Annotated in this window: 94 protein-coding genes (2 of these 94 cut by a window edge); 31 read left to right on the forward strand and 63 right to left on the reverse strand. The window is 40.7% G+C overall.

The features are described 5' to 3' along the window. From ACK8HY_RS09390 to ACK8HY_RS09415, 6 genes are all read left to right on the forward strand, one after another. Positions 1–557: the 3' portion of a SusC/RagA family TonB-linked outer membrane protein gene (locus ACK8HY_RS09390; RefSeq protein ID WP_416133449.1), read on the forward strand. The gene continues 2,974 nt to the left of window position 1, outside the view; the window shows 557 of its 3,531 coding nt (coding positions 2,975–3,531); its start codon lies off the left edge, out of view; its stop codon occupies positions 555–557. A 10-nt stretch (positions 558–567) separates the two neighbouring features. After that, entirely contained in the window at positions 568–2,523 is a 1,956-nt protein-coding gene (locus ACK8HY_RS09395; protein WP_416133450.1) for a RagB/SusD family nutrient uptake outer membrane protein, read from the forward strand. Positions 2,524–2,546: 23 nt separating this feature from the next. After that, on the forward strand, positions 2,547–2,900 hold the full coding sequence (locus tag ACK8HY_RS09400; protein WP_416133451.1) for a hypothetical protein: 354 nt from the start codon (positions 2,547–2,549) through the stop codon (positions 2,898–2,900). 228 nt (positions 2,901–3,128) lie between these two features. Further along, positions 3,129–4,160, forward strand: a complete 1,032-nt coding sequence (locus ACK8HY_RS09405; RefSeq protein WP_416133452.1) for a LacI family DNA-binding transcriptional regulator — start codon at positions 3,129–3,131, stop codon at positions 4,158–4,160. 159 nt (positions 4,161–4,319) lie between these two features. Continuing rightward, entirely contained in the window at positions 4,320–5,777 is a 1,458-nt protein-coding gene (locus tag ACK8HY_RS09410) for a hypothetical protein (protein WP_416133453.1), read from the forward strand. 18 nt (positions 5,778–5,795) lie between these two features. Continuing rightward, complete coding sequence (locus ACK8HY_RS09415) at positions 5,796–7,193, forward strand: alpha-L-fucosidase (RefSeq protein WP_416133454.1); 1,398 nt, start codon at positions 5,796–5,798, stop codon at positions 7,191–7,193. 302 nt (positions 7,194–7,495) lie between these two features. Here ACK8HY_RS09415 and ACK8HY_RS09420 read toward each other — a convergent pair whose 3' ends face one another. From ACK8HY_RS09420 to ACK8HY_RS09480, 13 genes are all read right to left on the reverse strand, one after another. Then, complete coding sequence (locus ACK8HY_RS09420) at positions 7,496–8,773, reverse strand: HlyD family efflux transporter periplasmic adaptor subunit (protein ID WP_416133455.1); 1,278 nt, start codon at positions 8,771–8,773, stop codon at positions 7,496–7,498. Positions 8,774–8,775: 2 nt separating this feature from the next. Continuing rightward, positions 8,776–10,962, reverse strand: a complete 2,187-nt coding sequence (locus ACK8HY_RS09425; protein WP_416133456.1) for a peptidase domain-containing ABC transporter — start codon at positions 10,960–10,962, stop codon at positions 8,776–8,778. A 106-nt stretch (positions 10,963–11,068) separates the two neighbouring features. Beyond that, entirely contained in the window at positions 11,069–11,956 is an 888-nt protein-coding gene (locus ACK8HY_RS09430; RefSeq protein ID WP_416133457.1) for a glycosyltransferase family 10 domain-containing protein, read from the reverse strand. 86 nt (positions 11,957–12,042) lie between these two features. Continuing rightward, positions 12,043–12,960, reverse strand: a complete 918-nt coding sequence (locus ACK8HY_RS09435) for a glycosyltransferase family 2 protein (protein ID WP_416133458.1) — start codon at positions 12,958–12,960, stop codon at positions 12,043–12,045. Positions 12,961–13,047: 87 nt separating this feature from the next. After that, positions 13,048–13,248, reverse strand: a complete 201-nt coding sequence (locus tag ACK8HY_RS09440) for a hypothetical protein (protein ID WP_416133459.1) — start codon at positions 13,246–13,248, stop codon at positions 13,048–13,050. A gap of 89 nt (positions 13,249–13,337) precedes the next feature. Further along, entirely contained in the window at positions 13,338–14,846 is a 1,509-nt protein-coding gene (locus ACK8HY_RS09445; RefSeq protein ID WP_416133460.1) for an alpha-L-fucosidase, read from the reverse strand. 45 nt (positions 14,847–14,891) lie between these two features. After that, positions 14,892–15,572: a DUF1796 family putative cysteine peptidase gene (locus tag ACK8HY_RS09450; protein ID WP_416133461.1), complete on the reverse strand. Its 681-nt coding sequence runs from the start codon at positions 15,570–15,572 to the stop codon at positions 14,892–14,894. Positions 15,573–15,593: 21 nt separating this feature from the next. After that, entirely contained in the window at positions 15,594–16,316 is a 723-nt protein-coding gene (locus ACK8HY_RS09455) for a class I SAM-dependent methyltransferase (protein ID WP_416133462.1), read from the reverse strand. Between the two features lie 10 nt (positions 16,317–16,326). After that, positions 16,327–17,226 carry a glycosyltransferase family 2 protein gene (locus tag ACK8HY_RS09460; protein ID WP_416133463.1) on the reverse strand — a complete coding sequence of 300 codons (900 nt, stop codon included), beginning with the start codon at positions 17,224–17,226 and terminating at the stop codon, positions 16,327–16,329. A 35-nt stretch (positions 17,227–17,261) separates the two neighbouring features. Next, complete coding sequence (locus tag ACK8HY_RS09465; protein ID WP_416133464.1) at positions 17,262–18,290, reverse strand: hypothetical protein; 1,029 nt, start codon at positions 18,288–18,290, stop codon at positions 17,262–17,264. A 10-nt stretch (positions 18,291–18,300) separates the two neighbouring features. Continuing rightward, positions 18,301–19,917: a hypothetical protein gene (locus ACK8HY_RS09470; protein WP_416133465.1), complete on the reverse strand. Its 1,617-nt coding sequence runs from the start codon at positions 19,915–19,917 to the stop codon at positions 18,301–18,303. A 694-nt stretch (positions 19,918–20,611) separates the two neighbouring features. Further along, on the reverse strand, positions 20,612–20,920 hold the full coding sequence (locus ACK8HY_RS09475; protein WP_416133466.1) for a hypothetical protein: 309 nt from the start codon (positions 20,918–20,920) through the stop codon (positions 20,612–20,614). 24 nt (positions 20,921–20,944) lie between these two features. Continuing rightward, positions 20,945–21,985 (reverse strand): hypothetical protein, encoded by a 1,041-nt coding sequence (locus ACK8HY_RS09480; protein ID WP_416133467.1) that lies wholly within the window; start codon positions 21,983–21,985, stop codon positions 20,945–20,947. Between the two features lie 366 nt (positions 21,986–22,351). Between ACK8HY_RS09480 and ACK8HY_RS09485 the strand changes: the two genes are divergently transcribed. From ACK8HY_RS09485 to ACK8HY_RS09500, 4 genes are all read left to right on the forward strand, one after another. After that, positions 22,352–23,047, forward strand: a complete 696-nt coding sequence (locus ACK8HY_RS09485; RefSeq protein ID WP_416133468.1) for a hypothetical protein — start codon at positions 22,352–22,354, stop codon at positions 23,045–23,047. Beyond that, positions 23,044–24,132, forward strand: a complete 1,089-nt coding sequence (locus tag ACK8HY_RS09490) for a hypothetical protein (RefSeq protein ID WP_416133469.1) — start codon at positions 23,044–23,046, stop codon at positions 24,130–24,132. Before ACK8HY_RS09485 ends, ACK8HY_RS09490 begins: the two co-directional genes overlap by 4 nt. A gap of 400 nt (positions 24,133–24,532) precedes the next feature. Continuing rightward, positions 24,533–25,276 (forward strand): MauE/DoxX family redox-associated membrane protein, encoded by a 744-nt coding sequence (locus tag ACK8HY_RS09495; protein WP_416133470.1) that lies wholly within the window; start codon positions 24,533–24,535, stop codon positions 25,274–25,276. After that, positions 25,270–25,653 carry a hypothetical protein gene (locus ACK8HY_RS09500; protein ID WP_416133471.1) on the forward strand — a complete coding sequence of 128 codons (384 nt, stop codon included), beginning with the start codon at positions 25,270–25,272 and terminating at the stop codon, positions 25,651–25,653. The genes ACK8HY_RS09495 and ACK8HY_RS09500 overlap by 7 nt, the downstream gene beginning before the upstream one ends. A gap of 34 nt (positions 25,654–25,687) precedes the next feature. Here ACK8HY_RS09500 and ACK8HY_RS09505 read toward each other — a convergent pair whose 3' ends face one another. The 3 genes from ACK8HY_RS09505 to ACK8HY_RS09515 are packed head-to-tail and all read right to left on the reverse strand — an operon-like array spanning position 25,688 to position 32,481. Beyond that, positions 25,688–27,043 carry a RagB/SusD family nutrient uptake outer membrane protein gene (locus ACK8HY_RS09505; RefSeq protein ID WP_416133472.1) on the reverse strand — a complete coding sequence of 452 codons (1,356 nt, stop codon included), beginning with the start codon at positions 27,041–27,043 and terminating at the stop codon, positions 25,688–25,690. Positions 27,044–27,058: 15 nt separating this feature from the next. Beyond that, positions 27,059–30,271 (reverse strand): SusC/RagA family TonB-linked outer membrane protein, encoded by a 3,213-nt coding sequence (locus tag ACK8HY_RS09510; protein WP_416133473.1) that lies wholly within the window; start codon positions 30,269–30,271, stop codon positions 27,059–27,061. Then, positions 30,271–32,481 carry a TlpA family protein disulfide reductase gene (locus tag ACK8HY_RS09515; RefSeq protein WP_416133474.1) on the reverse strand — a complete coding sequence of 737 codons (2,211 nt, stop codon included), beginning with the start codon at positions 32,479–32,481 and terminating at the stop codon, positions 30,271–30,273. The genes ACK8HY_RS09510 and ACK8HY_RS09515 overlap by 1 nt, the downstream gene beginning before the upstream one ends. Positions 32,482–33,175: 694 nt before the next feature. Between ACK8HY_RS09515 and ACK8HY_RS09520 the strand changes: the two genes are divergently transcribed. The 5 genes from ACK8HY_RS09520 (at position 33,176) to ACK8HY_RS09540 (ending at position 38,058) form a co-directional block, all read left to right on the forward strand. Continuing rightward, positions 33,176–33,523: a hypothetical protein gene (locus ACK8HY_RS09520; protein WP_416133475.1), complete on the forward strand. Its 348-nt coding sequence runs from the start codon at positions 33,176–33,178 to the stop codon at positions 33,521–33,523. A gap of 297 nt (positions 33,524–33,820) precedes the next feature. Then, the gene (locus ACK8HY_RS09525; RefSeq protein WP_416133476.1) at positions 33,821–35,026 is read left to right on the forward strand and encodes an AbiH family protein; all 1,206 of its coding nucleotides are present in this window, start codon (positions 33,821–33,823) and stop codon (positions 35,024–35,026) included. 12 nt (positions 35,027–35,038) lie between these two features. Then, on the forward strand, positions 35,039–35,257 hold the full coding sequence (locus ACK8HY_RS09530; protein WP_416133477.1) for a hypothetical protein: 219 nt from the start codon (positions 35,039–35,041) through the stop codon (positions 35,255–35,257). A gap of 379 nt (positions 35,258–35,636) precedes the next feature. Beyond that, on the forward strand, positions 35,637–37,148 hold the full coding sequence (locus ACK8HY_RS09535; RefSeq protein ID WP_416133478.1) for a hypothetical protein: 1,512 nt from the start codon (positions 35,637–35,639) through the stop codon (positions 37,146–37,148). Position 37,149: 1 nt separating this feature from the next. Next, positions 37,150–38,058: a DNA adenine methylase gene (locus ACK8HY_RS09540; protein WP_416133479.1), complete on the forward strand. Its 909-nt coding sequence runs from the start codon at positions 37,150–37,152 to the stop codon at positions 38,056–38,058. A gap of 109 nt (positions 38,059–38,167) precedes the next feature. Here ACK8HY_RS09540 and ACK8HY_RS09545 read toward each other — a convergent pair whose 3' ends face one another. The 4 genes from ACK8HY_RS09545 to ACK8HY_RS09560 all read right to left on the reverse strand — a co-directional run bounded on the left by ACK8HY_RS09545 (position 38,168) and on the right by ACK8HY_RS09560 (position 42,348). Then, positions 38,168–39,115, reverse strand: coding sequence for a hypothetical protein (locus ACK8HY_RS09545; protein ID WP_416133480.1), 948 nt, complete (start codon positions 39,113–39,115; stop codon positions 38,168–38,170). Positions 39,116–39,570: 455 nt separating this feature from the next. Continuing rightward, positions 39,571–41,292, reverse strand: coding sequence for a DNA/RNA helicase domain-containing protein (locus tag ACK8HY_RS09550; protein ID WP_416133481.1), 1,722 nt, complete (start codon positions 41,290–41,292; stop codon positions 39,571–39,573). 16 nt (positions 41,293–41,308) lie between these two features. Then, entirely contained in the window at positions 41,309–41,638 is a 330-nt protein-coding gene (locus ACK8HY_RS09555) for a nucleotide pyrophosphohydrolase (protein WP_416133482.1), read from the reverse strand. A gap of 71 nt (positions 41,639–41,709) precedes the next feature. Then, positions 41,710–42,348 (reverse strand): hypothetical protein, encoded by a 639-nt coding sequence (locus ACK8HY_RS09560; RefSeq protein WP_416133483.1) that lies wholly within the window; start codon positions 42,346–42,348, stop codon positions 41,710–41,712. 138 nt (positions 42,349–42,486) lie between these two features. On the opposite strand from ACK8HY_RS09560, the gene ACK8HY_RS09565 reads away from it, so the two are divergent. After that, entirely contained in the window at positions 42,487–43,500 is a 1,014-nt protein-coding gene (locus ACK8HY_RS09565) for a nucleotidyl transferase AbiEii/AbiGii toxin family protein (protein WP_416133484.1), read from the forward strand. A gap of 625 nt (positions 43,501–44,125) precedes the next feature. Here ACK8HY_RS09565 and ACK8HY_RS09570 read toward each other — a convergent pair. Further along, positions 44,126–44,572: a nuclear transport factor 2 family protein gene (locus ACK8HY_RS09570; RefSeq protein ID WP_416133485.1), complete on the reverse strand. Its 447-nt coding sequence runs from the start codon at positions 44,570–44,572 to the stop codon at positions 44,126–44,128. A 504-nt stretch (positions 44,573–45,076) separates the two neighbouring features. Between ACK8HY_RS09570 and ACK8HY_RS09575 the strand changes: the two genes are divergently transcribed. Further along, the gene (locus tag ACK8HY_RS09575) at positions 45,077–45,559 is read left to right on the forward strand and encodes a hypothetical protein (protein ID WP_416133486.1); all 483 of its coding nucleotides are present in this window, start codon (positions 45,077–45,079) and stop codon (positions 45,557–45,559) included. A 502-nt stretch (positions 45,560–46,061) separates the two neighbouring features. Then, positions 46,062–46,424, forward strand: a complete 363-nt coding sequence (locus ACK8HY_RS09580) for a hypothetical protein (RefSeq protein WP_139351244.1) — start codon at positions 46,062–46,064, stop codon at positions 46,422–46,424. A 194-nt stretch (positions 46,425–46,618) separates the two neighbouring features. Here the strand turns inward: ACK8HY_RS09580 and ACK8HY_RS09585 are convergent, their stop codons facing one another. The 8 genes from ACK8HY_RS09585 to ACK8HY_RS09620 form a co-directional block, all read right to left on the reverse strand. After that, the gene (locus ACK8HY_RS09585; protein WP_416133487.1) at positions 46,619–47,734 is read right to left on the reverse strand and encodes a hypothetical protein; all 1,116 of its coding nucleotides are present in this window, start codon (positions 47,732–47,734) and stop codon (positions 46,619–46,621) included. A 191-nt stretch (positions 47,735–47,925) separates the two neighbouring features. Beyond that, positions 47,926–48,273 carry an immunity 22 family protein gene (locus ACK8HY_RS09590; RefSeq protein WP_077438514.1) on the reverse strand — a complete coding sequence of 116 codons (348 nt, stop codon included), beginning with the start codon at positions 48,271–48,273 and terminating at the stop codon, positions 47,926–47,928. Positions 48,274–48,313: 40 nt separating this feature from the next. Next, complete coding sequence (locus tag ACK8HY_RS09595) at positions 48,314–48,607, reverse strand: hypothetical protein (protein WP_139351243.1); 294 nt, start codon at positions 48,605–48,607, stop codon at positions 48,314–48,316. A 255-nt stretch (positions 48,608–48,862) separates the two neighbouring features. Continuing rightward, a complete protein-coding gene (locus tag ACK8HY_RS09600; RefSeq protein WP_077438512.1) occupies positions 48,863–49,309 on the reverse strand; it encodes a nuclear transport factor 2 family protein in 447 nt (148 codons plus the stop codon). Between the two features lie 213 nt (positions 49,310–49,522). Continuing rightward, positions 49,523–51,367 (reverse strand): hypothetical protein, encoded by a 1,845-nt coding sequence (locus ACK8HY_RS09605; RefSeq protein WP_077438511.1) that lies wholly within the window; start codon positions 51,365–51,367, stop codon positions 49,523–49,525. Positions 51,368–52,298: 931 nt separating this feature from the next. After that, positions 52,299–52,745 carry a hypothetical protein gene (locus tag ACK8HY_RS09610; protein WP_139351242.1) on the reverse strand — a complete coding sequence of 149 codons (447 nt, stop codon included), beginning with the start codon at positions 52,743–52,745 and terminating at the stop codon, positions 52,299–52,301. A 184-nt stretch (positions 52,746–52,929) separates the two neighbouring features. After that, complete coding sequence (locus tag ACK8HY_RS09615; protein WP_416133488.1) at positions 52,930–55,119, reverse strand: right-handed parallel beta-helix repeat-containing protein; 2,190 nt, start codon at positions 55,117–55,119, stop codon at positions 52,930–52,932. A gap of 215 nt (positions 55,120–55,334) precedes the next feature. Continuing rightward, entirely contained in the window at positions 55,335–55,781 is a 447-nt protein-coding gene (locus ACK8HY_RS09620; protein ID WP_077438507.1) for a nuclear transport factor 2 family protein, read from the reverse strand. 234 nt (positions 55,782–56,015) lie between these two features. Here ACK8HY_RS09620 and ACK8HY_RS09625 point away from each other — a divergent pair, with 234 nt between their 5' ends. Next, positions 56,016–58,076 carry a M48 family metallopeptidase gene (locus tag ACK8HY_RS09625; protein ID WP_077438506.1) on the forward strand — a complete coding sequence of 687 codons (2,061 nt, stop codon included), beginning with the start codon at positions 56,016–56,018 and terminating at the stop codon, positions 58,074–58,076. A 60-nt stretch (positions 58,077–58,136) separates the two neighbouring features. On the opposite strand, the gene ACK8HY_RS09630 is transcribed toward ACK8HY_RS09625, so the two are convergent. The 12 genes from ACK8HY_RS09630 to ACK8HY_RS09685 form a co-directional block, all read right to left on the reverse strand. Continuing rightward, positions 58,137–58,583, reverse strand: a complete 447-nt coding sequence (locus tag ACK8HY_RS09630) for a nuclear transport factor 2 family protein (RefSeq protein WP_077438505.1) — start codon at positions 58,581–58,583, stop codon at positions 58,137–58,139. Positions 58,584–59,044: 461 nt separating this feature from the next. Then, positions 59,045–59,650: a DUF3267 domain-containing protein gene (locus ACK8HY_RS09635; RefSeq protein ID WP_416133489.1), complete on the reverse strand. Its 606-nt coding sequence runs from the start codon at positions 59,648–59,650 to the stop codon at positions 59,045–59,047. 162 nt (positions 59,651–59,812) lie between these two features. Then, positions 59,813–59,986, reverse strand: a complete 174-nt coding sequence (locus ACK8HY_RS09640) for a class IIb bacteriocin, lactobin A/cerein 7B family (protein WP_416133490.1) — start codon at positions 59,984–59,986, stop codon at positions 59,813–59,815. Positions 59,987–60,001: 15 nt separating this feature from the next. Beyond that, positions 60,002–60,172: a class IIb bacteriocin, lactobin A/cerein 7B family gene (locus tag ACK8HY_RS09645; protein ID WP_416133491.1), complete on the reverse strand. Its 171-nt coding sequence runs from the start codon at positions 60,170–60,172 to the stop codon at positions 60,002–60,004. Positions 60,173–60,491: 319 nt separating this feature from the next. Beyond that, positions 60,492–60,974, reverse strand: a complete 483-nt coding sequence (locus tag ACK8HY_RS09650; protein WP_416133492.1) for a type II CAAX prenyl endopeptidase Rce1 family protein — start codon at positions 60,972–60,974, stop codon at positions 60,492–60,494. Between the two features lie 52 nt (positions 60,975–61,026). Further along, a complete protein-coding gene (locus ACK8HY_RS09655; protein WP_416133493.1) occupies positions 61,027–61,233 on the reverse strand; it encodes a hypothetical protein in 207 nt (68 codons plus the stop codon). Positions 61,234–61,322: 89 nt separating this feature from the next. Beyond that, positions 61,323–61,655 (reverse strand): hypothetical protein, encoded by a 333-nt coding sequence (locus tag ACK8HY_RS09660; RefSeq protein ID WP_416133494.1) that lies wholly within the window; start codon positions 61,653–61,655, stop codon positions 61,323–61,325. Between the two features lie 6 nt (positions 61,656–61,661). Further along, the gene (locus ACK8HY_RS09665) at positions 61,662–63,014 is read right to left on the reverse strand and encodes a TolC family protein (RefSeq protein ID WP_416133495.1); all 1,353 of its coding nucleotides are present in this window, start codon (positions 63,012–63,014) and stop codon (positions 61,662–61,664) included. Positions 63,015–63,059: 45 nt separating this feature from the next. Continuing rightward, complete coding sequence (locus ACK8HY_RS09670; protein ID WP_416133496.1) at positions 63,060–65,222, reverse strand: peptidase domain-containing ABC transporter; 2,163 nt, start codon at positions 65,220–65,222, stop codon at positions 63,060–63,062. A 33-nt stretch (positions 65,223–65,255) separates the two neighbouring features. After that, the gene (locus tag ACK8HY_RS09675; RefSeq protein ID WP_416133497.1) at positions 65,256–66,236 is read right to left on the reverse strand and encodes an HlyD family secretion protein; all 981 of its coding nucleotides are present in this window, start codon (positions 66,234–66,236) and stop codon (positions 65,256–65,258) included. Positions 66,237–66,873: 637 nt separating this feature from the next. After that, a complete protein-coding gene (locus tag ACK8HY_RS09680; protein ID WP_416133498.1) occupies positions 66,874–67,320 on the reverse strand; it encodes a nuclear transport factor 2 family protein in 447 nt (148 codons plus the stop codon). 879 nt (positions 67,321–68,199) lie between these two features. Further along, positions 68,200–68,697: a nuclear transport factor 2 family protein gene (locus ACK8HY_RS09685; protein ID WP_416133499.1), complete on the reverse strand. Its 498-nt coding sequence runs from the start codon at positions 68,695–68,697 to the stop codon at positions 68,200–68,202. 128 nt (positions 68,698–68,825) lie between these two features. Between ACK8HY_RS09685 and ACK8HY_RS09690 the strand changes: the two genes are divergently transcribed. Further along, entirely contained in the window at positions 68,826–69,818 is a 993-nt protein-coding gene (locus ACK8HY_RS09690) for an ADP-ribosylglycohydrolase family protein (RefSeq protein ID WP_416133500.1), read from the forward strand. Positions 69,819–70,562: 744 nt separating this feature from the next. After that, a complete protein-coding gene (locus tag ACK8HY_RS09695; protein ID WP_416133501.1) occupies positions 70,563–71,579 on the forward strand; it encodes an energy transducer TonB in 1,017 nt (338 codons plus the stop codon). Here the strand turns inward: ACK8HY_RS09695 and ACK8HY_RS09700 are convergent. From ACK8HY_RS09700 to ACK8HY_RS09755, 12 genes are all read right to left on the reverse strand, one after another. Beyond that, entirely contained in the window at positions 71,571–72,938 is a 1,368-nt protein-coding gene (locus ACK8HY_RS09700) for a hypothetical protein (RefSeq protein ID WP_416133502.1), read from the reverse strand. The two genes, ACK8HY_RS09695 and ACK8HY_RS09700, sit on opposite strands and share 9 nt — an antisense overlap. A gap of 167 nt (positions 72,939–73,105) precedes the next feature. Next, positions 73,106–73,696 (reverse strand): DUF3267 domain-containing protein, encoded by a 591-nt coding sequence (locus ACK8HY_RS09705; RefSeq protein WP_416133503.1) that lies wholly within the window; start codon positions 73,694–73,696, stop codon positions 73,106–73,108. A gap of 171 nt (positions 73,697–73,867) precedes the next feature. After that, complete coding sequence (locus tag ACK8HY_RS09710) at positions 73,868–74,716, reverse strand: TraB/GumN family protein (protein WP_416133504.1); 849 nt, start codon at positions 74,714–74,716, stop codon at positions 73,868–73,870. 842 nt (positions 74,717–75,558) lie between these two features. Then, positions 75,559–76,632: an SGNH/GDSL hydrolase family protein gene (locus ACK8HY_RS09715; protein ID WP_416133505.1), complete on the reverse strand. Its 1,074-nt coding sequence runs from the start codon at positions 76,630–76,632 to the stop codon at positions 75,559–75,561. Positions 76,633–76,730: 98 nt separating this feature from the next. Further along, positions 76,731–77,603 (reverse strand): phosphodiester glycosidase family protein, encoded by an 873-nt coding sequence (locus ACK8HY_RS09720; protein ID WP_416133506.1) that lies wholly within the window; start codon positions 77,601–77,603, stop codon positions 76,731–76,733. 6 nt (positions 77,604–77,609) lie between these two features. Continuing rightward, positions 77,610–78,758 (reverse strand): YdcF family protein, encoded by a 1,149-nt coding sequence (locus tag ACK8HY_RS09725; protein ID WP_416133507.1) that lies wholly within the window; start codon positions 78,756–78,758, stop codon positions 77,610–77,612. Position 78,759: 1 nt separating this feature from the next. Beyond that, positions 78,760–80,457 (reverse strand): right-handed parallel beta-helix repeat-containing protein, encoded by a 1,698-nt coding sequence (locus ACK8HY_RS09730; RefSeq protein ID WP_416133508.1) that lies wholly within the window; start codon positions 80,455–80,457, stop codon positions 78,760–78,762. A 24-nt stretch (positions 80,458–80,481) separates the two neighbouring features. After that, positions 80,482–81,408, reverse strand: coding sequence for a sugar phosphate isomerase/epimerase family protein (locus ACK8HY_RS09735; RefSeq protein WP_416133509.1), 927 nt, complete (start codon positions 81,406–81,408; stop codon positions 80,482–80,484). Between the two features lies 1 nt (position 81,409). Continuing rightward, a complete protein-coding gene (locus ACK8HY_RS09740) occupies positions 81,410–83,191 on the reverse strand; it encodes a RagB/SusD family nutrient uptake outer membrane protein (RefSeq protein WP_416133510.1) in 1,782 nt (593 codons plus the stop codon). Positions 83,192–83,211: 20 nt separating this feature from the next. After that, a complete protein-coding gene (locus tag ACK8HY_RS09745; protein ID WP_416133511.1) occupies positions 83,212–86,754 on the reverse strand; it encodes a TonB-dependent receptor in 3,543 nt (1,180 codons plus the stop codon). A gap of 189 nt (positions 86,755–86,943) precedes the next feature. After that, positions 86,944–88,155, reverse strand: coding sequence for a FecR family protein (locus tag ACK8HY_RS09750; RefSeq protein WP_416133512.1), 1,212 nt, complete (start codon positions 88,153–88,155; stop codon positions 86,944–86,946). Between the two features lie 156 nt (positions 88,156–88,311). Then, on the reverse strand, positions 88,312–88,854 hold the full coding sequence (locus ACK8HY_RS09755) for an RNA polymerase sigma factor (protein WP_416133513.1): 543 nt from the start codon (positions 88,852–88,854) through the stop codon (positions 88,312–88,314). Between the two features lie 479 nt (positions 88,855–89,333). Here ACK8HY_RS09755 and ACK8HY_RS09760 point away from each other — a divergent pair, with 479 nt between their 5' ends. After that, positions 89,334–90,035, forward strand: coding sequence for a Crp/Fnr family transcriptional regulator (locus ACK8HY_RS09760; RefSeq protein WP_416133514.1), 702 nt, complete (start codon positions 89,334–89,336; stop codon positions 90,033–90,035). Positions 90,036–90,096: 61 nt separating this feature from the next. On the opposite strand, the gene ACK8HY_RS09765 is transcribed toward ACK8HY_RS09760, so the two are convergent. From ACK8HY_RS09765 to nirB, 4 genes are all read right to left on the reverse strand, one after another. Then, the gene (locus tag ACK8HY_RS09765) at positions 90,097–90,528 is read right to left on the reverse strand and encodes a hypothetical protein (protein ID WP_416133515.1); all 432 of its coding nucleotides are present in this window, start codon (positions 90,526–90,528) and stop codon (positions 90,097–90,099) included. A gap of 5 nt (positions 90,529–90,533) precedes the next feature. Next, complete coding sequence (locus ACK8HY_RS09770) at positions 90,534–91,346, reverse strand: formate/nitrite transporter family protein (RefSeq protein WP_416133516.1); 813 nt, start codon at positions 91,344–91,346, stop codon at positions 90,534–90,536. A 47-nt stretch (positions 91,347–91,393) separates the two neighbouring features. After that, positions 91,394–91,753 (reverse strand): nitrite reductase small subunit NirD, encoded by a 360-nt coding sequence (gene nirD / locus ACK8HY_RS09775; RefSeq protein WP_077438650.1) that lies wholly within the window; start codon positions 91,751–91,753, stop codon positions 91,394–91,396. 74 nt (positions 91,754–91,827) lie between these two features. Continuing rightward, on the reverse strand, positions 91,828–94,344 hold the full coding sequence (gene nirB / locus ACK8HY_RS09780) for a nitrite reductase large subunit NirB (RefSeq protein WP_416133517.1): 2,517 nt from the start codon (positions 94,342–94,344) through the stop codon (positions 91,828–91,830). 199 nt (positions 94,345–94,543) lie between these two features. Between nirB and cobA the strand changes: the two genes are divergently transcribed. The 4 genes from cobA to ACK8HY_RS09800 all read left to right on the forward strand — a co-directional run bounded on the left by cobA (position 94,544) and on the right by ACK8HY_RS09800 (position 101,779). After that, positions 94,544–95,305: a uroporphyrinogen-III C-methyltransferase gene (gene cobA / locus ACK8HY_RS09785; protein WP_077438649.1), complete on the forward strand. Its 762-nt coding sequence runs from the start codon at positions 94,544–94,546 to the stop codon at positions 95,303–95,305. 169 nt (positions 95,306–95,474) lie between these two features. Beyond that, positions 95,475–96,779 carry an MFS transporter gene (locus tag ACK8HY_RS09790; protein ID WP_416133518.1) on the forward strand — a complete coding sequence of 435 codons (1,305 nt, stop codon included), beginning with the start codon at positions 95,475–95,477 and terminating at the stop codon, positions 96,777–96,779. Positions 96,780–96,798: 19 nt separating this feature from the next. Then, positions 96,799–100,320: a molybdopterin-dependent oxidoreductase gene (locus tag ACK8HY_RS09795; protein WP_416133519.1), complete on the forward strand. Its 3,522-nt coding sequence runs from the start codon at positions 96,799–96,801 to the stop codon at positions 100,318–100,320. Further along, entirely contained in the window at positions 100,310–101,779 is a 1,470-nt protein-coding gene (locus ACK8HY_RS09800; protein WP_416133520.1) for a rubredoxin, read from the forward strand. The genes ACK8HY_RS09795 and ACK8HY_RS09800 overlap by 11 nt, the downstream gene beginning before the upstream one ends. Before the next feature lie 138 nt (positions 101,780–101,917). On the opposite strand, the gene ACK8HY_RS09805 is transcribed toward ACK8HY_RS09800, so the two are convergent. The 4 genes from ACK8HY_RS09805 to ACK8HY_RS09820 form a co-directional block, all read right to left on the reverse strand. Then, complete coding sequence (locus tag ACK8HY_RS09805; RefSeq protein WP_416133521.1) at positions 101,918–103,087, reverse strand: esterase; 1,170 nt, start codon at positions 103,085–103,087, stop codon at positions 101,918–101,920. A 289-nt stretch (positions 103,088–103,376) separates the two neighbouring features. Beyond that, complete coding sequence (locus ACK8HY_RS09810; protein ID WP_416133522.1) at positions 103,377–103,790, reverse strand: hypothetical protein; 414 nt, start codon at positions 103,788–103,790, stop codon at positions 103,377–103,379. A gap of 74 nt (positions 103,791–103,864) precedes the next feature. Continuing rightward, on the reverse strand, positions 103,865–104,881 hold the full coding sequence (locus ACK8HY_RS09815; protein WP_416133523.1) for an alpha/beta fold hydrolase: 1,017 nt from the start codon (positions 104,879–104,881) through the stop codon (positions 103,865–103,867). Positions 104,882–105,044: 163 nt separating this feature from the next. Beyond that, a complete protein-coding gene (locus ACK8HY_RS09820; RefSeq protein ID WP_416133524.1) occupies positions 105,045–106,208 on the reverse strand; it encodes a helix-turn-helix domain-containing protein in 1,164 nt (387 codons plus the stop codon). 616 nt (positions 106,209–106,824) lie between these two features. Here ACK8HY_RS09820 and ACK8HY_RS09825 point away from each other — a divergent pair. Further along, complete coding sequence (locus ACK8HY_RS09825) at positions 106,825–107,163, forward strand: hypothetical protein (protein WP_139351257.1); 339 nt, start codon at positions 106,825–106,827, stop codon at positions 107,161–107,163. Between the two features lie 126 nt (positions 107,164–107,289). Here the strand turns inward: ACK8HY_RS09825 and ACK8HY_RS09830 are convergent, their stop codons facing one another. Next, entirely contained in the window at positions 107,290–107,478 is a 189-nt protein-coding gene (locus ACK8HY_RS09830) for a hypothetical protein (protein ID WP_139351256.1), read from the reverse strand. Positions 107,479–107,540: 62 nt separating this feature from the next. Further along, positions 107,541–107,912, reverse strand: a complete 372-nt coding sequence (locus ACK8HY_RS09835; protein ID WP_139351255.1) for a hypothetical protein — start codon at positions 107,910–107,912, stop codon at positions 107,541–107,543. 502 nt (positions 107,913–108,414) lie between these two features. Here ACK8HY_RS09835 and ACK8HY_RS09840 point away from each other — a divergent pair. The 4 genes from ACK8HY_RS09840 to ACK8HY_RS09855 form a co-directional block, all read left to right on the forward strand. Next, entirely contained in the window at positions 108,415–111,897 is a 3,483-nt protein-coding gene (locus tag ACK8HY_RS09840; RefSeq protein WP_416133525.1) for a TraB/GumN family protein, read from the forward strand. An 80-nt stretch (positions 111,898–111,977) separates the two neighbouring features. Then, a complete protein-coding gene (locus tag ACK8HY_RS09845; RefSeq protein WP_077438636.1) occupies positions 111,978–112,514 on the forward strand; it encodes an STM3941 family protein in 537 nt (178 codons plus the stop codon). A gap of 435 nt (positions 112,515–112,949) precedes the next feature. Then, positions 112,950–113,432, forward strand: coding sequence for a hypothetical protein (locus ACK8HY_RS09850; RefSeq protein WP_077438635.1), 483 nt, complete (start codon positions 112,950–112,952; stop codon positions 113,430–113,432). A 33-nt stretch (positions 113,433–113,465) separates the two neighbouring features. Continuing rightward, positions 113,466–115,343 carry the 5' portion of a hypothetical protein gene (locus ACK8HY_RS09855; protein WP_416133526.1) on the forward strand. 627 nt of this gene lie beyond the right edge of the window, so only the first 1,878 of its 2,505 coding nucleotides appear in the window; the start codon lies at positions 113,466–113,468; the stop codon falls past the right edge of the window.

Genomic DNA, 115,343 nt, shown 5'->3' on the forward strand with positions numbered 1-115,343 from the left:
ATATCTGGTATCAGGATCTTGGCGGCCCCGAAGGGATTCCGGACGGTAAAATAGATGCCGGACTCAATACCCTGGCCAATCCGGGTGACCGTACCGTTATCGGCAATTCCACACCACGTTATCGCTTTGGTATCACCGGAAATGTCCAGTACAAAAATTTCGATCTTGATTTCTTGTTCCAGGGCGTACTCAAGCGTGATATCTGGACTGGTTTATCTTCTTACTGGGGCGGTGGAGCCGGATCGAAATGGATGTATGAACGGTCCTGGACACCTGAGCGTACAGATGCGGAGTTTCCGATGTATGGCTTAACTGTAAACGTGCAGGACCGGTACCTGATCAATGGTGCCTACCTCAGACTGAAACAGGCCGTATTGGGTTATACCTTACCCCATGACATGACCAAAAGACTCGGTATTGAGCGCCTACGTTTCACGCTTGCCGGTTACAATATCTTTGAAGTCACAAAAATACCAACAATTTTTGATGTCGATCAGATCTCTGCCGATTATCCGCAGAAAAGATCTATTGCCTTTGGAGCTCAAATTGTCTTCTAACTAAACTATTATGAAAAAGAACATATTCAGATTCATCGTCATGGCTGCCGCATCATCTCTCTTGTTGATCCAGTCCTGTAACGATAAATTTCTACAGCTAAGTCCCGAAACTGACCTGTCGAAGGACAACACATTATATACTGAAACGGAATTAACTTTATACCTGAATAACCTGTATAGTCGATATATCCTAGGACATGGTACGGGCTGGGCAGATGCCAAAGTCAATCCCAATGTTGTCGGGGGCAGCCATTTGCTGGCCAGCGATTTTATGACCGACAATATGGTCCGCTATGGCAATATCGACCGTATCCTGGACAATACCTTTCTTCCGCAAAATGCAGGTACTTCGGTTGACTGGACCTGGGAAAACCTGCGTTCGGTCAATTATTTTATCCAGAACTACCGCAATGCATTGCCGGCGGTCAATAACGACATTACCCGATTGAAAAAATATATCGGCGAGGCCTATTTCTTTAAGTCCATGGATTATTACCGCAAGCTTATGCTGTTTGGTGATGTACCCTGGCTTTCCAGCGACCTCAATATCGACAGCAAGGATTTGTACAGACCCCGGGACAAGCGCACCGTGGTTGCCGATTCGTTAATGAAGACCATCGATATGGCCATTGCGGGACTGGAAGGTATTACCGGCCGTCCGGATGGACGTATTAACCAGGACATGGCCTTATTTTTAAAAGCGCGGATAGGCCTGTTTGAAGGCTCCTTCCGAACCTATCACCAGGAATTATCCTTACATAACACGGCAAAACCATTTTTGGAGGCCTGTGTGGATGCCTGCGAAAAAATCATCGCCACCGGACGATATCAGCTCTATGCCACAGGAGAAAATCCCTATTGGAAAATGTTTACTTTCAAAAAGGATCCTACTTCGGACGGCAACAAAGAAGCAATCCTGGCCCGGGTATACGATGGTACCGTCGTGGGCCACGCGACCCAACGGTATTGGGACCAGAACAATAGCCTTTCGGGTGCACGGCCGGCAGGTGGGGCCACACGCGGTCTCGTAGACGAGTACCTCTGTATTGACGGAAAGCCGATCTATTCCTCTGGATCAGCCGGCAACTATACCGCCAATCCGCTCTTCAAAGGATACGATGGCATGTGGTCCGAACTTGAAAACCGCGACCCGCGCCTGAAGCAGACCATTAATTACCCCGGTGAAAACCGCTCCCTGTTTAACAGAACGGACGGAACCACCAGCCTCGAAAAAAATGGGATTACCTATCCCCGACTGTCCTATAATGTCGGTGGCGGCTCGACCGTAACGGGCTACCTGCCCATAAAACATTGGATGGGCGACCGTGCCGAGAACGAAGCGACTACCAACGGGCAACAGACAGCCATTGAATTCCGTTATGGCGAAGTATTGCTCATGCTAGCAGAAGCGAAAGCCATTTTAGGCACGTTGACCCAGAATGACCTGGACCGGACGATCAATCTGTTGCGCCAGCGCGCAGGATTTGACTTTGCAAAATATCCCGGCAGCAAACTCGACCTAGGCAACATCCCAGCGGATCCCAGACTCGATGAAATCTACGCCAGCAAACTTGATTATGCCGTTAGCCCCATCATCCGTGAAATCAGAAGAGAACGTCGTGTAGAATTGGTCTTGGAAGACCGCCGTTACGAAGACCTGATGCGCTGGAAAGCAGGCAACCTGATGACCGTTCCCTTGCGTGGAATGAAATTTACGGCCGAAAAAGGAAAACTGTACGATGGTACACATACCAGCAAACCGATTATTGCCCTCAAAGAAGAAGTCAATAAAGATATCTTTTTGGATAACAATGGATTTATAATCGCCTATCCGAGGAGCCCGAACATCAGCAATGGCACGGCGCTATGGGCAGATTACCGCTATTATTGGCCACTGCCTTTATATGATCTCGCTTTAGATGGTAGTCAACTGGTTCAGAACCCTGGATGGCTAGGTGCAAAATAAGGAGGATAAAAAGAAAAAACATTATGAAAATCAGATCAACTATATACTTGTTCATTGCCTGTCTGTGCGGAAGCGTAGTTTTGCATTCCTGCAAAAAAGACCTCGGTCCGATCAAAGACAACCTGACCGTTCGGGAAGCGGTACTTTCGGGGGGATTTATGCAGATTCCCGTTAAGATCGGCACGCCGCTCCAGGTCAATCTGGCAGTCAATCCCGGAAACCGTACCGTAACTACCGCTACGTACAGCAACAAACATCCAGAAATTGCCAGCTATAGTACGGGCGGATTGATTACCGGCCTGAGCGTAGGCAAAGACACCGTCACTATCCGGTCCGGCGAACTGAATGTCTGGTATATCGTCAACGTGACGAACTAATAGCCGGCAGTCGGTCAAAAAAATGGTAGAGGTGACCATCGCGTTAATTTAGCGTGTTTAGTGTGACTATCAGGCGAGATCGCCTGGTAGTCTCAATTTAAAGCCAAAGCATATTTGAGAAAGAACTTTCATTTGGCAACCAATAGTAAATTGAAGGTATCAAAACGATTAAGAATGACCGCCTAAAGTTTTTCAATTCGGACTAATCAAATAAAGCAATTCCAAAACATGAAAAAAATAACGATAAAAGATATTGCCAAGGCCATGGGGTACTCTATAGGCACCATATCCAAAGCGCTCTCAAACAGTCATGAAATCAGCCCGGTAACTAAAGTTGAAATCCAAAAGTTTGCCAATGAGCATGGCTATCAATCCAATCAATATGCCAAATTATTGCGTAAGGGGAGAACAAATATTATTGGTATGATTGTTCCTTCGATCGGCAATCCATTTTTCTCGCAGATTCTCGAAGGTATTGAAAGAGAGATGTCAGAAACGACTTACAACCTCATTATTATGCAGAGCGTAGATGACCCCCAGCTTGAATTGAAACATTTAGAAATGTTATCTAAAAAGGGGGCGGATGCTGTCGTCATTGCAGCTACAGGAAATAATACCTCGTTAAGATATCTCCAGCGGTTAAAAGAAGAGGGCATCCCTATCGTCCTTATTGACCGGACCAATTACGATATAAATACGTATAAAATTGGAATAGATAATTTTAAAGTGGTCTACCAGGGTATTTCTCAGTTGATCAATCGGGGCAAAAGAAAAATTCTATTTATTTCCAATCTATCGCCAGGAACATCAACGGAGCGCCGGCGCGGCTATATTCAATGTCTGCGAGATTTTGACATCGCTTTTAATTCGAATTATCTACTATCAATAGGAACTAATAGAAGAAGAAATGATGTGCTGGATGAATTAAAAAAACACCTCACGCAGCTCGTTAATTCAAATATCCCTCCCGAAGCAATTTTTACCGCCTCGGATCAGCTTACCTATTTAACGTTAGAGGCTTTACATGCCATCGGAATAGCCGTACCGGATCGCATGGCCCTGATTGGTTTTGCCAATTTCCAATACAGCAATATTTTTCAGCCGTCATTGTCAAGCATTGTACAGCCTTCGCGTGAAATCGGATCTCAGGCTTTCACTATTCTCCATAAAATTTTGGAAAATTCGGATAATGCGATTGCGCCCCCCTATCAAAACATTGAATTACAAGCTTCTATTCTGACACGCAAGTCCTCTGAATAAAGCACGACAATTAAAACGTTTTCGTAAGTTACGCAAACGTTTGACTTAAACGTAAATCACTGTAAATCAAAATATATTTTCTACTATAGATCTGTGTTTTGGTTGACCCTAACTAACCAATACTCAATTAACAGTTATAGATTATTTATTGTAAAAATTATGAGAAAACAAACAAAAAAATGGATGCAGATCATTCAGGGAATTGCATTGTCTGCCACTGTACTGTCACTTTTTTTCGCCTGTTCAAAGCCATTGCCCGAGCAGAATCCTACAGAAATCCGACGGTCAAAGGCCTCCTCCAACGGCAGCATAGACACATCGCTAAGCAACCTTAAATTTGTCAGCAATCCGGTCAATCTCAATATCATTATGTTTGTCCCTACGGACAATCCGGCCTTACCGGGCTACCGTCCAAGGCTATCGCAGCTGTTTGTCCATTTCCAGGACTGGCTACATAATGAAATGGGACGCTATGGCTACAGCAATTACCTGGGGCTGGCAAAAGATTCCTCAGGCCTGGTGAATATTATTGAAATTCCGGCCGCGGGAGCCCAGGCAGACTACCCCTACAGTTCAGCAATATCAGCCGGTAAAATTATAAATGAAATTAATACATATCGGGCTGCCCATCCAGGCCAGTTTTCATCCAACAATCACTACTTAGTACTGTTACCTGCAAGGACAGACGGCGATAACAGCCAGCCCTTCTATGGCTATGGCAAATACTGCTTTGCCGTGGATAACTCGTCCATGTCCGTCAACGGAATTCCAAACCCAAGCTCCAACTACCTTGGCGGCATGTTGCATGAGCTGGGCCATGGGTTAAACCTGCCTCATAACCGGGCGAAATATGTCAGCGAAGAACCTACATTGGGTACATCTTTGATGGGAAGTGGCAATGTGAGCTTTAGCAAGGGACTGCCTACTTTCCTAACCGGCTCCGATGCGGCAATCCTCAGCAGAAATGAAGTTTTTCAATCGGCCGTGGCTACAGCCAGTCCTTACCAGGCCCCCAGTTATTCCATCCAACCTCAATTTGTCATTGACAACAGTCAGCAAAAAATCTTTATTACCGGAAATTATACATCCAATTTACCGGTGAGCGAGATCTTGGTCTATATGGATCCCAACGTAAACAACGAAGGTACCGGAGCCAACAAAGATTACAATGCAGTCACCTGGAAATTTGCGCCAGTTTCCTCCGGTAGCATCCAAGGAACCATAGACCTCAATGAACTCTATTACAAGGGCAATACACCTTACGAACTTAAGGTCAAATTATTATTGCAAAATGGATACACGACCTCCAATGTTTACGACTTCAACTATGTCAACGATGTTATGACCACCAATCAAGATTCGGTATATACCTATTCCAATGCCTCCTATGCCGGTGTCAAAGGGAGCTTTGGTAAAGGGCAGTATACCACGTCGGACTTATTGGCAAAAGGCGTGACCGACAATAGCATCTCTTCCATTAAAGTAGGCGCAAATGTTAAAGTCACTTTATACAATGGGAATAATTTTACCGGCGACAGTCTTGTCGTGACCTCTTCGTCTTCCTACCTTTCAACGTTCAACGATAAAGTATCCTCCATGAAAATACAAAACCGTTAGCGAGGGCCAAAAGCTACGATGAATACATTCATTTTTAAACACATAAGAACAATCCTGCTGCTGCTATTTGCTGTGGCGGGATTGAACCTTTCGGGCCAGCCCGCCACCTGGTTTACCGAGGGCAAATTTGGGCTCTTTCTGCACTGGGGTCTCTATTCTCAGACCGCAGGCGACTGGAACGGACATCCCACCAAAGGCGGCGAACATTTTATGCTCTATGAGCGGATCCCGGTCAAAACCTATGCGAAGATCGCCGACCAATTTAACCCCACCGCCTTTGATGCCGACCGCTGGGCGCAGATGGCCCATGATGCCGGCATGAAGTATATTGTGATCACGGCCAAGCATCACGATGGCTTTTCGATGTACAATTCGGCCGTCAGTGATTATAATATTGTCAAGAGGACGCCCTGGGCCAAAGATCCGATGCTTGCCCTCGCGGCGGCCTGCAAGAAATACGGGTTAAAGCTCTGCTTCTATTACTCCTTGGGCCGCGATTGGGCACACCCCGATGTACCGACCAATTGGCCCACAAAAGCCGGCCGCAGCAATACCTGGGACTATCCCGACGAAGATGCCAAAGACCTGAACAAGTATGTCGAAAACAAGGTCAAACCGCAGCTCCGTGAACTGCTGACACAGTATGGTCCCATCGGAATTATCTGGTTTGACACACCCGAGCTGATCAGCAAAAAACAGAGCCAGGAAATCCGTGATCTGATCCACTCCATTCAGCCCCAATGTATAATCAACAGCCGTATCGGCAATGGTCTCGGCGATTATGCCGTCGTCGAGCAAACGCTGGTCTCTGCAGCACGCAAAAACTGGGAAGCCTGTATCACCATGAGTGAAAACTGGGGCTACAACCGGCACGACCACAACTGGAAAAGCCCCGAACTGCTGGTGCGCAACCTGATTGAAGTCGTCAGCAAGGGCGGTAACCTCCTGCTCAATGTCGGCCCCAAGGGTGATGGCAGCTGGCCGATAGAGAGTCAGGAAAACCTCCACGCCATAGGTGCTTGGATGAAGGTCAATGGCGAAGCCATCTATGGTACGACGGTCTGGAACGGTGCAAAGGTGATAAAAGCGAGCGCACAAACGGTAAACAAAGCATCCGACAAGGAAAAAGCCGGCATGAAGGATGCCGTCAATGATGCAACCCCGAAAGAAATTGTGTCAGACTATCGTTTTACCCAGAAAGGGAATGTTGTCTACCTCTTTGTACGGAGCCCGTCAACAGCGAGGATCGACATTCCGGAGCTAGCGAAAAACAAACTTGCGATCAGCTCGATCAGCCTCCTCGGTAGTCCGTCGAAGGTGAAATGGACCCAGGGTAAAGATAATTTAAATCTTGTTTTACCCATAGGACAAAAGGATGATATACCAATTTATGTGTATAAGATCGAAGCGAGGTAGCGGTTGCCTCATTTTACAGTCCTCGAGCAGCTTTTTTACATAAAACCAAGGGCCGCCTATCTTAAAAGATAGGCGCCTTTTTCAACAAGACTCCCACTTACAAGGGTTTAAATCAATTTTAAGATTCTAACATTTGCCCTTCAATGATTTCAAGTGCCTTAGGAAGCAAAGAAATATTTGATGGAGTTTCGGCCTTTTCCCTGCTTGTGAAAAACCGGCTTTACATCCACCCGTTCAGCAATGTCTGTCCATTTTAATTTCCTTACATCTGCATAGGAAAGTCCGGTATTTTGTTATCTAGGCTAAAACTTCAGACTCTTGGTTAGGTTATCCCATATTCTTTTAAAAATGGATTTATCCTCCGTAATGATTTCCGCATCACCATAGATGCCTGGTTTCAAGATAATCGATGAATCTCTGACAGATCGAATTAGGATCACTTTAGCAAAAAATACACTGTCCTGAATCGGGATATCTGAAACATAGCCTATTTTTCCATTTAAATATCCATATTCCTGGTAGGGATAACTCCGAACTTTTATCATTACGTCCTGTCCCTTTTTAACTTTTGCCGATATAACCTGAGGGAGCAACAGCTCCCCATAGTATTGCTCATTTTTTGGATTGACGTAAAAAAGAGGCTGATCAATCTTAACCTGTTGATTTTCCTGCAAAAAGGATCCATAAATGAGTTTACCACTGACCGGGCTTGTTAATATATACTGCCTTTTCCAGGTTTCAGCTTCACTTATAAAGCTGTTTAAAGCCTGTTTAAACTTTTTACGTTCTTCATCGATCTGATTACCAAGATCAGACAGCTCCCTATTTTTAGAAAGCATATTTCCTTCATAACTGATCAAGGTATTTTCCATTTGAGGAATGGTCTGTCTCTTTGCAAGCAATAAAGCCTCTTTCTCCCGTAATTCAGAAGGGCTGATGATTTTCTTTTGAGCAAGAAACTTGTACTTTTCGAACTCTTCCTCTGCAAGTTTTAATTGTTGCTGTTGAAGTCTAAATGATTGGGAGGCTTTTTCCTGCTGTCGGGTCAAATTAGCCCTTTCCTCTTCCAGAGCTCCTTTACGTTTTTGGTAGATGCCATTCTCACTCGCAGCAATATAATTTAGATAAGCTAGATAAAAATTATGATACCCGCTCTGTAATTCCCCTAAATTTAACCTATTAGGATCTATGAGGCTTTCTAAATTATAACGTTCGTTTTCAACCTTTCTCAAATTCAGCAATCTTTCCAGTAACATAGCCACCTGACCATGATCTGCCGTACTTTCCAAGTAGGCCACATCCGTACCTTGTTTAACCCAATCGCCATCCATGACCAATAATTTCACAAGGTTGCCATTAATCCGGCTCACGATAATCTTTGGTGCATTGACACTATTGAATTTCATCGAACTTGTCACAATTTCCGGAAAACGTATAAACACAGATAGTCCTAAAATCAATAAAATAGTTCCAAGTATCAGGGAGATTCCTCTTTTCAATAACCAAGATGGAGGTTTGGTGATAATCTCCTGTAAGTCTTCTGAATGAAGGTCCTCTTCCAGCCAATGTGATTTTTTCATCTTTAATTCCCCAGTTCTAACTGATTTTTAACGAGCTCAAAATATCTTCCTTTTAGTTGGGTTAGGACCGAGTGTGTACCATGTTCCACAACTTCTCCTTTTTCAATCACTACAATGTTATCTGCATTTTTTACCGTACTCAGCCGGTGAGCAACCACCACGACAGTACGATTTCGGAAAAAACGATCCAGATTTTCAATAATTACTTTTTCATTATTGGCATCAAGCGAATTGGTAGCTTCGTCCAACAAGATAAAATCGGGTTCCTTATAGACAGCCCTCGCAATCATAAGACGTTGCCGTTGCCCCTGGCTAACCCCTTTCCCTCCGGTCCCAATCTTTGTGGCTATTCCAAAGGGCTGTTCGGCGATAAATTCATCCAGATTAGCAACGGTAATGGCATTCTGCAGTCGCTGCTCATCGGGAAATTCATCATTAATGGCTATATTACGTTGGATCGTATCAGCATATATATAGTTATCCTGTAACACAGCGCCACAACTGTCCCGCCATAGGGAAAAATCGATCTGTTCCAGGCGCTTACCTCCAACAAGAATCTCTCCCTCTTCATAATCATAAAATCTCAATAACAACTTTAATATCGTCGTTTTCCCACTACCGCTGGTTCCGACTATGGCTGTCGTCTTTCCGGATGGGAAAGTCAGATTGAGCTTCTGAAATAAAGGCTCATTTCCGGCGCCATAATACCGGAATGTCAGATTTCGAATTTCAATGTCTTTTTGCGTTGGCAATTTGGATAGGTAATCCTTTTGGATATCTTCCTCCTCTGGGGTTTCGTAGATCTCATTTAGGCGTTCCATACTAATTTTAGCATCCTGATAAGATTGCAAAAAGCTTAATAAAGACTCTACGGGACTGTTGACCATCCCGACAATGTACTGGATCGCCATCATTCCCCCTAAGGTAATTTCACCATCGATAACCGCTTTAGCGCTAATATAGGTAATGAATATTCCTTTTGTCTGGTTGATTGCCATTGACCCCAGTGACTGGTATTGCGCCAATGCAAGACTTTTCACCTTGAACTGGAAGAGCTTGGCCTGTAGCGCCTCCCAGCCCCAGCGTTTCTGCTTTTGAGCGTTATTAAGCTTAATATCCTTGATACTCTGGATCATTTCCACCATATAGGTTTGATTTTCTGAACCTATCTTAAACCTTCTATGGTCAAGTTCCTTTCTATATTTCATAAAAAACAAGATCCAAAGCGTGTACAATGTTGTTGCAATAAAAAAAACCAAGAAAATTGTCTTATTGTAAATAATCAGTAAGGTTCCGAAAATCAGCATATTGACTAAAGAAAACAAGGTATTTAAGGTATTTCCTGTGAGAAAAGATTCTATCCGCTGCTGATCTGACATCCGTTGCATCAGGTCTCCATGTGTTTTTAAATCAAAGAATGACATTGGGAGCTTCATGATCTTGATCAGTAAATCTGTCAAAATTGAAATATTTACTCGTGTACTGATATGCAACATAATCCATGAGCGAATAAAAGACACTGACACACTGCCGATAAAAAGCATAAGTTGGGCAATCAGTATTAAATTTATAAAACTGATATTTTTTGTATTGATTCCTATGTCTACTACTGATTGGGTAAGAAATGGGGTGACCAGCTGCAAAATCGTTCCTAAGATCATGCCAAGGAACAGCTGCAGGAACAGCTTTTTGTACTGGTAGAAATAAGTAAACATCTTGCCCCACTTCAGAGTAACCGAAGCTTCATCATCATCTAACTGATAGAAGTCGGGTCCGGGACTCAAAAGAAGCGATAACCCCGAATGTAGTTCCCTTGTTGAATACCAGTTTTTTGAAAATTCCTTTTCCTGGAAAGTAACAAGTCCGGTTGCCGGATCTGCAATGGAATATCGGCCTTTCTTCATTCGATACAGAACTACAAAATGGTTTTGATTCCAGTGCAATATACAAGGAAGTTGTACTTCTTTCAGCTGTTCAAGGCTTAACCGAACGCCATAGGTACGGAATCCTAACTTTTCCGCAGCTTCGGAAATACCCAACAGATTGACGCCATTTTTGGTGGTCTGACACAGTTTTCGAATCTTGTGGATAGAAACCAGCTGTCCATAATATTTAAAAATCATACGGAGACAGGTTGCCCCGCAATCCATCATATCCATCTGCTTATAATGTGGAAATTTCTTTAGCACGCTCAGTTAGTAATTATGGTTGGTTAATTGGTAACAGAAACAAAATATACATAAGATTCAGAATGACGGCTATGAAGACTTAAAAGGATAAAAACCTTTCATTGGATTAAAAGCATTTATAGATATTGTCAACATCCCGGTCGTGAACGGCCAACCAAATTAGATTTAAAGGATGTAAGTCCGTTAAAAATCTTGTCTTCTGGCGGGCAATAAAAGGATATCTAGTTTTCCACTCCTGATCATTTATCGTTTTTACTATTGTACCTAATGCTTCTTCCATGTTGTGAATGTTAATTTTCACATAGGCCCGGGGATCAACAAATTCCTCTATATTTGGACAACCGTCATAAAAGCATAGTGTTTCGGTCATAATCGGGTCGATTAATTTCTCTGTAAAATAACCGTTTTCAAAACTATTCTCGCAGGCCAGATGATAAAGATATTGCCATAGTCCATCGTATTTATCTGGCAGGAACCCCCGATAGTTGGCTAACAATGAAAAAAAATTGCCATTAAATGGTCTTCCATAGATATCTAAACCATCAGCGATAAGCTGATCCATCACATGAACAAACTCCAATCTGCTCCTATGGCCTGGAAGCCCTGATAATTCACTCACAACTACAGAAAGAAGCTTACCCTTCTTCTGTTCTATAACATCAATATCAACTTTTTCACCGATCTCTCGATGCACCGAAAAATTTTTAGGAAAAAAGGGCAGATGAAGATGTATTTTCATCCTTACTTCCGTCGGATGACTCTTTGCGTAATAGGAAACCGTAGGTTCTGTCATAAATGTCAGCGCTCTACTTTTTTCATAACCTTTTTCTAGGGTATCTTTATGGGGATACGTTAAGATAACCAAGCGATCATATGATTCATCAGAGACAAACTCAATGTCTTTCCATGTTTTTCCTCCTGAAAGATAACGGTTAGTAAATCGGGTTAACAAGTCGTCATCCGGGCGGGCAAATGTTGTAAGTCGAATTTTCATTCTAGTCTACAGATAATATAAATAAACTGATGCTGTAAAAAACTTATTTCAAATCGTAAAGGTCCAGTTCAGGTATGCCATCAAAATCAATCAGCACTAAGAAGGGAAAGTGCCTCAAAGATTTGTTCATAGGAACTCTCATCCAGGATCATGTGGACCGTTTTTAAAAAGTAGGCTTTCATTTCTTCATTATAATTATTCTCATCCAGAAAATAATACTTGACGATCGTCTGTATAAGATGCTGAAATGCTTCACCATAGTCATTTAACGTTTTTTCGTCATCAGTACTGGCCATTAATTTTCCATAAAACGAAGAAATCAGATTCGTGAATCCCCAAAATGCAGCTACCCTCTTTGCCTGAGTGAATTCACTCTTTCTCAGATAAGAATCCGCCCTTCCGGTAAACGCGATCACAGGACTTTCCATAAGGGCGCGGATATTCAGTTCAACATCCTGAAGACGTGGATAATCCTCGTTCCAGCCCTGTATTCTTACTAAAAAATTTTTATTCCAGGTTACGGCGGTAGTGGTCCATATGATCTGATGCTTTAAAAATGATACGATTAATTTTTCCTTATTATTGTCCGATTCGGAGTTCCGGAATACCTCAATTACGTTATTGATATCATGCTTAAAATACGTTGTCTGAGAAACAAGCATATCCAGATCCATCCTTCCCTTCAGGAAAGAGCTTCGGGTTTCAATACAATTAGGATACAAGATATCATCACCGTCCAAAAATAGGAGAAGATCATCTTTGCACAATTTTAAACCTATATTTCTACAAAAATTGGCGCCTCGATTGACGGGGTTTTCAACCAATTGAAACCTTTCATCATTGACAATCCTAGATTTTATATTCGCTATCGTCCGATCACTAGAATGGTCATCTACCAGGATACAATTCCAGGATCGGGAGGTCTGCTTTTGAACAGATTCTATTGTATCAACAATTGTATTTTCGTTGTTATGCGTCGGAATTATAATCGAAATTGGTTTCATTGTTATTTTGAGAGGTCATGATCAATAAAAAACTGCCTCCATCAAAGGAGGCAGCTTCCCTGAAATACTATAACTTAAAATTTAAGCCTAGAAATTACCATAACGACTTGTAACAGGGTCAGTTACGGGATTACTAGGGTTGGTGACTGAACCAGGGTCTGTAGGAGGAATACCATTATAAGTACCACTATTTGCACCATAACCGCCGCCTAGGACTTTTTTAAGTTGATCTTTTGATAAAACTTCCGCGTCCCCGAGATTAATGAAATTTAATTTTAACTTTTTCATTTTTTTTGAATTTTTAAATAATTAATAATAAAATATATAAACTATCGACAGTTTCGAGAGAACAATAATTGTTTAATAATATCTTTATTTCAGATTTTCGCGTCCATCAGTTTGTCTTCAGCAGTTTTTGCGTTCCCTAGCTTTATCTTTACCAAAAAAGCTCTCTTAGATTGCAGATCTTCAGGAATAATAATATCGAAATACATATTTTTATCTCTATCAAAGCCAATATTTGCCTTTTTTAGAGTTAAATCCTTTTTAGAATCCAATAGAATTGCTGAGGCAGGGATAAGTTTGGAATTCTTAGGAAATACCACTCTTAAAATATTATTGACGGGTCTATTCATAACAGTTAAGAACAATGAGGTCGAATCGGTTTTACTGACAGTATAGTATCCATACTTACTCTCAAGTGGAAAGTGACTGACATTATAGATGCCTTCGGCATTCGCCTTGGTCCATTTGCCCAGATCAGTGATGAGTTCATTTTCGTGCTTGCTCATGTTTCCATCGCCATCCGGACCGAAATTGAGGACAAAATTACCGTTCATCGAGCGGGACCTCATCAATAGGTCGATAACATCATCGGTGGTCTTAAGGTACATACCATCCGTGTTCTTAACATATCCCCATCCATTTGGAGGTATCGTCATCACACAATCCCAATCATTGCCAGCAAGAAGATCTATATCAGCAGGCATTTTTCGCTCCCATCCCTGTTCGTAATCTCCTAACAACACTCCATTTGAATCAAAATGTCTGCTCCCGTGCTCATCGTTTCGAAAGCGTGATCCGATAATTAGATTTGGACTATTTTTTCTGAGTTCTTTTTCCAAATTGTAGGTAAATTCGTAGGAATTCACCCAGGAGCTATCCCAGGTACCATCAAACCAAAATCCTTTTATTTGAGGATAATTTGTCTGCAGCTCCAGTAACTGATTCTTTGTATATTTTAGAAAGCGGTCGAACCTTGCTTTTTCATCGGCGGTTTTCGGGATGGATGTAATGCAATCTTTGTTGGTCCATTCCGTCACAGAAAAATAAAGGAAGACATCAATACCTTGCTCGGTATAAGCGTCCACAACCTGTTTAACTATATCTTTTTTATAGGGGCTATTAGCCACTGTATAGTCCGAATATTTAGAAGGCCATAAACAAAAACCATCATGATGTTTTGTAGTAAAAATTAGATATTTAACCCCCATTTCTTTGGCACGTTTAGCCCAGATTTTGGCATCAAAGTTCTTTGGATTGAATTGTTTATAGAGGTTGTCATAGATGTTCAGCCAGTTTTTTGGCGCGGTCGGCCCGCCCCATGTCCTGATCCACTCAGATGCAGGAGCACCCTGTCTCGCACTTATGCCATTCCATTCGTTTCCGGGTATTGCATACAATCCCCAATGGATAAATTGTCCGAGCCCATAATTACGGAAAGCTACCATTGCGGAATCGGTCCTGTTTGGCGGAGTAATCGTTCCGTATTTGACATCAACGGTTTTGGTTGGTTTTTCTCTTTTACCGGTCCACTGCGCTTTGACTAAACTTAACGGACTTAACATAGCTAACATTAACAGAATTTGAATCTTGTTTCTTTTCATTTTAAAAATAATTAACAACTTATTATATTACCTTTCATGCGATTTTTAGATATTTTGGACATGGGCGATCATTTGCGCTATTAAATCTTCATCACATTTTGCCCAGAAAACGTCATCGTCAGTCCCCTCCCATTCTTGAAGCGTGTAAAACATGAATATATGGACATGATTGTGAGACGCATACTTTACCCCCCTTTGCTGGGCGTTATCAATAATATACTGTGTAAACAAAATGCATTTGGATGAAACCTCATTCGTACAGTATAATTGTATAAAAGAATCCAGGTCATCGATCAGCATTTCAAAATCAGACCGATGGTTCGTAAATCTATGGTGATAAAAGGCATACACCTCTTTTTTTCCTTTAATATCCACTAACCTCTCCGCACGTTTTTTGATAATATCCCTAATTGCGCTACTTTCTATTACGTCACTGTGCGAAAAAACCACCCCTTCCATAAACATCTCGTGATAAATATTACAGGTTTTGACATATTTTTTTAACACCGGAACCTTTCTGCCGGAAGGATTATTATTTAGATTCCCATATTCCAAATAGTCGGTATTGACAATATCTTTATACGTTTCTTTTTCAAGCTGCAATAGATATTCTATATTGGATTTACCATGAGAAAACGGAGTCGTGAACGATTTTAGCCCGAACCTTGCTAAAATTGCATCGGCAAGACAGTTTTCACCTATTGAAATAAAAACTTTTTCCATCATATCTTATTTATACATACTGCATTAATCATTTCGGTTGCATACAAATAATCGCTCTTCACTATTTAATCCAAAAAGTTCGTAATCCGGATATAGATTGAACTTTTGAACGGAAAAACCAACACTTTCTAATCTTGTCACGTAATCATTTCCATATATTCTAACATGATCTTTCTGACCAAAAGCAGTCTCACGGTCGGCTTCATTCACAATCTCAAAATTTTCATACGTAACATCCAGATCAAATGAAATCGGAGTCTGCAGAATCGCCTGCCCACTGGCTTTAAGTACTCTAAAAATTTCTTGCATGGCCAAAATATCTTCCTCGATATGCTCCAGTACATGGTTACAAATAACCAGATCGAAATATTTGTCAGGATAGGGAATATCCAGAATATTAATTTCTTCGATCATCTTCCGACCGCTGTTATAGTAACCGGGATTAAGATCACCACATATGTAATCTGAGGCAGCAAATCGATCATTCAAAGATCTCAATAGGTTAAACTCCGGAGCGATATGGAGAATTTTACAGTCATTTCTTTCAAATATCTTATAGACGGATTTCAGATAGACGAAAACGAGCCGGTCTCTATCTGTACTGAGACAATTGGGGCACCCACCGTACCTTTCTCCACCTCCGACAATCTTCTTTTCTTTAATCACGGGAAAGTCAGTACCAATAATATTCATTATCGGCAGAGAAAAAGAACAAAACGGACATAGATAACTATTTATATTATTCATTTTAATATGTTTATTGTAAAATTGCTCTTACCTGGAGCACACCATCCTCATCGGTTATTTTTTCCAATATTGAAAAGAGCAGCTGTTTATCCCCCTCTCTTAATTCCATCTCGTTTGATAGGATCAACCGCAACATATTCTTGATTAAAAACATAAAAGATGCATTATAAATATCCTGTACCGTCTTACCGTTCGAAAATCTATTGATTACCTCAAAATATATATTGAGCAACATGGCAAGTTCCCTAACTTCCTGTAAAACATCCGATTTGCGTCCCTCTATTTTCATCAATGAATCTTCAATTTTAATAAAATGGAGCTTAGGTCTCTCTAAGAGGGCCCTGATATAGAGTTCCATTTCCGAAAAGGATTTAAATTGAGTAGACCAATTTCCGATCTTTAACAGAAATCTTTTTCCCCATGTCACTGAGCTCATTGTCCATATCTGGCAGCATCTTATCAGACTATTGATCAGGTCATGGTAATCGGTATCTATTAAACTATGGTTTACGCTACCAATAATATGGTCTACCTGATCCTTAAACAAAGCGGTATCAGAAACCAGCATATCTATCTTTGACCACCCTTTAATAAAATAACTTCTTTTCTCAATACAGGTCTCGTATAAAAAATTACCGGGGGCTAAAAACACGAGATAATCACCCTGACTATGATCTACCCCTAGATTTCTACAATGATCTATACCCCTACCTACACGGTTCTCAAATAACCGAAATCGACGATATCCTGCAATTTCCGCCTTTACTGTTGCTACGGTCCCATCTGTGGAACAATCATCAATAATGACACATTCCCAAAGATCAGATGTCTGCTTTTTGATTGACATTAGGGTGTTGACAATCGAATGCTCATTATTATAGGTTGCAATTACTATTGAAATTATTGGCATATTATCTTTTGTATTTTTCAGATGGTACACGTTCACTATATGGATACTAATTGTAAATCCGATATCATCGCAGCATGGCTAGGCTTAGCATTTCCACCGATAATTACTTCCAGCAGATCATTCCTGATTTGATTACTGCTCTGGTATTCAATCCATAACTTTTCTATTAAAATTTTAGTATTCATTTCTATTGCAATCCCGCTGCTTACTATTAGCCCATAAACCCGTAGAAATTTTTCTGCATATACCGAAGAACATACCTCATCAAAATTTATCAAGCTGATGTAATGAGCGATATATTGTTTTCCTCTTTTTTCCCATCTGTCAATCTTCAATTTCTTTCCAACGTTATGGTAACATACACTCAACATTAACAGGTCGATATATCGCTCCTGTGAGATTTCATCCGAATGCATATCCAATGATTCAATAAATAGATATTTTATGAAATTCGACATCTTATCAATCAATTGCTGGATGACTCCATATTCTGTGTAGGGTAAGAATGGTACAAAAGACAATATGTGAAACAGCTGAGAAATAAATTTTAATTGATCGGTACTCCAATCATTAACGTTTTTGGGGCTCCCCATATCTGATGAAGTTATAGCAGAAAAGGCTGTAGATAACCTGTCTATCAAGATAAAAATACATTTTGCGATAGGAATTTTCTTAACCTCAGGGCTGATTCTATTCAGTCTATTAACCAGATAATATAAATCTCCCAAAAGACCATTTGCCAGTGAAAAATCAGATGTATTCTGATAAATCGTTCTTTTATAGATAAAATTATCCACGTCTTCCAAAATTTCCTCAACTTCCTGTATGTCAAACCGCAGTAAGAACTTTTTCTGAACGATCCATTCCAGCCTCCAGGCCATACCAACTACCCCGCTACCAAATGTCGTATTCTCTTCGTCATAGAGTTCAGCAATTAATTTTTGAAAACTCTCCGTCAGATGCCCCTTATCTTTATTCCCTCTGGTTTTGCCGGTTTGGATCGCCCTAATTAGCAATTTTTCGCAGTTCCTGTTTCCCAGGTGATTCATTATCGTATTTTCCACGGTGTTCTGATTAAAGTTGAAAACAGGGCCCATCAATATAACTGGATTCTACAGGACGACTAAAAATATCATCCACGGAGTTCTTAAGATCAACTCCTCTCAATTGCGACAGAAATTCTGCGGTTGTTGTAAAGAAGGCTGCGATTCTTTCATTTTTGTTTTTTTGTACCTGGTTAAATTTGTTATAATTCTTAATCAGTAGATCTATATCGATAAAATCTGAAAACAAGGCATGAAATAAGCTGTCCACTTGTGCTATTTCCGCATTCTCAGTGTAAGGGATGACCGATTTTACCTCCTTGTTCTTCATACTTCCCATGAATTTCATGGCGGATATAAGCTGCTGTTCTGAGAGTATTGTATGATTGTGCAAACAGCCGACAAATGGCGTTTTTATGGTGTCCGAAAGATCATCAATCAACAGCTCTTTATTTTTATAATGATCTAAAGAAAAGTATCCATAACCTAAGCCGGCAAGTAGATCAAGGTGCTCCTTTCCAAAATTTGCACCTAAATCCAAAATGATGAGATCTATATTGAAATATTTATAAAACCATAGCAGATTGACATCCAGGCTGTCGGCACTGATTCGGTCATAGATCAGAATAAATGAATGTTTACTATCCGTATAGGTGTTTGGCCTCAATTCCTCTTTCACAAAATCTCTAATTCCTTGCGCCATTGCATTACTCACCGTATCAACGTCTATTTCTGCGATATTTTTCGAATAGTATGGCGGGAATAGATTATATAAGCCTTTTCTAAAAAACCTTGTACTGGTTATACTGCCTGAATAATGCAGAATAGGTTTTTTATCCCATTCGCTCATGTGATCCCAGGGCCAACAATGATTCAGATCCTCTAAAACCCGGATTTCCTTTCCACCTAGACTGAGATTCCAGAGCATCGCCCACATATCACTGCACCATGCCTGTATCCCTATCTTTTTGCCTGCCAGGGCGTCATTATTACTACGGAAATCTCTATTCTTTTTTTCATTAATCGCAGTCATATAGTTAAATAGGTTTTCAGAATCTATTTCCACTTTCTGCCAGAAATCAATAGAGGTTCCTTTCAGGATATATTGAGCGCCCCCCACAAATTTTTGGTCCAGCCCTTTGACCTGCTCTGAGGGAATCCCCACAATACTGCACATTTTCCCAAATTCACGTTCTGAGAGGCAATCCATTATATAATTATACCCCAGATAGGATTTGGTATTGGCAACATAACAGTACTCGTCATGCATGAAGAGATTAACATCCGGAAGTCTTTTAAACAATAGATCAGAATCATGGTATAATAATACAGACTGCTCCAGATAGGGGTGTTGAGCAATATGTTTGGCGATGATATGGGGCCTTACAGAAGATAAATAGTTCTTTTTGCTTCTGGTGTCATTATACAAAAAGATGGAAGCATATTTAGAATTTCGCGTTACGAATTCCTCTAAAATTTGCTTCTTGTCAACCTCCTTATTATAAGCAAAAAGTATATGGATATTTTCCTTGCTTAATCCCAGATTCTTAAAATTAAAAATTAACAAATCCAGTTGCCAGATAAAATAAACTGATACGGGTTGCGCTGAAATATAGTAAAGATCCTGCATGTTGATTATAGATAGCATGTACTCAAACTTTTATGTTCCCTTTTAGGCTTTCGATTTTATAAAAACATCACTTGCCCACTATCAGGAAAGCACAAAAAAATCTGTTTGATTCTGAAACAGTACCTGAAAGATCTGATAAACTTAAAGGAAATAACCTTTTTGACGTCTGATGCAAAAACAGAAAGCAAATCTGAATTGCTGAATCCAGTTAGGAAAAATAAGGTATAAAAAGTCTTCTTTCTTTTCATAATTGACATACGATTGGTTTTTAATCCTGGATCATCCAGCAGATATTAACTTATTCAATCCAAACCGGCATTCACAAACCTTTTGCTTGAATTTCTATTGTAATATTAGTTGATTAGATTCAAACAATTATCAGCGAAAACCAACGCAATCGATTGTGCCAATCTCGAAAACGTATTCGTGTACAGAAAACACTTTAATCAAAAACAAACATAGGTTTGCCTCATATTTAAAAAAAAATAGCTGTTTTAAATAAGTACAACCTTAAAAAATATATTCATTTGCGAGACTAACAAAGAAATATTTATTTACATTCAATTATTCAAGCGGCAAGGTCATGAAAGAATTTGCATCGAGCAAAAAAGTCAAGATCAAATCTTGAAGGTGTCGTTCTGTCATCATGGGCCATTTCATAAATTATCTTTGAATCAATGTGCTGTGTTGACACAAACGGAATACTTTTACATTATTCCAGGAAATAATTCCAATTGCTTACCACGGAAGGAATGTCCCAGGTCAAGGCAATTTTTTTGTAACGCTCAAAATCTCCCTTTTTCCACTTGGTAATATGGTAGCCAGCACAAAAGCGGCAATAGTAGGCCCGTCTGGAAGACGGTTTTCCCATGCGGTGTTTGATGCGCCGACCGTCTGTTACGTTCTTGACGCGCGATCGCAATTTAAAACGAAACATTGCACACCGCGCCTCAAACCGCGATGGAAATATCACCTTTCCGGTTGCACGGCATTTCCCAATTTTACTTTTTATATGTTCCATAATCGATAGATCAGGGTTTATCATTCAGCGCGTGTCCTTTTCAATAGAAACCTGTAGCATGATCCATTCTTTGATGCGGCGGGAAGTTGTCGGTGAAATATCGAAGCACTCGATATTCCCAAAAGGCACCGCCAGAACAAGGCGAAGACGCCCCCCTTTTAGCTGGTAACAGGCTTTTACCATCCCCAGCGGTATCGCATGATGCCGGTCTATTTTCTGTACGTATCCCCGCGTATCGCGTACCACCTCATTGAGACTGCGCTGCTCGCAGTACTTGCTATCTTCCATGTTATCTTTTAAGAAGAGCTTTACGAGAGCTGTATTATTGGTTTTCTCAAATAAAAATATGCCCAGCTCGCTGTACGTTATCTTTTTTGTCACGAATTTATTGTTGAGCAAAAATCCCTCACAGAGCGGATCCATCGTTCTTAACAGCGGCAGGTTGATCTCTTCCAAAGGAACCGCCTCTTTCGCCCCATTTTCGGCAGCGACAGCTTCCGGCCCATTGTACAGATCAGCAGGCAAGCTTGCTGTTTGTCCCACTAGCTCCGCCAACCGTTGTTCCTGATGCAGGACGGTACGTTCCAGCCTGACCATTTCATACTCCTTGCTCCGCAAAACGATCCGGTAAAAAAAGACCGTATAGATCATATTGAAAAGCAGGATGCAAACAAAAATCACAAGTAGCGGAAGCCAGATCCACTCACTTTTGGACATGGCGACAGGTTTGATAACTCCAAACAAAAATACCGTGGGCAATAACACACAGAAAAAAAACTGCGTGCCCAGGCGGTCTCCGGTATGGAACAGCCAGCTTTTCCTCCGATCCAGAAACCTGATGGCCACACGAATGTAAAAGAGTACTACTGCCGCAATCAGTACGTGAAAGAGATAACTGAATAGCAGCGGACTATGATTAAACCAGCTCGACAAAGCTGCCATAGTCCCTATATACCAGCAGACGCCTCCAAAAAGAAACGAAGCAATACATACCCAGATAAAATCTGGATAATGCACTTGCATCTCCGTATTCTTTGAATACTTGACCTGTCGGGTATTTTCCATAATTTATAGTTTATATTGACGATCAGCACCCAAACTGATCGATAGATAAAAATCAGCCAGGTTGATCGTGTAAAGAAACATCGTATTAAAGAAATTTCTGTTTAATAAATTTAGATAATAATTCCTTTAAACCGGTCAATGTAAGAGTAAAACCACCCTATAGTGCACCCCGAAATACGGTAAATCGAGCCAAAATAATCAGGAAATACAATCCTTATTGTATAAATCGTATGCTTCATTGCACAATGCAGCCCTTCGATGGACAAAAGATGCATTTATTGAAATAAAACCAATATACCAAAAGATTAGCTTCCCTTATAGGTAATTTTAGGAAACATCAAACCACTGATTTTAAGCCCCCTGAATATGGAGACGACAAAGAATATTTTCAGACAGCTTGGCCGCAATCACCTGCTCATTGCTATTGCGATCATTGTTACTTTATACGCATCATTTTTAGCATCGGCGTTTTATTTAAGGGTATACAGTATAGGAGTCCTTGTATTACTGATCCCCTTTTTGGAAATCCGTAGCCAGCATGTCGTACTTCAGCTTTTTGCTATTTTCTTTGTTTGCATTCAGATCTGTAGTATAGCGGTGTATGACCGCTTACCCTATGAATTGTTGCTGAGTTCACAACCACTTAGGCCCGCATTTAAACATGCCTTACCTATCGCCCTTGGCAGCTGTGCTGTGGCCAATATTATTTTCGTCAAACGTGCCAATCTGGTTACGCTGTACGCCATCCAATTTCCACTGATGCTCCTTGCCTGTACCTGGTATATCCGGATGAACCTTATTATGAACAATTGCAAGCATGTTGATAGTCCCCAAGCGGTCTATATCCAAGCCGAGGTCGTTCAGAAATGTCCGGTCTGCTGCGATATCCATGAGCTCCTGATCGCTTTTCGCTATGAGGGTGAAGAATATCAACTTCCGATCGATGTACATCAAAAGACTTTTGAGCAAGCAAAGGAAGGCGGAAAGCTCCACATGACGCTCCATCCGGGTGTGTATGGCTGGCCATGGTATCACAAAGACATCAAAAGGAGGTACCAATGATTGTGAGTCTATTCCCTTTAACCCAACTGATAGAGACGCTGGATCATATAAGCGAGGTCGAATTACCCCATCGTCTAGTGGCGATCACATCCGCCTGCAAGGATAATTTTGTGGAAGCGCTGACGGCCTACCGCCAATATCAAGATGCAGTCACCGCTAGCCAGGCGGTGAAACTGTACCATACGCAGTTGCTGCGCCTGCACCAAAAGCTTTACAACCACTGCGGCAGCTGCAATACTACAGATCCAGTGGCATTATGCGCATTGGAAGAACTACTGGAACGCTTCGAATTTCTATTCAAAAATGATATTGATCCAAAGACTATGCTAGCCTGCCACCATCAGCAAAAAGTCAAAGCCTATATCGCGCGACATATCGATGTGGTCTGCATCAAGCTGTTGGAAAAACAGATTCCCGAAGTCTATCTACAGGAAATCCGTTGCGCATTTGAGAGTCTTTTTGAAGAAACCAAATTACCCTATCTACAGTATTATCATCAGGATTATCTGATTCAACTGATGGATGCGCTCCTGCAGCTAGCCAACGACGGACGCAACCATAAAAATTGGCACTATCGTTTTCTGGTATTGATGATCAATTTCAACTTTAATCATATGGGCTTTTTCAATCGGTGGAAAGCATTGTACGCTGAAGCCCCCAGTGATATGGAAAGTATGCTCCGTTTTCCAAAGCATTTTTCCTGCATCCAGGGGTTTGCCTACGACGGCAACCGCAGCTCCCTGCTTAAATTGATGTGTGAGTACATCCATGCCGAAAACAATCCGACGCTAAAAACAGCAAGCGAGCATTCACTCCAGTATATCCATAGCAACCTCAATGGCAAGGAACTCAAGCTCTGGATGCACCTTGCTGTGAAAGCCGGCCTCACCACGTCAACGGAAAAAAAAGAAGTCGCCCTTGAATTCTCCAAGCTCATCAAAACCCGGGAGGGTACCTTGCTCTCCCCACATAGCCTGACCAAGATGGACAAGGGCGCAGAATATTTTACGGCTGTTCGTGTCCGAAAACAACTAAACGCCATGCTGGCCGAACTGCATCGGCAATTTCCGGAATTGGACAGATAAAAAGTCTATTGCGAAGAAAAATGGGGTATTCCCACGCTACCCCCATTTGATTCGCTTTTGGATCCTTCAAAAAGTACCCCTATCCGCTCAGATCCACTAGCTGAACGAACTCTACTAAAGGGCTGTATTTCCTACTGGATACCCCAGCCCCTTTGTTTTTACCCCTTCAGCCCTCTTTTAGCCTATAAAAGGGCTCATTTATCCCCCCTACGGAGGGCTGTTTCTTGATCTATCTTTGTTTTGAAGCGTACGATTAGTAGAAGCTGACGCTTGAACTGGCCGCCCTGTCTTATATGGGAGGGGTAAGACAGTGGCGCCCTGTTCCTGAACAGCAAAATGCGGTTTTACATGCTTCAAACAAAAAGAATAAAGAAACTGGAAGACATTAAAAATTAAGGTCATGAACAGAAAGAAAATAATCACAATCAGTTACAAACTGCTCCGGGCAGTAATGCTGCTCTTTTGGTTGTATGCAGGTCTGGATAAGATCTGGCTGCTGGGTGCATTTCAGATTGCCCTGCAACAGCAGCCCGTGATCGGCTTTATGGCTCCCCTGCTCTTCTGGCTATTACCGCTAACTGAGATCGGTCTAGCGGCCATGCTTGCCCTACCGGCCTATCAGTTGCAGCGCTGGGGGTGGTGGGGATCTATTGTACTGATCAGCCTATTCAGCGTTTACATTGGCTTAGGTGTCCTGGATGTCTATGCGCAGAAGCCCTGTATGTGTACCAGTTTTTTGAGTCAAGTTTCGTGGAATACCCATTTGCTAGTCAATCTGCTTATTCTAGGCTTGTCCATCCTCGGTTTGCTTTTGGGCGATCACTGCAGGAAAACTAAACCAGAAGCTCCGGCCGATACAACGGTTATCAAGCTCTCTGTTATAGCCTTTCTTTTATTAGGAGCCTATCAGTACAAAAACACTTTCCATGCGGGGACACAAACTCTTTGGGATCTACCCGACAGCATGGAGTATTATCAAGAACAAGAAAACGTCAGTAGGCCTATAGTAGGCAGCCTGGCACATCGCATAGGATCGGTATGCAGAACCGTACCGACAATTAATATCTACAAAAGGTATGCAGAATGGCAAGGTATTACGAGATTGCCAGTCCGCATTACAGAAAGGAGGATAGCGTTATGCTAACCAAATTTTTAAACAATTATGGCTACATGATATTAGGCGGAGCCATGATTATTGGTTTCTCAGCATTTAAAGGTGCTGAGATTTATGCAGGGGAAAGCTTAGCCCCTGTGACTATTTATTTTCATGGAAACGAGACTAGTGCAACCGAGGTTGCCAGTGCGTTCCGTTGGACTACAACACCAAATGGAGAGAGCTGTGACGATGTAAATCTTATGGCCTGTTCCCAAGTTGTAGATCAGAACGATCTGATCAGTTCAACTCGGCTGGATTCAACTAAGATTCAGCTAGGCGCAAGTCCGACTTCAGGGGGGAACTATATTCCTTCCAAAACTGGAGGTAGCAGTTCGACTCCATTTTCTCCTACTAATAGGGGATAAATGGTGAAGGTAGGCTCCCTGGGGAGCCTACCTTCTATTGTGGATTCTGAGGTATGCCAGCAAGCCTAACGATATCCTCGGGAAGAGGAAGTGCGTATGCATTCGCATTGGGTTCCAATGAAACAAGCTGCCCATTTACATTCCTTTGGATCACAATATGCTGCCCCTCAACATTCAAACGTTTAATATCCATCCATCGCAGACCTCTATATAAAAGTTCTTTTCTCCGTTCGTTTAAAATTAGTTCCAGCGCCTCTTTTTGCCCCTTAACCTTATAAGAAATGAAAGTTCCCGTTTTGTACCGATAACGTAATAAATGATTTAGGTCTTTCAGTCCTTCTTCCACTCTCCCTTTTCTTACATTACATTCTGCACGCATCAAGTAGAGCTCATCAGTTGCGATTCCAGAGAAATACTTTGCTGATCCTGCATAACTACCTTTAAAAGCAGTAGTTCCATCTCCCCAAACATTAAAGTAGGCTGACTTTCGTAAATCATTATCTTCATATGACCGATAAAGAAGCGTATCTGTCAGCGCACGTGCACTAGTTAAATTACTACTTGCTAACAGTTCTGTGTAAAAAATGGTCTCTTTATTGAAAATCGAAAAAGGATATGCTGCTGAAACTTTCACGTCTACCGGATTATTAAAATCCAGCAATTCAGCATTATATTTCAGCACAAGATCAGTATAGTAATGTGCAGAATCGTATTGATGCATGGACAAGTAGGTTCTCGCAAGCATCGCAAAAGCCGCATACTTGTTAGGACGCATCACATGACTGACTTTTTCCGGCAACAAGTCTCCGCATTCCTTAAAATACGCGATAATCCGGGCATAGCATTCAGCAATCGAAGACCGACGAGAGACCTCATTAAAGTCCGAGCTATTGCGCAGTACAATTCCCATATCGGTCTTGTTCTCTTCCGAATATGCTTTTGAATATGTCCAGACTAAAGCAAGATATTGGCTGGCTCGGTAGAACATCGCCGAAGCGTAAATAGCCTTCCATTGCGTGGCGTTTTCTTCTGTTTTTTCAATTTTTTTGATCCGGTCCAATACCAGATTACTATTATATACTGTATTGTAAGCGGAAGCCCAATCATTCGGATGATTCATCGTATAATTTTGCCAGAGATATGTCTTTTGCCCATAATCAATCAGTGCATCATAAATTGACTGTTTTAGAAAATAAGTATCAGCCGATGCTTCGCCAAAAGAAGGATACCTTAAATTCATGATCCTCGAATCATCTAACAATTTCTGGAAATCATCTAGATTTTTAGGGACGGCCAGTCCGTAATTGGACTGGACCTCAAGGTATTTTTGACAGGCTATCAATGAAGATACCAGCAAGCCAATGAATATAATTAAACTATATCTTTTCATATCATTTATCATAGATTAATAATCAATTTTTAGTCCCAGTGAAAAAACCTTTGGTGGACTTAACCGATAAGGGAATTCAGGGTCAATACCCAACTTATTTGCACGCCAAATTATTCCAAGATTGGACACATTGACTGACACCCCCATATTAAATGGCCTATCTCCTTTAGTATATTTCTGTTGCCATGTTAGTGAAATATATTCCAACCGCATGTGATCTCCATGAAAGACATTGATATCCGCATATTGATAAAATGCATCAGCACCAGATTTAACGGGGTAGATCATGCCCGGAACCTGTGTGTGCATTTCATCACCTTTTTTTTGCCAACGCTGCTCAAAGTCTGGAAAAGCAGTACCACTCCCAATAAGTCCAGCGTAAGAAGTAACGGGCTTTCTAAAGTAATAATCCCCTTTGTAACTGATATTGAAGGATAGAAGCAATTTCTGCCAGTTAAAAGTATTGATGATATTACCGAACACCTGCGATTTGGACGATCCAAAATAGACTATGCTCTCATTGGCCTCCTGAAATGCATTCGCCTGATTACGTATCGCCGCATAGTCTGTACTTAGCTGTCCATTTAACAGGCCCTGCCCCTCTCCCTGGTCATTGAGCCCCATCCATTTATATCCTGCTAATGCATTCAGGGGTTTTCCAATAATGGGTGTAATTACATTTCCATCGGAAAGAAATGAGGTCACGCTATTTTGCCTATTATAGTATTGCGTAGTTTTGTTCCGATTCAAGCTGATCATTAGGCGGGTATCCCAATTGAATTTACCATTGATATTTTTTGAATTCAATTCTATGTCAAACCCCTTGCCTCTCATGGCCGCTACGTTTTTAACAACAGTCCCCTGTAAGCCCCAAGTCGTATAATCATATTCACTAAGGCCATACAAATCCTTACCTTTTTTTACATAATAATCAATGCGGCCTGAGATGCGTGTTTTTAAAATTGAAAAATCGAGTCCAAGATTACTTGTTGCTACCCTTTCCCATTTTAAGGACGGATCGTTTAATGTACTGATTTGAAACATCGGATAGTTGGTATAGGTGCCATTTCCTATATAGGCGATTGGATCGGGAGACCTGCGCAGATCAACATTTCCACTTGTTCCATACGTTGCCCTCAATTTTAGGTAATCAACCAAAGTCAGCTTAAAAAAGGGTTCTTTATATAAATCCCAAGAGAATCCCATCGACCAAAGCGGAGACCATTTATCATTGGTGGCAGCACCGAAAATATTCGCTCCATCCTTGCGCAGGCTCATGGATATTCCGTAACGGTCTAAAAAGCGATCACTTATGTTGCCATAAAGTGAGACAAAACGATTCACATTTTTATAAAATTCAGGTTGACCAGGGATACCCTGCATTCCATTATCAGGGATTGTAGGAAAAAGGTTGGTAAAATCCACAGGCGTATTGCGCATCGGAAGCTCGCTGTATCCATATGCAGTATAGCTATTGGTATTCGACAGATTCTCTCTCAGTTCCGCACCAAGAATTCCGACAACCAAGTGCCTGCCCAGGGACTTGTTCAGATCCACCTGTCCACGCAAGGTATAAGACCGCCCCACGACAGCGGAATAACGTTTTATTCCACCAAGCGGGATATTATACTTAGTTGGCTCGGTACCCGTTCCTAGCTCAGTAAACTGATTGATCATTTTTCGTGCCTCATAGCTTTCCAAGGTATTCAGCACGTTATTTTCGGTACGTTGCTGCTGAATCTGACCGCCTAGGTTCAGATGGACGAAAGGCAGTATTTTATACTTTAGATTCAGGCTCGAAAACCACTCATTGATCTGTTTAACCTCAGTCGCATATTTGTGGTCAGACAGCGGAAAATAGTCCCAACTTTGGAAACCATTATTAAAGTTTTCTACCATATAACTACTTCTAAAGTCCTTTTCGAATGGAATTTCTTTTCCATTTTCATCCAGAAACTGAACATACGGTGCCTGGTAACTTCCATACCCCAACGATGAAAGATCAGGTTTCCCTTTCTTTAAGTTATGATTGATAAATACAGCCTGAAGGTCGAGCTGAATTTTTTCCGTAGGCCTAAAACTATTTGACAGCTGAATATTAACTTTTCGATTAAAAGCATCCAACTCGGATCTATCGCCTGTATATCCAATACCAAAGCCATATGAGTTTCGAAGTCCGCCACCCGAAATATTTAAGGCATGCTGATTAACAAATGGAACATTATAAAAAGCATCCATATAGTTCTGTCTACCATTCTGCTCCATAAGTTTATTGATCGCAGCTGCAGAATCTGCGGTTGAGATCAAATTTCGCCTACGAGCATCCAAGATATAGACGATAGGAGTCTGTGCGCTATAGGGCTGATACAGCAAGCGCGAATCGTAATATCCCTTTTCAAAAAGGAACTTCTCAAGCGCTATAAAATCATTATTTTTTAACTGATAGATTTTCGTTAGATCACTATTTTCTCTCCAGATGAGCGTATTTGCCAACGTTATTTTCGTTTTTTGTTCCGCGGCAAAGGCTCCTTTTTTTGACGTAATTACAATTACACCGTTTCCAGCACGGGCTCCCCATATTGCACTTGCGGCAGCATCTTTCAAAATGGAAACACTTTCAATATTATTTGGGTCAATATTGGCAATATTCCCCTCGTATATAAAACCATCCAGTACAATGAGCGGATCCAGATTCCCATTGATCGTACTCAATCCTCTTACCGAAATATTCAGTTTCTGCAGGTCTGCATTCTGGATAGGCTGGTTGTCAAAACGTACGGCGGTAGTCATATTATTGAGCCGGTGGAGTATATTGATACCTACTTGTTGATTGAGCATTTTATTATCTACGACATCTATTGCTCCAGTGACCTCGTTGGCTTTTATTGTTTGATAGCCCGTATTGACAACAACTTCATCAAGATAGTTCTCTTTAAGCTGTAAGCTTATTGTGTTATTCTTTTCGAAGAAACCCGCTGCAAAAGTTCTGTCTATATATCCAACACAACTGATCAAAAGCGAATCCTGTCCGCCTGTCATCGGAATAGAAAATCTACCTTGTGTTGTAGTTACCACCTGACTCCCCGATCTTTTATTCTTAATTGTGGCTCCGATCAGTTCCTTTTTATCTTTTGCAGAAAGAACAACCCCATGTATCCACCTCTTTTCCTGAGCCTTGCCCGAGAAAAAAAACACGCCGATAAAGAGCGTTAATAATATAAATTTCATTATCTCGTATGTTGGGTGGATACTGGGTAGAAATAAGGGTATACGCCATTGTATGTCGCTGCCTTGAGATGAATGCCATATGTCTTTAATATGGCTATTTTCTGAACAACTGGTAAATCGAGGAAGCTACCTGGCAATTCCAGGTCAATTTTCTCAGCACGATCTATTTTGTAAACAACTGGTTTATCTAATACGGATCGTATAAAATTGACCAGCCCGTTAACGGGTATATTTCGAAGAATCAACGATTGGTTCCCCTTATCGACACTATAGGTGCGCATGCCCCCTTTTGTTGCCAACAATTTGGTATCTTCGAGTGTGAGCATATAGGCATCGACCGAATCATTTCTGCGCTCCGCCGCAACATTAAACCGTTCGAGTAATGCCTGTCTAAAATAATTAAATGCATGGCTTTCAGGAATACTATCGCGAACATAAAGTTGATACCAAAATTGCCCCCTTCTGGTTTTGAAGTCGTACAACAGATCGATAAATTCCTTTTCAATCTGCTGATCAAAAACGAAAAGATTAAATTCAGTCTCCCGAAAAACATCTGGAAAGGCCAGCTGATAACAAGTATTTAGAAAATAATTCCCCACCTGAAACAGTGTATTACCATTCTTGTATTGCACAGCGGGATATACGCCAAGATAATTTTTCCGATAGCCAGACATCACGGAACAAAATAGAAGTCCCGTTGTATCGATTAAAGGCGGTGTATCTGATCGGTTCAGATTTTTTATTGCCGACTTTTCAATAAACATATTCGAGGATCCTGTTTTCAACAATTCCCGTATACCCTCCTCCGTTATGGAACCTGCAAACGAGTTAAGAACAAATTTCCCATCGGAATTAATGATCGCTATTGTCGGCAGGCTGTTATGTTCAAATAGCGTTGTAAAGAATGTATCTTCCAATATTGTCGGCAAGGATGGTGTATAATTGAAATCCTGTTTATATTTTTCAAATCGTTTATTAATACGCTGCGCTGTGTCCTTATTCCGTTTGCTGTTGACCATTAAGATGTATATCTCGTCTTGAAAACGTTGTTGTATCATTTCCATTTTGGGGATACCTTCAATACAGCTTGCACATCCTGTAGACCAAAAATCCAATAGGATCACCTTGCCTTTCAGTTCAGAAAACTTAATCGTTTTCTTTTTGCCATTGAAATAGTTTAGCTCAAAGGGCATTTCCCATACCGTATCGGGGATCTTATCACCTGGTTTTAGTGCCATAAGATTGGAAAGCCCATCGGCCCCGCTGTCCCTGCGGGGCGTCTGAGCTGACAAACTAAACATAGAAACCATCATTAAGACTATGCATGTCAACATCATACGATATAGACGTTCGTGACTTGCAACGAATGAAAAGCATTTTAAAGCCCGCTGTACGATCAAACCTACCGAACTGAGCAATGCATCAGCTTGACAGCTCTGAACCCCACAGATCGACTTAAAACCGCTTAAAACAAACCCTTTCAATTCCACTCCATGAGTCACAATAGAATTTTCTTTAGACTGAAAAGCCCTTGTGCATTTCTTGTGTCTTCCTTGTGCATAACAAGTGCTTAACAAGGGTGAAGCTAGGCTCATCCTATAGTCAACCTTGTGTGTTTCTTGTGTCAAGCTATAGTCGACCTTGTGTGTTTCTTGTGTCAAGCTATAGTCGACCTTGTGTGTTTCTTGTGCCGACCTATAGTCAACCATCACCCAACCAATACCTGACCAACTTCTACCATTTTCCCACCTTTGTTCGGTATTTCTTCGGGTGGTCTTCGGGTCACCTTCGGGAAAAACCAAAGGAACAGCCACGGAAGACTGATGGCCGAATGCATGAACGGCAGAAGTTGGGGCGAAGTTGGTCAGGAAAAAGGCAGAAGAAAAAGTCTTTGATTTTATAGGCTTTTGTACCAGCTTTTCAACTGTTATGCTACTTCCACTAATCAAGTAAGTATATAGCAGTTGACAAGCACTTTGATAACAGGTTTTTCCTTTTTCTAATCGTTTACGCAACTGTTGCGTAAATAGTACTATATCTGTGCTTAGGGAGTGCTTCACGAGTGCTTTATCTATGCTGGTAAAATATAGTCTGCAAAGCGCTACTAATTTAAGGGCTAGAAGCCCTAATTTTTTGGATTTAATTCGGTGTGAGCAGGAGGAAACTTTCACAGTAGGCAGTTCACTCCCACCCTTGTAAAAACTGTTCATTTTTAAAGGTGTTGAGGGCTGTGACCTGCTAACTCGGATTTTTTATCGATACCTACAAACGTATCCTCTTGTTCCTTAGCCTAGCTTAGGTCACAAATAAAAAAATTGTTGTAAATGCGGGAAGCGCAAGACGTTAAAATGACAGTTGCAAGTATTTAATAATTGGTTCGATACGTCTTCAGCAGCTAAGAAAGTCATCGGATGACTTTGGTCGCCGAGCTACTCAGGGGCCGTAATGATGTTCTTTGATTTTTGTTTTTTCATAACTCGTTTATAGTTATGAGTCTAATGGCTGACAGCTTTAATTAATACATGTGGGCCTACATACCGTGGCTAAATTAAAGTTTCTGAGGCTTTACACAACACGGATTTACAGCAGGCCCACATCTACCATATAGAGTATGCGAATATAAGCATATAAGTGGAGATGTGGGTGTTTATTCTGCTGCCTTGCGTTGCGTCCTCAGAAATATAGCCGCAAGACTCTTGATTTAAACACCAAATTTTCAATCACAAAAACAGTATAAATCAAATTATTATTAGAAAATACTTGTTTTCAATCACAATAATACAAAATAAAAACACAAATATAAAATTATATATCATATTAATTGTGATATATATCAATAATATTATGATAATCGACTGATTACTAGACGAATACGCCCATCTTTGCCTTAAAACCAATAATACAATGGCTAAGAAACGAAATACTTCAAAATCAGAAAAAAGAGTGAATCCACACGCTTTGCAGAATGCACTAAGAAATCTTAAGTCTCGTTTTGCTACGGATGATATAAAATCTATGAAAGAAGTATCAGGAGCGTATGCAACAGGAATGCCATTTGCACTTGATATGAGTTATGATACAATGATAAAGAGATTTCATAATCCTGAGCAACTAACATTAAATGATATCCTAATAACATCCGACATTACAGAAACAGAAGTTGAGATAATAATAAAAGTCGCAATTGCTGAAGCTAGAAAAAGCCATATTAAAAGAGATATTTCACATCTGTTGCCAAAAAATGAAGACTAGTCAACTAGTTATTAAGACTTAATTAAATGAAAAATTAGAAATTCACAAAGGTCATCAAATTCCAATATCCATATGAAACTAAACCTGAAATTTATGAATGGATGCTGAGACAGAGGAAGACGAATTAATTTAATTATTATATCTTATAGGATTTGCTTTTCAACAAAAGTCTATCTATCTTAGAAGAAGCTATTATTAAAAAAGACATCCAGCCTATAAATTTTAAAAAGCTTTTTCATCGGATGAGCTCATTCAAAATTAATTTCGCTATATAAACTATCTACTATTTAAGAATTTATGCCTAAAATTTTAATTACGGGAAACGGTTTCGATTTGAGTTTTGGTTTACCAACAGGATATTCTGATTTTATAAAAATCTGTAAGAAATTGAAGGAAAGTTCCAAATTTGATTGGAATGATCTTCGAGAAGATATTTCTATCTTGCGAATTTCAGATAGTGTCCCAAGGTCATCTTTTCAGGATTTTGAAAGTTTCCAAAAACGGTTACAAGGCAGTACGTGGTTTAACTATCTATCTAGAATATTCACAATTAATACGTGGATCGATTTCGAAAAATATATAGAAAAAGCATTATCAATTATTCAATCAAGTCTTAGTGAAATTAAAACTGAAACGTTTCAAAAAAACGGGAGATATTTTAAATCAGATATTATCTACTATAAAGAAAATTTCCATAAAGAAAACTATGAAATCTATCTGACCCTATTAGACTTTAAAATCTTCCTAAATAATAGTTTTATGGTTCCTCAATTAAATCCTATTTTTTTGAGATCAATCGATGAATTCCATGTTGATTTTGAGAATGATATTTTGTTTTCATCTATTTTAAATGATTTAAATACTTTCAGAAATATATTTCAGGAATATTTAAGAGAAATAGTAATACCATTATATGATTTATTAAAATCAGACGATAGGAGAATATTATTGCAAAAGATAACTCACCATTTTACTTTTAATTATACCCCAACTTTTTCTAAATTAGTATCAAACAAGCCAAGTACCTGTTTCCTTCATGGTGAATTAGAAGCTAACAACATTGTCTTAGGTATAAATGAATGGGAAAATATCTCCATTGATGGCCCTAATTTGATTCCATTTACGAAATACTTCCAGAAATTAAATTTTGGCATTGATCTTAAATTTATTAATGAAATAGAGGGAAGAGATAAATTATATCAATTCTTTTTTTGGGGGCATTCATTAGATAAATCTGATGCAATTTATATAAATGAAGTTTTCGATCGAATTGAAGCACTTGAAAAAAAACACTCAAAAGGCAAAATTATCATAGTTTATCATAGTGATTCTTCTCGATTTAGTATTATAAAAAATCTTATCGAAATTAGGGGAAGTACAGATATAATGAAGAAACAACGCAGTGGAGAATTGGTATTTTTACAAAGTAGCTCTGAAGAGCTAAAAAAGGAATTAAAATTAAATATTCCTGTCAGAAGTATAGAAAATATTCGCATTTATTAAAAAAAAATAAGTATGGAAAACTTTAACATTGGAGATGAAATCTACCACAAGTCAAACCCATCCGTAAAATGGGTGATTGAGCAAATTGATGGCAATGAGATACGATGCTCTACCCTATTAAATGACAGTTTAAAACAAGTAAAAGAAACATTTCTAAAATCCTCAATTGAAAAATGCGGAGATGGTTCCATGTTTATAACAAGTGGTCCGAGAAGAAATCATCAATGGTAGTCGTCACGGAGGCAATTTAAACTTCTACAATTTTATATTTTTATTAAATTAAACCTCCATTTAGAGTATCCTATAAAATACGTTACAGAAATGCTTTCTGCAATGATTTATTATTATTACCTATATAGATTTTATAATTTTTTTATTTTGTATTTGACAAAAAGTCTATCTATATTAGATTTCACATATTATCAAGAACAAATTGCGACCTTATTTTCTTACAGAAAACATTGTAACATTATTTTTATGAAACTTTTTAAACTCAGTCATTAAGTTTAACAGAACAACCATTATCGTACTTCGTAATTTGTCTACCAAAATTTATTAATTTTCCGATATTTTAAAGAGCAACAATTGCAAAAAAAATTAACAGTTAATTATGGAAAAAAGATCTATATTAAAATATATCAGTTTAGACGACCTCAAACTTGATGTTAATAACCCTCGTTTTGGAGAACTATATAACGGAAGTAAAAAAGAAGAAGATCTCATTGAATATTTACTGTATGATGAAGCTGCAGAAGAAATTGCTCAAGCCATTGTTAAAAAAAATGAGTTCTATGAGGACAAAGCATTATGGGTAATAAAAGACTCTGAAGGAAAATACATTGTTCGAGATGGTAATCGACGTTGTGCAGCAGTAAAAGCACTTCAAATGCCTGGAAAATTCCAGCTCAATCAACCAAAAACTATTTTTAAAGAGCTTCCTGTTTACGAATATATAAACGAGAATGAATTAAAAGCACGTATAAGTGAAGAACATTCTGCATCTCTATTTAGAAGTTGGGAACGTATCGCAAAAGCGTTACAAATACTAGATCTCGCCGACAGTGGCAAGCAAGAGGAAATGAATAGCTTAGATTCTCGACCTGGTGATTTTATTAAACTAGGTTCCTTTTACAAAGAAGCTGTGAAATATGGGGGTGATACTTTTCGAGTTCAATTAAGGCGAGGAAGAGGGAAAACAGGAGGGAAAACAATTATTTATGAGCGGCTTTTTAGGGATTCAAAATTATGTGGATATAGATTCAGGAACTCTCCTAGTTATAATATTGAGATCACAAACAAAAATTTGTTTGAAAAATATATTAAAGCATTGGTAAAGTATATTGAAACATTTCCAACCTTGAAAACATCCGATATCGATAATAATAAAGACTTTATTAAATTACTTAAACCGTATGGATTCGATGCATATCCGGCACCTATTATACAACCAATAGTTCAGCCAACCATTCAACCTTCAACTGTTCAAAATGGTAATAATGCAAATAGTCCAAACACTGTAGTTGATAATAACGAGGCAGGTCAAAATAACAATTCTAGCCAAATTAAAAGCGGTAGTGCATCTACCAATAATACAAATAGTACTTCACCATCCAACAACCAAACACCTGCGACTACTGCTCCAGCAAAGAGAGTTTCTATTAAGAAATATCCCCAAATTAAAAGAAAACAACTACCTCCTGGATTAAAAGCCAGAATCGATGAATATTTTGATTTGGATAGTACTTCATTTCCTAATGCAAAAATTGCGATGGCTAGAGTGTTATATGAATGCATTTTAAAATATGTTGTAGAAAATACTAAATCAAAAAACATTTTATTAAAAAATAGCGGACATTTTGGATCGGCATATTCCAGAAAACCGTATACAAACTTTGAGGAGATGAACAAAAAGTTCATTGATCTCATCACAAATCCTGGGACTTCACAAGCTTTTACAAGTTTTGAATTTGAGAAAATGCACACAGTAATCCATAATTATAGGGTAGCGGGAACGACTCTTTCAGCTGATCAACTAAAGAACAATTTAATAGAATTAATAGAATTTATGTTACAAGATACTGCCGATTTATTATCTTCGCTCGACACATCAAAAATAAAATAGAATGTTTTACTCACCATTAAGATACCCAGGAGGAAAAAATAGGCTCTCAGCTTTCCTTGCTAAAATTTGTATGGACAATAACATTCACCGTCATTATGTAGAACCATATGCCGGCGGAGCATCTGTAGCATTATTCTTACTACTTGAAGGATATGTTGAAAAAATAACAATCAATGATAAAGACAGATCAATCTATGCATTTTGGCACTCTGTAAAATATCAAAGCGAAGATCTCTGCAACCTAATTGACAATACCAATATTTCAATTGAAAACTGGCATATCCAAAAAAAAATTCAAAAGGAAAAAGAAAAGGAAAATATTGATTTATTAACATTAGGTTTTTCCACATTATTTTTAAACAGAACAAACAGATCAGGAATTATTAAAGGTGGCGTGATTGGGGGGGTAAATCAAAATGGAAATTATAAAATCGATTGTAGATTTAATAAAGACGAAATTAAACAGAGAATTAGAAAAATAGCTAAATTTTCCGAATATATTGATTTATATAATTCTGATGCTATTGATTTAATTGATCAAATCCAAGAGCAGTCTTGTATAGATAATGGTACAATATTTTATTTCGATCCCCCATATTATTTAAAAGCGGATCAGCTCTATATGAATCACTATTTAGATGAACATCACAAGGAAGTTAGTGAGAAAATAAAGAATATAAAAAATGTACATTGGCTGGTATCATACGATGACAATGAAAATATAGAAAAACTATACATGAATTTTCCTACAAAAAAATATAGTTTTAACCATTCTGCTGGTACTGCAAAGGCCGGTAAAGAGATTCTTTTTTTTAGTGAGGGTATACAGCAGCCACAAATTGACAACTATAATCCAATTAATTTTAGAATTACAGTGAAACAAAATAAAAAGGAGATAATTTACACCTAATATCTTATCTTTTTCACTATTCCAAAATATAAATTTATTGTCCCTTAACAAGCTCTGAATTCCGCTATCAAAGGAGGGAGAGCAATAAGCTCTCCTCTCTCCATCCAAATCAACTAACTAATAGAGTTTCATCGTCATCTTTTTTTGTTATCAAATAATTGGATAAAACAATTTTCCAATTTTCTAAATTATGATGAATAACTCTTTTCAAAAAGGCAGGATGCAACTTCGCATTCGATTTGTCCAAAACAAAATTCTTGTCATATTTAGATAGATCAAAAATATAAGTTGCATTTCCACTTCTTAGATTTTCTAAAAGAACTATATTATCAGAAGCAAATTCAAAATGAAAATATTCATTAAATCCTCCTTCTCCATCATAAATATCCGTTACGTTATAATCTTTTAAAACAGAAAATCTATAACTATTCCCTGAGTTATCTTTAGTACGATTACCTCCGAAAAACTCTTGTTGAATCTGCTCAAGCTTATTTGAGATTCCACCAACCCCTTTCGCTAATATCTTTCTATCAAAAGTAGCAGTTACCTTTAGAACAGGCTCTAAGTTTAAATTATAAATTTGGAAATATCCTCCAAGAGCCGAAGCTATATTCATTGCAGCTTTGGCTCTCAACAATACCATCTCATCGTTAGAATTAAATATCATTTTAGGAAAATGTAGAATTACTTCATCTTGTGGCGAGCGTCCTTTATAAAGTATAAGCCCAAATTTATGGAGCAACTCCTTTTCCCATACTTCAAATACTCTGTCATATTCAATCAAACGACCATCTTTCCTTGTGTATTTAATGTGCTTGTTTACAGTTTGCTTATTTTCAGGTTGTTTTCTTACAAATTTCCCAAATATGTTTTCTTTGAGATACCCCTTCTTACCCCTTACGAGTAAATCATCGATATTGCCCTTAACCAATTCACCTAGATCTCTATAGTGGATCGCTTCTGTCGTCAATGATTTGGTTCCAAAACCAATTATAAAACTTTCTCCTTCACTTAACAATCCTTCCAAGTGGGGAAGTGCGTTAATTACTCTGCCCATTGTCCTTCTCCCTTTCTTTCAAATGTAAATTTCCCCTCAGATGCTCTCGAATTCGTAAGTTGTCTTACAGGTGAATTACAATCGATAACTCCTCCCGAAATAGAGCCATGATGTTTGAATTCTATTGAAGCATAAATATTATAATCTTTTATAGAACTTGTCTTTAAATAGTATTTTGGCTCCCTTGGATCCAAGAATACCTTAAATTTTTGCTTTAACATATGGAAACAAAATTCCAATCGTAATACGCAAAGCATTTACGCTATTTAAAAAAAAACAAAAAAAAATACAATTATTAGCTGGAGGATGTTTTAAATGTGTTTCAAGCAATTAGAAACAGTGTCTCATATTGAAACTACGCAAGTGTAATGCGTATCTAAAAAAGAATAATAACGGAAATCTATTGTCCATTTATGTTAAATACCTTGTTACGTATTTCTTCGGTTATGGATAATCTACTTTTCAGCCTTCGTTACATAACGTTGCAGATAGGCCTTAAAATTAGGGTTACTAGTATAGAGATAAACACCATTGATAGCTCTAAATATCATAGTCTTGTAAATATTTTTCACATAAAAATCCAAGGTACTATCATCGGTACTATTTTTACCATTTGCATCCTGGTATTTATCACGAATAATAAAAATCCTATCTTGAACGGGATCATAATCGATCTCCTCTCCAAACACGATAGCAATGTAATTAAGATCGGCCCCAAAAACCGTATGGATACTTCCAACTTCATCAATCGCATTTTTAGAATTGATCCAGTCCTTTCCTGTTGAATTCCATCGCAAATTGACGTCCTCAATCTCCATATCATATAGAAGTCTATTTTTCTTAGCTTTGGTTTTATATTTCCAGCTAAAGCCAGCGACTAAACGGGCTAACCCATCTTTTTTATTTTTCTCCTGAATCTGATTTCTCATCTCAACAAAACTGTCAAAAAGCTTGAACTCAAATTCATCAGATTCAAAAGTCTCTCCCTCTGCCAACTCTAGAGCAAAAAGCCTGTTTACAAAATCAGTAAATAGATTCCCTCCTTTAGAGCGGATTTGAGTGTGTAGTTGAAAGTTACTATACTGATTAGATTTCTCCAATGCTTCAAACCGCACATCTGCTATATCTGATGGACGGATAGATTGGTTTCTATCGTAAAAGAAAACCTGACGGTCAGATTGATTTATAACCCAATCCAATTCTGTTCCTTTAAATTTTTCTAATCCCAGACGCGCATTGCTCTTGTCAAAATCACCATAGCCGGATAAATTTTTACGCTGCCTTAAGCGATGAGCTTCATCAACCAGTACAATTCTATATTTCCGCTTAGAGATATCGGTTGGCGAAATAACCATCTTTGGTTCCAACTGATCTATATGCCTAAAAACGGTGCGGATAGTCCCTCGCAAGGAAGTCATTGAAATAACGATAGCTATCTCGTCTTTCAATTTATCTTCGTTGCTTTCATCTATTCCATTTTGTAGACGAAACTGTTTCAGCAGACTATATACCTGTTCAGAGAATTCATCCTCCATCTCGAATTGTTCGAAATATCGAATGGGGGTCGTCAAAAGCTTAATAACATAAGTCGCAATCACCGTCTTACCTGTCCCGGCATTTCCCTGGATGAGTATGCCCTTTTTATCTGATGTCAGACTTTCAAGTATCGCTATGACCGCAGCTTGTTGGTCTCTATTTAAGCTCTTATAGGGAGAATACTTGAAGATATTGCTGTTGATGATCTCTTCAAAAGATGTCTTTGCAATCTTAAGCTCTTCAAGCTTGGCCCAAATAGCGGGAAATAACTCTTCGTAAGCTTTCTTACCGTAATAAGAATGCCCAGAGTTGTGTAAATTTATATTGAGTAGTTTTAACGGTTTAACAGCGGAAAAAAGATTAATCAAAAAAGACTCCAGATGTAGGGTAACAGACTTATTAAAAAAGTTTGAATGGATAACATGTCTATTTAACAACAGCTTCTTAACCTCATTACCATTATGATTTGCAAAACGATTCAGAACATTGACAGTCTCCCCGATATAAATAGATTTTTTATCATTGAGAATATAAACCAGTGCACTGTTGTAGAAATCAAGGTCACTATCATTCAAATTGTTGAATTTACCGCTTCTATCGACTTTCAATATCTCGATATCCTCTAACTTAATTGGATTCATAAATAATGATCTAATGCTACAATTCGTTGTATTTTTTTGCGGTTCCCTTGGCTTTTTCGACTGGGTATTTTTCGTTATTGAGTTTCATCTTGTCCTCAACGATCTGCCTGACATCAAGTCCATGCTTATCGGCCAACAATAGCGCATACATCAGTACATCGGCGAGCTCGTTCTTCAACTTATCAGGATTGGCATCTTCATTGCCTTTCCACAGGAAAAGCTCGAGGAGCTCCGAAGCTTCAATGCTCAATGCGACTGCAAGATCTTTGGAATTGTGAAACTGCTCCCAATCTCTTGCATCCCTGAATGCTCTGATCTGTGCTATTAACTGCTGAATATCCGACATTGTAAAATCTTTTAACTAAAAACTGGCCTTTGTCCAAATATCCGAAATATTGTTTAGGAATAAAAGGGCGATTATTTAAGGTTATTGCCAAAGGTAAAAAGAAATAGTTCTATTTGATCCTCTTTAACTTGCATTTGTGTTGCAAGTTCATGTATCCTTTGGATATAATTTAAGTAGTAGCGATAACCGTTTTCTATCGAAATCCTATTAAAGCTATTAAACTCTTCAAATTTTTGGCTTTTGAAAATACGGATAATTCTTTCGTCCAAAATTAGTGCGGAACCTGCTCCAAACAATGATACTCCTAGAAAATATAAAAGTTTTGAATAGGTTGACAAACCCAAACTTTTAATTTTCCTAAGCTCTTTGTGAGCCTCTTCAAATGCTTCAGGGGAACATGGGTTTTCAATCTTCCTTAAAATAGTACATATCGACTCCATCTGACCTTTGTATATGTTAAAGAAATGATTCCCTCTCATACCAGACGAATATCCCCATAAAATTGTCTTAAGAACGACTAGATCAATTTCAGTTGTTTCTTTAATATCACGTCTACTTAAGGTTATAACTGGATTATCTCCGAACAATTTTATAAAATCGTGATCCTCCAATTGTTTTACCCAATTGCTTGCCTTCACATCGAAGGCTTGTTCATCAACAGGCAAGTTGGCTATCAGATCACAATAACTAAAAATAGATTTACGCTGCATAATAATATTATCGGTTAAATTAGAATTTGAAATACGGTTATTTATTACAAAAACAGGCTATATGGTCTCAATATAACCAAAAAAATAATTGTTCATAGCGCTAATTCCAGTGATTCTCTTGAATTAGCACTATATGAAATGATTACGAATTACATTTTTCTTGTTATGCTTCTACACAAAAATCTTCCATTATTTACTGATTTAATCAATGTAACAGCAAATCTACTCAACATACAATCCAGCTACATTGAAAGAGATTATTGGCAAGTCTTCGCACTACATACAATCCAACAAGACCCTTTAGCTGACAATATCATATTAAAAGGTGGAACGGCCTTAACAAAATGTTTCCAGCTCATTAAAAGAATTCCTGACGACATCGATTTTGTGATTGCGAGGAAGGAAGGAGAAACAGACAGTAGATTAAAATCTAAATTAAAAAGAATAGGTAACATCATTTCTAAGGAGATTCCTGAAATTCCAATAGAAGGCTTAACAAGAAAAATGGGAATGAATCGTAAAACTGCCCATTCTTATTTTAAATTTAATGATGACGACTATTGCCCAGAAAATAATCTTGTCATTATCGATTATAGCTGGTTAGGCGAATTCAAGCCATATAGCAGTTGTTCATTAAATTCCTTTATTGGCGACACGCTAGCTGAGCTTGGCCAAAATATTATAATTGATCAATTTAAGCTATTTCCATTTAAGATGAATGTACTAGATCCGTTTAGAACATTCTGTGAAAAAATCATGAGTCTCGTTCGCTTCTCCTATTCGGAAGATCCAATATATGATCTAAGCAAAAAGGTCAAACATACTTATGACCTCTATCAATTATTACAATATGAGAGATTTCAGCTTTTTCTTCAATCTGAGGAGTTTTTTAAAATGATGATTAATGTAGCCTATAGAGATGCGAAAAGTTTGAGAAATAACAATCATTGGCTCAAATACCACCCTGTGGAAAGTGTATTTTTCAATAAGTTGAACGAAAACTGGAGTTCCCATCTTAGCCAAGTTTACAATACTAAATTTAGTACTACTGTCTATGAATCGCTTCCTCCTGATGTTCAGATTTTAGAGACACTATTTTTAATCAAAAACAGATTGAAGGAAATGTGCTGGGATATATTAATTCTTAAATAGTGATTTAACAATCGAAAAAAGCTAAAGCTATATTATAACATATAGCTTTAGCAATTATCTTATTTTCTCAGTGTATATACTGTCTCACCTCCATGTCAACAGGTACTAGAGGTTGATCAATATATGTTGTTTGCACGACAGCTAGCCAGACACTTGATTCAGTATAAGATAGGGGTGCAATTCCAGAAAAGAAGTAAAGAGTAAACTCCACATAAGGTTTTTAAGGGTTCGTTGGGCGAGGTGGAATTGGTGTGCTAGTTTCCCCGCCATCTCCATCATCAGTCTCTGAATAAACGGTGATGTTATCGGATGCTGAATGTGTTTTGGCGGGCTGACCAATACCGAATAATAAGTATAATATTAAACTCCACATAAAATAAAAAATTAAGATTTGAAATATTGTTCTTTTAAACTCTACACAAACATAACATTCATCAAACAATTAATCAGCACAAAACATGGCTAAGTTATCGGTAAAGTGCGACAACCGAAAAGTCTAAATATGGCAATATGGCATGGGATAAAACACAAAAAGCCACATCTCACGACGTGGCCTTAAATAAACATATGATTCACTAGTGATCTGCCGAGATCGCTACAAGGCAGATCACTAGTTAGTTAGATACTATTTATACGAATTGATTGATTTGGAGACTTTCCATTCACTCCCCACACGCTCCAACGTAACTAAGTCTGTTTTGGTGAAACTCTCAAATTTCAAGGTCACTTTAGCCACCATATAGTCTGCTGACTCCTCGATGATATCAGTGCTTACTGCACAGTTCAAACGCTCACCTTTTTGTTTTTTCAGAGATTTAACCACCGCTTCACGGCTATGAGATTGTGCATTGGAAGATTGGATCTTTTGGTTGAAATCAGCAGCGAACAATTGCTCTACGCCTGCTGATTCGCCTTCGGTTGTGACCGCAACATAATGCTCAAGGGCGAAGTCTGCTGTAGAAAGATTAATGGTTGCTTTTGCTGATTTGGAACCTGGTCCTTCAGCCGCCATAGCGAAAGTGGATACTGCGATTAAGGCTGCTGCTGCGAATGTTTTTACTAGAGTTTTCATAATGTCTTTATTTTATTGTGTTAGTTATATTGTTCTTATTTGTTGACTCAAAACTACGACACAATATGCCCCTGACCTATGGGCTTTAGACTAACGGACAGGAAAACTCGGTGAACGGTGGGAATGCGGAGGTGAAGCGAGTTGCATTTCAGAATAATTTTGCCCATATTCAACTTATATTAAACGACAATGTCAGGCAGCCTAATTTCTAAAACAGTAAAAATCCTCTCCTTTATACTGATGATTGCATATACTAACTCAGTTTATAGCCAAAACATCTTACGGTATACGAGAGACAAAGATTTCACAATTGAAACACTTCCAAATGTCCCAGTAGCAAAAATGGAGACGGAAACGGTCTTTTACACATCGAATGGGGCAGAAAAAATAAAAACCACCTATATTTTTAACAAGCACAACCGAGTTGTATCCGAATCCAGACACAATGAGACTAGAGAACAAACGTTTTTTTTCGAAAACAAATATCTAAACGATACAGTACTCATGGAAAGAAGAATGGAAGTTAAGCATCCGCTCCTCCCTCTAAAAGTAGAAACCATATATTATACCAGAGATAGCAAAGGGAATATAACAAAGCAAATGACCCTAAATAATCTTGGGGAATGTACCTGGAAGATAGACATTGCATACAACGAACAGGGAGATCCTATTCATTATATGGAAAATGATGGCAAGTTTGGTTTTACAAAAGCCGAATATGATTACGCAAATGATTTAGTAATAAGCACGCAGTATGATCAACAAGGAACCGCGGTTAAAACAGAAAAAGGATATATCAGCAAAAACGGAAAAATAATTGATGATAATGTCTATGATACATACGGTAACTTTCTATCTTCATCTAAAGTGTTCTATGAATATAAATATGACAAATACGGTAATTGGATATCAGCAACACGGTTTCAAAAAAAAGGTAAAGAAAAAAAATCATTGGAAAAGAGAAAAATAACATATTCCAAAATTTAACAAAACTATTTCACACCAACTATTGTTCTTACAATACAAAACGGCTACAAGCTACCTTTCGAAAGAAAGGTTCAACATAAAAGTTGGCGTCGTACAGTGAAAATCCAATTGTCTTTAAAAACATTGGATGACGAAACACAAAAGAGGAAACGATAGGAAACATAAAAATTACTGTACAATTAAACGCTAAGAGAAAGGGTCTGATGAGAATCAGGCCCTTTTGACTTAATTGTTTACTAATCGTACCCTCCTTCAATCAGATCGCTTATGTTATTTGGATGATTATCTACTTTAGGAAGTCTTCTTTTTAGAATCCATCTTTCATTCCTCACCCCTCTACAAATTCCAAGATGTCTCCCGGCTGGCATTCTAGTACGAGAAAAACGACCGGGTGACGCTGGATCTCTTTCAAACTCGTCTACTGGCCCCCCTAAGTACCAAAGACGCAGATCAATGGCTACTCAGCGCACTTGAAGATCTACATCCGACAACGGCTACATCCATGACATGGAAGATCGTTGGGGGACCGGGCAGGCCCGAGATCAAGAAGAACGTAAATGGACTACCTGCAAAAGCAGTCTATATTGCGCCAGCATCAATCCTTGTCTCAAGTACCGTCACAGTGCAGGTAGAAGTCACTGCCAAAGGCTGTCTTCCCGACCCCAAATACCCCGGCGGCAGGCGGCCGATAGGTAAGATGATTTTTTTGACGTCGATCCAGCTAACGGCAGACGCTTACTTCAAGGGCACCGTCGGCGGGCAGTCTTTTGAGAGCAGCAAAATGGGTGTGCAGGTGAGAGGCGTATCACTGTTGCTGGAGGGGGTCGATAGAGCAATGTTTTGCGCTTATACCAGCGCAACTTAAATCAAAGCATTTAAAATGCCATTTCAACATTTTAAACGCTTTGATTTACACGTGTTACAGCTTTTAGCTAACTATCATGGATTATACAAAGGGGAATACTGGCAATCAGATCCTTTATCTACCTTATATGAGAAAAGCAACAGGTATCTATAGTCTTCTTTTGTATCAGTAGTTTTATTTATTGAACATTCTTACTAATTTATGCCGTCTCTTATTTGTAATGGAAAATCCAAAGGAGAAGTACTATCTTCCATCTCGACAAACGGTAATAACAAATTTGTTGTGGTGTAAGCTGCTTCTTCGTACTGCGTCGTTTGCGCTGCAATATTAAAATCCAAACTGTTATTTCTAAGTAGAACCACCTCTCCCCCTATTGCAGAACATAATAGCAGCTTGGCATTCTGTGATCTTGTTAATGAGTTACAAAGTGAATTGCAGCATTTTATAGACTCAATAATTTTCCCAGTTCCCTGTTCAATATAATTTATAAGGCCATTATAATAAGGGACGATCAGTTTGGATGACGATATTAAAAAATCATTATTATAAGTTATACCCCTGGTATTACCCCAGGGTTCAGGGATATTTAAACCTTCGTCGTCTGTAAATTCGTTAACAGAATCCAGTGAAGGGAACTTATTTACCTGGTAACTAAAAGGTGGAAATCCGCCCGTTGTGACAATTTCATCGCCATTCTCAGAAAAACTACAGGCGCTTGGAGCAAATAATGTGGCAATATATTTCCGGTAAAGCTTTACCGAGTTATCTTTTATTTCGAAAAAACGGATACTTCCGGTATCTTCTGAATCTGTTGTCTGTGCTGCAATTATTTGCTCACTCGGATGAACTACTATGTTCTTTGTATAGACCTCGGATAAAGCATCGGTATTATCCAGTCTGAGTAGGGAATTGAGATCATAAAATTCAATTTTGCATGAGCCAGCGTTTGCCGCAATCAAAAGGTTTTTTGAGGCAATAACCCTAATACAGGAGTAGCCTCTTAAATGTGGGGCCAAATTGTTTTGCAACACATCTCCGCATGTTCGTGAAACAGTTTTCGTATTAATATTCCATTCAATATTCCTTGTCCCGTTTAGGGCAAACCAAACATAGTTCTTCGTAGAAAAACAGGCATCTAGTATAGTAAAATCAAATTGGTGGTAGTAAGATAGAATTAATTGATCATCTACAATGTCAATAATTGCAAATTCAGAAGAGTTATCAAATAACACAAGGGCTGTACTTCCACTTTCGTTAATTATAGATTTTGAGATTTTACGCTTTAGATCTATTTTATTTACTATCTGCATTTGCAATTATTTTTTAAGCGCTTTTAAATTTTGTAAAATAGGCCAGATTCCCGCTGGTTACTTTGCAAATTTCGGATCGAATATTCCGATGCGTTCCAATATAATATTTGATTAAATGGGGCATCAGAAAGTTGTATCAAAAAAACCAATGTAGGTAAGATCATTGAATTTCTTATCAGGCTCGTTTACTTTCAAATTGGTGTCTGTATAGAAAAAAAAGGCATTCGCTTCTGTAATTCCAGTTGCAATACATGCTTCTTTGACAATTCCGGTGAGCTAATGTCTTCCATTTCCGCCAATAATTCGCCAATTTCCAGTGGTTCTTCGCCGGCATAATAAATGGAAAGAAAATCTTCATTGAAACTGTGCTCCTTTTTTAAATCTTTACTAAACTGGCTTAGCTCTACTTCGGAAGGATTTTTTTCTTTGCCAGTCGAACCGAAAAGAAAAGCCGCTGACTGATCAAAATATATGTCAAACTCTCTTCGTTTTTTTCTCGTAAACCCAACCCATATATGGGCTTTTGATATTCTAGACATAGACCTTTTTATTTGTTTAGTTTATTCATTTTGGTATAAACTATTCATTATAAAAATAATAAACGTTATTCCAGCGTTTGGGAATCCAGTTATCCTTAACCATAACAGTATCCTCAGTTATATAAAACTTCATGGTAACCGGCCTCGAAGTATCTATTTTATGATAATCCGATGCCTGCAGATCAATGACCCTACCGGAGGAATCTGTTCCGGATATATCAAAAGAGATATGCTTGTCAGTGAGCACATCGAATAGTTCCTCCACTTTGATAAGCTCATCGCCAGAATTGGAAGCCATCGTAATTTTATTCCATAAGATATCTATTTTCTCCATGTCAGATCTGGATGAGCTGCACGACAGCAGACATGTTATAATGAAAAACAAAAAAAATATCTTTTTCCTCTGGCGCATGATATTTTTTATTATAAATATATGACTTTCAATGTATTTGTACAAATTATTAATTTTGAATTTGTGCGCCAACTGCATTTTGCTACAAAAAAATAAAAGAATGGAAAGGAGCTAAAACAGAAAAAGCCACATCCGTAGACATGGCTTCACAACTTATATATTTGTAAGGGATGGCTCTTATTTATAGGAATTGATTGATTTAGACACTTTCCAGTTATTACCTTCACGTACCAAAGTCACAAGGTCTACTTTGTTGAAATTTTCAAATTTTAGTGTCACTTTTGCTACCATATAGTCGGCTGATTCTTCTAAGATGTCTGTGCTTACTTCACAGTTCAACTTCTCTCCTTTTTGCTTTTTCAAAGATTTAACCACTGCTTCACGGCCATGAGATTGTGCATTGGAAGATTGGATCTTTTGGTTGAAATCTTCGGCAAATAATTGCTCTACGCCTGCCGACTCGCCTTCGGTAGTGACCGCAACATAATGCTCCAATGCAAAGTCTGCAGTAGAAAGATTTACGTTTGCTTTTGCTGATTTGGAACCTGGTCCGTTAGCGGCCATTGCGAATGTGGATACTGCGATTAATACTGCTGATGCGAATGTTTTTACTAGCGTTTTCATAATGTCTTTATTTTATTGTGTTAGTTTTTTTATTTGTTCTTATTTGTTGACTCAAAACTACGACACAATACGCCTCAGGCCTATGGGCTTTAGACCAACGATCAGGAAAACTCGGTGAATGGCGGGAATAAAGGGGCGAAGGACAATATGGGAATGATCTTAAAATAAAGTAAAAAAATAGGGGCTGGTAAATCTACCAGCCCCTATTTTTTATTAAAGTACTGTATAACCTACATTATAAGAATTATTGCTGGCGTTGATCTGAATGGTCTGAAATGACAGCAGTCGATCAGCCTTGCCAAAGTTGTCTATTGATGGTGCTACAAATGTAGATAGTATTAGCTTTACAAAATCGCCGTCCGGCACAGCTGTAAGAACCGCCGTATCCTCATTGAAATGGGCTTTAGTTGTTGCACCACTAAAATTTGAATTTATCGGCTTCCCGGCATCTATATTAAGTACACTACGCAATTTAAACTTATAGTATACGTCGTCAATCGCTCCAGAGCTCATCCCTTCTGATGCAGGCATAATCAAAAAATCCACAATCACTAATGTCGCACCGATCGTTATCATTCCAGAAGTTTTGGCTAATAACATAATATTAATCGTTCCATTCGAAGTCCTGTCTTCCTGTCTAGTCATCAAACTCTTAATTCGAGCAACATTTATTCGGGCGATCACATGACCTTCTGAAGAGAGGGAGGTTGAGCTCAATAACTCCTGTCTTTTTCGCTGAAATGAAACACGACTTTGGGTTGGACTTACAACCGTTCGGGACCTAGAATACATATCAGCAGTGATTGAGTTCCCTTCATAAAATTTAATCCGGGATTGTGGCTCAACGAGTGAATAGGAATTGGAGTTATTGTTACGGATACTCACATTGCCTAAATATTCAGCATCTGTCGTAAAATTACCATCAAACTTGATATCGGAAAACTCGACATCAACCTTCTGATCTTCGTGCGCTTGAAAGTTGTTGCTATCGATAGCTAAACCCATGTAATTTGTTTCTGTGCCGAATTTAAAGTACAAATGGGCTTTGTAGGTTTTAATCTCAGCATTATAATTACCTTCGAAATAATTTCCGGAGATTTTGCCGCCAGCTATCGGTCCAGAGTATAAAAAAACTCCACCACTTTCAAATAGGTTATCTACAATCCTAGCAACATTTACTGTAGGTTTTCCGTCGATATTTTTAAACCAGATTCCCGAAATACAGCCTTCGCACATGTTATCTTTAAAGGTAAAGTTAAAGCATCGATCAGCATCAACGATCCGTTCAACCTGTTCAAATATATTACCTGTAATCGTAACAGATTGTAAATACCCTTTTGGATAAGCATCTGTGTTATTGGGTCTCTTTTCTTTATAAGATTTGATAACATGCTTAATCCTAAAAAAAGAGCACTTGGTTATAAAAACATTATAGATCCGATCCCCATCTACGAACGTACCGGATAAAGGTGTCCCATCTATTACGTTTCCAATATCCGCAGCTGCATTTCTTACAACTAAATTATCGATAAAAACCTTGCCTGTGTACAAATTGTCTGTTGAACCGGGATTTAATAATGAAGATTGAGAAGTTATCCAACCATCATTGACATTATTGGTCAAATGCACCGATCCCCCTTTACCTATAATCCGATGTGAAGGATAGCGTTGTATTGTTGCATCTGGTAGCCCCAAATAGGAATCTGCAAGTAATTGGCAGCTTATTTCAACGCTTCTGTAGCCCGAATTAAAAATTTGCTGTATAAATGGGGTCGCATCGGTATCTAATCCTGCTTTTGCACCAAAGTAAAGTGGGTTAACAGCTTCTAAAAACCTATGTTCTAATTTGATTCCCCCAGTTGCAATAATACTGCCGCCATTGTCTGAACCATTCGTTGTCGAAAGAAAATATTCGATTGGAGCAGGTGTGTCGCCTGCCTGATAATAGCCTAAGAGCTGTACGCCTGAATAAGTTCCATTTGTTAATGCTGTGACTTCAGCTGCAGATAACGTCTGCATATCTGTCATTCTGTTTTTAATAAGAAATTGATTTGCCATAATGTTGTATTTTTTTATCTTACACAAACTTAGGCTTCACAAGGAGGCTAATTAAGGGGAAGAAGCAGGATGTTATCGGTAGAGCGAAATAACCGAAAAGTCTGTATATGAACTTCTCAAAACACAAAAAAGCCACATCTCACGGCATATAGGGGTAAGCATCTATTTGTACAGCTCGAACCATTTAATAAATGGGTTAAAATGAAAGTTAAGACGATGACTTTGGTAGTTATTTGGCGAACAATGCCGACCCCATCATGGGAAGAAAGTAGTCTCACTGGAATGTAAGCAATTCCTGATGGACATGGATAGTCCAGATGATTTAGCTTCGTACCAAATAAAGGAGAAAATTTAAAGAAGAAGAGAGACTAAAGTATCTAGCGCTCTACCTAAAAATATTCAGTATTGATTCTAGAATGTGTAGAAAGAAATAGTCAGGTTCTTTTCCTTTGCTTTTAAGCCTTCGTTTGATCATATACTCGATCAGTCCTAAGGTAATTACTACAAGAGAAACAATGAGAAAAGTCTTCATGACCAAATATACTAAAACACATTGAAAATCAGCAAAAATAAAGAGAGGCGCTCTGACTAAAATATTCGAGGCGCTGCGGTTACTGCTAATACGAGCTTGGCCAAAGATGGGCAGTGTATCACATTGAATCACTTGTTCGCGATTGAGGAAATGGTGAACGCCAATATCCCGAACAAGATTGATCTGAAAGCCTAACCCCATCCTGCTTATCCTGTAACACTATAAAAGGAAGTATGTCAGTTGTGTCGTTTCGGAAGAACATAGTAATTTTTATCCAATTTGACACCTCTTTAAGCCGAATTTGCTGCAAAAACATTAAAGAATGGAAAGGAGCTAAAACAGAAAAAGCCACATCCGTGGACATGGCTTCACAACTTATATATTTGTAAGGGATGGCTCTTATTTATATGAATTGATTGATTTGGAGACTTTCCATTCATTCCCCACACGCTCCAACGTAACTAAGTCAGTCTTGGTGAAGCTCTCAAATTTCAAGGTCACTTTAGCCACCATATAGTCTGCTGACTCCTCGATGATATCGGTGCTTACCGCACAGTTCAACTTCTCTCCTTTTTGCTTTTTCAAAGATTTAACTACGGCACTACGGCTGTGATTTTGTGCATTGGAAGCTTGGATCTTTTGATTGAAATCTTCGGCAAATAATTGCTCTACGCCTGCCGACTCTCCTCCGGTAGTTACCGCAACATAATGCTCAAGGGCAAAGTCTGCGGTTGAAAGGTTAACGTTTGCTTTTGCTGATTTGGAACCTGGTCCTTCAGCGGCCATAGCGAATGTGGATACTGCGATTAAGGCTGCTGCTGCAAATGTTTTTACTAGAGTTTTCATAATGTCTTTTTTTATTGTGTTAGTATTGTTGTTCTTATTTGTTGACTCAAAACTACAACACAATGCGCACCTGGCCTATGGGCTTTAGACCAACGATCAGGAAAACTCGGTGAATGGCGGGAATGGGGAGGTGAAAGTAAAAGTAATAAGGCCATAATTTCAATACAGCCTTATTGCCTTTACGCTAAACAGCTTGTTGACCACTATTTCGATCTGCTTGCAACTTAGCATTTAATACCGTTTTTAAATCATTCGCCAAAGCAATTACAGAACTGAGATCTGTAGCATTTGGCAGCATACTATTCGTAACAGAAGATGACTGAGATACTAAGCCCCTAGCGGTTGTAGCAGCATTTTGAAAAATACTTATCCAGCCTGTATTTCCACCTCCTGTTCTCTTTATCCAAACGGATGATACCCCTGTCTCATTAATTTCGTTGTACCTGGATCCCTGCCTTGCTACAACTACACCCTCTGGGCTACCAACCCCAGTATATTCGCCCAAAAATCCAAATGGTATAAAATTACGTCCATCGGGGGCATTATTGTACCAGCCATAGGTATATTTGAGCTGGGGATCTGAATGCTGTACCACAGCGTTAACATTTTTGAGGACATCCCCCACTTGCCATGTCCCGGAAACTGTTGCCAGTCCATTAATAGTTTGAGCTTGCCATGCGTTTGAACCGATTTCCTGATTACGCCTTGCACTATTCGCTACAGAAATCTGGGTATTGATATTGTTAAAGCATCTATTGTTCATCGATTTGACATTGGTTACCGAAGGTGCATTGGCAGTAATCCCGTTAGTCTGTGTTCGATCTCCTCCAATACGGGTATCATAACAAATGTTATCAACGACATCGATATTGTCACTAGTAAACGTTCCGGTAGGGATCACACTAATGCCATCACCGACTGAGTCAACAATTGTATTACCTATAAATTGACAATTATTACCATTCAGAAGCCTGATTCCAGTATTGCCAGCATTATTGACCATATTATTTTTGACCAAGGTATTACTACCATTCACCGTAATACCTTGTAATACGGGCTTAATAATTCGGTTATCCAATATTGTATTAAATCCCAAATTAGACCCCACCTCAATACCAGTCCGTTGTGGTTCAATGATCTTATTATTTGTCACCGTACAATTTGACCCATTATTGGAGATCAGAACACCGTGTCCCTGCGGCTTTACAATGGTATTGTTGGTTGCTATACAACTTTCCCCAGCCAACCTAATACCATAGAAAATGATAAAAAAGTTGGAGGTGCCCATGACGGAATCCAAATAGAGATTTTTAATGGTATTGTTAGAGAAGATAATACGTCGTGAATAGTTGATTCCGTCAGGAAAAGTAGCACTTACTGGAACCAAATGACTTTCACATTTAAATCCACCTGCCGCTCCATCAACTGTGTTGTTGGATACAACGATATCCTGACATCCGCCAGAACAATCGACTGCCAGACCGCTGCCATACATATTTGTTGGCTCCGGCATGCATCGACCTACATTAACGAAATTATTGTTGGATACAGTCGCATTAACTACCTCATTAAATCCGACACCATGATGACCGGTCTCAGTGATATAACAGTCCGTAATACGGATATTGGTTGTCAACGGATGTGGATAGCATTCAGCGGATCTTCCATAGCTCTGGATTCCCGAACTCCATGAGCGTTTTATACAGCAATTGGTAATGCTGATATTATCCACCGCGCCGTCATAAGTAGGTTTGAAATAAATCAAAAACTCTGCACCATCTACATCCCACTCTCCGATAGGATTTCCAGCCAAAATAGGAAATCGGTTCGTTGTAGCACCTCCATCCAATTGCAGATTATGAAATGAAATATTCTTGTGATCGGTTAGTTTAAACATCCATTTCACGGTCTTGGAAATTGAAAATCGCTCATGCTTAAATTCGAGATGACTTCCATTGCCATCACCATATATCAGACATGCTGTTGGCGGAATTAAAGTATCGGTAATGAGGTAGTGACCTGTAGGAAAATAAACGGATGATACATTAGCTTTATTAGAATAAGTTAATGCTTTCTGTATTGCCTGAGTATCGTCCACAATAAAATTGCCCCTTGTGCCAAAATATTGAACATTCACCTCTCCAACAAAATCATGTTGAAGTTTTATCGTACTTAATTCGATAACACTCCCTCCGTCATCAATATCTGTCGTGAACGAAATATAATAATCGATCGGATCTGGAGTATCTCCTGCATGATAATAGCCTTGAAGCTGCACCCCTGAATAGGTTCCATCTGTTAACGCCGTAATTTCGGCTGCAGATAGTGCACGCATATCTGCCATTGTGTTTTTGATAAGAAGTTGATTTGCCATAATGTTTCTTTCTATTAATTTTTAAACAAACTTAGGCTTCATGCAAGAGCTATTTGAGTAAAAAGCATCCAATGTAAGCGGTAGAATACATCTACCGAAAAGTCTGGGGGATGGGCACGCAAAAAAGCCACATCTCACGACGTGGCCTTAAATAAACATATGATTCACTAGTGGTCAGCATCGAATTAACTGAACTCACCACTGGCTATTAAATACTATTTATAAGAATTGATCGATTTGGATACCTTCCATTCATTACCCACACGCTCCAAGCTAACGAGGTCAGTCTTGGTGAAGTTCTCAAATTTCAAGGTCACTTTAGCCACCATATAATCTGCGGACTCTTCGATGATGTCAGTATTTACTGTACAGTTTAGCTTCTCTCCTTTTTGTTTTTTCAAAGATTTAACCACCGCTTCACGGCCATGCGTTTGTGCATTGGAAGCTTGGATCTTTTGGTTGAAATCTTTGGCAAATAATTGCTCTACGCCTGCCGATTCACCTTCGGTAGTCACCGCAACATAATGCTCAAGAGCGAAGTCTGCTGTAGAAAGGTTAACGTTTGCTTTTGCTGATTTTGAACCTGGTCCTTCAGCCGCCATAGCGAAAGTGGATACTGCGATTAGGGCTGCTGCTGCGAATGTTTTTACTAGAGTTTTCATAATGTCTTTATTTTATATTGTTAGTTATTTTGTTCTTATTTGTTGACTCAAAACTACAACACAATACGCCCCTAGCCTATCGGCTTTAGACTAACACTCAGGAAAACTCGGTGAATGACGGGAATGGGGAGGTGAATTGATTATGAACTAGATCTACGGCGATATCAAATAAATGGATATTATTTTTTAGTTTTATATCAGTCAATTAACAAACTTATCACTGTTAACAGTTTTATGAAAGTACAAGTATCAGCAAGTTTTAAAAAACATGCACGTAAAACGATCTTCTCTATTTTCGTTTTTGCATTTACCTATATTTTCCTGCTTCTATTTGCAATAGGAATTACAGTTGGTTTTACCCTGTTAGGTGTATTAATTTTTACTTCCAAACCGATGTTCCTAACGGCGGTTGCCTGTCTAGGGCTGTTTGCCTCGGGTCTCACGGTTTTATTTTTTCTTGTAAAGTTTATATTTGCTTCGACAAAAGTAGATACCAGCCATCTGACCCAAATTACTGAACAGGATGAACCGGAACTATTTTCCTTAATCCATCAAATTGTCGACGAAGTTGGCACCAGTTTCCCAAAGAAGGTGTTCCTATCTCATGATGTCAATGCCTCGGTATTTTATGATTCAAGTTTTTGGAGCATGTTTCTTCCCATAAGAAAGAATCTACAGATCGGTGTGGGCTTAATAAATGCTGTAACTGAACAGGAATTAAAAGCCATTCTTGCACATGAATTCGGACATTTTTCACAGAAAAGTATGAAAGTTGGCAGCTATGTCTATCATGTCAATCAAATCATCTACAATATGCTATATAAAAATGAGTCGCTGGACCGCACATTTGAAACATGGGGAAATGTGAGTGGCTATTCTGCTATTTTTATCGGTATATCGGTTTTTATTATCCAGCAGATTCAAAACATCTTGAAATACCTCTACAAATATGTTAATCTAAATTATTTGGCATTGTCCCGGGAAATGGAATTTCATGCAGATGAAATTGCAGCACATGTAGCTGGTTCCAAAGCCTTAGCAGACTCTTTATTGCGATTGGGTTTTGCAAATCATGCGTTAAATTATGTTTTTAATTTTTATGATGGAAAGATCGCTGACAATATCCGCAGCAATAATATTTATCACGAACAACATTGTGTGATGCACCTGCTTGCAGAGAGATGTAGGTATCAGGTTCAAGAAGGCTTCCCTCAGATCGAACTGGCAACATTAAAAAGATATGATAAATCGAAATTGAATCTCGAAAATCAATGGGCCTCACATCCAACGGATGAAGAACGAGTGAAAGCCTTGTGGAAACTTGATATCATAAAGACTGATGTTTCGAATAAACCTGCTATTGCCTTGCTTGCAGATGGTGCTGCAATAGCAGATCAAATTTCTGACAAGCTATTTTCGAATATCCGATATCAGCAGGCCCCAGCAGTTTTTGAGCTCCAGACATTCAGAGATAATTTTGAAAGTCAAATCAACAGATATACCATCAATCCAAAATTTAACGATTTCTACGATTACAACAACCCTATACTACAGGGGGATCAATTACCGGCAGAAGAGCATATTGGACTAACATTTGACGAATTGTTTGCAGATGACAGAATTGACCTGTTCTATGAGCTCAACAGTCTGAAAAATGACAAATATGTTGTGGAAGCAATACACAAGGGGGAAATTAAACTAAAAACCTTCGATTATGATGGTAAAAAATACCGGGATATCGATGCCGATAAGCTATTGTTAAAAATTGATAATGACATCCAGGATATAACGCGTCAAGTAGACGGCTATAATCATCAAATACATCATTATTTTTTACAGCTTTCCATTGCACAGAACCGTAAAGAAGAGTTTGATCGGAAATATTATGATTTTGCGGCTTTCCATAAAACATTTGATGAGTCGCAGGCGATTTATGACGACATGAACGAAAATACTGCGTTTCTCGCTCAGACCTTACCATTTGGGGAAATCGAAGCAAGAGTGAGTGACCTCAAAAGGAGAGAAACGGTTTTCAAAAATAAATTAGCCAAGCTTCTATCACTGCAGGACAACATACAGCCGCCAATGGATGCAACTTTGTTGACTACACTAGATAAATATATTGCTACGGACTTGTTATACTTTAATGTAGATCAGTACAAAGAAGAAAATGTTCAAATTCTGCTGGATGCTATTGCGTCATATAAAAGTTTATTGGATGACATCTATTTTTCAAAGAAAAAAACATATTTGGATTTTATACTTCTGCTTGAAAAAGATAAACATCAACAGTAAAAATTAAAGCCACATCTCCCGATGTGGCTCTGCAACTTATATATTTGTAAGGGATGGCTCTTATTTATACGAATTGATTGATTTGGATACTTTCCAGTTGTTGCCTTCGCGCTCCAAGGTAACCAGATCAGTCTTTCTGAAGTTCTCAAATTTCATCGTTACTTTGGCCACCATATAGTCTGCTGACTCCTCGATGATATCGGTGCTGACCTCACAGTTCAACTTTTCTCCTTTTTGTTTTTTCAAAGATTTAACCACCGCCTCACGACTATAAGACTGTGCATTGGAAGACTGAATTTTTTGGCTGAAATCAGCAGCGAACAACTGTTCTACACCTGCTGATTCGCCTTCTGTCGTCACTGCAACATAATGCTCAAGGGCAAAGTCTGCGGTTGAAAGGTTAACGTTTGCTTTTGCTGATTTGGAACCAGGTCCGTTAGCGGCCATTGCGAAAGTGGATACGGCGACTAAAGCTACTGCTGCGAATGTTTTTACTAGAGTATTCATAATGTCTTTATTTTATTGTGTTAGTTTATTTATCTGTTCTTATTTGTTGACTCAAAACTACGACACAATAAGCCCCTGGCCTATGGGCTTTAGACTAACGATCAGGAAAACTCGGTGAATGGCGGAAATGGGAAGGTTAATAAACTACTTATGACTATGTTACATTTTTTAAGAGTTTGCAATACCGTAGTTATTTACGTAAATTGGTAGAAGAAGGATATAAAGGAAAAAGTTACTAATTAAGAGATCATGGAATCAATACTTAGAAAACTAATGTACTGCCTGATGCTTTTGGAGGTATCATTGATATTTTTTCGCTGTATAAATGGAGGGGCTGATTCTTTTACTCGCGCGCTTTCAATTATGCTAATATCTCAAATAGCAATCGTAGTCATGACACTATCAAAACAAAAAAAGAGCAGTTCATAAAGTAAGCTTCAACAAACAAAATAACGAAGAGCTTACATATCATACTGAATTAAAAAGCCGATCTTAGAAGGATGATCCAAAATTTTGCTTCCTTTATCGACGTGTTTCAAAATATAATAGATAATAATAAAATCGCCCATTGCTCCCAACAAAAATAGATAGCCAAAAAAATAAACTAAGATATTTCCCATGCTAAGACCTATAATAAGTGGTACAAATCCTAGGATAAAGGCTGGAGCAAATGCGCCAATGATATAAGCATTTCGGTCGAGGGGCACCTTAATATGGCAATATGGTGTATAGGATGGTTTCAGGATTCCAATGCTAATATTACTGAAGCTTTTCGTTCGGGACACGGCCAACCAAGAAACAGCATGAATGAGCTCATGAACAACAATTCCTACAACAACAATAATTGCCATCATAAGAAAAAGCAGGCTGATTTCCATCGGGCTATCGATATGTTGCGCTACAAACCATCCTTTTAGCTTCTCAAGTTGAAACTGATCTTTCCAAATAAAATAATATAACGTAAAAATAACAGCAGAGATCGGAACAAGCCATTGCAAAAGAATCCGGTTAGCATCTCTTTCCGCAATGACATATTCTTTTAAATTTTTCTTGGTATCTTGTTCCATATAAATTTATAAAGAGAGAGGTGATGATATCACCTCTCCATTAAATTCAGAGTAAAGCTTCTGTAAGCGTTTTGCTCATTTTTACCAAAAAAATAGCACAAGCAATTATCCAAATGATTATCATTCCATTTTGAATAACCGTTTTATTTATTTTTTTAATCATTATGAGAACAGCTCTTTAGCTGCAGCAACTAATCCTACTCCGGCTGCTACAGCACCAAAACCTATACCTATTCCTTTTAAAATTGCACCTGCAGCAATTACAGGCAAAATACCGCCTTCAACGTTCAATAATTCTTCGTTGCTAAGCTCTACATAAATTTCAAGATCTTTCATTTTTAATAATTTAAGTTATTTATCCTTTACTGCTAAATACATTCCCACTCCTACTGCTGACAATCCTAACTGAACGCCCCAAATTATTCCAATGGCAACAGCAGGTAAAAAACCTCCATTTGAATCAATCATTTCCTGTTCATTCAATTCTTGAATACCGCAATTTTTCAATTCTAAGTTATTCATTTCTTTAATTTTAAAATTGGCTCCTACTCTATTTTTTCGCCTTTTCGGATTCCTGCTTTGCTGACAGCAGTTCTAAATTAATCTAGTCCAATGCACAAAAAAAACATTAAGCAGAAAGTAACTAAAAAAAGAATACAGAATATTTCAAGTACTGTATATTCCTCAAAATATTATAATTTTCATTAAGCACTCGAACAAGTACAGAAAAATGAACCAAAAGATAAGAAAAAAAAATGAATTGATTACAATTACACTAGGGATATTAGATGTCCACCACTACGCTAAATCCCCATCATCTAGGTCAGAAAATCTGAAGAAATTAAATAAAATACTTATTTAAAAATACAATTAAATTAATAATTGCATGCAAAAATATTGTATGCAAAAGGCCAGTCCCTTTCTTCCTAAACTCCATGATAAGAAAGAAAAAAACAAAAACTCCCCCCATAAGAAAACTTAAAATAAAATAATAGAAGCTATACGTATGAGTCAAAGCAAAAAGAAGGGCTGAAATTAAAGCAATCAATAATTTCCTTTCCTTAAAAAAAGTATATGTAGATAGGAGCTTTACAGGAATAAATTGAAATAATAATGTTTCAAAAAATGGCCCTAAAATTATTGCAAATAGGAATGTTTTTAAGATCCCTTGATCACGAACCACTTCGTTTGAAACAGACGCTAAATTGAGCAAGTCAATAAGCACTAAATTGCACAAAACATCAATAACCACATAAGCAATTAGCGTTACAGCATATAAATAGGGTACTGGTAAATTAAATAATCGATTTATATATTTCTGCATGTATTGATATTTTTTAGATAAGGAGAACGGCGTCTCCTTATCTATTGATTTACTAGGGTCTGGCTCCTCCGTAGTGACCAAAAGGTGTGGAATTCCAGCCTGGCTCAGGATTATTGAAACTATATACAATAGAGTCTACTAGAAGATCCACAGCTTTACCGATAAGATAGTCACCAACAAATCCACCCCCATCGATCCTCGTCATTTCATTAACGCTCAAGTCTTGAGCACCAAAACTTTTCAAATCTAAATTATTCATTTTTTTTAAATTTTAAAATTGGTTCCTACTCTATTTTCCGCCTTTTCGGATTCCTGCAATGTTGATCAACATAACTAAGATATTTTTACTCAATGCGCAAAAAAAGCATTTAAATAATTAGTTAACACAAAATTATCTCCAGCATTGGCTTGTTTCATTTGTTGAATATCCATTAAATGAATATTTTCCTTTTGAACCTCCACTTTAATCTGAATAGAGTACTCGTTCTCATAATAGTAGGTATTGCCAGATCGGTCAAACGCAATTGGAGCACCGATATCCTTAAGATACTCGATTATGCGCGCCAATCTGGATACAGAAAGGCCTAAACGAAGTGCTAGTTCTCCTTGAGCCCCCGTTCGCCGCTGACGGATTAATTTGTCCAATAAATTGATCCTATCGATGTATTTGAATAACTGCATAATAATTTAGTTTATTGTTCCGTAAATCTGATAGCGCAACATCATTTGGTTAAAGACCACTGTATACTTAGAACGGATCATCTCTGATTCGGCCTTGATCAGATTATTTTTAATCGTATTTATATCATAGATCGAAGCTCTACCTGCCTCGAAACTGCGAAGTGTGTAGGTAAGTGACTGCTCAGTAGCACTATTTGCTTCTACAGCAATATGGTATTGCTTTTTATTTTCGTCTAGTTCAAGCAGCAACTTATCTAAGATCTGCTCCTGCATTAACCGTTCATTATCCTGGGATAACTCAATATACTGTTTATTGAGTTCCATCTGCCTGCGTTGCCGCTTATTTTTTCCTTTATTAAAGATGGGAACAGAAACTGTCACGGCCAGCTGCTGTGCAAAGTTGTCCTTACTCTGCACAAAGAAAGGTCGTGTATCAGAAGCCTTAAATGCATTAAAATAGGTGCTGCCCAGACCTGCTGACCCTTTTATAGTGGGATATAAAGCAGATTTAATCAATTTGGATTCAATATCAATTCCTTCTAACTGACTTCGAAACTTGGCAAATACTGGGTTATGTAAATATGCTTCTTCTTTGAGTACAGATAGCTCTCTAGAAATCGGAACTGAGTTTATTCCATTTTCTAATACTGGATCTGAGAGTTGTAAGCTTTTATAATCTGGATAATTCAACAGCTGGGCTAACTTTAAAAGCGACTGTTGCATTTCTTTATGATACTGTTGATATTGTTGTTTCTCGCGTAATAAGTTGGCCTTTGCTTCGGCGACAACGGATACAGCTGTCGCACCTACAGCAGTACTTTTTTCAGCTTTGTCCAGTAGCTGCAATGAAAACCCAATGGCTGAATCCTGCGCAACGACAAGCGCCTGGTTTAGGAGAACTTGCAAATAGGCTTCCATGACCTGAATCGAGAGATTTCTTTTTAAAATTTCCTTTTCAATCCGTTCCTGTTCAGCCTCGCCCAAAGCTTTCTTTGCTTGATTTTTGGAATAATTATACTGGTATAGGGTAACTTCACCATTTATTCCCATATTGCTATTGAGGTTATCATTTCTCCGGATGGTACCAAAAACATCTTGTGAATGTCCGAAAGTGGTATAACCATTGGCATAACCGCTGACACTTGGTAGGCGTTCGCGCAAGGCCATCTCCTGGTCTAATATTTTGATTGCAACTTTAATATCCTGCTGCTTAACAGGCAGGTTATGCGCTATAGCATAATCAATACATCTACGCAAAGACCAGCTCCCTTGTGCCATTGTACCAGTGGTGGTCAAAAGAATCAATATATAAATAAAGCCCCATTTTATGGTAAAAACATTCAGCTGATAGATTCGCATAGGCAATTAAAAATGGAATTATATAAGGATAAATTCTGTTATGCATTAATTTAATGAAATGGATTGCTTCCGCCACATATCTCTATACGTAGATTCTTCTGCCAATAGCTTATGATGCTCCCCTTCTTCAATCAGTACGCCCTCTTTGAGCACAAGGATCTTATCTGCTTCGGCAATCGTACTGAGACGATGAGCAATCACAATCATTGTTTTACCTGAATCTCTAAAACGACGGAATGCCTGCTGAATAACCTGCTCTGTGGACGAGTCCAGTGCCGAAGTAGCTTCGTCCAAGATCAGAACATCAGGATTGCGGTATAAAGCCCTGGCAATAGCAATACGCTGCCGCTGCCCTCCTGACAACATCGCTCCATTTTCACCGAGATAGGTCTCAAACCCAGACGGCAATTTTTCAATAAAAGGCATCATATCCAATTCATTGACAACCTGTAAAAGGCGTTGAAAATTGGGGACATCTTCACCTACCGCAATATTATTGATCACATTGCCTGAAAATAGGTCAATATGTTGGGGTACTATGGCTATACGTTCCCGTAAAGAGGATTTGGAAATATAATTTAAATCATATTGCCCTATACGGATCTTTCCATCCTGTACAGGATATAACTGCTGGATCAGTGCACCCAACGTTGTCTTACCGCTGCCACTTTCACCGATGATGGCAGTCATTTTACCCTGTTGGATGGTGCAACTAAAATTCTTAAACACCTCTACTCTGGATCCATATGAAAATCGAACATTATCGAAAACAATATCCCCAATTAAATCCGAAGTCAGGTGGATTTTATTTTCTTGTTCCTCACGTTCAAGATCCATAATTTCAAATAGCCTGTCTGCAGCAATCAGTGCATTTTGCAAAGTCTTATTCATTCCGATCAATTGCGTAACTGGTCCGGTAAAGTATCCGATCAAAGCATAAAAAGACAATAGTTCACCAGGGGTAATAGTCCGGTTGATGACATAATACGAACCCGCCCATAATAAAATAATGGTAAAGAGCCTGGATAAAAACTCGCTTGAAGTTCCAGAAAACAATCCATTCAGGACCGAGGCATAGATGGTCTTCAATAAGTGGGAAAACCTATTGTCGGTTCCACTATTAAAATAGGTTTCAAGTCCAAATTGCTTAATAGTCTTTACCGAATTGAGTGATTCGACCAAATGCGATTCCAACTCTGCGCTCTCTTCCATCATACGGCGTTCTACTTTTTTATTCAGTCTATTTGACAGCCAGTAAACAAGGAAATAGAACGGGATCACCAAGAGCATAATCAGCGCTAATTTCCAGAAATAGGTAAACATCAAGGCAAAGGAGAAGACCACAATTAGCACATTTACAACGGCCTGAATGGCAATATCATTGATAAAGGTCCGTATTTTTACGGCATCATTAACCCTCGATATGATTTCTCCGACTTTCATCGTGTCAAAAAATCGTTGAGGTAAAGTCAGTAGATGACGATAATACCCTAAAATAAGATACTTATCTATTCTTTGTCCCGTTTGCAGTACCATCACACTTTTTAATGTCCCGATCAAGAGCTGAAACACGAGGATAACCAACATGCCAACAGAAAGAATATTTAATAACCTTATGTTGCCATCGATTAGGACATAATCCGTAATCTTCTCAATGTAAAACGATGTTGAAAGTCCCAGCAGTGTATACACCACAGCACCTACCAATGCCTGAACAATGACAGAACGATGAGGTTTGATGAGATTCAAGAAGCGCTTGTGAACACTAATTGCTTCATTTTTCTGCTCGAAATATTCATTGGGCTCCATTAATATCAATACCCCAGTCCAAACCTTCTGGAACTCTTCAAATGTATATTTCTCCAATTTCCCTGGACCGGGATCCATGACAGTGATTTTATTTTTTTCAACTTTATAGATCACTACATAATGCTGAAGTTGTTCTTTAAGCACAACATGAGCTATGGCCGGTAGTGGAATTTGTGGAATGGCGTCCATTGCTCCCTTTACACCTTTGGCATTAAACCCCATGTGCTGCAACCCTTGAATCATCCCCAATACATTTGTACCCCGGGTATCTGTATGACAATATTGTCTAATCTTAGCAATGGGGATTTTGGTACCATAATAGCTGGTTATAGAAGCCAGACAGGCAGCTCCACAATCACGGATATCGTGCTGTTTGATGCAAACCGGTGTTTTTTTCATTCGTGTAAACTGTTTTATCAGTGATAGGGTTGGTTATAATGCGGCTGATTTAGCGCCAAGATTAGGATTAAACAGGTCATCCGCTCTATCAAAAAGTAATTGCCACAAGGTGCGGTCCAAAAGATAGAATCGTGCATTAAAAGTATTCCCTTTTCCTATTGTAACCCTATTGCCATTGGGTAAGCTCAAGTAGTTTTGTTCCATCTGACATCTGATCTTAAAAAATGTCCCATCCTGTTGGTCAACGATCAAATTGTAATCAATGTCATGTACTTTACCATAAAGAAAGCCCCATTGGTTATAGTTATAGGTATCCATCTGGAATTTGACCAACTGTCCGTTTTTTATATAACCAATAGATTTGGCGGGTACCAAACACTCCGCAACAAGATTGTCCTCAGGTGAAATCTCCAAAATGTCCTGGCCCTGTACTACCTGACTTCCTTTTTGATAACCTTTAAAGTTTACGACAGTTCCAGTAATAGGTGCCCGTACAATATAGTTTTCACCATCGATCTGTATAGACTTTTTCTCGGAGGATAACGACTGTGTCTTTTGTTTCAGTTCAACAAGCTTTGCACTCCATTGCGCCATCTGTTGTTTTCTTATTGTGAGTAGCTGGTTTTCCAATTGTTCAAAGGTATACTGGCTTTTATCAAGCTCAGCTTGGGACACTACACCTTGGCTATACAATTGATTATTTCTATTCAACTCTCGCCGTGCCAGTGTGACCTGCGACTGTATTTCTGACATGCGCTGTTCCATGGAAATATATTCAAGCTGATATTGCCCACCTCGGAGTTTTTTTGCCTTTCCACTTAGAATAAGCTGCAAGTCATTTATTTGCTGAGAATAATCAGTCATTAAATCCTGATTTAAAGTCAATTTATTTTCCAGATCCTTAGAGACCACAATTAATAGTGTATCCCCCTGTTTTACACGTTGATTGTTTCCTGTAATACGATTGTCAACAATACGACCGTTCACCAGTGAAAGTATTTTCGTATTCTCCATTTTTGGGCGGACTACACCTTGGGCAGAAACCGAAATAGGGATCTTGATAATAGGTAACAATATCAACCCGATGAAAACTGCCAAAATCAGTAATAAGTATATAATATTTGTTTTTTTCAAGTTTGAAATATGCATTTTGAATAGCTGATATATGAGTTATAAACCGAATTTTAAATGCGGAACTGAAATACTATTTATTTTTAAAACAGTATTTTTTATCCAGAATCATGACATTTGGTATAATACGAATGCCTCTATCTACGGTTTTACAAAAAAAAATGTTTAGAGGCTAAATAGACAATAATTGAACTAATCATTAATACTACAAGAAGCTGTATCATCAGAATTAAAACCAGTCGTTTAATTGTTTCTTATCAACCCTTCTTATAACTGACACTGTGATTATGTATCATATACAAACAATCTATTATCACCAAGATAATAATTATTCAATAAAATATTAAAAGAAAAAAACTACACTTTTGTGTAAAATATTTTAAACTATAGAGCACCGATATTGCGTTTGTAGGCGCGCTAATTTTCCATAAAAAAATAGCCACGTCTGACGACGTGGCCTTAAATAAACATTGATTCACTAGTGGTTTGTCTTTTTATGACTGACGAACCACCAGTGGCACTATTTATACGAATTGATTGATTTGGATACTTTCCAGTTGTTGCCTTCGCGCTCCAAGGTAACCAGATCAGTCTTTCTGAAGTTCTCAAATTTCATCGTTACTTTGGCCACCATATAGTCTGCTGACTCCTCGATGATATCGGTGCTGACCTCACAGTTCAACTTTTCTCCTTTTTGTTTTTTCAAAGATTTAACCACCGCCTCACGACTATAAGAGTGTGCATTGGAAGATTGGATCTTTTGGTTGAAATCTTCGGCAAATAACTGCTCTACACCTGCTGATTCACCTTCGGTAGTTACTGCAACATAGTGCTCAAGTGCCAAGTCTGCTGTGGAAAGGTTAAAGTTTGCTTCTGATGATTTGGAACCTGGTCCTTCAGTTGCCATTGCAAATGTTGATACTGCGATTAAAGCTGCTGCTGCGAATGTTTTTACTAATGAGTTCATAATGTCTTTATTTTATTGTGTTAGTTTATTTATCTGTTCTTATTTGTTGACTCAAAACTACGACACAATACACCCCTAGCCTATGACCTTTAGACCAACGATCAGGAAAACTCGGTGAATGGCAGGAATGGGGAGGTGAAAAGAGAAAGATTTTTTGCTATCTTAATGTTTCTGACATTGGCTATTAAAGCAGGAGCTGCATACATTAAAACATGTTAAGTCTATTATTGCTCACAGAATCTATAGATTTTTTGATCAGAAAGCCTTTTTACATATAATCTTCTTTCACCATAATAGGTCTCAATCCGATTAATTACCGCGATCGCGGAGTCAATAACCGGCCTACTATAGATGGTATCATTCCGGACGAAATTGTGTGTATCGTTAAACACAAGGATATCCGGTAGACCAATATTATCTCCACAATTTTTCCAAACGGAATTTATTAAACTCTTGTTTTTGCAAGAAAAAAGGAAAAAGCTCAGGCCTAAAATGGTAAAGACAAATTTTAGTCTCATCGTAAAACTGCTTTGTATACTATGCACTATAGCAATAATACGTAATTTTTCTAAACTATTTCAATCTCCACTTTTGCACGTAAGTTTTCACTTTATTACCTAAAATACGAGCTGAGCCAATGCTTCCCTAGGTATGAAATAAATGCTTTAGCTGAAAAAAGCTTGGGGATGAGTTTCTTGAATCGAAATGGTTTAATCAATATTAAATCATATGGTTTAAAAGCAGGAAGTCTCATAAGAATTATTCAATATTTGCATTTCATGCATTTCAAAAAAAATAAAAGTGGAAAGGAGCTAAAACAGAAAAAGCCACATCTCCCGATGTGGCTCTGCAACTTATATATTTAATTAAGATGGATGCCTATTGATAGGAATGAACCGACCTGAACACCTTCCAACTGCCATTCTCGTACACCAAAGTCACCAGGTCAGTTAGGCTGAAGTGGTCAAATTTCAGTACAATTTTTGCAATCATATAGTCGGCTGATTTTTCGACGATCTTGATGTTCGTCTTACAGTTCAGAATTTCTCCCTTTTGTTTTTTCAAAGAGGTTATCACTGCATTACGTCCGTAGGTCATTACATTGGGCGCTTGAATCTTTTGACTAAAATCTCCGGCAAACAACTCCTCCACACCTGCTGATTCACCCTCAGTCGTGACGGCAACATAGTGCTGTAAAGCGAAATCTACCGTGGAAAGGTTAACGTTTGCTTTTGCTGGTTTTGAACCTGGTCCCTCAGCTGCCATAGTGAAAGCGGATACCGCGATTAGGGCTACTGCTGCGAATGTTTTTGCTAATGCTTTCATAATGTCTTTATTGTATTGTGTTAGTTGTATTGTTCTTATTTGTTGACTCAAAACTACGGCACAATCGTCCCCTGGCCTATGGGCTTTAGACTAATGGACAGGAAAACTAGGTGAATAATGGAAATGGGGAGGTGAATATTTTTTATTATATTGTTATTTAATCAACGGTCAAATTATTTATGAATATACAGTCTAATTCATCCGCTAGTCAAGCGAAAAATAAAATGTATGGTGCATTGTTTGGCATTGCGGTTGGTGATGCTCTTGGCGTACCATTTGAATTCAGGTCGAAAGGAGATATGCTAAAAAATCCAGCTACTGAAATGATCGGATTTGGCAGCCATAATCAACCTATAGGTACTTGGTCGGATGATACATCGTTAACCTTGTGTCTTGCGGACTCGCTGTTGGGTGGATATGATTTGGAGGATGTCTCCAAAAAATTTATAGCTTGGAAGGAAGGTAAATTGTGGACAGCAAGAGGAGAAGTCTTTGATATTGGTATCACCACGGCTAAATCGATCAGTGAGCTTAAAAATATTATCGAATGCGGGCAAATCGGCGAGCTAAAATCGCTAAAATATCGGGCAAGGGAACAAGACAACGGCAATGGTTCATTAATGAGAATATTGCCCCTTTTATTTGAAATCAAAGGACTTAGTCCGTCGGAACAATTTGAGAAAATTTGGGAGATTTCAGCGCTAACGCATAAACATGTGCGCGCTGCAATGGCATGTTTTATCTACCTTAAATTAGCGGAACTCATTTTGCTAGGTTTGGCCAAAGAGCAGGCTTACGCTGAAATGCGGAATCAGGTTTCAAAATTCTGGGCAGACATCAATTTCCCTGAGTCAGAAATAATCCATTTTAACAGCACGATTTTGCATGACATTCGGTCTAAATCACCTAATGAATTAAGATCAAGTGGTTATGTGATCGATAGTTTAGAATCGAGCTTATGGTTTTTTATGGAAAAAGAAAACTATAGGGATACTGTATTATCTATTGTTAATCTTGGCGAAGATACAGACACTGGAGCTGCGATTGTAGGGGGATTAGCTGGTTTGTACTATGGGTTGGAAAGTATACCCGAAGATTGGCTCCTGAACCTCGCCCGCTATGATGATATCAAATTGCTGATAGAAAAAATAGCGAGAAGATATCCGGATTAGGAATTCGACAGTAATCCCTAACAAGTATAAGCTTATTTTAACCATCTCAATTTTAAAGCATCTAAATATTTATTTTTTAAAACTATTTTAGATCTGCTATTGTTCTTACTATACAAAACGGCTACTAGCTTCCTTTCAAAAGAAAGGTTCAATATAAAAATTGGCGTCGTACAGTGAAAATCCAATAGTCTTCAAAAACATTGGATGACGAAACACAAAAGAGGAAACGATAGGAAACATAAAAATTACTGTACAAAAAACGCTAAGAGAAAGGGTCTGATGAGAATCAGGCCCTTTCGACGTAAAAAAGCCACATCTTCCGATATGGCTCTACAACATTTATATGCTTTTGCTGATTTGGAACCTGGTCCTGCAGCTGCCATAACAAAAGTGGATACTGCGATCAAAAAATAATTATATCTTTGACTACTTATTTAGCCAAATAAAAGAATGAAAAGTACTCCTTCTAGCAGGTGAGTAAATCCCAAGGAAAAACACTTGATCTCTATTTTTTAACTTTAATGATTTGCTTTAGTTGCAAAAAGAGCGAACAACCCACTCCAGAGTAAACTCAATACTAAAGAATTTGTGTCAAGTGTAGGTGAAAAAGTTTATATCAATACACTTAATTGGGTATTACGGATGACGATCCATATACAGTCATCACAAGGAAGAGAAATGAAAACATATTAAGTTTAATAAAAACTTATGTATATTTGAGAAAAAACCATATTATTTAAGCATATGAAATACCTTTTGTCCAATCCGTCCATAAGCTTGCTTTCACTTCTATTCACCTACTTTGTGCTTCCTTTACAAGCCCAGGAGACCATTGTCACTTATATAAAAAAAAATGGGGGGCATACCGCCTTCAAAGATTCCGCCGCTTATACGAGTGTCATCCGTTCAAACCCCAATACAGCGGGGCTTTATGAATTAAACGATTATTATCCCAACGGCAGTTTGAAACGCCATGGCTGGACCAAGGTAGCCGATTCGCGCACATTACACCTGGAGGGAACGGTAGAGACATATTATGAAAATGGCAACCTGGCAAGCTCTGCCGGATATAAGGACAATAAATTGAGTGACACGGTCAAAAGATACCATAACAATGGCCTCTTAAAAGAAATTCGCTTTTTCTTCAAGTCGGAGCGCAGTCCCAACGAGTTCCTGTTTCCAGAACGCGATAGCCGGTTATTGTATTATGCCGATTCTACGGGCAGAGTGCAAATAAAGGATGGGAACGGCAAATTTGAAGTCAGCAATAAGAAAGACCGTGAGCAGGGCCAATACGCCAATGGACTTCGTGAGGGCCATTGGGAAGGGACATTCAATAAGGGGGAAAACCAATTTGAGGAATGGTATGAAAAAGGGCTGATAAGTAAAGGCATTACCACTGATAGTGAGGGTAATAAATTCCCCTATACACAACGGGAAGTTCAGCCGGAATACCCCGGTGGAATAAAAAAGCTGATGATGTTTGTGGCCCAGAACTATAACTTTCCAAAAGAAGCAATAAAAGCCAGGGTATCGGGGCAGCTACTGATCAGCTTTGTGATTGAAAAAACTGGAATACCCAATGATTTTGAAGTGATAAACGACCTCGGCTACGGTACCGCCGCCAATGGTATAGAAGTGATCAAAAAAGCACAGAAATGGACCCCAGGTTATCAATATGGCTTGCCGGTACGTGTCAAGTATTCCCTTCCGATCCGCTTAAATCTATTACCTGCTCCGACAAGTTCAAAATCACAATAGCCGGGCGCGAATCTGTTTCAATACAGTCTGCATTTCTTGATGACGCCGTTTGTTGGATCTGGCAAGCGTGACCGCTTGTTGCTGTTCTGCTTCGGCTTGGGCATAAAAACCTACCTGGTAAAGCAGCTGTGCCAGCGTAGCATGATATTGTGCGACTCCTGGTCGTTGATCAATCGCTTTCTTCTGCCAGCGGATCGCATCAAATAAAGCTTCAGGATTATTTTTCGCGAAGACCAGCAATTGCTGGGCGCCATAGCTCAGGTTACGGGATTGATCCTCCAGATAGTATGGGCGTCCCTTTTCAACGGATTGCTTAAACGCCGCATGTTGGGCACTGTCCAATACTGGGCCGCGCCGCGAGAATTTGGCTTGGCGATCCTGTGCGAAATCTATCCGTGACATGGAGTCTGGAGAAATACGATAAAAACGATCGTTGTAAAAAGATCTTGCCATTTCAACATAAGCTACCGTATCTCGCGTGAGCCGCTTGTACTCCAGAGGATAAAAACCTTGCGAAATTGCACCCCGCAAATAATTTGGCATCCAGGTCTGATACGCAAAATAGCCCACGTTGTGGGCTAAGGATAAATCCTTCTTGTTGAGCGCTTCCCGGAATGTCTGCTGGATAATTCTATTGTTTATTTTCTTACGCCGCGGCAACGGTAAGGTGGAATACAAACTATCCACCATTTTACCATTCGTGCGAGCCAAAAGATAGGTCTTGCTATTATATACCGGACCACAGCTCAGCAGAAATATAACCGTCTCAAAATTATTCAGTTCCTGTACGGTCAATTGTGCTATGTAATCACTCAGTACCTGCTGGTCAGTATATTGATCGAATGCTTGATAGTGATCGAGCATCTTTTTAAGTAGCGATTGTTGACGCATCCCCTTGTGATACTGTGCGCTGAGTTTGCCCAGTGTTTCACCCTTTGCCAGGGTGCTTGCCGAATCTATGAGTGCTTCCAGCTCGGCTGCCCCATCTACCGCTTTATTGTGGCGCAATAAAGGGATTCCGTCTTTGTCTGTAAAGAGATAAATAGGTTTATTCAGGTAAAATGTTTGATGGAGCGGATGGTTAAAATCGTCACGGTTCAGCTGCACGATACCTGCAATAAATTGTGTATCCAGCATCTCTTTTGCCTTTTTGGAAACGCTTCCTTTAAAAGGTATAAACTGATGTTCATCTTGCTGATGAATGATCAGAAATAACGATTTATTTTCCTGCTTTGCCCGTTCTAACAGGTCCGTGTAATTACTGTGTTCTAGAAACCTGCCTTGTGCTGTAACAGGATGAGTTAAAATCCAACATAAGAAAACTAATACCGCCGACTTTAAAAAGAGCTGAACCACCATTTAATTTAAATAGATTATAAATAAGTTATAATATAATAGATAAAATTAAATAAAATGCTTCATATATACGACATAATTCTTTTTTAGTTTATAGATGCGTTTTCTATAGTGAAGATCCAAAAGCCATCAGGTCATGGATTTTGAACCAACACAGCAAAAAACCAGGCTTATTCATCTTTTTTATAGATAAAACATCCTGCTTCAGAGGGGTGGTCGAGAACCAAATTCCGCATGTCTTCACGCCATATGAGTTGAACAATCATAAAATCTCCGGCTGCGGAAACGGTAAAAAAAATGGCAAACAGCAGGATATTCACATTTCCGCTGTACCAGGCATAAATGGCAGGGATAAGCCCTAATATAATGAAGGGCATCAATGCGCCGACAATATATTGACGGACAAGAAGTGGCTCCTTACAGTGGCAATAGGGTGTCAGCATTTTCATCAAGATACCAAACTTGATCGATTTAAACCCCTTCTCGGTGTAACAGACCCACGTGATCCCATGGATCAGTTCATGCGCAATGATACCAAGGATCACCACCATTATACCTATCAGGACCGAAGTGATGGAGGTAATTTCTAGCATATCGATCACAAAAACAAATGGCCCATCCTGCTGGCCCCAAATCAGGTAAAACGGTAAAGTATATAGTAGAATAACCGGAATAAATAGAAACAGTGCAAAGACATTGGCTTTATACAGATCAATAAACCGCTCTTCTTTGCGGTAACCTGGAATTGACGCTATATCCATATGACACTTATAATAAATGGTTTATAATATAAAATAATGCTTCCTAAAAATAATACAAATTTTATTTCCGGCCAAACATCCCCGCGCAAGCTTGATCAGTACTGGTTTCTCTTCAAATAAAATAGCCACCTCTTACGACGTGGCTCCCCAGTATATCTTGTGATTTACTGATCATTCAACGGCAGTAACAGTATAGCCATTTTTACGAAGCAGGTTAATCAGCCCTTTATCCCCAGCGAGATGTCCCGCGCCAACAGCGATAAAACAAGATTGATCTTTGATCATCTTGGGTATGATGGTCATCCAGTTCTCGTTCCTTATATTCAGCAGTTTGTCTTTTTGTTCTTCAGTCATCCAGGTAGGGTCCTGAAGCAGGGCGTTCAACTCTCCCAGATTTTCAGCTTTATAGGCTGCGACCATTTTTGCGGTCAACGCTGGATATTTGTTCAGCTGATAGACCGATTCCATGAACAGCTGGGGGGTAATGATGTCTTTTAGCAACGCAAACTGCTGATCAATCGTTTCAAGCTCCCCGATGACCTTCCCCTTGGAAGTTGCGAGGGCAGACAATTCCATTTCATAGGACTTCATCTTTGTTGGATCAGCACAGTTGAACCCTTTCATCGTAAATAAAGAGATAACCGCAACAGGTGACACATAATCCAAAAGCTTAATGGAAAGATCTTCCGCGGCCAATACGCTATCCATTTTTTGGACTTCACTGTCAGAGAATGTCTTTATAAATGCAGTATCTGGTGCACTGAAGGCTTGTAGTTTTTGGGCATTGTCCGGATTGGAAAGATCTACCTCAAAAACTACTTTTTGGCTTTTGTCCAGGGCATCAAGGCATTTCTGTTTGATTTCAAAATCATCTGGGCACAGCATATGCACGGTACCGAACAGGTAAGAATCTTGCTTGAGGCCATTTCCGGTAATTTTCCACAACATGGACTTTTCCTGAGCGAATCCGCTAGAAACAATGAAAAAAAATAACAATTGTAGGATCAGCTGCTTTTTCATTTATTATAGAGTATATAAAATATTGTTAATAAAGTCTTATTTTGCTGCGTCACTAAAACCATCTTCAATTCTTTGAACAAAATCGGCGCTATTTGATAATATACAGGTAACGCATATCACAACAACAAGTATCATCAGCATTTTTAACAGTTTTTTTCTTTCCATAATTTAAATTTGGTTTATTTTTACATCACAACTTTTCAAATCCAACGGATGCTCCATCCGTCAGTGTCTATAATTACCCAACAATATAACGAATTAATTTTAATTTACTAAAAAGCTATAGGTAAACCATCTAATTAATTTTGTATTATAATATTTTCAAGACCGCAACCACAAAGCCTGCTGACTCGCCCTCAACGTTACGGCAATATTGTGCGCTAAAACAAAGTCTGGTTTAATTTGAAACCATCGTATCCTTTTTCATTTTAAGGTAAGCTCACTTTATCAAAAAAAAACAGAAATGATAAAACTATTTCAAATCGACTATTGTTCTTACTATACAAAATGGCTACTAGCTTCCTTTCGAAAGAAAGGGCCGACATAAAAATTGGCGTCGTACAGTGAAAATCCAATTGTCTTTAAAAACATTGGATGAGGAAACAAAAAAGAGGAAACGATAAGAAACATAAAAATTACTGTACAGAAAACGCTAAGAGAAAGGGTCTGATGAGAATCAGGCCCTTTTGACGTTAAAAGAACCACAGCGCTAGATGTGGTTTTTAATGGGTTTACAAATACATAGCTGAGTCTGCGAACTGACAGGCCCCTATGACATTGTGTCTCTGAAAGTCAGCGATTACTTCCGAAGTAGTGGTGGGGAGCTGGTGAAGATTTACGGACTATTTTTCTAGGATAGCCTCTACTTTAGGCCCGATTATTTTAAGCATCCTTTCAAATCCTACATCTGTTGGGTGGGTGCCATCCACTGTTCCTTCGGAATCATCGCCTATCAAATGATCCGTGGGTATATAATACAAGTTTTTATAACCTGCCTGCAGCAATCGCTCATACTCCAACTTAAAATTCCTGTTCTGCTCGGTCAAGCGTGTGTGCCATTTTAAATTATAATTACCGACCTGACGCGTAATGCTCTCTATCAGCAATATGGGTAACTGGGGATGGGACCGACGGATCCGTTCCACAAAATTAAACGTGCGTTCCCGTACTTCATCAGGGCTACTATTGGGCACACAATCCATAATGAGCAGATCCATGGAGTCAATAGCACTCAACATATCGGCCACAGCAGGCTCCATGCGGGCATTGCCGCTCACGCCCATATTGATCACGTTGGCATTCAGCCGGCGCCCCAATTGCGCTGGATAGGCTAATCCCGGACGGCTTGCAGAAGCTCCATGGACAATGCTGGAACCATAGATCACGACCTTTTTAGCAAACGACTGTCTGGTACCAACAAAGCTGGCTTTGTCATCAATAATCAGGTCAAAATCCAATAGCTCTTTATATAGCGGAAAATAAATAAGAAATTCTTTCTCTGTCGCAGCCATATCTTCGACCAGCGTAGCCTTACTTTCCGCCAGGTTAAGATCGGGACGGGCTACCCCTGCAAATCGCCAGCCGCTGGCTTCTTTTACATATACATCAAAACCCCGCGACATTATCGGGGTGGAATTATTCCCTAGTGCTGCATCAACCGTCTTCCAGCGTAAAGATAATTTGCTCGTATTGCTCTTAAACGTGATAAACATTCCTGCAGCATGGGTATATAATTTCTTTACCGCAGCTGGAAGTTCGCTGTACTTCGCTGTATCTATCCGATGAAATTTTGGCGTATTTTCAAAAGCTCGTCCCTGCAGCGCAAACTTAGCAGACGGAATAACCTGTTGGGCGTATGAAGATACCGAGTCGCAAACCAGGGCGAGGAAGAATAGGATACCTGTCTTTTTTTTCATGATGTTTCAATTAATAGCAATAGAAATCATTATCACTTCATAGCGGCCATCTCATCTTATCCATGAGATGGCCGTCTAATTATAAAAGTATCGATTTTTTATTTCACGGTAAATACCGTGGCCACAGCGCGTTCACCTTCATGGTCAAACTTTCCATTATCTGAAGGATAGTTGACCACACCTTCGCCCTTCACCCAGGCCGTGGAGGAACCGCCACCATCATAGTTTAATGCGGAAGTGCAACCCAATGCGGCCATTAACTCGCCCAGCTGGGGAATTGTCAGTCCCTGTGACTGCGACGAACGTCCATCGATAACAGCTACGATCAGCTTATTGTCCTTGGTAAGCCCTACTGCTGTTCGGGGATGTCTGCTGGTATTGAAGTCTACGTTTAACTGCTCCAGCACCTGACCATTCTGCATCAACAACGGGCCGCCAGCCAGTGCAGCGGTAGCGCTCAGCGTACCCCAGCCTCCTGCGGGCTTCGGCACAATCTGATAGCTCTGCCCGGTAAAGGTAAATGCCCCGTTTTCGCGGTAGCTATTAAATCCATTCACAGTCTGATTGATCACCTGGCCATCGTATTTGAAAAATACGGTTGATCCGCCTGTACTGGTATTAAAGTAACTGCCATTGAATGCAACCAAAGCGCCCTTAGCCGTGGCAGCAGCACTTGTTTTTAGAAATCCGGTCTTGACATAGGGAATTTCCAGCTGCATGCCTTTCTTCAGATCGATCTCAAATACATTGACATATTGTTTGGAATCAAATATCCGCGGAAATTGGTAATACTTCCACACGACACCGTCGGCAACCGTTTTTGTATTCCAGGCTGTCGTATTGATAATCTCCGCCAGGTCTTCCTCCTGGGGAATACTGTAATCATAGGGCAGCTGCGTTCCGCCCTCATTTTTCTTGCATGAAATAACAAGAAAAAGCAGCAATAAGCTGTATATAAAATTTCTTTTCATCTGTTCTTACTTTATTTCACCGATCCACTTTAATTTTAATGGAATCGCTTTTTCAATTGTTTTCTGGTCAATAGTGCATACGGCAGACTCCATATTGCGGTACAAGATGAGCTTATTTTCTCCCGGCAGCAATCTTGCCGCACTGACATTGCCCGCGCCCCAGCTATAGGGCCAGTTGACAAAATAGTGTTGCGGCACGGTATCCCGGACATACTGAAAGGTCTTTCCTTTTCGCTCCGCCAATAGTACTTTGTCCTTTCCGATCAGTACCAGGGATTTTCCCTGGATATACCCGGTATTGATTTGGCTCCAGTTCAATGTGTCTGGCAGCTTCAGCCATTCCTGAATAGGCTGTTCGTCCAGTACCTTATAGTCTTTTTTTGAAACTTTACGGCAATATCCGTCGAATAAGATGTACCATGCGGTGGACTCATCGATATATATTGGTGGATTAAACTCTGAACTGCCTTTCAGAAAAGGAAACAGCTTTTCCACAGGACTGACGCTATAGCTGCTGTTAGCTGCATCCGTTGTGTAGACGATATCCTGCGTCAGGTAATAGGTACTGTCTTTTTTTGTCCATACCGCTTCCGGAGTCAGCCAGGTGCCTTTTAACGTAAAAAGGTGATTGTCATCGTAAGCGTTAAATATTCCGGCATAATCAAGACGGTCTTCTTTTTTGGGCTGTATAGCACCTTCAATAAAAAACTTCGCTTTCACCCCATCGTATTTTTGCAGGCGGGCAGCGACAGCAATAGCATGCCAGTGGTTGGAAACAACATACACGGTATCTCCGGGCTGTATGATTCGCTCGCCAGCGTTATTTTTGAGGCGCCTGCTAAAAATGTAGTTCTGCACCGTCGTCTTGGAGTTTTCCTCCTTGAAGATCAATGCCGCGGGCACGCCCTTGTTGGCCAATTGCATCGCCATGGACGAAGCTTCGCAAATCTTGGAACCGTGCGCACCACAACCTCCAGACACCACGATAGCATCCATCGGCCGGATACGGTAAAGCTGCGCAGCAACATCTACCCGCTGAGCCAGTACTTCAGGATCGGCTGAACCTAATAACAGTAGGATGTTTTTGTGCGCAGCAGCCCAGCTGTTGCCCAATAAAAGCATGGTAAGGATAAATAGACAGCTTAATTGTTTCATCTTATTTCACTTTTGCACCCATCCAAGTAGAGGAGCGCGGGTTATTATTGATATCTTGTTGCATGCGACTATCGTCCAATGGCGGCGTGTATTTCTTGGCAAGCTCCAGCAGTCCGGCTGAACTTAAACCATAGCTCATGGCCGGATTTTCGGCACCGATGGGCAGGTAATCGGGATTGAGCATGGTCGCAGGTTCAAAGCTTACTTTAGGAACAATGCTTCCATCAGCAGCATACACCGCTTGCGCTGCAACCGCGTGCTGTATCCGTGGCACGACAGCGATGTTATCTGAATAGGCATCAACATCGGTAGAACTTCCCGCCTGGGTATTGCCCGATACGATCGAATTGATCAAAGTCAGGTTGTTGACATTGCTGCGTCGATAAATTCCACCTCCGGGACCAACAACGGTATTCTTGGTAATGGTGGTACTGATGACGTCTGCCTGACTGTTATCATACAGCATCAGTCCGCCGCCGCCATTAGCTGATGTACTCGAATTTTCAGCAAGCAGGCAATTAACAAATATCCCTTTTGATTTTTCACGCAGATAAACACCTGCTCCATAGGATGTATTTGAATTGCCAACCACCTCACAATTATAGAGTGTGATATCCGCGTTTGGATAGGCGTGTACGCCCCCTGCGGTACCTTTGGCGCTATTGTGATTAAACTGGCTATCGTAGGCAATCAGTGAACCATCGGCGATCCATAGTCCGCCGCCATTATTTCCGCTGTTGCTATTATTGTTGATGCGACAGTTTTCCAACCTGAGCTGGGCTCCTGAAAACGCGTAGATGCCGGCGGCAAAACCTGCAGTTCCCTTATCTGCGGTCGCTTTATTGTCGACCACATCCACATTTTTGAGCAGGACCCGAGCCATCCCAATCAACATACCGCCCCCTTGGCCACGGCTGAATTTAATGTTGTCGATCGTCGTACTGGCACTGCGGTCGGTGGCATTGCCTCCTTTGATGCTGATGTTTTCCAGCCTAACCTGGTTTTCAGGATCCGGAGTTGCCGTCACCGTGACCGTGTGAAACACCGATTTTCCACTGGAAAGCTTTCCGTGAAAGATGGTTTTATACAGCGCTGGATTGGGCTGATCTCCAGGTTTGGCATTGGCCGCATATCCACCGATCAGGCTGACATTCTTTGCGATCTCTATGGTTTTGTCCGATTCCTCATTGGCGTCACCATTACGAATGGTCCGCGTTGGAACATAGGTCCCCTCGGCCAGGAATAGCGTACTGCCTGTCGTTGCTTTTTCGAGTGCCTGACCGAGGTCAGTAGCACTACTCCAGGAACTACCATCTCCTTTGCCCCCAGGAGTCACATAAAAAACGGGAACTTTTCCGGACTCCTGCAAAATCAAGATCTCCTGCGATAGATTATCGTTCAGCCTGAGCAGCAAAGTCGCCGAACGTTCGTCTTCCGAATTTTTCGAAACAGAAAACCGGATCTTATTTTTCCCTTTGGGATACACCGTACTATCGAGTTTGATCCAGTCTTTGTCGCTGCTTACGGTAACCGCCGCATTCGCCAAGATATCCAACTGATAGGTATCGGCCCTACTGCCGACTTCCATATAATCCCGGTCGATCAGGAGCCGCTGCTCACTTTCGACTTTATCTTTTTTACAGCTCTGTATGCCTAGGGCAAAAAATAGAACCATAAAAATATATAACGATTTTTTCATTATAATCAATGTTTTTGAACCTGCTTATTGTTTTGTACTACTATAATTCTGCTGCAGCTGACGGTAACATTCGACCAGCTGCGTTGTGGTTTCATAATGGCACTCAAACATGAATACACCTTTATATTTAATTTTTTCCAGAACGGCAAAGATCTTATTCCAGTCATTCTGTCCCTTGCCATTACAGGGTAGATAGTGACTTTCCTTGGTCCCATCCCCATCCGCGACATGCAGCGTCTTTACGCGCGGCCCAAAAGCCAAAAGCAGGCGCTCGGGATGTGCAATATGGTTCATGTCCACTGCAATGCCGACCTGATCAGGAAAGCGGGCAAAAAGTTCCTGACATTCTTCCACGGTCCGCAGCAGGGGCCGCTCCCGCTCACCCACCGTCAGCGAAGGCCCCAGCATATTTTCGATGACGAGCTGCCGCCCCGCCTTAGACACTGCCGAGTACAACTCCTTGACCGAACGTACCAGTTGATCCTTGCGGGCGGCGCGTTTGTTGGGCTCAAGGTAATAGGAAGGGTGAAACAGGATCACCTGCGGATGAAGGCGGTAAAGTCCTTCCAGCAGCTGCAAATGCATACGGATCACCTGCTGCCGCTGCTGTTCATCCAGCGTAGAAATATCTATTTTGGCGGAAAAGGGCATATGGACAGACCATACCCTCACCCCCGCTTTCTTCAACACAGTAGCCAATGAATCGCATTTAAGCTGCCATTCATCCTGTGGGATCTTTAAGCTGAGGTCTGCATTGACAAAGCTTCCGAGCCCTGCAATCTCGATATAATCCATACCGGCTGCTTTGTCCGCCTTGAGTTTTTCCAATGCTATCTTCCGGATATCAAGTGAATAGCCAACTGCATAATCAGGCTTACCCTGTTTTTGACAGTACGTATATCCTGGGATCAATAGACAACAGAGGATCGCTATAAAAATAAGTTGTTTCATGTTATCGGTATAATTTTTCCCATTCAGGATTTTGTTTCAAATTTGGGTTTAACTGGATATCTTCGATTGGGATCGGTGCATAGTAATCACGTTTTTCATCAAACTTACCCCGTTGATAAAAGGGATCCAGTGAGCCTTTATTGGCATTCTGGGTATTTGAAACGGGATCCCAAAGCGTCCGCTGATTGATATTGATCAATGTGGTCACCGTACCCGGTGCACCCGATGTATTGCCTGTATGGACATACACATCGGCCTTGCCATCCCCTGTAAAATCATAGGCTCCAACGCCAGGAAAATAAACGCCGACAATAGGCTGATTGAGTTTGGATCCAGCTTTCCAGCGCATTAAGTCATCCCAGCGCTGTCCTTCGTTAAACAACTCGATCCGTCTTTCGCGCCGTATTTCCAAAAGAACGCCCCTAAATGCGCCTCCGTCGATGTTCGGATACATAGCCAGCAGATAAGGATCGGGGTTGGCATTCGCTTCAGCCAGGGACAGCATCGGCATGCCCGCGCGGCTACGCAGCTTATTGACGGTCAGGTCAAGGTCGCTTTGGCTGATCGTCCCCAGTTCGGCTTTTGCTTCGGCATTGATCAGCAGTGCCTCTGCATACCGGAATAAGATGACATCGAAATAGGAGGCCGATACACCCCATTGCAATTTGTCAGGTAAGGCCTTGATCAGGCGATAGCCTGTGGTGGTGATCGTCAAGTTGACAGGCTCATTTGCTGTTTCTCCATTGGCACGGAAGTCTGGCCCCGCAGTTGTCTGTGTAAGCCTTGGATCTCTATTTTGCATTTCCTGATAGAATTCCATGGTCTTGTAACCTGTTCTATCGGTAAAGCGGCTCCCATCCTTCATCAGATAGCTATTGATCATATCTTTGGCGATCCCGTAGGCTCCCGAAGTTGCCGAGGTAAAGGAATAGCCAAGGCCATGCACACGCATGCCCAATTCAAAATCAATGGCAAGGATAGTCTCCACCTGATCCTGATTATTGCGGGCAAACAGATTCCGATAGGCTTGATCTGCTCCGCCCTGGCTGTACAAGGTATAGGCGCCAGAATTCATCAGTTCGGCCGATGCACTGACCGCCGCATTCAGGAACTTTTCATGTCCCGCGATCTGATGGTATTTTCTAAACGTTCCTTCAAAGAGCGCCACCCTTGCTTTCAGCAGCAGTGCCGTGTATTTGGTGATCAGGTTAAGCTGTTTTTCGGCCGGTATATTTTCGATTGCATAGTCCAAGTCAGCCATAATGGAATCCATCACCAGCTGCCGTGAATCCCTAGCTTTGAAGAGATCTTCATCTTTTGCAGTCAGCACCTTTCCATACCAGGGCACGTCACCGAAAGTTTTCACCTTATCGTAGTAAAAATTTGCTCTAAAAAAACGGGCTATGCCACTGTATTTCTTTTGTGCCGTGGCGTCGGGCACTTTATGGTAGTTGGCCAGAAAATAATTGATCTTGCGCAACTGGCTCCAGGACCAACCGCCCGAGCCGCTTCCCACAGGGACAGTTCGATTGCCCTTGATCCGGTCGGCCACCGTAAGAGGGATCATATTGTCCGAACTCCCATCGTTTGTATACCAGGATTCATTGGGCAGAAAGGTATAAAAATCATTGGTGGCAACCTCCAGATCCTTCGCTGTATTGAAAAAATAAGGTGCTTCCACCTGGTCCTCCGAAGGACGGTCCAAATAATCTTTCTGACAAGCTGCCAGCGATAGCAAGATCAACAGACCAAGTAGTTTATAGCTGTTTGTTGTAAGTTTCATTATCATTGCGTTGTCAAGTATTAAAGCGTAAGCATTAAACCAAAAGAATAGGTTTTACCCATGGGATAGTCCCGTAGCAGCCCCCGCTCCGAGGAGTCCGCAGGATCATTGGCACTCGCAGGTGAATTATAATTGATCATTGCACCTGCCTGTTCGGGATCTATATACTTTGTCAGATTGCCAAAGTTCCAGGTCAACAGATTCTCACCGCTGAAGTAAAACCGCAGTTTTTCAACTTTATAGCGCCTTGTCCATTGCTGCGGCAAGGTATAGCCCAACGTAAAATTTTTCATCCGCAGGAACCCAACATTGGTCAGGTAATAATCGTTCAGTTCGTATAGCGACCTTCCGCTCTGCAGGGAAGAGTATCCCCGATAGATCTGTGGATACCTGTTCCCTTTCTTGTCCGGGGTCCATGCATTATCTACCAGGTCTTTGCGTACAAAGGAAAGATAAGGGCGCTGATAGGATCCCCAGTATAAATCTCCCGTCGGATACCAGTCCTGTTTGGCAACACCAGCAAAAGCCGCCGAGAGATCAAAATTATTCCAGGAGGCGCTCATATTGATACCAAAAGGAAATTTCGGCATGGCATTGCCAATGGGTTTAATATCACCGTGGTTGGCAAGCGTGTTGTCGCCTTTGTCGATGCGGCCATCACCATTGAGATCGACATATTTCACATCGCCGCCGCGCAACATATTCCACTCACTATTTTGCGATACGCTCAGAATATCGTTATATACTTTAGATAGGGACAATTGTGGATCCTGGAAACTATTCTGGTAGCTCAATGCTTCCGCATCGGACTGAAACTGCCCGTCGATATGGTATCCCCAGATCTGCCCCAGCACCTGTCCTTCGTAATAGGAACTCAACAGCCCCTGTGGATTATTATATTTCGTAATGATACCTTTAAAATTGGTGGTATTCACGGCGATGTTAAAGCGAAAGGGTGAGCCGGCAAGGTCAAATTTGTCCTGGTAGCTTACCCCCAGTTCAAAACCTTTATTACGCAAAGCAGCGTAGTTTTCTCGGGGTTCACTGGCACCAAATACCGCTGGTAGGGGCTGTCCCGGAAGATACATGCCTTCGACATCCTTCTGATACCAGTCAAAATTGACATTTAGCTTGTTCTGGATCAGTCCAAGATCAACACCGAAGTCAATGCTTTTGGTCCGTTCCCAGGTGACGACGTTCGGCAATGGCGCCGGCGTACTCGCCCCAATAAGACGGGAGCCCCCATTTAGCCAAGCCAACTGCTGCACGGTCATCAATTCCTTGAAGGTATTGACCCCTACAGTCTGGTTGCCGAGCTTGCCATACGAAGCTCTGAGCTTTAAGGTGGGTATGCTGCCTTTGATCGATTCCCAAAACTGTTCCCGATCCAGCTGCCAGCCTAATGAAACGGAAGGGAAAAATCCCCATCGGCTCCCGCTAGGGAAGCGTGAAGAACCATCATACCGTGAATTTATTTCCAGCAGGTATTTATTGTCGTAGGCATAATTAAAACGGCCAAATACGCCCTGGATGGCCCAATTTTCAGCTGTTCCGCTCAGGCTGTACATGGAAGTTCCCAGCGCCAGATTGGAAAGATCTTCGATCAGCAGGTCGTCCATGGCTCCGGCGATACGGTCCCGGTCAAAGGATTCCTGATTGTAGCCCACCAATAATTTGAACTGATGGTTTTGCGCCACATTTTTTTCGTAGGTCGCAAACAGGTTCATCGCATTATACTTGTCTTTCCAGCGGTATTCTGTCAGGCGGTTGAGGCCTGCAGTGGTATAATTGAGTTTGTTGCCCGAGTAGTAACTGAAGGGATTGAGGCGTGTGCTCCTTGAAAAGTTTTCGATGCGGTTGCTATAATCAAAATTTACCTGTAGGCCTTTCAGTGGCTTGAGCAGGACACGGAAGGTATTGGTAAACTCTTCGCTATTGCGTAGCTCCCAGCTTTTTCCCGATTCCAGTCCGGCATTGGCTCCCTGACCGCCAGTACCCACACCGATGTCCGTTGGAATACCATCGACAAAATTGGGGTAAAAAGGCATCAGATTATACCAGGTTGTCGTACTCCAGAGTCCACCCAGGCCATTGCTGTAGCCTCCATATTCTTTATCCTTTTCGTTGATGAACTGCGTATTGTTTGAAATTTCCAACCAGCTATTGGGCGTGAATACCAGATTGGATTTCATATTCTGACGATCCATATTCGCATCGTCATTGATATTGTTGATTGTTTCCCGTTTGAATACACGTCCGGAGAGATAGGCTTTCAACTTTTCACTGCCACCTGAAATGGCGATATTATGGAAATTGGAGGGCTGATATTTTTTAAATAGGTAATCCCACCAGTTGGTCTTATAGAAAAACTTATAGGTTCCGTCTGCCTGCTTCTCATGAAAGGGCGCAATCTCACCTGTAGCCACCATTTTGATCGCTTCCCAGTCCATTGGATTGTAACGTGTATAGGAACTGCCGTTATAGCCATACAGTGCGGCATCTACTGTTTTCCCGTAGACATAAGGATCGGAGATATAATCGGTACGGGAGGCCGGTGTAGTCCAGGCGAAATTATTGACATAATCCACCTTCACGGTTCCTGCCTTCCCTTTTTTTGTGGTCACCAAGATGACACCAAAAGCACCACGGGCGCCATAAATGGCCGCCGAAGCAGCATCTTTCAGCACAGAAACACTTTCAATATCGTTGGGATTAACCCGTGTGATATTCCCTTCGATCCCGTCGATCAATACCAGCGGGCCACCCTCATTGATGGAATTGAACCCCCGCACATTGATATCAGGTGTTTTGGATGGATCACCGTTATTGAGCTGTATATTCAAGCCGGGCATAAGTCCCTGGAGCGTACCTGCTATATTGGCACTTGGACGCAACGCGATATCATCGGCATTGACCTGTGATACGGCACCCGTCAGGTTGGCTTTTTTCTGCACGCCATAACCCACGACGACCACCTCTTCCATTGCATTGATGGCCGGCTTCATGGTCACACTCAAGGTTGACTGCTGTGCCAGCGCTATCTCCAGCGGCTGATAGCCAACCATAGTAAATACAAGTATGGCATCAGGGCTGCTGACCTGGATCTGAAAACTGCCATCCTCCCGGCTGAGGGTTTTCTCCTTTTTGCCTTTTTCGCTGACCGTAACATTGTCCAAGGGTCGGCCCTGATCGTCTTTGACCACTCCTTTGACCGGGTATAGCTGCGGAGCCTCCGTAACCGAGGTTTGGCGAACAGCCTGATCCGTTCTTTTGTTCAAGACAATATTTTTATCCGCTTTGACATAAGATAACTGCAGCTTTGTCAACAGATCTTTCAGGGCTTCTTCAAAAGCGATATTGTGGTAGCTGACGCTGATACGCTCGTCTTTTGCGATCAGCGATTCGTTGTAAAAAATGTTGTATCCGCTTTGCTTCTGCAGTTCTTTCAAAACAGCACTCACCTTCACATTGTTCCGCTTCAGATTGACGGTCTGGCCAAAAGAAAATGCGTGCAGCTGTAAATTGGCTGCGAATAAGAGAGGAATTGCTAATGACAATTTCATAGAAATTGGTATTTTCTGGGATCTTACCTGACATAATAGGGTCGGTCCGATCAATTTTTTTTTATTAAATTGCATTCGGTTGAGATAAAATTTAACGGTTTTACTATTCATCCATGTCGAGAAAAAGACAAAACTTTCAGGGGCGTTGGCGCGCTCCTGATTGTTATATATGCTATCTTCTCATCAGCGTTAGTTTAGCACATATATCCTCCTTCCTTTACGTTCGAAATGTACGCCACCGGCGAAAGCAATTGTTTTCAACAGTTTATCGATATTTTCATAGCGGGAGATAGTCCCCGAGAAATGCTGTCCCTGCAGCTTGTCTCCGTAACTGATCTCGACATCATACCAGCGTGCAACCTCGTCCATGACCGTTTGAATGGATGCATTATCAAAAGCGAAATTTCCATTTTTCCAGGCGAGACTATAGAAGGGATCCACCTGCTCCTTTTTCACACGCTTGCGGCTTTTATCGAAAACGACCTGGTCATTGGGCGCTAGCACCTGTTCTTTCAAGGCAGCATCGGCAAAAGAAAGTTTGACTTTACCTTCCACCAAGGTGGTAACGATGTGATCCCCAAAGCTCTTGATGTTAAAATGTGTTCCAAGGACCTCGAGTGTCTGCGTTCCACTTTGCACAATAAAAGGTACCCTTTTGCCTTTAACGTCCATTTTGGCTATTTCAAAATAGGCTTCCCCTTCGAGCTGCACCGACCGCAACTTCGCATCAAATTTTACGGGATATTTAATCTTACTGCCTGCATTGAGCTGTACAAGGCTCCCGTCAACCATCCTCAGCGTATATTCCCCGCCCCGGGGCGTAACGATGGTATTGTAAACGATGTTATCTGTTGGCGCCAGGTTGTCTTTGAGACTATAACTGATTTGACCTTTGTTATCCTTGGTGATCAAATATTCGCCTTGGTCAAGTACCGTATCCGCACGGAGCAAACTGAGGTCAATCTGTTTTCCATCTTCAAGAATGATCATGGCTTTATCAGAGCCCGGTACGATCGACACATTAGACAGCTGCTCTTTCGGTGGCGTATCCACGGTATAAAAATTATAGTAGCCCCATAGCGCTGCACCGCAGAACGCAAGAAAGACTGCCGCAACCTGCCACCAATTTCTCCTGAAATTAAAATGTCCATCTGTAGTTTTTTGGGGAGTAGATGCCGCTGTTGCAATTCGGGGATCAGCCAGTATATTTTCCAGCATCCGATGTGGATCAGGGTATGTTGTGGGATGTGCGGGATACGAGTTATCCCGCCAGACTTTCTCCCAAGCCTGAAGAAATACGGGATCATCCATTAATTCCTGAAGCTGTGCCTGTTCTTCTTTACTGGCTTGATCAGCAAGATACTTACGTATTAATTGGCTGTATTGTTCAATTTGGTTCATTCCTTTGGATCGATTTCACCTACATAATCGCGCGAACCCAGAAAAAGTACCAATAGAAAAATATTTTTTTTTTAGAAAAGGATGATAGATGCCGTTTTTTTAGCCCCCGGGATTGTTAAATGGGCTAATAAAAAATCGATGCACAAGTTGAGTTGCTTATAAAAAAAAGATAGACAGGATTTTGTCCAGCTTGAACCGCACAAATTTCGAGGCGAGGCTGAGGTGATTGCGCACCGTATTTTTGGAGAGTCCTTCCTCATCGGCAATTTCCTGATAAGATTGATCTTCAAACTTGCTCCTTCGGTAAATTGCCTGTTGCTGTGGCGGCAATTGTTCAATAATGGATTCCAGGATGACCTGTAGCTCTTTGCCTTCCAGTTCATCTTGCAGCGAAAAGGAATTTTCAAGCCAGGTATGCTGAAGCGACTGTAGATAATTGGACCGGACCAGCGATTTACGGAAATTGGATATGGCCATTCTTTTTGAAATAGCAAATAGAAAGGGGAAAATGGCTTCCGGACCGGAAAGCTGCATTCTTTTCAAATAAAATTCGATAAAAACTTCCTGTGTCACTTCCTCTGCATCACTGTCATTTTTACAGAGCTGCCTGACTTTAAAATAGATAATCGGCTGATAATACTTGAACACCATACCAAAAATAGACTGATCTCCGGCTTGTAATAAGAGGAAATCGTCCATTGATATGGAAATATGTTTCAGCCCAGCGATCATGAATTCGGTATATTTAATTGATGCAAATTAACCTAACAGATGTTAATTTCATATAAAATTAACATTAATATCCATAATATCGAGGGCGCTGAAAGCAAAATCTATTTCAGTATGATTTTGCATATTTTCACTAGGCAAACGATTCAATATGCTATTTCCCGGAAAAGTGGAGTGCCAAAGATATCGATATGTCACTACAACGAATAAAACTGCTGATGCGGAGAGGAATTTAAGCATTTTAATAGCCATGGTGCATTAATAGCCAAGGCGCAATTCGCTAAAAATAGCCCGCGGCGCTACTTCGATGACCATCATTTGCAAAGTGAACTTGTGAAGAAATACCTATCGTTCATTCCTGCTTTTAATACCAAACAAAATAGGATATTAAATGAATAGGTGATACCTTTGGTCAGACAAAAAGACTTTACCATACGAAACTGATTCCGATGAGAACGAAGAAAGCAAATGCCTGTGACCACTCCTGCCTGATGTGCCATTATGTTATGCAAGAGTGGCTTGGACAAATCGACCTCCACCGAAAGAATATCAAACTGAAAAAAGGCGAACAGTTTATCCGTGAAGGCGAGCCGGTTCGTGGTATTTACTTTATCCAATCAGGATTCGTCAAAGTCCACCGCAACCTCGGAGACCGGGAGACCATCGTACGCTTTGCAAAAAAGGGAGAAATGGTAGGCCATCGCGGAATCTCATCCGAACAAAGTGTTTACCCTATTTCGGCGACAGCACTTGCCGCAACGCAGCTATGTTTTGTAGCCTTACCCTTCTTCTTGTCCACGCTGCGCATCAATCCCGAATTAAGCTATCGCCTGATGCTATTTTTTGCCGATGAATTGCATCTTTCGGAGCAGAAGATGGCCAACCTGGCCCAGCTTTCCGTCAAAAACCGTTTAGCATGGAGCCTTTTATTGCTTCATCGCGTTTTTGCGGAAGGAACAGAGGAGGGGTACATCGGTCTTGAACTGAGCAAAAAGGATCTCGCAGCCTATGTAGGCACCACCTATGAGACCGTCTACCGCATGCTTGCCGAACTTGCTGATTCGGATGCGATAACAGTCGACAAAAAGAAGATTTTCATCAATAACAAGGAACTATTAAACAAGTTGGCAACAGAAAAATATGGGGAGTAAAGCAAACCAATCCTGGCATACCAGCTCCCCAACGTAAATATTTCCCTAAAAATACGTCAATTTAAAATTTATAGCCCAGCCCGGCCCCAAGCTTCCACTTACCGTCTGCGGTACTGGTCTTCGGGCTGTAGAAAGCAGGCAGCTGAACAGCGAGATGCCTGAACACCGCAGTCAGGCCAACGCCCAGTGTCGGAGTGATCCAGGCATTCTTGGGCTTCCCTTCCTCCACTTGATCTTCCTTTATTTTCAGGCTCGGCAGCAAGCCCAACAGGATATTTCCCTTCGGAGCGAAACTATATTTAATCGCTGGCCCCGTACAGTTGACATAGGCCCCCTGGTCGGTATAGCCCGCCACCACGACACCTTCGAACAAACTCGCTTTCACTGTTTTCTGCTGCGCATAGGCCTGGTAAAAAACTACCGAAAAAAGCAACTGGAGCAGCACTACCCCGGACCACTTTTTCCAGATACATCTATTTTCAATTCGTTGCATAATAGCTAGTTTTGAGAAGTGGATACCTTTTCTTTCCGGTGATAAGTATAATAAATAGCCATTCCCGTAAACAACAAGCCACCAACAATATTACCGGCCGTCACGATCAACTGATTGTACAGCCACCAGTCCGACACCGTCACCTGGGCACCGAACATCATCCCGGCAGGAATCACAAACATATTGACCACCGCATGCTCATAGCCCAAGGCAAAGAACATAAAGATGGGAATTCCCGCCGCCAGGATCTTGCCTAAGGTAGACTTGGATGTCATGGACATCACCACCCCCATGCAGACCATCCAATTGCAGAGAACGGCTTTGACAAAGGCTGAAAATAACCCGGCAGCACCATGATTGCCGTAGCCCAGGGTTTTCTTTTCACTGATGACAATCAGGCTCTGCTCGATATTCCCAAGCTGGCTAGCCTGCCCAGTTTCCGTACTTGCAGCCCAAAACAGAAGCGCGAAGAGCACACTGCCCAATAAATTACCCAGGAAGACCCAGAGCAGGTTATTGGCCATCACCTTAAAATTGATCTTCCCTTCCAGCCAGGCCAGGGGCACCAAGGAGAAACTTCCTGTAACGAGTTCCAAGCCCAGGATAACAATGATCACAAAGCCCACAGGAAAAACAAATGCGCCGATAAGCCCCAGCCCGGTCTGCGCCGTAGCCAAGAGTGCAAGCGTAACAGAGATCGCCAATAAGGCACCTGACAATGCCCCTCGAATCAGCAGGTCTTTGATCGGGAGCGAAGATTTGTAGATAGCGGTATTCATCATCACACCGGCTACCTCTTTGGGGCTAATATAATCCATCGTTTATTTGCTTTAAAAGGTTCTTATTTCAATTATAGGGCTCGGGCTTAAGCTGTCATTCCAATATATACCGTCCCATTCTCCACCTTCACAGGATACGTTTTGATCGCACATTCATCACCCGAAAGACATTCGCCCGTATCCAATGCAAAGGTTTTTTTGTGAAACGGGCAGGCTACTTTTGGGGTATCTCCTAGGGAGCCCAACATCCCACGGCTCAAAATCATCTGCCGCTTATGGGGGCATTCATTCTGGGTAGCATACCACTCATTGCGACGGGCGAAATAAAATAGGGCCACCTGTTCGTCATTCAATTTCAGGCAGACACCACCGTTTTCAATAGCATCCTCGATCTGGCAGGCCTTCAGCCATTGCAGGTCGATTTGTGTGTCAATTTGCGTGTTCATGTGATTTTTATTTTAAAGGTTTAGCGATTCTATATAAGTGATTTTATCAGTCATTGATGTTACACCATGGTCTTTTAATAGGTTTTCAGATTCCAGTCAGCGGCTTTCTTTTGACCGCGCATGGTATCGAAGCGTACCGACTCGTCCCGCTCCTCCGGCGCATTTACAAAATGGACAAAGCGTTTGCGGATTTCCGGATCTTCCACGGCAACTTTCCATTCACAGCGATAGCTGTCGACAAGCAGCTGCATGTCCTGCTCCCAGGTTTCCCCCATACCGAGGCTATCCTCGACCACAACGTTCCGCAGGTAGTCGATTCCACCCTCCATCTTATTGAGCCAGGTAGCGGTACGGGTCAAAGGGTCGGCTGTACGGATGTAGAACATCAGAAAACGGTCGATATAACGGATACAGGTCTCACTGTCGACATCAGCCGCCAGCAGCAGTGCATGCTGTGGTTTGCTACCACCATTGCCGCAGACATACAGGTTCCATCCTTTTTCGGTGGCGATGATACCAAAGTCCTTGCTCTGCGCCTCCGCACACTCACGGATACAGCCACTCACCGCTGACTTTATCTTGTGCGGAGCACGCAACCCACGATAACGCTCCTCTATTTGTATGGCGAAGGACACACTGTCATGCAGGCCAAAGCGGCACCAGGTACTGCCCACGCAGCTTTTGACCGTCCGTAAGGCCTTGCCATAGGCATGTCCACTTTCAAATCCGGCAGCAATGAGTTCCTCCCAGATAAGCGGGAGATCATTGAGATGTGCACCAAACAAATCAATGCGCTGCCCGCCCGTAATTTTTGTATACAGCTTATATTTCTTGGCCACCTGGCCAATAACAATCAATTTGTCCGGCGTGATCTCCCCACCAGGGATACGGGGAACAACCGAGTAGGTACCACCTTTCTGTATATTGGCCAGGTACCGGTCATTGCTATCCTGCGCCACATCATTTCCCTTGCTCAAGATCATCTCATTCCAGAGACTGGCCAGCAGTGAAGACACCAGCGGCTTACAGACCTCACACCCGTGCCCACGGCCCAGCGCATCCAGCACCTGATCATAACTCTTCAGTTCATGGATCTTGATCAGGTCATAGAGTTCCTGCCGGCTCAGGTCAAAATGCTCACAGATGGTACTGCGGATATATTTACCCTGCTGTTTCATCGTGTAATTGACCAAGTCCTTCACCATCGGCACACAGCCCCCGCAGCCCGATCCTGCTTTGGTGCATTTTTTTACTCCATCTGCATTTTCACAGTTCCCATTGATCACCGCATCACAGATCTGCGCTTTGGTCACCCCCTCACAGCTGCAGATCAGAGCACCATCGGGCAAGGCTTCCAAGCCCGAAGAAGCGGATTTGTTCTGCCCCTGCTCGCTCATCAGGAGCAGCTCAGGATGCTCCGCCAGCGGCATACTGTTGTTGACCATCTGCAAGAGCATATTATAACTTGTGGCCTCCCCCACCAGTATCCCTCCAAGCAGGCGCGTACCGTCGGTACTGACGTTCAACCTTTTATAGACCCCTTTGTTACGGTCCTCCAGTAAGATGGTCCGCGCATAAGGTTCACTGATAAAGGGATCTCCAAAACTGGCCACATCTACCCCCATCAGTTTCAATTTGGTACTCATATCAAATCCCTTAAAGGACTTTTCTTCCCCCAGGATATGTTCGGCTGCTATTTCTGCCATCTCATAACCGGGTGCCACCAGGCCATAGATCATATCATTGACCAGTGCACATTCGCCGATCGCATACACGGCAGGGTCTGAGGTCTGCATGTGTGGATTGACCACAATCCCGCCACGCTCGCCGATGGCCAGCCCTATTTTCCTGGCCAGTTCATCCCGCGGCCGTATGCCCGCCGATATTACCAGCAGATCCGTTTCGATCGATGAACCATCCTGAAAAGCGATTCCCGTCAGGCGCTCTTCCCCCAGCAATTGACTTGTTGATTTTTGCAATAAACAACTTAGCCCCATTGCTGCCAGCTTGGTTTGCAGGAGCTGGCTGGCGCTGTCATCAATCTGACGCGGCATCAGGCGGGGCGCAAATTCAATCACTGCCGTTTCTTCCAAGCCGAGGTCTACCAGCGCTTTGGCCGCTTCCAGGCCCAGTAGTCCGCCGCCCATAACAGTACCCTTTTTGACTTTTGCTGCATAAGCTTTGATCAGATCCAGATCCTCAATCGTCCGGTAAAGAAATACCCCCTCCTTTTCCACGCCTGGAATAGGTGGCACAAAAGCAGCTGAACCAGTCGCAAAGACCAGATAGTCGTACGGAACAATAAGCCCTTGTAATGAACGTACTTCTTTTTTTGAGCGATTTACATCAACAATCGGATCATTTAAATGGATTTTCACATTATTTTCCGCGTACCAGTCCTTTTTTGACAGGAAAAGCTCCTCTATAGATGAAACTTTGAAGTAATCGGTCAGATGCACCCGGTCATAGGCACGAATTGGCTCTTCGGCAAACACAATTATATCCAGAATATCAGATTTATGCTTTAATTTTTCGCAAATCTTATTACCAACCATACCATTTCCGATAACAACAATCTTTTTTCTTTCCATAATTACTGTTTTTTCTGATAAAAAATCATTTTCATATTTAAACATCACTAATTTATGGAATAAAAAATTAAAAAATCAAAATAAATATGATTTTTATAATATTTTTTCAAATAAAAATCATTTAAACTTCAATATTTCATGATTTATATCAGATTTTTTAATAGATTTACATATAAAATGAACACAAAAACAAAATAACATGAAAAAATTAGGCAAAACATCGTTATTTATTGTAGGATCTGGCCCTGGAGACCCAGAATTATTAACCATAAAAGCTTATAAAGCGATAAAAAATGCACAAGTTATCCTTTATGACAACTTAATCAATGAAGAAATCCTTCAAATAGCACATAAAAACTGTACAAAACACTATGTTGGCAAACATCCTTATGGAAAATACGTCCCTCAAGAAGAAATAAACGAGCTTATCCTACATTATTGTGCACGCTACGACCGCGTGGTCCGGTTAAAAGGGGGCGACCCCTATCTTTTCGGGCGTGGTTTTGAAGAATGGCTTACCGTACAGGGGAAAAATATTGTGGTTTCTTACATTCCGGGCATCAGCAGCATGCAAGGCGCAGGCATCAACAATATTCCCTTGACCCACCGCAGTATCAGCGAAGGGGTATGGGCACTGACGGGGATGAAAAAAGATGGTAGCCTATCGGCGGATCTCCCTTTGGCTGTCCAGAGCCGGTCCACTGTCGTGATCTACATGGGCATGCGCAAACTCGACGAGATAGCACGTACCTATGTACTGTATGGCAAAGGAGAAACCCCGGCGGCTATTATACAGCATGCGAGCCTGCCCCAGCAAAAACAGGTATTGTGCAAAGCCAAAGACCTTGTCAGGGCAAGCAAGGAGCATGAGCTTGGCCATCCAGCCATTATCGTTATCGGTGATGTCGTCGATCTGCAGCATGCACACAGCCTCGCGGTCGCACAAAGGTCTATTATATAAGCAAGCCGATTGTATCACAGGCTGCAACAAGTGCCCAGAGAGGATCATCGCCTCTACGGACACGACAAACAAGATCAAACAGACCGAAACGCTCGCAACGGATTGCTTAAATCCTGGTGGTCTTGAACATTTGACAATTATTTCAATCATCAACCAAACAATATTCCTCATGAATCCACAAGAACAACCTCTCCAAAAGCTTAGTATCTTATCTTTTAAAGGTGTACAGATGCGCACTTTTCACATTACATGGATCACTTTTTTCTTCTGTTTCTTTGGCTGGTTCGGCGTCGCCCCGCTTATGCCACTGGTTAGAGAACAACTCGGATTGACTAAAGGTGAAGTCGGAAATATCATTATCGCCTCTGTTTCAGCAACAATTATTGCGCGATTATTTATCGGGAAGATGTGTGATACGCTAGGACCACGGATCTCTTACACGATTTTGTTGGTCGCAGGTTCGATTCCTGTTTTGCTTATTGGACTGAGTAATAGTTATGAGTCTTTTTTGTTATTTCGTTTTTTTATCGGCATCATCGGTGCGTCTTTTGTGATTACGCAGTTCCATACTTCAATGATGTTCGCCCCCAACATTATTGGTACGGCCAATGCCGTAACCGGTGGTTGGGGCAACCTTGGCGGAGGGGTTACCAATCTGGTCATGCCGCTCATTGCTGCAGCATTCGTCGGCATGGGCTTCGTAAGCCAGGCGGATTCTTGGCGGATTGCCATGATTGTTCCCGGGATTATCCTTCTCGTAATGGCGTATATCTATTATCGGTATACGCAAGATACACCGCAAGGCAATTTCAAAAAACTATCCGAAGGTGGGAAAATCAATAAAAAGAAGAATGGCTCATTTTTGCTCGCGTTAAAGGACTATCGTGTCTGGATCCTTACACTCGCCTATGCGGCTTGCTTCGGGATAGAGATCACGGTTGACAACGTCGCTGCTACCTTCTTTATCGATCGTTTTGATACCGGAATTATCCTGGCGGGAGCCCTTGCCAGTATCTTTGGCGGCATGAATCTATTCGCCCGTGCGCTTGGCGGTATTATAAGTGATAAAGTAGGACAAAGCTACGGCATTAAAGGTAAGGGTATAATTCTCGGTATACTGTTGATTTTGGAAGGAATCGGCATAAGTCTGTTCGCCACTTCCAACACATTACTTCTAGCGATTATCACCATGTTGCTTTTTGCACTCTTCCTCAAGATGGCAAATGGTTGTACATATGGTATCGTCCCCTTCATTAATAAAGATAACATTGGCAGTGTGAGCGGAATCGTCGGTGCCGGAGGAAATATTGGAGCCATGTTAGTCGGATTTCTTTTTAAATCCGAAACGCTCAGTTATGCGGATGCCTTTCAATATATCGGTATTGGCGTTTTTCTGATAGGTTTCACGGTACTCCTCGTGCGTTTTCATCCTCGAACTGAACCTGTCGTTCAAAATGTGTCATTAGAAGTGTAGAATAAGTATCCTTTTTACTATGAATAAAGAGTCGAACAACGTATATAAAAGTACCTGCTGCTACTGTGGTGTGGGCTGTGGCGTTAAGATATCGGTCGAAAAAAATCAACTGATTTCCGTTATCGGCGATAGTCAACACCCGGTCAATCACGGCAAATTGTGTAGCAAGGGCATGAATCTGCAATATACAGTCAATGATCGCTCAGACAGACTTCTCTATCCCCAGATGAGGCACCATAGATCCAGTCCGTTGCAACGTGTTTCATGGGATGAAGCGCTGGATCGCGCAGCAGCGGTCTTCCGCACGTTAATTGCAAAATACGGTCCTGATGCTGTGGCATTTTATGCTTCTGGACAATGCCTTACCGAGGAATATTACATTCTCAATAAACTGGTTAAGGGATTTATTGGCACGAACAATATTGACACCAATTCACGTCTTTGTATGAGCAGTGCTGTGGCGGCATACAAAAAGACCCTAGGGGAAGACAGTGTACCCATATGCTACGACGATATCGAGCTTGCCGATTGCTTTTTGGTCGCAGGTGCCAATCCCGCCTGGTGCCATCCGATCCTCTGGCGACGTGTAGAGGCGCACAAAGCTAAAAATCCAGCGACCAAAATTATTGTTGTCGACCCTCGTGTCACGGACAGCTGTGCATTGGCCGACCTGCATTTACAGATTAACCCAGGGACAGACATCACGCTCAATTATGCGCTGGGAAGATTACTTATCGAACAAGGAGACATAGACCTTGATTTCATAAACCATCATACCGAAGGATATGAAATGTACAAAAAACGGGTATTCGAACGTACCTTATTGGAGTCCGCTGCGATATGTGGTGTCCCGGCGGAAGACATTGAACGCGCAGCCAGCTATATTGGCGAATCCAATAGCCTTCTGACTATGTGGACAATGGGATTGAATCAAAGCGTAGTGGGAGTTAATAAAAACCTGAGCCTGATTGATCTCAACCTGATTACAGGGAAAATCGGAAAACCGGGAAGTGGTCCTTTTTCACTAACTGGACAACCCAACGCCATGGGCGGAAGAGAAGTTGGGGGGCTTGCGAACCTGCTACCTGCTCACCGTGATATGGATAATAAAACACATCGCGATGAAATTCAACAATTCTGGTCAGGGACTACCGTGAGCAGCAAGCCTGGGCTCACAGCTACCGAAATGTTTGAAGCCTTGGCCGACGGCCGATTGAAGGCAATCTGGATTCTCTGCACCAACCCGCTCACCAGTCTCCCGAACACACGGCTGGTGGAAAAAGCATTGCAAATGGCTAAATTCGTTGTCGTGCAGGAGATATCCAACAAGCCCCAAACCCTGGACTTTGCGGATATTATTCTTCCAGCAGCCGGATGGGCCGAAAAAGAAGGCACAATGACGAATTCAGAACGCAGGATCAGTCACCTGCATAAGGCTATTGACCCGCCAGGCGAAGCTCTTCCGGATACAGAAATCTTTGCAAGGTTTGCACAAAAAATGGGTTTTAAAGGTTTTTCATATCCTACACAACAGGACATCTACAAAGAACATGTCCAATTAACAGCCAGGACAAGTATTGACATTGCGGGGTTGGATTATAAACTTATTGACAATCTAAATACCGTGCAATGGCCTTTTGATCTCTCAAAGAGAAAAGGCACTCCACGACTTTTTCAGGATCACAAATTCCTTACGCCAAGTGGGCGGGCGCAATTACATAGCCCACCTGATCGGCATCACAGCGAACTACCTGACCAAAATTTCCCGCTTATCCTGACTACAGGACGCATCCGTGACCAATGGCATACCATGTCTAAAACTGGCAAGGTAAGTAAGCTGAACCAACATATTAAGACTGCATTCTTGGAAATCCATCCAAGCGATGCAACAGCACTGAACTTGGTTGACGGGCAATTGGCAAATGTTTATTCGCTACGAGGCGAAGTTCGTGTCAGAACACGGGTCAGCGAGACAATTAAACCTGGAGTCGTCTTTCTACCGATGCATTGGGGCAAGATATTAGGATCTGATCTCCATCGTGCCAATAATCTGACCAACGATTTGGTGGATCCTATTTCAAAGGAACCTGACTTTAAATTTTGCGCAGTACGTGTCGAACCTCATGTGAAGAGCAAGGAACGTATCGTCATTATCGGTGCCGGTGCCGGAGCGCATGGTTTTGTCCGTTCCTTTCGGGAAGTAAACAAGACCGATGAGATTATCATTTTCAGTAATGAGGATCTACCTTTTTATAATCGTGTCATGTTACCACATTATGTCAGTGGCGAGCTTCAATGGGAGCAATTGGTTAAAATGAAAGACGAAGAGGAGCCTTTACTCGATATCCAGCATATACGTGCTGTCCAGGTTACGGCAATCGACAGAATCAACAAATATGTCACGGACTCTCGCGGTATTAAAACATATTATGATATCTTAATTCTCGCGACAGGCAGCCGGCCCAGCCTGCCAAAGCATGTGCCGAAGCTACCTGGTATTTTTACGATGCGGCGTCGGACTGACGCTGACCTATTGAAGCGATACCTTCCCGAACAGGCACATGTCGTTATCGTCGGCGGAGGATTATTAGGACTGGAAATGGCCGCTTCCCTTCGTGAAAATGGAACAAAAATCACCATCGTTCAACGTGTTTCGCGTTTTTTGAATCGGCAGCTGGATCCACTTGGGAGCCAATTGCTTCACGAAGAGATGATAGACCTCGGCTGCGATATTTTCTATAACGATGAAGTTCAACTATACTGTGGCCGTAATAAACTGACAAAGATCGAATTAAAGAGTGGACGACAGATCAAATGTGATGCCCTAATCCTAGCGATAGGCACTACACCCAATATCGAATTAGCAAGGGATGCTGGCCTACTTTGCCAACGGGGTGTGGTCGTGGATAATCATATGAACACCAGCGACCCTGCTATTTATGCCATCGGTGAGATTGCAGAATTTGAAGGGACACTTTACGGCATTACTGCGGCTGCCGAAGAACAGGCTGGTATAGTTGCACATTATCTTCAGGGAGATATCAGCAGCCATTATACAGGAAGCCTGTTTATGAACATTATCAAAATACAGGGTTTTGACCTGTGTAGCATCGGTCTTACAGAAACGCCAAATGAGGACTATGAAGAGATTATTTTTATTGATAAGGCCAAACGCTATTACAAAAAATGTATTATCTATCAGGATAGACTTGTAGGTGCCATTTTGATCGGAGACAAGAACGAATTTCTTGAGTTTAAAAACTTGATCGCAAACAGGATCGAATTAAGTGAAAAACGACTGCAGCTACTACGAAGCGGAACGGCCAAGGAAGCTGTCGTCGGGCGATTGGTATGCTCATGCAGTCAAGTTGGCGAGGGAAATCTGCAACGATGTATCAGTGATGGATGTACAGATCTTCACGAGTTATGTACATCCACCGGCGCTGGGACAGGTTGTGGATCCTGTAAACCTGAAGTTAAACGTATTCTGGAAAACTACGTAATAGAAAAGGATAAGGAGGTAAAATCCTATGCAAAGTAAAACGATGAAAAAAGGGCAGTTTATCAAGGTTAACCTTTCTGGCGGTGCAATTTCTCCTGGAGAACTTGTCGACCTATTGATTCCTTTGGAGGAGGTGGGAATTACAGAAGTCAAATTTGGCAGTAGACAGCAACTATATTTTAAGGTAAACGAGACGCAGCTCGAAGAATTAGAATATATACTCATCAATCAGGAATCTGCTTATGAAATCGGTGAAGATATATATCCAAACATTGTGAGTTCATATGTAGCCGACGGACTTTTTAATCAGGGGCCATGGATACGTGAAGGCGTATACAAAGATGTTTTGGACAGTTTCGAGTTCAATCCCCAATTAAAAGTGAATGTTGTGGACTGCACACAGTCCTTGGTACCTTATTATACTGGAAATCTAAATTTCATCACTTCGGAATTTAGCAATTATTGGCACCTGCAGCTCCGATTTCCCAAAAGCAACGTGTTTTATACCTGGTCTACCCTTGTAAACACAGACGATATTGCGAGACTAACGCTGTTTTTGGAGCCCATGATGATCGGGACGCTGGCTGCAAGTTCAAGCGAAGGACAAACGTTGGGACAGAAGTTAGAAGCATCAGCTATTGCCTCCGGAAAATTTCTTTTCCAGCCGACAGAACAGCCCTTTATGGAGCCTGCGTTTAAGCTCCCCTATTATGAGGGGTTTAATAGCTACCAAGATAGACTATGGCTGGGCGTATACCGGCGTTCGGAAACCTTTTCGACCGCTTTTTTACGCGACATATGTCATCTCTGTCTGCGACACAGGATCGGCCAATTGTACACTACACCCTGGAAATCAATTATTATTAAAGATATTCAACCTACAACAAGAGCTGATTGGGATAGTGTCTTAGACCGACATCGAATCAACCTCCGGCATGCCCTAAATGAACTCAATTGGATGACGGAAGATTTTGATCCCATTGCATTAGCGCTTAAACAGGAATTGGTGCACCATATGAACTGGTTGGATATCCGCACATACAAACTTTGTTTTGGTATTAAAATGCAACCAAAGAGTGGAATCTGGGGATCTGTAATTTTGCGTTTTATCGAATCTAAGGGAAATAAATCTTGGTTTCAGGTGCAACATACACCAGATTTCAACCCTAATTCAAGAGATTTTGTTACTTATCGAAAACGCGTGGAACAAGCAGAACTTATCAATGTGATTTTGGCATTGTGTGAGGATTTTTATCAACTTCAAGGTAGAACAGTGGCCCAAGAACCTCATCATCTTCCTACGCAGGCTACAACAGAAAAATCCGATCCGGTCAGGGTTACTTATCAATGTCCGGCTTGTCAGACAATATATGATCCCATCTGGGGAGATAGTACACAGCATGTCGCCGCAGGAACACTATTTGAAAACCTACCTACAACATATTGTTGTAGCATTTGTGAAACTGAAAAGTCAACTTTTAGGAAACTGATCAATTAAAGAACGATGCTTTTTAATGTAATCACCTAAATAGCCAGGCCTCACGACCTGGCTATAATATAAAGCTTATATAATACGCTAGCAGTCAGTTTTTAGAATGACCGAACTAACAGTTATTGGATACTATTTATATTTCCCTTACGGTGCTTTAAACAACTTAGGCACAAAAAGAGTAAGGTAATCCCGCCAGTTGGCCCAAATATGGCCGCCTTCGCTTTCGTGATATTCATAAGGCATATGGAGTTGATCCAACCTATCCTTGTATTGTTTTATTTCATTGTAAAGAAAATCGGTTTTGCCCATGGCGATCCAATAAAGCTGATAACCATTTTCTTTTTGGCGGGTAAGACTTTCATTTAAATTTTGGTAAAACTCAGGGAGTACTTCAGATCGCGGCATAACGGCAGCCGAGAACAAGCCCATATATCCAAAGGTATTGGGATAGTGTCTGGAAATATGGAGCGAATGAAAACCACCCATGGAAAGCCCTGCAATGGCCGTGTGGTCTTTCCCCTTCTTGACGCGGTAATTGCTATTGATAAATTCCAGCACATCCCCGAAAGTCTTTTCCATTTGGCCATCCATGGTGTGTGGCAGGGCCATCGTAGGTTTATAAAACCCCTTGTCCGATTGCCCTGGTGCAGCTTGTTGAAAAACATTACCGTTGGTCATCACGACGATCATTGGCTCGGCTTTTCCTTGCGCAATGAGGTTGTCCATAATTTGTGACGCTCTACCAAGATCCATCCAAGCCTCTTCATCGCCGCCCATTCCATGCAAGAGGTAAAGAACAGGGTAATCTTTTCGACTCGTTTCGTATCCTGCAGGCGTGTAAACAGTCATTCTGCGTTTCATTTTATTTCCGGGAGAATCATACCAACGCTTGGCCACTGTACCATGGGGGATATTGTTAACAGAATAGTTGTCAGCCTTGCCTCCGCCCACAATAAAAACGTTGAAAATAGAACTCACATCCCGAATAAGGTATACGTTGTTGGGGTCGGTCGTTTTCACTCCGTCGATAATTACATTGTAACTATATAACTCCGAAGGTAAGGGAGGACTGGTGAAGGTCCAGACACTGTCTCTCCCTTTGGTCATAGCTTTAGGGACAATATTCCATCCTTCGCGGGGCATCCAGTCGCCGGAGAGTTCCACCTTTTGGGCATTGGGCGCAAAAACCCTAAATGTTACTGATTTGTCATTGTGGATTTCGGGGGAAATGATTTCTTGGGGATTAAAAAGCGCCTGCTGTGCCGACAGCGGCAATAGAATGAAAAGCAATAAAACGGTGAAAAGATTTTTCATGATTTAGGGGTTTATTTATTGAGTTCGTAAACAATTTCCTTTTCTCTAAAATAACCATTTTTGTTCAATTTATTTCTTTCTTTCCTATTTAGATCTATACGCAAAAATTAAAACCATACCTCACGACATGGCATTTAACCTTTATATATTTACTTAAAGATAGCTTAGTCGCCCGATCTATGGACTTAGACTAAAGGACAGGAAAATTCGGTGAATAAAGGAAATTAGATGGTGAAATTTGAGACGTATCCCTGAAAAGCGAAGCACTTTTCAGGGATGCGTCTGCAACCTACCGCCATATGTAACTAACTGCATCATTAAAACTTGCCGTCGCAGAATTCGACGACGCAGTTTTAGTGCCTATTAATTTGTTGTCTATGTAAACCTCCGCCTTTATTCCCCCTGGTCCAAATGCCGAAAAATGAGCAGATGCATCATCATAAGGATTTACAGTACGACTTATTTTTTTCGAATAAGGTAGTATGACATCTTTCACGTTTTCCCTTCCGCCACTTGCATTCGTGTAGGATAGTTCCACTTTGTTCGGCGTACCCGAAGCTACAGTAAACTTGTATTCAATGGTTACATTTTTTGGATAGCCCTTGTCTGAGCCGTCATCTGGTCCATCGTCTTTGCCGCAGGATACCGAGCCAAAAATCATTGTTGCAATCAACCCAGAAAATAGCATACATTTTGTTTTCATGATTATACATTTAAAAGTTAAAAAAATTAAAATCGTATTGATATCAAATCGAAACAGGTCATTAACTTTCCGATCTATCGGCCATCTTTTACGGGAGAAGGATCACGGAATTGAAGAATAAGTTCTTTTACTGCACCAACAATAACCTGCGGTTGGTCCAAAGTGATGTAATGGCCACTGCCTGCGACCCGAAGATGTTTGCGGTTTGTAGAAAGGGACAAAAGGTTTTTCTGCATATTATCCCATGCTGTTACCATTTCGGCCCGTAGTCTTTTTTCTTTAAACAACGTATCAAAACGGGAAGTATCCGTCGCACTGACAACGCAAAGAGGAATATTGCCAAATGATATTATTTTTGCGGCATCATTCTTTATAGCGGCCATCTGCTCTTGTTCTTCAAGAACGGCAGCAGCGCTTTTATATAATAATGCAGGCATTAAAGAGTTCTGATATTGATATGGTTTCGAAGGAGGAAACATATCCTTGAACATCAGTCTTGCCAAACCAAATGTATTCGCAAACTTCAAAAATTCAGCAGGCAATCCCTTATTCACCAATTTATAAAGTCCCGGCGAAAGGTATTTTTTATTGTCCGGATGCTGGCTATCGATCAATACGGCTCCAGCTACATCCTGCGGATATTTATCAACGAAAATTCGGACCAGCATACCTCCCATAGAATGTCCAACGAGGATGTAAGGTTTCGGTGCATTAGATTTCTCTAACAGCAAGTATAGTTCCTCGGCCATTTTTTCTCCGGTTTTTGGATTTTCCCCTCTTTCACTCCAAAGTATACCAGCCCTGTCATAAGAAACGGTTGTTGTATGTAAACTTAATTCCTGTTGAATAGAATACCATTGCAAATGGCCTTCCGGGCATAATGCCGATTCAAAGACAATTGTTGGCCCACCTGTTCCCTTTTTCAGGTAATGAAGTCGGCAACGGTCCAGTTCGACGAACTGACCATTGGGAATAATCTTTTCAGCTTTTGCACGAGACCAGCTTTCAAATATGAAACCTGCCAGTAGTACTAAAGCGATGAAAGAAATAATGATAACGACTATTTTTTTTATCCAATTGAACATTTTCATATTGCACTTTTATATTGCATAGCTTAATGCATATACAAAAGTATGCGATATATAAGCTCATAAAGGCTCATCCGACAGGTTGACACCTCTTTGAATAAAACGATATAAACCTATTTTACAGGTTATTATGAAGAATGAGTCCGCTTTTTGAAGATTGAGTCTTTTACAAATCTGTCTTGAGGTACTGCTGGGGAGACTTGCCTGTGTACTTTTTAAAATTTCGGTTAAAAGAAGCTTTTGAGTTAAACCCACAGTCATACGCAATTGTTAGCAACGTATATTTTTTGTTGGCAGGTAAGGTCATCCGTTGTAAAAACTCTTTCACACGTAGCTCGTTTATCAGTTCGTAAAAATTTTTTTCGATCACGGAATTGATCACCTGTGACAACAAATTGGGATGCGTATCAACCATCGCTGCGAGGTCGTTAAGGGTGAGTTCTGGGTTTAGATATGGTTTTTGCTGCTCCAGTACAATTTGTAGTTTTACGTATATCCGATTCGCAGCATCTGGTTCCAGAAGTGATTTTGCATATTTAGGCGGATACGGAATGTTTTCCGATGGTTGTTCTTCTCTATTAACGATCTCGGTATAATTAGCAAGGTTCGCGTCCTCAATGTGCTTCTGACTAAACACATTTACCTGTTTGATGCCAAAATAGCCCATCCACCATACATAGATTACAGAAGCAGAAAAAACAAGATGATCTTTATGAAAGATGAGGACAATTATCCAGATTGCCGCCATACCCGCGACCAAATAAAGCAGCCATAGAAAATTTACTTTTTCAATATTTGAAAATCGGTATTTAAGATTTTTCCTAAACAATAACAGCTTGTAGAAAGATAGTGGAATATAGATAACGCCCGAGAGATATATTAAAACAATCCGCCATCTATTTTCTGTTTCGAATCCCATGGAACCATTTTTAAGCACATTCACTTTATCTTCAAATGAAAGCCAATAAAATTGAGAAAAAAGCAGATAGCCCAGAATAAATGGTAAAAAGTGTAATAGGTCTATTTTTTGAAAGGGGATTGGGCGTGTCTGATATTTTATATAGAGGTAGAGGAACGGCCCCTGCGCCAATGGCATCCATAAGCCCTGGATTGATAATACTGGGTGTTGGAGGTAGAGCCCTGACTTAAGTAGATAAATCGATAGCAGCATTATTGTTGATACAGTCAGCCAACACGCGAGCATGTAATCTGTTACTTTTTTCTCTGTTTTAGTAAACAAAACAAAAGACAAAAAGCCTCCTATAACAACGCCAGACAAGTAAGGTATTTCCAATGATATAAATAGTAGTGTTGCTAGAATTGATTCCATGATATTCTTTTTTATTCTCCAAAAAATTCCAAACGTTCTCTCCGATCGATGTTCACGAGTAATTTAAATTGTTCAGGCTGTCAAATACATCTATTCGCTATTGTCCGCGGCTCGCCGGCACAGTAGGATATTTCTCGTCTCAAAGTTTCGTTAGTACCAATATCGAAAAAATTCTCCTATCCTTTAAATGGCAACCATCTCTATGCAACCATATAACCACATTTGGCTCCCTTCCTCATTCCAGAAAAACTATGGATTAGGGTTTAGGTTGAATTATCTATTGTTTTTTCACGAATAAATTTACATGTTTTCGTCACATTGTATTTGTTTTTTATGTGTTAGGACCTACCCCACTCTGCGCCTGACCTTACACAATACTGATTTCTGATCGCATGACTTTAAAATCATCAGCGTAGGATGGTTAATAGCATCAGTATTACAATATAAGTAAGCTATACAAAAACGAAAAATCAAATAAGTAATAGCGAATAATGTTTCAACCCGCGCGAATACCAAACGGCCAAAATCAATTCAATTCCTAGCTCTATTTTTAGAATATGATAATTAAAGTATGCCCTAAACAGACATGCATGGTTAAACAAAAAAAGTAAAAAAAATGAAAAAATTAGTAATGAGTTTGGTCGCCGTAGCTGCGCTATCAACTACGGCCTTTGCTGGAACGGGTGCAAAAGCTCCCAAAGGAAATGCAAATGTAAAAACAGTCAATTACAAGCTAAGCAAAAACACCGCTAAGGTTAAAGTTACCGAAGCGTCAAAGGAAAGCAAAAGCATGTTGACAAAATGTGTTTACACGCTAAATGTTTACAATAGTAGCGGTCAAGTGATTGACACCTTCACTTCGCAAACCTATGTAGAAAATTCCTGCTCAGGATTCTTCGACACCTGCAGAACGGTCTATAGACATATGCTTGCCAGTGGCGAACTAGGCATATAGTCTTAAAATGACTTTCAATCGAATTACAGATTCAAAAATTTAAGCAGGGCCTAGGGTCAGCTTGATGTAAAAAAGCCACGTTTCAGGACGTGGCTTCACAACTTATTTATTTGAAATAGCTCTTATTTATACTTTATACGAATTGATCGATCTGGATACCTTCCAGCTGTCCCCTTCCCATACCAATGTTACCAGATCTGTTCTAGTGAACTTCTCAAATTTCAGCGTCACTTTAGCAACCAAATAATCCGCTGACTCTTCAAGCATATCCGTATTTACGGCACAGTTTAACTTTTCACCTTTTTGCTTTTTCAAGGAATTGATCACTGCCTCACGACTATGATACTGGGCATTGAAGGCTTTGATATTTTGGCTAACTAATATTCATTTTCCAATTCGGTAATGAATAAGTTTGGATCTTCAATGGCATATCTTAGCCATATTGAATCTCCTTCGTGAATATTATTAGGATTAATAGACCATCCATTGCTATTTTCGTATTCCCTATTATCGACAATATATTTTACACGAATACTTAGTCCTTTATGATAAAACATTTGGGTAACAATCCCTTTTACATACCGATCGTTTCTATTGACCGTTTCAATCCTTATAGCCTTTTCTTTTTCACTTGTTTTCGCCAACCAATAAATACTTCCGATGACAAGGCCCGCTATTAAAATATTGCAAAGCACCAGTTTGAAACGATCCATTAAAACTATTATAAAAACATCCCTCAATTGTAGCATATGGCCGATATACCGTTTTATGGGGCTTGTCCAAGTTATCAAAAAAAAAACAACACCAATAAAACTATTTCAAATTGACTGTTGTTCTTACTATACAAAACGGCTAATACCCTCCTTTCGAAAGAAAGGAACAACATAAAAATTGGCGTCGTACAGTAAAAATCCAATTGCTTTAAAAACATTGGATGACGAAACAAAAAAGAGGAAACGATAGGAAACAAAAAATTACTGTGCAAATAAACGCTAAGAGAAAGGGTCTGATGAGAAATCAGGCCCTTTTGACGTAAAGAATACCCTTCCTCGATCTGCTTGCACAAACCGATGTACTGTTGAAATTTAGACAAAATGTACTCTTGTACAGTTATTAAAATTTATCTATTTTTAATAGGCACGATTTGATATTGACCTTACATTATTTGATTCAAATTTCTAGTTATAAAAAAGATTGAGCCAACTAAACGTTTAATCTCCGTTTGCCACCATACTGTTAGCTATTGATCAAATGTATAAATCTGTTGAAACTACAAAATCGGGAAAACTGCTGCTATCATTGTTTGTTGTTTGCTGCTTCTTATTAGTGCTGCAAAGGGCCAATGCCCAGGAAATAAAATACCCGAGTTTTTTATGGGAAATCAGCGGAAAGGGTCTGAAAAAACCTTCTTATTTGCTCGGTTCCGCGCATTTAAAAGATAGACGTCTAATCAATAGTAATGATTCATTATTTATTGCTATCGCCAATACGGATGCCCTTGCCCTGGAAATACACCCCGACAGTCTTTATAAAGAAATCTGGAATATCAGGTTCAACAAACAACCCGCGTCCAAAAAAATTGAACTTACCGATGCACAAAAAAAGGAATTCGTACAACGCTATCAAAAGGCACATGGCGTAATGCCTGATTCGCAACAAATGGCGTCTCCACAGATCGTAAAGTACTTTTTGAATCCGAGTCACGATAAACAAGACGATATTACCACTGTACTCGATGCGTATCTCTATGGTCTGGCCAAATCGCAGAGAAAGCACATTATTGGCCTGGAGCCCATGGAAGATCAGCTGGAGACAAGCGCGAATGAATTAGTCCATCTAAAGAACAAAAAGGACAGTAGTGTTTACTATCAGCGTTTTGAGCAACTGTTGCAATTCTACAGTACCGGAAACCTAGATGGATTATGGAATACCATCTCGCCGTATATTAATAGCGGGGAAATGCAACGCAGGAATAATACCATGCTAAAAAACATCATGGCACAATTGGACAAGAGTACAGTCTCTGCTGTTGTGGGTGCCTCACACCTGCCAGGGGACTTCGGTCTCATCCAACTGTTGCGGAATAACGGCTATAAACTCCGTCCCGTCAAAACGAAAAAAACGAATCTTGCCTCCAAATATAAAATAGATTACAGTACAATGGAATGGGTCCTTCATCAGGATTCAGTCTATGGCTTTGCCGTGTCCATGCCAAAAGGATATGTCCACAAGACAAATATTATCGGCGGAACCAGCATGATGTACGGTGATCTGAGCACAGAAACAGAACTGATCGTATCAGCAGCATTTGTAGGTGAACTTCATGGGCTGACAACGAAAGAATTTTTTACCAAGGAATACGAAAGAAGGTCCGCCAGGAGCAAACATCGGATTGTATCCCAGCAATTTCTTGAAAAGGATGGTGCACAGGGGATGCAAGTAGTTACATTGCAAAACAATATGCTATCCAAATGGGAATTCTGGCTAAAAAACAATACGCTGTATAGCTTATTAGCTTTTACCAACAGTGGACAGTTGGATGCATATCTTTCAGACCGTTTTTTCAATGGGTTCGCAATTTCCGGTCTAAAAGTATCCGCTGACCTGACGGAATCTATTTATGACATCGGTGCTTTTGCAGTCAAAATACCGCCTCCGGCTCAATATATCTACCAGACTCGCACAGAGCAGATCGGGAATGACACGGTGCGATATAACATATACAATTATTTTTCGATGGATAGGACCCGAAAAATAAATTACATAGTCGAATATCACGATTATCCAATCGGTTATACCATGATCGACAGGTCATTGGCGCTGCAAGCCATAAGCGGAATTCTCGAAAAAAATCCGTCACTCAACGTCACCTCTGTCGAACCACTTGAAAAGGGCGATGTGATCGGTACAGCAATAACGGCCCAGTTGGACAAATCAAACCTATTTGCAGAAGTATGGGTCCGGGGAAACCGGATTTATCAGGTCATGCAGGAAAATCTGGATAAGAACAATAAAGAAAAAGATCAAGCTTTTTTCGGCTCCTTCAGGATGATTCCTTTTAAAAATATAGATTGGAAAGATTTTACACTGAATAATATACAGCTAAAACTCCCTGTCACCTCGCTGATAAAGATAAAAGATGTGAATACCGGGGAACAACCGGATAGCGAAGGTCATATATATGCAGCAACGGATAGCAATTCGAGTACAGCTCTCCTTTTGGAAATAGCCCAATTGCCCAAATACTATCGACTGGCAAAAAGCGACAGTCTATATTCAGAAATACACAGTGGCGCAAAAAAACAATCTGAAAAGTTGTTGCGTTATGACACGCTGATATCGGACAATGTAACTGCCGCAATCTATACAAGTATGGATTCCCTAACGGCCAACTATCACAAAAAAATCATTTGGATAAGAGGCAATATGTCCTATGGGATTGATGTGATAGGTACACAGGAGGCCATTGAACAAATGAATATCGAAAGGATCATTAAATCCGTCCGTTATTCGGAAAGCCCCACAAATTTTGATGTATATGGCTCAAAAGCAGCAATGCTTTTTACCGATATTTACAGTCCAGATACGCTCGTCGCCCGACAGGCGAGAAATATATTGGCGCACAATTATAGCTTTAGCAAAGATGATCTACCGCTGATCTATAAAACATTGGCAAAAAAGCAGAGCGATGACGACCAGAGCGCTGGACTACGGAGAAGCCTGGTCTATAGTCTGATAAAAAATCATGATGAACGTAGTGTACCTGTTTTAAAAAATATACTACGGGATCCGACGACAACAGATCTAATCAAAATCGCCATCCTGCCGACGGTATGCGAAATAGATTCGACACAACTCGGCTGGTATCTTGAGGAGTTAAACCGACACCGACCTGACGCCGATTACCGAGCATGGCAATTGCTGCAGCCGCTTAGGGCTTCCCAAAACTATGTGGCTCTCCATCTAGACAAAATTATTCCGCTATTTTCGGTCGCTAATTACCGGCCGACCTTGTTGAATATCTTCTTAAAAATCGCTGCGGACAGCACGGCGCTCCAGGCAAGAAAAGCCATGCAGGCTTACCTACCGAGTATAACGCAATATTTAGCGTCAGATTTATCCGAACTGGATTCGGGGCAGGAAACGGTGGCCAGCTTCAATGTTTATTCCATAGCAGATTACTCCAGATTACTCGCACTATATGAGCAAAAAGATCCGCTTCGAAGATTTCAGAAACAGCTGCTCGCCGATAGGCCAACGGGGTATCTCCGCGCTATTACCGCAGCTGAATTTTTAGCGTTGGACCTTCCGCTGGATCAAAAGCTAATCGATAGCATCTATGCCCATATTTCGCAACGTGCGGTATTGATGAACGCGCTGAAAGAGAAAAAAATGGAAGGTCTAATACCTGCGAAATACAAGGAACAAACCGAAATCGGAAAAATTGTCGTCAGCGGCTACCTAGAGTCTGAGTGGGATATATCGCTGCCACAAGTTGATTATTTGGGTGAGCTGACGGAAAAGAACAAACTGTATCTGGTCTACGCGTATAAAACCGAGGGTGATGAGCAGACTTATCTTTCAATTTTTATACCCGATGCGAAAAATGGCGAATGGGCTTATAACTTTGAAAATTGCTATTCTGACCTAGAACCTAACACAGGCAATTGGAAAGAAAAAGCGCTTAAATTGATACAGGAAATGCCCCCTGAAGAAAAAACTAGCGGCCAGTAGATATCATGGGCAAAAACCCTTATAGCCTAAACGAAACTTACTGATCAATAGCACAAATTGAAAATATAATAGTATAAAAAATGAACAAATTAGAAGAGCCAACGCGCATATATAGCAACAAAGGAAAGTCAATATTGATGTTACTCGGATCGCTACTATTTGTTGCAGGAGGAATTTTCTTCGTTATGCATCCGGAGAGTTTCGACAGAGAACCTACATTAACGATAGTGCTCGGCATCATATGTATATTATTTTTTGGTTTCGCTGCGATCCTGTCCATCCGATATTTATTCTCAAACCGTCTTTTGCTCGAGATTACAGATCAGGGGCTTGATATTGGAGATAAATTCAAAACATTTATCGAATGGCAAGATATTACCGGGTTTAAAGAAATTGCGATCTATTCAAGCCCGATTATCATTATATTGATCAAAAATAGCGATGCAGTATTAAATCAGGAGACCAATAAGATTAAAAAGAAAATGATGCAGTTTAATATGAATTATGGTTCCCCCTACAGCATTAGCAACGGGAATATGAATATAAGCCATAAAGAGCTATTGAAACTTTTGAATGAAAAGCTAATAAAATACAGGGAAGACAATGGGATTTACTAAGCCCTAAGATGTTTCTTTCTGGCACATAATTCTCCCCTAGCACAGATTTCTAATCCCCTTTTTCCAAAGAAACTTCGTTAAGTAATGGCCGGCCCGCAGCCATTCTGCTATAATTGTCCACCACCTGCATCACTGAAGAACCAATTTTTGTCCTACTGGCAACAGCTTTTGCAGGAAAATAATAAGAAAGAAATTAGTCTACCCGAATTACTTTTCGGTAAACATCACCTACCGATAACATAAGGTCATTTTTCGAGCTAACCTCTCCCAAACGAGCCTACTTTTGCCTATATGACAAATAACTTATTAGGAGACAATCTCTTTTATTAAAAAATATGGCTTATAAAACACAGGGATACGGTGGTCAATACCTCCGTGCACACCGAGATTAACAATTAAAAAGTAAGATTACAAAACAGTTAAAATTGATAAATTATGGAACAGATAGCACCTCTTGATGACCACTATATTGATGAGATCATCAAATCCAATCTGCCTTACAACCCTGCTTTGAATAAGACACAGGGGAAAAAGCTGCGCGAGTTGATCAAACTCTTGCGCGATCGCCTCGAGCAGGAACTTGCAGAACAAGCGCTGATACTTGAACAAAAGGTCGATAAGATCCCTGGGAAGGGGCTCTCCACATCAGACTTTACACCCGCTGAAAAGGAAAAGTTGGCCGGGCTAACGGCAGGAATGGCACTCCGGGTCGAAGCCACCCCACCTGACGAGAACAATACGGCTTTCGACCAACATTTTGGGCAACTACCGGTAGGAACCTGTATCGTAGATCTGGCGAAGAAAAGCCAATTTATACAGCTACCAGCCGGTAAATGGATCAAGATCCCCATTGTGGTACTCCCCGATGAACTTGTCATCCCCAATATCCTGGCTGCCGAAATCAGGACGTTTAAATAATAAAAATTTCGAACAACATTTAGAAAACGCATCATGGCAATTGAAACAATAGGGATAAAATATACAATTCCCAAACTCAGCTTTGACCGTCCAGCGTCAACGCCCCAGATTTTTATACTGGAACTCAAACTGGCAAGTGAGCCGGACTCTTCGTTTACGATTATCCATCCGAACTATCAGACGGATACCGAAGGGAATAATACCGATGGTTTTATGATTCCTTCATTGGCAGAAAACACAGAATATAGTCTCCGTTTCACCAATAAGGCATATCCAGAGAAGGTATTCACAAAAAACTTTCGGACTGCCCTCAATCTCTCCAGTGGTAACAACCCGTATTTAGACAAGATTTTCTTTAAGGGGCAAACCATCGACTGGTACTATCCAGGTTTGATGAAAGCTACCCTTGCTGATACCAAAGGCGGGTTCTTCTTTAATTTTGATGGAAATTATCGGGAAGTGGAACAGAATTTCGGCAATATGGTTCCTGTTGGCGGAATATCTTTTAAAGCGGTGGCCGAGGCGACCCTCAGCAACCGAAAGCTACAGGGCTTCTATTTTGATGGCAGCAAATATGCCAAATTTAACGACGATCATACCAATAGAGACGCACAGATCCGTGCCAATGACCTTTTTGGCAATAATTCGGACAAGAGTTATTCCATCTTCTTTTTCTTTCATCTGGAAGACCGAAATGACAAAGTTATTCTCCATACCGTGAATGATGCCCAGAATGAATTTAAGATTAGCCATACAGGGCGGTACATTGTTGTTTCGGTGACGAAGAATGGTGTTACCAATACTGCAAGCAGTGGCAGTCAGGTCGTACAGGGCCGATGGTATATGCTGGGTATCAAGATATCTCCGGGGACGCCTACAGCGAATACCGGCTATCTCTACCACCCTACGGGCAATATCAATTTCCCTACGATCAGCCAAATCACCCATTCGATGGTCACGACGGCTGAACCAACCATTTATCTAGGCAGGGATGTTACAGCCGGCGTAACGACGGCAGGCCTTCTGGTGTCACGATTTTTCTACAGTCCGTCGGCGACGATGACTAACCAAAACTTAAACAAGCTTTCCGATCCATGGGGTCAAACACCGAAAGTCATGTTTCAAAAAAATGGGGAGAGCACAGTAATCCAGTTGCCCGAAATCTGGCGTAAAAAACTGGATGACCTGCAACTTTCGTTTACTGTACCTTCGGATGCAACATTGGTTGCAGGTAGCTACGATTGTTGGATACAGAACTATCAGGGTAACAAACTCAATTTAAAAACAGGTATCCAAATACAAGAATTTAATAAGGCTACAACGGGGTTTGACATCGATCTTTCCCAGGGTGCATTTGCAGATCGGGTCAATGAATTTAAAAACACGTTTTACGGACTTCATGGGCAATGGGGCGGAGCAAACGGTGGTGTTAATGCCAATCTGATCTATTTTAATCCCGACAATAGGACTGTTCAATTCGAGGCCCATGGCGATCGCTATAATGGCGAAGTACAAGGAGTCGGCAAACAAGCAAGAGACGCCTCTAATACAGGCTATGGCCTACCGAAGCTGCACGATCATCCCGAAGATCCCCTGAATGGACAAGCCTGGAAGACACGTGTTGGTGCAGTTGCAGTGAGTAAATCTTATTGTGGCTATGGCGAGTGGTCTACCTGGATGAAAATCCCGAAGGAATCCTACGGCTACTGTCTGGCTTTATGGATCTTTCATTACCAGGAATTTTACCCGGCTGATCCGCTGTGGCAACACTGGATCGATAAGGGCGGAAAACCCTATGGCGGAGAAGACAGCTACATGGTCATCAACCATGAAATTGATATGGAGTTACCTTCACATCTGGCCATGGGGGTTGTCGAAAGCTGGGTCGAACTGGCAACTTGTTACTTTGAT

It is taken from the genome of Sphingobacterium sp. NGMCC 1.201703 (assembly GCF_047784615.1).
In the GTDB taxonomy this organism is placed as follows: domain Bacteria; phylum Bacteroidota; class Bacteroidia; order Sphingobacteriales; family Sphingobacteriaceae; genus Sphingobacterium.

What these genes read in the sequence shown, in the direction of transcription:
- ACK8HY_RS09700 (WP_416133502.1), bottom strand. Translation starts at nt 72,938, where the DNA reads ATGGTGGTTCAGCTCTTTTTAAAGTCGGCGGTATTAGTTTTCTTATGT.
- ACK8HY_RS09660 (WP_416133494.1), bottom strand. Translation starts at nt 61,655, where the DNA reads ATGCAGTTATTCAAATACATCGATAGGATCAATTTATTGGACAAATTA.
- ACK8HY_RS09810 (WP_416133522.1), bottom strand. Translation starts at nt 103,790, where the DNA reads ATGAAAACAAAATGTATGCTATTTTCTGGGTTGATTGCAACAATGATT.
- ACK8HY_RS09720 (WP_416133506.1), bottom strand. Translation starts at nt 77,603, where the DNA reads ATGAAAAGAAATTTTATATACAGCTTATTGCTGCTTTTTCTTGTTATT.
- ACK8HY_RS09695 (WP_416133501.1), top strand. Translation starts at nt 70,563, where the DNA reads ATGAAATACCTTTTGTCCAATCCGTCCATAAGCTTGCTTTCACTTCTA.
- ACK8HY_RS09825 (WP_139351257.1), top strand. Translation starts at nt 106,825, where the DNA reads ATGAAAAAATTAGTAATGAGTTTGGTCGCCGTAGCTGCGCTATCAACT.
- nirD (WP_077438650.1), bottom strand. Translation starts at nt 91,753, where the DNA reads ATGAACACGCAAATTGACACACAAATCGACCTGCAATGGCTGAAGGCC.
- ACK8HY_RS09490 (WP_416133469.1), top strand. Translation starts at nt 23,044, where the DNA reads ATGATTGTGAGTCTATTCCCTTTAACCCAACTGATAGAGACGCTGGAT.
- ACK8HY_RS09755 (WP_416133513.1), bottom strand. Translation starts at nt 88,854, where the DNA reads ATGGACGATTTCCTCTTATTACAAGCCGGAGATCAGTCTATTTTTGGT.
- ACK8HY_RS09730 (WP_416133508.1), bottom strand. Translation starts at nt 80,457, where the DNA reads ATGAAAAAATCGTTATATATTTTTATGGTTCTATTTTTTGCCCTAGGC.
- ACK8HY_RS09670 (WP_416133496.1), bottom strand. Translation starts at nt 65,222, where the DNA reads ATGAAAAAAACACCGGTTTGCATCAAACAGCACGATATCCGTGATTGT.
- ACK8HY_RS09680 (WP_416133498.1), bottom strand. Translation starts at nt 67,320, where the DNA reads ATGAACTCATTAGTAAAAACATTCGCAGCAGCAGCTTTAATCGCAGTA.
- ACK8HY_RS09795 (WP_416133519.1), top strand. Translation starts at nt 96,799, where the DNA reads ATGAATAAAGAGTCGAACAACGTATATAAAAGTACCTGCTGCTACTGT.
- ACK8HY_RS09605 (WP_077438511.1), bottom strand. Translation starts at nt 51,367, where the DNA reads ATGGCAAATCAATTTCTTATTAAAAACAGAATGACAGATATGCAGACG.
- ACK8HY_RS09590 (WP_077438514.1), bottom strand. Translation starts at nt 48,273, where the DNA reads ATGTCTAGAATATCAAAAGCCCATATATGGGTTGGGTTTACGAGAAAA.
- ACK8HY_RS09615 (WP_416133488.1), bottom strand. Translation starts at nt 55,119, where the DNA reads ATGGCAAATCAACTTCTTATCAAAAACACAATGGCAGATATGCGTGCA.
- ACK8HY_RS09585 (WP_416133487.1), bottom strand. Translation starts at nt 47,734, where the DNA reads ATGCAGATAGTAAATAAAATAGATCTAAAGCGTAAAATCTCAAAATCT.
- ACK8HY_RS09560 (WP_416133483.1), bottom strand. Translation starts at nt 42,348, where the DNA reads ATGCAGCGTAAATCTATTTTTAGTTATTGTGATCTGATAGCCAACTTG.
- ACK8HY_RS09640 (WP_416133490.1), bottom strand. Translation starts at nt 59,986, where the DNA reads ATGAAAGATCTTGAAATTTATGTAGAGCTTAGCAACGAAGAATTATTG.
- ACK8HY_RS09485 (WP_416133468.1), top strand. Translation starts at nt 22,352, where the DNA reads ATGGAGACGACAAAGAATATTTTCAGACAGCTTGGCCGCAATCACCTG.
- ACK8HY_RS09635 (WP_416133489.1), bottom strand. Translation starts at nt 59,650, where the DNA reads ATGGAACAAGATACCAAGAAAAATTTAAAAGAATATGTCATTGCGGAA.
- ACK8HY_RS09805 (WP_416133521.1), bottom strand. Translation starts at nt 103,087, where the DNA reads ATGAAAAATCTTTTCACCGTTTTATTGCTTTTCATTCTATTGCCGCTG.
- ACK8HY_RS09705 (WP_416133503.1), bottom strand. Translation starts at nt 73,696, where the DNA reads ATGGATATAGCGTCAATTCCAGGTTACCGCAAAGAAGAGCGGTTTATT.
- ACK8HY_RS09505 (WP_416133472.1), bottom strand. Translation starts at nt 27,043, where the DNA reads ATGAAAAGATATAGTTTAATTATATTCATTGGCTTGCTGGTATCTTCA.
- ACK8HY_RS09650 (WP_416133492.1), bottom strand. Translation starts at nt 60,974, where the DNA reads ATGCAGAAATATATAAATCGATTATTTAATTTACCAGTACCCTATTTA.
- ACK8HY_RS09545 (WP_416133480.1), bottom strand. Translation starts at nt 39,115, where the DNA reads ATGGGCAGAGTAATTAACGCACTTCCCCACTTGGAAGGATTGTTAAGT.
- ACK8HY_RS09840 (WP_416133525.1), top strand. Translation starts at nt 108,415, where the DNA reads ATGTATAAATCTGTTGAAACTACAAAATCGGGAAAACTGCTGCTATCA.
- ACK8HY_RS09450 (WP_416133461.1), bottom strand. Translation starts at nt 15,572, where the DNA reads ATGATGGAAAAAGTTTTTATTTCAATAGGTGAAAACTGTCTTGCCGAT.
- ACK8HY_RS09770 (WP_416133516.1), bottom strand. Translation starts at nt 91,346, where the DNA reads ATGGATTATATTAGCCCCAAAGAGGTAGCCGGTGTGATGATGAATACC.
- ACK8HY_RS09610 (WP_139351242.1), bottom strand. Translation starts at nt 52,745, where the DNA reads ATGAAAACTCTAGTAAAAACATTTGCAGCAGCAGCCTTAATCGCAGTA.
- ACK8HY_RS09475 (WP_416133466.1), bottom strand. Translation starts at nt 20,920, where the DNA reads ATGGAACATATAAAAAGTAAAATTGGGAAATGCCGTGCAACCGGAAAG.
- ACK8HY_RS09815 (WP_416133523.1), bottom strand. Translation starts at nt 104,881, where the DNA reads ATGAAAATGTTCAATTGGATAAAAAAAATAGTCGTTATCATTATTTCT.
- ACK8HY_RS09550 (WP_416133481.1), bottom strand. Translation starts at nt 41,292, where the DNA reads ATGAATCCAATTAAGTTAGAGGATATCGAGATATTGAAAGTCGATAGA.
- ACK8HY_RS09510 (WP_416133473.1), bottom strand. Translation starts at nt 30,271, where the DNA reads ATGAAATTTATATTATTAACGCTCTTTATCGGCGTGTTTTTTTTCTCG.
- ACK8HY_RS09420 (WP_416133455.1), bottom strand. Translation starts at nt 8,773, where the DNA reads ATGAAAAAATCACATTGGCTGGAAGAGGACCTTCATTCAGAAGACTTA.
- ACK8HY_RS09540 (WP_416133479.1), top strand. Translation starts at nt 37,150, where the DNA reads ATGTTTTACTCACCATTAAGATACCCAGGAGGAAAAAATAGGCTCTCA.
- ACK8HY_RS09570 (WP_416133485.1), bottom strand. Translation starts at nt 44,572, where the DNA reads ATGAAAACTCTAGTAAAAACATTCGCAGCAGCAGCCTTAATCGCAGTA.
- ACK8HY_RS09760 (WP_416133514.1), top strand. Translation starts at nt 89,334, where the DNA reads ATGAGAACGAAGAAAGCAAATGCCTGTGACCACTCCTGCCTGATGTGC.
- nirB (WP_416133517.1), bottom strand. Translation starts at nt 94,344, where the DNA reads ATGGAAAGAAAAAAGATTGTTGTTATCGGAAATGGTATGGTTGGTAAT.
- ACK8HY_RS09470 (WP_416133465.1), bottom strand. Translation starts at nt 19,917, where the DNA reads ATGCTATCTATAATCAACATGCAGGATCTTTACTATATTTCAGCGCAA.
- ACK8HY_RS09525 (WP_416133476.1), top strand. Translation starts at nt 33,821, where the DNA reads ATGCCTAAAATTTTAATTACGGGAAACGGTTTCGATTTGAGTTTTGGT.
- ACK8HY_RS09675 (WP_416133497.1), bottom strand. Translation starts at nt 66,236, where the DNA reads ATGGAGAATACGAAAATACTTTCACTGGTGAACGGTCGTATTGTTGAC.
- ACK8HY_RS09710 (WP_416133504.1), bottom strand. Translation starts at nt 74,716, where the DNA reads ATGAAAAAGCAGCTGATCCTACAATTGTTATTTTTTTTCATTGTTTCT.
- ACK8HY_RS09645 (WP_416133491.1), bottom strand. Translation starts at nt 60,172, where the DNA reads ATGAATAACTTAGAATTGAAAAATTGCGGTATTCAAGAATTGAATGAA.
- ACK8HY_RS09430 (WP_416133457.1), bottom strand. Translation starts at nt 11,956, where the DNA reads ATGAAAATTCGACTTACAACATTTGCCCGCCCGGATGACGACTTGTTA.
- ACK8HY_RS09625 (WP_077438506.1), top strand. Translation starts at nt 56,016, where the DNA reads ATGAAAGTACAAGTATCAGCAAGTTTTAAAAAACATGCACGTAAAACG.
- ACK8HY_RS09565 (WP_416133484.1), top strand. Translation starts at nt 42,487, where the DNA reads ATGATTACGAATTACATTTTTCTTGTTATGCTTCTACACAAAAATCTT.
- ACK8HY_RS09595 (WP_139351243.1), bottom strand. Translation starts at nt 48,607, where the DNA reads ATGGAGAAAATAGATATCTTATGGAATAAAATTACGATGGCTTCCAAT.
- ACK8HY_RS09765 (WP_416133515.1), bottom strand. Translation starts at nt 90,528, where the DNA reads ATGCAACGAATTGAAAATAGATGTATCTGGAAAAAGTGGTCCGGGGTA.
- ACK8HY_RS09520 (WP_416133475.1), top strand. Translation starts at nt 33,176, where the DNA reads ATGGCTAAGAAACGAAATACTTCAAAATCAGAAAAAAGAGTGAATCCA.
- ACK8HY_RS09845 (WP_077438636.1), top strand. Translation starts at nt 111,978, where the DNA reads ATGAACAAATTAGAAGAGCCAACGCGCATATATAGCAACAAAGGAAAG.
- ACK8HY_RS09690 (WP_416133500.1), top strand. Translation starts at nt 68,826, where the DNA reads ATGAATATACAGTCTAATTCATCCGCTAGTCAAGCGAAAAATAAAATG.
- ACK8HY_RS09750 (WP_416133512.1), bottom strand. Translation starts at nt 88,155, where the DNA reads ATGAACCAAATTGAACAATACAGCCAATTAATACGTAAGTATCTTGCT.
- ACK8HY_RS09515 (WP_416133474.1), bottom strand. Translation starts at nt 32,481, where the DNA reads ATGAACAGTTTTTACAAGGGTGGGAGTGAACTGCCTACTGTGAAAGTT.
- ACK8HY_RS09820 (WP_416133524.1), bottom strand. Translation starts at nt 106,208, where the DNA reads ATGGAATCAATTCTAGCAACACTACTATTTATATCATTGGAAATACCT.
- ACK8HY_RS09480 (WP_416133467.1), bottom strand. Translation starts at nt 21,985, where the DNA reads ATGGAAAATACCCGACAGGTCAAGTATTCAAAGAATACGGAGATGCAA.
- ACK8HY_RS09835 (WP_139351255.1), bottom strand. Translation starts at nt 107,912, where the DNA reads ATGCTACAATTGAGGGATGTTTTTATAATAGTTTTAATGGATCGTTTC.
- ACK8HY_RS09665 (WP_416133495.1), bottom strand. Translation starts at nt 63,014, where the DNA reads ATGCGAATCTATCAGCTGAATGTTTTTACCATAAAATGGGGCTTTATT.
- ACK8HY_RS09555 (WP_416133482.1), bottom strand. Translation starts at nt 41,638, where the DNA reads ATGTCGGATATTCAGCAGTTAATAGCACAGATCAGAGCATTCAGGGAT.
- ACK8HY_RS09440 (WP_416133459.1), bottom strand. Translation starts at nt 13,248, where the DNA reads ATGAAAAAGTTAAAATTAAATTTCATTAATCTCGGGGACGCGGAAGTT.
- ACK8HY_RS09575 (WP_416133486.1), top strand. Translation starts at nt 45,077, where the DNA reads ATGGAAAGAAGAATGGAAGTTAAGCATCCGCTCCTCCCTCTAAAAGTA.
- ACK8HY_RS09495 (WP_416133470.1), top strand. Translation starts at nt 24,533, where the DNA reads ATGAACAGAAAGAAAATAATCACAATCAGTTACAAACTGCTCCGGGCA.
- ACK8HY_RS09535 (WP_416133478.1), top strand. Translation starts at nt 35,637, where the DNA reads ATGGAAAAAAGATCTATATTAAAATATATCAGTTTAGACGACCTCAAA.
- ACK8HY_RS09740 (WP_416133510.1), bottom strand. Translation starts at nt 83,191, where the DNA reads ATGAAACTTACAACAAACAGCTATAAACTACTTGGTCTGTTGATCTTG.
- ACK8HY_RS09455 (WP_416133462.1), bottom strand. Translation starts at nt 16,316, where the DNA reads ATGAATAATATAAATAGTTATCTATGTCCGTTTTGTTCTTTTTCTCTG.
- ACK8HY_RS09530 (WP_416133477.1), top strand. Translation starts at nt 35,039, where the DNA reads ATGGAAAACTTTAACATTGGAGATGAAATCTACCACAAGTCAAACCCA.
- ACK8HY_RS09735 (WP_416133509.1), bottom strand. Translation starts at nt 81,408, where the DNA reads ATGAAACAACTTATTTTTATAGCGATCCTCTGTTGTCTATTGATCCCA.
- ACK8HY_RS09395 (WP_416133450.1), top strand. Translation starts at nt 568, where the DNA reads ATGAAAAAGAACATATTCAGATTCATCGTCATGGCTGCCGCATCATCT.
- ACK8HY_RS09800 (WP_416133520.1), top strand. Translation starts at nt 100,310, where the DNA reads ATGCAAAGTAAAACGATGAAAAAAGGGCAGTTTATCAAGGTTAACCTT.
- ACK8HY_RS09415 (WP_416133454.1), top strand. Translation starts at nt 5,796, where the DNA reads ATGAATACATTCATTTTTAAACACATAAGAACAATCCTGCTGCTGCTA.
- ACK8HY_RS09655 (WP_416133493.1), bottom strand. Translation starts at nt 61,233, where the DNA reads ATGAATAATTTAGATTTGAAAAGTTTTGGTGCTCAAGACTTGAGCGTT.
- ACK8HY_RS09715 (WP_416133505.1), bottom strand. Translation starts at nt 76,632, where the DNA reads ATGAAAAAAAAGACAGGTATCCTATTCTTCCTCGCCCTGGTTTGCGAC.
- ACK8HY_RS09620 (WP_077438507.1), bottom strand. Translation starts at nt 55,781, where the DNA reads ATGAAAACTCTAGTAAAAACATTCGCAGCAGCAGCCCTAATCGCAGTA.
- ACK8HY_RS09445 (WP_416133460.1), bottom strand. Translation starts at nt 14,846, where the DNA reads ATGAAAAGAAACAAGATTCAAATTCTGTTAATGTTAGCTATGTTAAGT.
- ACK8HY_RS09790 (WP_416133518.1), top strand. Translation starts at nt 95,475, where the DNA reads ATGAATCCACAAGAACAACCTCTCCAAAAGCTTAGTATCTTATCTTTT.
- ACK8HY_RS09460 (WP_416133463.1), bottom strand. Translation starts at nt 17,226, where the DNA reads ATGCCAATAATTTCAATAGTAATTGCAACCTATAATAATGAGCATTCG.
- ACK8HY_RS09405 (WP_416133452.1), top strand. Translation starts at nt 3,129, where the DNA reads ATGAAAAAAATAACGATAAAAGATATTGCCAAGGCCATGGGGTACTCT.
- ACK8HY_RS09630 (WP_077438505.1), bottom strand. Translation starts at nt 58,583, where the DNA reads ATGAATACTCTAGTAAAAACATTCGCAGCAGTAGCTTTAGTCGCCGTA.
- ACK8HY_RS09400 (WP_416133451.1), top strand. Translation starts at nt 2,547, where the DNA reads ATGAAAATCAGATCAACTATATACTTGTTCATTGCCTGTCTGTGCGGA.
- ACK8HY_RS09435 (WP_416133458.1), bottom strand. Translation starts at nt 12,960, where the DNA reads ATGAAACCAATTTCGATTATAATTCCGACGCATAACAACGAAAATACA.
- ACK8HY_RS09580 (WP_139351244.1), top strand. Translation starts at nt 46,062, where the DNA reads ATGACATGGAAGATCGTTGGGGGACCGGGCAGGCCCGAGATCAAGAAG.
- ACK8HY_RS09725 (WP_416133507.1), bottom strand. Translation starts at nt 78,758, where the DNA reads ATGAAACAATTAAGCTGTCTATTTATCCTTACCATGCTTTTATTGGGC.
- ACK8HY_RS09850 (WP_077438635.1), top strand. Translation starts at nt 112,950, where the DNA reads ATGGAACAGATAGCACCTCTTGATGACCACTATATTGATGAGATCATC.
- ACK8HY_RS09745 (WP_416133511.1), bottom strand. Translation starts at nt 86,754, where the DNA reads ATGAAATTGTCATTAGCAATTCCTCTCTTATTCGCAGCCAATTTACAG.
- cobA (WP_077438649.1), top strand. Translation starts at nt 94,544, where the DNA reads ATGAAAAAATTAGGCAAAACATCGTTATTTATTGTAGGATCTGGCCCT.
- ACK8HY_RS09500 (WP_416133471.1), top strand. Translation starts at nt 25,270, where the DNA reads ATGCTAACCAAATTTTTAAACAATTATGGCTACATGATATTAGGCGGA.
- ACK8HY_RS09600 (WP_077438512.1), bottom strand. Translation starts at nt 49,309, where the DNA reads ATGAAAACGCTAGTAAAAACATTCGCATCAGCAGTATTAATCGCAGTA.
- ACK8HY_RS09410 (WP_416133453.1), top strand. Translation starts at nt 4,320, where the DNA reads ATGAGAAAACAAACAAAAAAATGGATGCAGATCATTCAGGGAATTGCA.